The following is an 85,586-nucleotide window of genomic DNA, read 5'->3' as shown; positions in this document are numbered from 1 at the left end:
TCGGGTCAAACTCAACGGAGCGCAAATCGGCACGGTGGCCGCGATCGACGCGTTGCCCGACGGGAAGGCCGCCATTCGCCTGGCGTTGGAACCCTCTGCGCTGGAACTGATCCCAGCCGACGTACGGGTGGATATCACCTCGTCCACCGTCTTCGGCGCGAAGTACGTCGCGCTGGTCCCGCCGGACAATCCGTCACCGCAGCCGTTGCGGTCCGGTCAGGTGCTCGACTCACAGCATGTCACGGTCGAAATCAACACGATCTTCGAACAACTCGTCACGGTGCTGAACAAGATCGAACCGACCAAGCTCAACGAAACCCTGCGGGCGCTCGCCGCTGGACTCGACGGGCGCGGGCAGAAGTTCGGCCAGACGTTCACGGATCTGGACGCGCTGCTGGCCAAGATCAATCCCAGTCTGGACAACCTCGCCCACGACATCGCGGTCGCACCCCAGGTGCTCGACGCGTACGCCGATGCGGCGCCGCACCTTCTGACGATCGTCGACAGTGCCACCGCGATGAGCGACACCATCGTCGACAAGCAAAGCGATCTGGACGCCTTGCTGCTCAGCACGATTGGGCTGGCCGAGACCGGCAACGACGTGGTCGGCACCAACCGGCAGGCGATCACCGACGTCGTGCACCTGCTGGCGCCCACGACCGACTTGACCAACGAGTACCACACGGCGCTCAACTGCGCGCTGGCCGGCATGGTGCCGTTGGCCACTGCGCCGCCGCCACCGGTTCCCGGTGTGCTGCTGCTGGACTCGTTCGTGCTGGGTTCCGAACGCTACCGCTACCCCGGTAACCTGCCCAAGGTCGCGGCCACCGGTGGGCCGCAATGCGGTCAGTTGCCGGACATCGGTTACGCAACGCGCGCACCGTATGTCGTTTCCGATATGGGCGCCAACCGTGCGCAATACGGTAACCAGGGCATCCTGCTCAACTCGGACGCGCTCAAGCAGGCGTTGTTCGGTCCGATCGACGGGCCGCCGCGCAACACCGCACAGATTGGACAGCCGGGATGAGGCTGTTGGCAACCGCGGTCAAGTTCGGCGCCTTCGGCGGCGTCATGGCCCTGATGACCGCCGCGCTGTTCGCGGTCTTCGGCGAATATCGCTCCGGGTCGGCACACGCCTACTCCGCGGTGTTCGCCGACGTGTCGAGCCTGGAACCCGGGGATTCGGTGCGGGTTTCGGGGATCCGGGTCGGCACGGTAACCGACATCGCGTTGCAACCCGACAACAACGTCGTGGTCCGATTCAATGCAGACCCCGACATCGTGCTGACCACCGGCACCCGGGCGGCGGTGCGCTACCTCAACCTGGTGGGGGACCGCTATCTCGAACTGCTCGACGGCCCCGGCTCAACCGAGATTCAGTCCGCCGGTACCCAAATCCCCAGTGAGCGCACCGAATCGGCGTTGGACCTCGACCTGCTGCTCGGCGGCCTCAAACCGGTCATCCGCGGATTGGACGCCCAGGACGTCAACGCGCTGACCAACTCGCTGATCCAGATCCTGCAGGGCCAGAGCAGCGATGTGGAGTCGCTGTTCACCAAGACCGCGTCATTCACCAACGCGATCGCCGACAACGGCCAGACGGTGCGGCAACTGATCGACAACCTCGACGCGGTGATGACCACCGTGGCCAAGGACGGCGACAAGTTCTCCGACGCCGTCGACCAACTCGAACAGTTGATCACCGGCTTGGCCGCCGACCGAGACCCCATCGGCGAGGCGATCACCGCGCTCGACAACGGCACCGCATCGCTGGCCGACCTGCTCGACAACGCACGCCAGCCGCTGGCGGGCAGCATCGACCAACTCAACCGGGTGGCGCCGTTGCTGGAGGACGGTGAGCCGATGCTGGATATCTCACTGCAGAAGCTTCCCGAGAACTACAAGAAGGTGGTGCGTCTGGGCGCCTACGGAAGCTTCCTGAACCAGTACCTCTGCGGAATCTCCGTGCGCGTCACCGATCTGCAGGGGCGCACCGCGCACTTCCCCTGGGTCATTCAGAACACTGCCCGGTGCGGGGAGCCCTGATGCTGAAATACCGGCAATCCTCGTTCATCCGCACCGGGTTCATCGGTGCGATCCTCATCGTGCTCGTGTGCGTGGTCGGGCTGCAGTCCGAGCGGCTGTTGGCGATGGCGACTTCGGTGAAGTACCAAGCGCTGTTCGCCGAGGCCGGCGGGCTGACGGCAGGAAACGACGTGAAGGTGTCCGGCATGAAGGTCGGTTCGGTTTCCCAGGTCACTCTGGACAAGGGCAAGGCGTTGGTGACCTTCACCGTCGACAGCAGCGTGCGGCTCGGCTCCCAGACCACGGCCCACATCCGCACCGGAACGTTGCTCGGCGAGCGCATGATGACGTTGGAGCCGGACGGCGACGTCAAACTGGGCCCGTCCGAAGTGATCCCGCTATCGCACACCTCTTCGCCGTACTCGTTGACCGAGGCCGTCAGCGAGTTCACGTCGAACACCGCGAGCACCGACACCGCCGCGCTGAACCAGTCGCTGGACACGCTGTCGGAAACCATCGAGCGAATCGCGCCGCAACTGGGACCCATGTTCGACGGGCTGAGCCAGCTGTCGCAGTCACTGAACGGACGCGACGAGTCACTGGGCAACCTGCTCGACAGCGCTGCCGACGTCACCGGAGTCCTCTCCGAACGCAGTCAACAACTCAACACGCTCATCCTCAACGCCAACGACTTCATGGGCGTGCTCGAGCGGCGCCGCCACGCGATCGTGAACCTGCTCGCCCAAACCTCGGCCGTCGCACAGCAACTGACCGGCCTGGTGCATGACAACGAAGCCGAGCTCGCCCCGACCCTGCAGAAGTTGAACATGGTGTACGACATGCTCGAGCGCAACCGCGACAACATCGCCACCGCGCTCAGCGGTCTGGCCAAGTACCAGGTGACCCAGGGTGAGGCGGTCAACAACGGGTTCTACTACAACGCATTCGTCGGCAACCTGCTGCCCGGGCCCGCGCTGCAGCCGTTCCTCGACTACCTCTGGGGCTTCCGGCGCGGCGTCGACGCCGGACAGCCCCCGGACAACGCCGGGCCGCGCGCCGAATTCCCGTTCCCGTACAACGGAATCCCCGGAGGGTCCCGATGAACGGCCGTACGCGGGCGAGGGCCGCACTGTCCGTTGCGCTGGCGGGACTGCTCATCGGGGGGTCGGCGGTGCTGGTGTACCAGAACTTCTTCGGCGCGAAGACCATCACGGCCTACTTCACCTCGGCCACCGCGATCTACCCCGGTGACGAGGTGCGGGTGTCCGGACTCAAAGTGGGCACCATCAAATCCATCGAACCGGTAGGTGCCGAGGCACGGATCACGCTCGCCGTCGACCGTGGCGTGCCCGTGCCCGCCGACGCCAAAGCGATCATCGTCGCCCAAAACCTGGTCTCCGCACGCTACGTGCAGCTCACACCCGCCTACGAGACCAGCGGACCGACGATGCCCGACGACGCGGTGATCGGCGTCGACCGCACCGCGGTGCCGGTCGAGTGGGACGAGGTCAAGACGCAACTGACGCGGTTGGCAACGGAGTTGGGGCCCTCCAGCGACATCTCCACCACCTCGATCGGACGTTTCATCGACAGCACCGCCAACGCGATGCAGGGCAACGGGGTCAAGTTGCGCGAGACCATCACCCAGCTCTCACAGGTCGGGCGCATCCTCGCGGACGGCAGCACAGACATCGTCGACGTCATCAAGAACCTGCAGACCTTCGTTGCGGCCCTGCGCGACAGCAACATCCAGATCGTGCAGTTCCAGGACCGGTTGGCCACCGTGAGCAGCGTGGTGGATGCCAGCAGGTCCGACCTCGACGCTGCGCTGACCTACCTGTCGGAGGCCGTCGTCGAGGTGCAGCGGTTCGTGGCAGGCAGCAGGGACCAGACCGCCGAGCAGATATCCCGGTTGGCCGGCGTGACGCAGAACCTCGCCGACAACCGGCTGGCGTTGGAAAACGTGTTGCACGCCGCGCCGAACGCCATCGCCAACGGCTACAACATCTACAACCCCGACACCGGCACGATGATCGGTAGCTTTGCGATGTCGAACTTCGCCAACCCCGCACAGCTGGTCTGCGCAGCGATCGGAGCCGTCGAAAACGCCACCGCGGCAGAGTCATCCAGGCTCTGCTCGGAGTATCTGGGACCCGCGCTGCGGCTGCTCAACTTCAACTACCTGCCGATGCCGTTCAACGCATACCTGCAGAAATCGCCGAGCCCGGGCAACCTGATCTACTCCGACCCCGCGCTGGCGCCCGGCGGCACAGGTGGCCGCCCGTCACAACCGGAACCGGCGCCCGCGGTGTCGGCCTACACCGGCATCGGCGACGTCGCGCCACCGGCGGGTTGGGGCCCGGCACCGCCCCGACCGCCGGGAGCATATGCCCCCAACGGATTACCCGCACACCCCCAACCCGCGCTGTTCCCCGGTGCGCCGATTCCACCCGGGGTTCCCGCGCCCACAACCCTTTCGGACATGTTGCTTCCCGCCGAAGCGCAGCCAACCGCGCAGGAGCCCCCATCATGACCATCGGTACCTCGCTGCGCCGCCTGGCCGTGCTCGCCACCGGCGTCGTCCTCGCGGCCACCGGATGCGCCTTCCAGGGACTGAACTCTCTCGCACTGCCCGGCACCGTCGGACGCGGACCCGACGCGTCGACCTACCGGGTCATCATCGCCAACGTCGGCTCGCTGGAATCGAATTCGCCGGTCCTGGTCGATGACGTCGTGGTCGGCAGCGTCGGACGGATGCGCGTGAACAACTGGCACGCCGACGTCGAGATCTCGGTGAGACCCGATGTGGTCATACCGGCCAACGCGGTGGCCACCGTCGGGCAGACGAGCCTGCTCGGCTCCATGCACCTGGCCCTAGACCCCCCGGTGGGCCAACCCGTCAGCGGCAGACTGCAACCGGGAGCGACCATCGGCCTGGAAAACTCCTCGACGTATCCGTCCACCGAACAAACCCTGGCGTCCCTGGCCGTCGTCATCAACGGCGGGGGGCTGGGGCAGGTGGGCGACATCGTCAGGGAGTTCAACGCCGCGCTGAACGGGCGCGAGACAAATATCAGGAGCCTGCTGACACGGTTGAACGACTTCGTCGGCATGCTCGACACGCAACGGGACGACGTCAATGCGTCCATCGCCGCGATGGACCGGCTGGCAACCACGTTCGCCGGTAAGCGCGACGTGATCAGCGCTGCGCTCCAGCGGATTCCGCCGGCACTGGACGTGCTGGTCCGGGAACGCCCGCGCATCACCGAAGCGCTGGACAAACTCCGGCGCTTCAGCGACACCGCCACCGGGTTGATCAACGACTCCCAAGCCGACCTGGTGCGCAACCTCGAAAACCTCGAGCCGACCTTGCAGGCGTTGGCCGATGTCGGACCCGACCTCGGCACGGTGCTGGCGTACGCGCCGACCTTCCCTTACACGCAGAGCTTCATCGACCGCGCGATCCGCGGCGACTACATGAACCAGTTCATCGTCTTCGACTTCACCATCCCGCGGCTCAAGAGGGGATTGTTCCTCGGGACCCGCTGGGGACAGGAGGGCGCGCCGATGGTGCCCGCGCCGGGGGATCCGTGGTATCTGTCCTACACCTACGACCCGCTCAAGGCGCCGATCACCCCGACACCTCCCGAAGTCGCCGACCTGCCGCCCCTGATCGATGCACCGGCCGACGCAATGGCTGAGGGCGGTCGCTGATGCTGTCCCGCTTCGTTCGAAATCAGTTGATCGTCTTCACGATTGCCTCGGTCATCGCCGTCTCGGTGATGCTGTTCACCTATATGCAGGTGCCGACGCTGTTGGGCATCGGGCGTATCACGGTGAAGTTGGAATTGACCGGCACCGGCGGCCTTTACCGGTTCGCCAACGTCACCTACCGCGGGGTGCAGGTCGGCAAGGTGATGGAGGTGCGCCCCACCCGCGACGGTGCTGTGGCGACCCTGTCGCTGGCCACATCGCCGAAAATCCCGGCCAGCTCCCACGCCGCCGTGCGCAGCGTCTCGGCCGTCGGCGAACAGTACGTCGACCTGATGCCCCCCAACGCCGACGGCCCGTACCTTCAGGACGGATCGGTCATCTCGAAAGCCGACACGTCAGTTCCGCAAGCCGTCGGACCCATGCTCGATCAGGTCAGCGCGTTGGTGGACAGTGTGCCCAAAGACAAGATCCACGCGCTGCTCGAGGAATCGTTTCAAGGCCTCGACGGGGCCGATTACGAGATCGGGTCGCTGGTGGATTCGGCGGCGACGATCGTCGGCGACGCCGATGCCGTCGCGGACCAGACCCGGTCGCTCATCGACGACAGCCGCCCGTTGCTCGATGGTCAGGCGCAGTCTGCCGACAGCATCCGGACCTGGGCGCGCAGCGTGGCAGGAGTCACCGAACAGCTCGCCGCCAACGACCCGCAGATGCGCACGTTGCTGGACGCCGGTCCGGGCGCGGCCGACGAAGCCTCGCGGTTGCTCAACGACGTCAAGGCGACGCTGCCGGTGCTGCTGGCCAACCTGACCACGATCGGCAAGATCGGCGTGACCTATCACGCGTCCCTGGAACAACTGCTCGTGCTGTTTCCGCCCTATGTCGCGGCCACCCAGACCGTCGGCGTCTCGCGAAACAACCCGACCGGAATGTCGTTGGGCGACTTCACGATGGCGATGAACGATCCACCTGCCTGCACCGTCGGGTTCCTTCCGCCGAACATGTGGCGCTCACCCGCGGACACCTCGATCGTCGACACCCCCGACGGGTTGTACTGCAAGCTGCCGCAGGACTCACCGATCGGCGTGCGCGGCGCACGGAACTACCCGTGCATGGGGAAGCCGGGTAAGCGCGCACCCACGGTCGAGATCTGTGAAAGCGACAAGCCCTACGAACCGCTGGCGATGCGCCAGCACGCACTCGGCCCGTATCCGATCGATCCGAACCTGATCGCTCAGGGAATCGCACCCGATGACCGGGTGGACTTCGGAGATCGCATTCACGCGCCGGTCGAGGGGACGCCGCCGCCGCCGGAGACGGCGCCTGCGGCAGTGCCGCCCACCGGGCCCTCGGTTGCGGCCGCGATCTACGATCCGCAGACCGGCCAGTACGCCACGCCGGACGGGAAAGTCTTCCGCCAAACGGATCTCGTCACGCCGGCAGGTCCACGACCCTGGCAGGACCTCTTCACCCACGGACGGTGACGGTCAACTTCAACCGTCGACCTTAACCAGCTTGAACGGCATGGTGATGAACACCGGCTTACTGACCCCGCAGGCGCCGCTGACCCCCGTCGTCTGGTCCTCGCCGGCCAGCGTCGTCGACGCGGGATCGGTCATGCTGCCGTCGTCCACGACCGGTACGAACCGAAACACCTGAAGTCCGGGCGCCGCCGTACCGTCCGGGCACGGCACCCAGTTCTCGATGGTGTGCTTGACGAACCAGACGCCGCCGGTCTTGTAGATCGGTGCGCGCCAACCGAAGTCGCTGACCACGGTGCCCGTGCATTCGGTCGGGTAACTGCAGTCCGTCGAGATCGTCCAGGTGCTGCGCAAGCTGTCGAGTTCGCGGAACCTGTCGTTGGTCTTGGCCCATTCGCCGTTCGACGTGGCGGTGTAGGCGCCGTTGAGACCCCACGAGTCCTCGGACGCGTGGGCAATCGGCGCGGACCCGGCGATGGCGAGCCCAAGCGCCAACGCCGTCGCGCAGCCCGCCCAATCGGAGATACCCAACACAGCCTCCTCGCCGCGACCGGTCGGCCAGGACTCAACGTAGCGGGGCGTTCGGGGCGCGGCGCGGCCGTCGCCCGCTCAGCGGGAAATCCCGCCGATGTGCTGTCCCGCTTGCAGGGACACACCGAGGTACGGGTGCACTTCATCGACGAGAATCAGGCGCAGCCGAACTCAAGCCCGGAGAAACCCCATGAAAGCCGCCCTGGTCGCCGCCGCGTTGACCCTCGTCGCGTTGATGTGTCCGGCGCCGGCCGCCGCCCATACCCCGTACGGCAACTTCGAGCTGCGCATCGACGGCCGCTACGACTTCCACACCTGGCTGTGGGCGATCTCGCGCTGCCCCGGGGAGTGCCTCCAGATCCAGGCGATACCGCAACCCAACGCGAAGGCGTTCCCGTACCGGGGGACCGCCCAGCTGGTGGACGGCCGGTACACGATGGCCGTCGACGTCCCGGACGGTTTGCGGTGCGGCAACGTCTATTACGGGCCGGTCATCGCGACGCGCGACGTCTATTCCTGGGATGCGACGACGCGCTCCGGCACCCTGGAGTCGTCCTTCGCCGTGGGATGTGACGGTGCACCGGGCGGCACGTTCACCTACCCGTTCACGCTCGTGCGGCTGTAGCCGGCCGCGGATCGAACTTTTCGGCGCCCGCATTCGTGACCTGAGAAATCCGGTCACAACCTGTGGGGGTCGAGATGCGTGGTCGCGTGCAATCAGGTCTGGTGGCCGCGGTCACCGCCATCGGCGTCGTCGCACCGATGGGCGTCGTCCCCGCACCACCGCCACCGACGTGGACGCCGCGCGCCGAGATTCACGACGTGCGGCTCGCCGCGGCCGCGCCACCCCTGGGTGCGATACCGCTGGCGTTCATCCGCAACCAGTTCCAGTACTGCAGCGTCATCTGCCCCCACGTCGTCGCGGGGCTGGCCACGGTGCCCGTCGCTCTGGTGATGGCGCCGGTGACGTTTTCGGGCGCCCTCGGTACGACCGGGTCACCGTTGCGGGCGATCGGTGCCGCCGCGGCTTCGGTGACCGGGGCGGCGAACGCCGCGCTGACGCCGGTCATCGAAAACGATGTCTATCGCGTGGTGCCGAAGGCGTTCAACAATCTCGAGGTCGCGGTTGTCGAGTTGGTCAACGTCGCGTCGGCCGTGTTGCGGCCCGAGGAGTTTTTGCGCGTGTTCGACACCGCGCGGGCCAACATCCTCGCCGCGTTGAATCAGCCGTTGCCGCCGCCGGCGCCGACCGAAACCGGGGCGAAGACGCTGCCGCAGGTGATGGCCGTGGAGGCCATCAGGGTGTTCGCGGCCGTTGCGTTCCAAGCCGGGGAAATCCTGCTGCTCGGCGTCGTTCAAACGGCGGATGCCGCGGCCCAGGAGCTGGCCCGGTCCGGCGACCCGTTCGCGGCGATCGCCGCGGGCACCGCAGCCGCGGCCGGGTCGCTGACCACCGCCGGCCGCATCGTCAACGACGCCGCCGACACCGCGGTCACCAATGTGCGCGCCGCGCTCGCGGACCCGTTCCCGCCCACCGCATCCGCCGTTCACACCGAGGATGCGCGGGACGCCGACAGCCCACCACCTGAGCCTGACACCCAGCCGACGGCCCAACCATCACGCGCGGATGCGCACGAAACCCAACTCGACCGTCGCCAGCGGATGGCCGACTACGACGACGATTCGTTCTCCTCGACCGACTCCTCGGCCACGTCTTCCGCCGGTTCGTCGGCGACCTCTTCCGATGGCTCCTCGGCGGGCCCCTCGACATCGCCGGACCGACCCGACGGTCCGGACGCCACCGACGACGGCACATCCACGGATAACGCGACGCCGAGCGCGACGAAGAACGCGATGAACAACGACCCGCCGAGGTAGGCGTTCATCGGCCCGCCCGGTGAGATGAAGCTGCCCGGCGGGCCGATGATCGTGATCGTCTCAATCAACTGCTCGACGGTGAACACCGCGGCCGCGATCCCCAACCAGCGCGGAAACCGGTCTTCGTTGGCCGCCCAGAGTATTGGCACCGCCACCATGATGTTGGCGACCGTGAGCATCGGCGCCGACATCGCCACGATGTCGCCGATCGTGCGCGCTGTCGCCGAACCGAGTTGACCGGGGTGTAGCGCGAAACCCGCGGTGAACCAACTCGCGACGAGGATCTGGACGAGTACCAGCGCTGAACCGATCGTGAACACGTACGCCGCCGGGCCGGTCAGCCGGTCACGGGCGTGGCCGAGCACCACCACCAACGCCAACGACCCGAACGCCACCAACAGCGCGTGCGCCCGCATCGCGGACGAATGTTCGTTGACATGCGAGACGATGTCGAAGCCGGGCGCTTCGATACCCGGCATGGTCGGCACCATCACCAGCGCTATGGCGAACAGAACGCCGAACGCGATGCCGGCGATCATCGGTGTACGACGATCCATTGCTGCGCTCCCTAGGTGCCGTGGCGATGCGTTGCGCGGGCGCCGGCGGACGACCGTTGACCACACCGTATCCACAAACGCGAATTCATCCACAGCCCACACGGCGTGTCACCGCACATGACCGAATTGGTCGTGGCCGCGCCCTACCTTTCAGCGCATGCGAACCGAATTGCCTGCCGAACGGCTGCAGCGTCGACTGGGCGCCGAAACGGAGTTCGACGCGCGTGACGGCGATCCACCTGCCGACGGCCACCCACCCGACACGCTGCTGTCGCGGTGGCTTCCCGACACCAAGGCGGGCGGCGCCGCCGGCTGGATGGCTGCCGTGCGCGCGGACCCGGGCCGAGCCGGTGCCGTGGCATTGGCCGCGGTGGGCATCGTCGCGGTTCTGGTCACGGTGTTCGCCATCGTCCGCGACCGGCCGCCGCCGGTGACATCGGCGAATCTTCCTCCGGTGCAGATGGTTTCGTCAGGCAGCCCGACACCGAGCGGTGCACCACCTGCGGCTGAGCAGCCCGTCGTCGTCAGCGTGGTCGGGTTGGTGCATGAACCCGGGCTGGTCACGCTGGATCCCGGTGCGCGCATCGCCGACGCGCTGGGGGCCGCCGGAGGACCGCTCGACGGCGCCGACCTGCTCGGGTTGAACATGGCCAGGCGTGTGGCCGACGGTGAGCAGATCATCGTCGGCATCGCGCCGGCTCCGGGGACACCGACCGCGATGGGCAGCTCGATCACGGCGGACAACGCCACCGCCGCACCGGCCGACGCCTCAGCCCCCGCTGACGGCACGGCGGGGCCCGACGCCGTCGTGGACCTCAACACCGCGACGGTCGAACAGCTCGAGACGCTGCCCGGAATCGGGCCGGTGACCGCGTCGGCCATCGTGGCGTGGCGCGAGACCAACGGGCCGTTCAGCAGCGTCGAACAGCTCGGTGACGTGGACGGGATCGGCCCCGCGCGGCTGGAGAAGCTTCGTGACCGCGTCCGTGTGTGAGCCCAGTGGACGCCGGCGTCTTTCGGCTCGATCTGCGCTTAGTGCCCGCGGCGCTGACCAGCTGGGCGGTGACCGCGGCGGGGATCCTGTGGCATATCACGGGTTTGGCCGCGGCAGTGATCGCCGCGGTGGTGCTGACGGCAGCAGCAGGGTGGTTCGGTCATGACCGCAGCGACACCGACGCCGACCGGGGGTCGGTCCGGGCCGGCGTGGTCGCCGTCGCTGTGGTCGGTGCGACGTTTGCCATCGCGATCGGGCTGCGGGTCGACGAGCTGCAAGATCATCCAGTCACGCTGCGCTACGGCACGGTCGCCGCCGTCGTCGTGACACCGAGCGAAAGCCCACGCGTGCTGGGCGGTAACCGGGCGATGTTCCGCGGATCGCTGGTGGCGCTCAACGGACACGAGATGACCGGCCGGGTAGTCGTTTTCGCCTCGGCGGTCGCGGTCGCCGACCTGGCCGCAGGACAACCCGCCGGGTTCCGCGCGCGCATAGGCCGGCCGACGCGCCGCGACCTGTCCGTTGCGGTGCTGTCGGTCAGCGGCGACATGTCGCGAGGGGAGGCGTCGCCGATGCACCAGGCCGCACACCGGGTCCGGCGCGGGTTCGCCGACGCCGCACGGCGAGTGCTGCCCGCCGATCAGGCGGCGATGCTGCCCGCGCTGGTGTTGGGCGACACCTCGGCGGTGAGCGCGCGAACGACCGGCGAGTTCAAGGCGTCGGGTCTGACCCACCTGACCGCGGTATCCGGGGCCAACGTCACCATCGTCTGCGGTGCGGTGCTGCTGGCCGCGGGGCTGATCGGACCGCGCGTGGCTGTCATGTTGGCTGCGGTAGTACTGGTGGCGTTCGTCGTCGTGGTGCAGCCATCGGCCAGCGTGCTGCGTGCGGCGGTCATGGGTGGGATCACGTTGCTGGCGTTGGTGACCCATCGCCGCCGCCAGGCCATGCCCGCGTTGGCGGCCAGCGTGCTGCTGCTGATGGTCGTGTCGCCGGAGTTGGCGGTCGACGTCGGGTTCGCGCTCTCGGTGTCGGCGACGGCGGCCCTCGTCGTCATCGCCCCGCACTGGTCGCGATGGCTCGTCGGGCAGGGCTGGCCCAAGCCGCTGGCCGACGCGGTGGCCGTCGCCGTGGCTGCGCAGTTGGTAACCGCCCCGTTGGTGGCCGGGATCTCGGGCAAGTTGAGCCTGGTCGCCGTCGCCGCGAACCTGGCTGCGGCCCCGGTTATCCCGCCGATCACGGTGGTCGGCACCGCGGCGGCAGCGCTGGGCGCGCTCTGGGCCGACGGCGCCCAACTGCTGATCCGGTTCACTGGGCCCGAGCTGTGGTGGTTGCTGGGTGTCGCGCGGTGGGCCGCGGCTGTTCCCGGTGCATCGCTGCCGGTGCCGTCCGGCCTGCCGGGTGTGGTGACGATCGCGGTGACCGGTGTCGCCGCCGTGCTGGCGTGGCGGTGGCGCGCGGTGCGGATCGCGGTGTGCGTCGTCGCGATCTGCCTGCTCGCGTGGACGGTGTCGGGTCTGTCGGCCGGGCATGACACGATCGGAGAGTGAGCCAAGAGGTTTCGCGACTGCACCTGGTCCTCGGCGACGAAGAACTGCTGGTCGAACGCGCTGTCGCGGCGGTGCTGCGGGCCGCCCGCAGGAGCGCGGGCACCGACGACGTCCCCGTGGACCGGCTGCGCGCCGGCGAGGTCAGCACCAGCGAACTCGTTGAGCTGCTCAGCCCGTCATTGTTCGCCGACGAGCGGGTGGTGGTGTTGGAGTCGGCGGGGGAGGCGGGCAAGGACGCGGCCGCCGTCGTCGCCGCCGCGGCCGCCGACCTGCCGCCGGGCACCATGCTCGTCGTCGTGCACTCCGGCGGGGGTCGCGCCAAGGCCCTCGTCGACCAGATCAAAAAACTTGGGGCACAAGTGCATCCGTGCGCCAGGATCACCAAACCGCGCGAGCGCGCCGACTTCGTGCGAGCCGAGTTCCGCGCGCTGAAAATGAAGGTCGACGACGACACCGTCACCGCAGTGCTCGACGCCGTCGGCTCCGACATCCGCGAACTGGCGGCGGCCTGCTCACAACTGGTCGCCGACACCGGCGGCGCCGTCGACGCCGCGGCGGTGCGCCGCTACCACTCCGGCAAAGCGGAGGTGAAGGGCTTCGACATCGCCGACAAGGCGGTCGTCGGCGACGTCGCCGGGGCGGCCGAGGCGCTGCGGTGGGCGATGATGCGCGGCGAACCCCAGGTGGTGCTGGCCGACGCGTTGGCCGAGGCCGTGCACACGATCGCGCGGGTGGCCCCGCTGTCGGGTGATCCGTACCGGCTGGCCTCAGAGTTGGGCATGCCGCCGTGGCGGGTGCAGAAGGCGCAGAAACAGGCTCGGCGGTGGTCGCGCGCATCGGTGGCCGAGGCGATGCGCCTCGTCGCGGCGCTCAACGCCGATGTCAAGGGTGCCGCAGCCGACGCCGATTACGCGCTGGAATCCGCGGTGCGCAAAGTCGCCGAACTAGCGGCGGACTGAAAAGCTCAGAGCTTGTTCAACGCGCGGGCCAATGCCGACTTGCGGTTGGCCGCCTGGTTCTTGTGGATGACGCCCTTGCTGGCCGCCTTGTCCAACTGCCGGCTGGTCGACAGCAGCAGCTCGTTGGCCTTCTCCTTGTCGCCGGCCTCCACGGCCGCCCTGAATCCGCGCACCGCGGTGTGAAGCGACGACTTCACCGACTTGTTGCGCACCCGGCGCTTCTCGTTGGTGCGGTTGCGCTTCATCTGCGACTTGATGTTGGCCACGCGGATAGTCCTTCGCAAATCTCGATTGGGTTGGGCAAAGTGTGTGGGTGCCCGAACTAGGGCAGCGACTGATCAGGGTACCAGCGAGCGCCCTGATCTCCCAAAGCGAGGCCCGCTGGCCTGCTGATATGAGAACCCGCTCAGCTGGACTTCACCGCGACGCCCGGGTGCACCTCGACGCGGTGCAGGTCGTCGCCCAGCTCGATCTGGCGGTCGAACTTCGAGGCGGCCAGTGCGCGCCATTCGTCTTCCTGACCGGGTTCGATGCCTGGCACGTAATGGGTGAGGATGAGGATGCCCACCCCGGCCCGCGCCGCGGTGTCCGCCGCCTCCTCGACCGACGAGTGGTAGTCGCAGATGTCGCGGATGCGCTGCATCGGCATCGCTTCGACCAGGTCTTTGCGGATCACCGTGTGCACCATCGCGCCGGCCCCGGCGGCCAGCTTGTCGAGGCTTTCGCACGGCACCGTGTCGCCGGCCAGCACCACCGACGCGTCGGCGTGTTCGACGCGGAAACCGATCGTGGGGGCGACCGGGCGGTGATCGGTCGGCGCCGCGGTGATCGTGACGCCGTCGCGGTCCCACACCACCCCCTCGGTGTACTCGTGCACCTCGAGCGGCGGTGGGGTCTTCAGGTCGTCGTGGTGGGCGATCCGATAACCGATGTCGAAGCCGAACGCTTTGAGCGTGGCGTCGACCACCTCCGCCGTGCCCGGCGGGCCGATGATCTGAAACGGCGGCTGTTCGGGGGTGAACGTGGTGACCCAGCGGCTGATGATCATGTCGCCCAGATCGGCGATGTGATCGCTGTGTAGGTGCGTCAGCAGCAGCGCGGTCAGGCCGTTGGCCGCCGCGCCCGCAGCGGTCAACCGCTGCTGGACTCCGCGGCCGCAGTCGATCAGGAACGTCTGCCCTCCCGCCCGCACCAGCGTCGACGGGCCCGCACGGTTCGCGTCGGGTATCGGACTTCCAGTTCCGAGCAGCGTCACCTCGATCATGGCCCCACATATACCTGACGGCGGCGTCGAAAGTGCGCTATTGACCGGATCGAAATCCGCTGTGGTGACGAACAATTCGACCCGCACGCGGCGACGGCGCAGCGTAGGGCGCATGCAACGCACGGTCAAGAGGGTCCGGAGTTTCGCCGCGGTTCTGGGACACCGATGCCAAAAGCTCCCACTTTTGGCCGCGCCGACCTAGCCTGGTGTGAGAAAGATCACTGGAACGGAGGCATCGATGCGGATCGCGGACGTATTGCGCAGTAAGGGTGCGTCGGTGGCGACCATCACCCCGGAGACTTCGGTCGCTGGGCTGCTGACCGAGCTGAGCGTGCACAACATCGGCGCGATGGTGGTGGTTGGGCAGGATGGCCTGGTCGGCATCGTGTCAGAACGCGACGTGGTGCGTGCACTGCAGAAAAGAGGCGCCGAACTGCTCACGCAGCCGGTGTCGGAAATCATGTCCACGCTGGTGGCGACCTGCTCACCCAACGACTCGGTGGACAGCCTCAGCGCGTTGATGACCACCAACCGGGTGCGTCACATTCCGGTGATGGTGAACGGTCGCCTCGCCGGAATCGTTAGCATCGGCGACGTGGTTAAGACGCGCATGGAGGAACTCGAGGCACAACAGGAGCACTTGGAGGCCTATATCACCCAGGGCGGCTGATGCCATTCGCGATCGACGTTCGTCCCCCGCAGAAGGGCGATATCCGGCCGTTGGCCCTCACCCTGGGCAGGGCTTTCTACGACGACCCCCTGATGAAGTGGATGCTGGCCGACGGCAGCCGCCGCACCAAGGGGTTGACGCGGATGTTCGCGACGATGACCCGGCATCACTTTCTGGCCGGCGGAGGCGTCGAGGTTGCGCTCGGAGCCGACGGCATCGGTGCGGCCGCGCTGTGGGATCCGCCCGGCCGGTGGAAGCAGTCGCCGGTGCAGGAACTGCGGATGATGCCCAGCTTTCTTCTGGCGATGCGCGCGGGGGCAAGACGAGGTCGTCAGGTCAGCGAGCTGATGAAGGAATGCCATCCCGAAGAGCCGCACTGGTATCTCGGTGTGATCGGCAGCGACCCCACCGTGCGCGGCGGCGGGTTCGGGCGGGCGTTGATGCAGTCGCGGCTGGACCGCGTCGACGCCGAACACGCGCCGGCCTACCTCGAGTCCAGCAACCCCGACAACATCCCCTACTACCAGCGGTTCGGCTTCGAGGTCACCGGCGAGATCACGCTGCCCGACGGTGGCCCGAAGATGTGGCCGATGTGGCGAAACCCGAGGTAGGTCACCCCTGCGGCGAGCGTGCGCAAACTCCGGCTGAACCGCGGCGCGTCGCCCTCGAACACGCACGCTCGCGGCGTAAAAATTAGCTCCAGGAGTATTCCGCGCGTAGCCGGGTGGCGACCAGCTCGAACTTCTCACGCTCGAGGATCGCGCCTTCGCGTCGGATGCCCTCCTCGGGCACGTCGAGCACCCGGTCCAGCCGCACCCAACTCTGCCTGCTCTCGAAATCCCAGCTGCCGGCGCCGATCGCCACCCAATTCGGATCGTCGCCGTGGTGGTCGCGGCTGGAGAGCATCAACCCGAGCAGAGTGGACCGGTCCCTGCCGACCACCAGCACCGGACGGTCCTTACCGCGGTCCGGATCGTCCTCGTAGACCACCCAGGTCCAGACGATCTCGCCGGGATCGGCGCGGCCGTCGAGGTCGGGGGCGTAAACCAGCTTGCGGGCCCGGTGCGCGGTCGGTACGAAGGTTCGGCTGACCGGGCGTCCCGCGGTGATGGCCGGAGCCTCGGCCTCGGTCGGACCCACGATGACGTCCATGCCGATCTTGATGCCCTGTTGGATACCGCGCTGCAGCGTCGGCGAATTCTGCAGCTGACGGACGAACTTGGGCGCCTCGTTGAACACGAGGTTCTCCGCGAAGCGCTGAAAAGTCTTCCATGGCGGAGCCATATTGCCGAGCATAAGTGAAGTCGCCTGGCCACGATTGTGTCGACCGGCGCCTCCCTCGATACGCTGGTGGCACCCACTGCCCGTCTCACCAGGAGATTCCCATCAGCAGCTTCGCCGACCAGACCTTCACCGCGCCGGCGCAGATTCGGAACTTCTGCATCATCGCCCACATCGACCACGGCAAGTCGACGCTGGCCGACCGGATGCTGCAACTCACCGGTGTCGTCGACGACCGCACCATGCGTGCGCAGTACTTGGACCGGATGGACATCGAACGCGAGCGTGGCATCACGATCAAGGCCCAGAACGTAAGGCTGCCTTGGGCCGTGGAAGAGGGGCCCGGCGCCGGCGACTACGTGCTGCACCTGATCGACACCCCCGGCCACGTCGACTTCACCTACGAGGTGTCGCGGGCGCTGGAAGCCTGCGAGGGTGCGGTGCTGCTGGTCGACGCTGCCCAGGGCATCGAGGCTCAGACCCTGGCCAACCTCTACCTGGCGTTGGACCGCGACCTGGTCATCATCCCGGTGCTCAACAAGATCGACCTGCCCGCCGCCGACCCGGACCGTTATGCCGCCGAGATCGCCCACATCATCGGCTGCGAACCCAGCGACGTCCTGCGCGTGTCGGGCAAGACCGGCGACGGGGTCGCCGACCTGCTCGACCACCTCGTGCGTGAGGTGCCGCCCCCCACCGGCGACGCCGACGCCCCCGCACGCGCGATGATCTTCGACTCGGTCTATGACACCTACCGCGGCGTGGTGACCTACGTCCGCGTCGTCGACGGCAAGATCGTCCCGCGCGAGCGGATCAAGATGATGTCCACCGGTGCCGTCCACGAACTGCTGGAAGTCGGCATCATGTCCCCGGAACCCAAACCCGCCGACGGCCTTGGCGTCGGTGAGGTCGGCTACCTGATCACCGGCGTGAAGGACGTGCGTCAGTCCAAGGTCGGTGACACCGTGACGACTGCGCGCGGCGGCGCCACCGAAGCGCTGACCGGCTACCGCGAACCCAAGCCGATGGTCTACTCCGGGCTGTATCCGGTCGACGGCTCCGACTACCCGGATCTGCGTGACGCGCTAGACCGGCTGCAGCTCAACGATGCCGCGCTGACCTGGGAACCCGAGACGTCGGTGGCGCTGGGGTTCGGTTTCCGCTGCGGCTTTCTGGGCCTGCTGCACATGGAGATCACCCGCGAGCGCCTCGAGCGCGAATTCAACCTCGACCTCATCTCCACCTCGCCCAACGTCGTGTATCGCGTTGTGACCGAAGACGGTTCGGAACTGATGGTGACCAACCCGTCGGACTGGCCGGGCGGCAAGATGCGTGCTGTGTACGAGCCCGTCGTCAAGACGACGATCATCGCGCCCAGCGAGTTCATCGGCGCCATCATGGAACTGTGCCAATCGCGCCGCGGTGAACTCGGCGGCATGGACTATCTGTCTCCCGAGCGCGTGGAGTTGCGCTACACGATGCCGCTGGGCGAGATCATCTTCGACTTCTTCGACTCGCTGAAATCCCGCACCCGCGGATATGCCAGCCTCGACTACGAGGACGCAGGCGAACAGGAAGCCGACCTGGTCAAGGTCGATATCCTGCTCCAGGGTGAGCCGGTGGACGCGTTCAGCGCGATCGTGCACAAGGACGCGGCGTATGCCTATGGCAACAAGATGACGACCAAACTTCGCGAGTTGATCCCGCGCCAGCAGTTCGAAGTTCCGGTGCAGGCCGCGATCGGGTCGAAGATCATTGCTCGCGAAAACATCCGCGCGATCCGCAAAGACGTGCTATCGAAGTGCTACGGCGGTGACATCAGCCGTAAGCGCAAGCTGCTGGAGAAGCAGAAGGAAGGCAAGAAGCGGATGAAGACCATCGGTCGGGTCGAGGTGCCGCAGGAGGCGTTCGTCGCAGCCCTGTCCACCGACTCGTCTGCCGACAAGGCCAAGAAGTAGGCAGCCGATGCGCTCGCGCGGGGTGGCCGTCGTTGCGCTGAGCGCCGGTGTGGTGCTTGCCGGGTGTACGGCCCAGGTCGCCGACCCGCCCACGTTGCGGATCGCCGAGGTCGTCAAACCGTCGCCGGTGCGTGCGCTCGCCCAGATCCTGCCCACCGCCGACGAACTGGCCGCGATGCTGGGCACGACGGGCTTCTCGGGCCAGCTCGTCGAGGGCGGTCCCGACCTGCTGCTGCAGAGCGTCGGGGAAGGTCAAGCGACGCCCGCCGACTGTGTGAGCACCGGTTACCGGTTGCAGAAAACGGTGTACGACGCCGATCCGGTGCGCACGGTGGCCAGCCAGTCCTGGGTGGGCGGCGACGCCACCGGTCCGTCGTCGTCGGGTTTCTTCGGTGTCGTGCAGTTCGCCACCGCTGACGCCGCCCAGGAGTTCTTCGCCGCCGCGGCCGAGAACTGGCACCGCTGCAACGGCGAGACGCTGGTGCTGTACCGGCCCGGCTCGCACACCTCGGCCGTCAGCAGGATCACCGGCGTTGCCGTCGATCAGAGCACTGTGTCGGCCGTCGTGCTGCACGACGCCGGCTCGACAGTTCAGCGCGCGCTGGGCATCGCCGCGGATTGCATTGTGGACGTGGAGATTTCGGATGCGATGGGTGCGCAGGACGCGGTCTCGGTCGCCAACCTGATGTTGGACAAGATCGGTTAGATATACATGGCGGGATCGATGTAGCAGGTAGGGTCGACGGCCTGCTCGCGTTCTCTTTCGGTGCGATGCCGCACGACCGCCGGTATGCCGGTCGCGATCGAATCCGCCGGAACATCGCGGGTGACAACGGCATTGGCGCCGATCGCGCTGTCGTCACCGACCGTGAGCGGACCCAGCACCTTGGCGCCAGCACCGATCGTGACCCGGTTGCCGATCGTAGGGTGACGCTTGACCCGTTTGAGGGTGCGCCCTCCCAACGTCACCCCGTGGTAGATCATCACGTCATCGCCGATTTCGGTGGTTTCGCCGATCACCACGCCCATGCCGTGGTCGATGAAGAAGCGCCGGCCGATGGTGGCGCCCGGGTGAATCTCGATCCCCGTGACCGCCCGGACGATCTGCATCAGCACGCGGGCCGGTCCACGCAGCGCCGGACGCGCCCACATCCGGTGCGCCACCCGGTGGGTCCAGATCGCGTGCAGACCGGAGTACACCAGCGCGTTCTCCACGTCCCCGCGCGCGGCCGGATCGTGGGCACGGGCGTTCTGCAGGTCCTCCCGCAGGGTGGCGAGCAGCGCCATGACGGTCTCAGTCCCGGATGTGCTCGAACAGCGGCGTGGAGACATAGCGTTCACCGAAGTCGGGGATGACCACCACGATCATCTTCCCGGCGTTCTCCGGCCGCTTGGCCAACTCGAGCGCGGCCCACACGTTGGCCCCCGCCGAGATGCCGCCCAGGATGCCTTCCTGGGTGGCCAGGGCACGGGCGACCGTGATCGCGTCGTCGAATCCGGCGTCGATGATCTCGTCGTACACCTCGCGGTCGAGCACCTCGGGGATGAAGTTGGCCCCGATGCCCTGAATCTTGTGCGGGCCGGGTTCGCCGCCGTTGAGGATCGGGGAGTCTGCCGGTTCGACGCCGACGATCTGCACCCCGGGCTTGCGGGATTTGAGTACCCGGCCGACGCCGGTCAGCGTGCCGCCGGTGCCGATCCCGGCGACGAAGATGTCCACCGTTCCGTCGGTGTCGGCCCAGACCTCCTCGCCGGTGGTGCGTTCGTGGATGTCCGGATTGGCCGGGTTGGCGAATTGCTCTGCGGCCACCGCGTTCTCAGTCTCGGCGATGATCTGTTCGGCGCGGGCGACGGCACCGGCCATGCCCTCGGCGCCGGGCGTCAGCACGATCTCGGCGCCGAAGGCCCGCAGCATCACCCGGCGTTCGGTCGACATGGTGTCGGGCATGGTCAGGATCACCCGGTAGCCGCGCGCCGCGCCGACCATCGCCAAGGCGATACCGGTGTTGCCGCTGGTGGCCTCCACGATGGTGCCGCCCGGCCGCAGCGCGCCGGCGGCCTCCGCCGCGTCGACGATCGCCACCCCGATCCGGTCCTTGACGCTGTTGGCCGGGTTGTAGAACTCCAACTTGGCGAGCACCTGCGCCTGCAGGCCCTCGGTCATACGGTTGAGTCGGACCAGCGGGGTCCGTCCCACGATCTCGCTGACGTCGCTATAGATGTTGCCCATACCGCCCTTTGGTCAAGCCCATTTGTCAGACCGAGAGTAGCGGTAACGCACCTCGGCTACATCGGCGCGTTGGCGGGCACGAACCCGCCGGAGCTGTCGGCCTCCTCTTCGGCGCGGATCACGTGCACCACCGCGTTGATCAACGCCAGATGGGTGAACGCCTGCGGGAAGTTGCCGAGGTGGCGGCCCGTGCGCGGCTCGATCTCCTCGGCGTACAGGTGCAGTGGGCTGGCGAACGACAGCAGCCGCTCACACAGGTGTTTTGCGCGGTGGATCTCGCCGATCTCCACCAGCGCCGACACCAGCCAGAACGAGCAGATCGTGAACGTGCCCTCCTCGCCGGCCAGGCCGTCGTCGGTCTCCTCGACGCGGTAGCGCAGCACCAGGCCTTCCTCGGTGAGCTCGTCGGCGATCGCCAGCACGGTGGCCCGCACCCGCGGGTCGTCGGGCGGCAGGAACCGGGTCAGCACCGCCAGCAGCAGCGACGCGTCCAGCGCGTCGTGGCCGTAGCGCTGGGTCAGCACCCCGCGCGAGTCGACGCCGTTCTTGAGCACATCGGCCTTGATCTCCTCGGCGATGGCGCGCCACTGCTGGGCGTAGGACTTCTCACCCTGCAGTTCGGCGAGTTTGGAGCCGCGGTCCAGCGCCACCCAGCACATGATCTTGCTGGAGGTGAAGTGCTGCGGTTCGCCGCGTACCTCCCAGATGCCGCGGTCTGGCTGGCGCCAGTGCTTGATCGCCTCTTCGACCTGTTGTTTGAGCACCGGCCACAACGTGTCGGAGATCTGCTCCCGCGACTTCGCGTGCAGATACACCGAGTCCAGCATCGTGCCCCAGATGTCGTGCTGCATCTGGTTGTAGGCGCCGTTGCCGATGCGCACCGGGCGGGCGCCGTCGTAGCCGGACAGGTGGTGCAGTTCCTCCTCGACCAGGGTGCGCTCACCGCCGACGGCATACATCACCTGAAGCGGGTGGCGTTCACCGTTGTTCGCACCGGACACGTCGGCGATGAACGCGAAGAAGTCGTCGGCTTCACGGTCCAGACCCAAGGTGTACAGACCCCACAGCGCGAACGTGGAGTCCCGCACCCACGCGTAGCGGTAGTCCCAATTGCGCTCGCCCTGTGGGGTTTCCGGCAACGACGTGGTGGGCGCCGCCAGTAGCGCACCGGTCGGGGAGTAGGTGAGCCCCTTCAGCGTCAACGCGCTGCGCTGCAGGTAGGCCCGCCACGGGTGGTCGGGGAAGTTGCCGATGTTGATCCACTGCCGCCAGCATTCGCTGGTCTGCCACATCTTGTCGGCGGCTTCCTCGTAGTTCTGCGGCGCGGGGTGTTTGGACCAGGACAGCGCGACAAACGCGTTGTCGCCCTCCTTCATCCGGGTGCGGGCGCGGGCCTCGTGGCCTTCGAGCCCGAGTCGCAGGTTGGTGGTCAGCCTCAGCGTCGGATGCGCATCGGGGTCGCGGCGGGCGCGGGCGATCGCCTCCCCGTAGGCCTGGGCCGAGTACTCCCAGGTGGCCGGGATGCGGTGGTAGTCGAAGGCCGGTTCGCAGTTCAACACCAACTCGACCGTGCCGCTGACACAGCGCACCGTGCGCAACAGGATGTGCTCGGCGTCCCAGTCCATCGGGGTGCGGCGGTGCGTGCGGGACCTGGCGTCGAGGTCATGCCACGGTCCCATCACCAGCGCGTCGCGCACGATCAGCCAGCCGGTGTGGGTCTGCCAGGTGGTCTCCAGGATCAGGCTGCCCGGGAGGTAGCGGCGGGCGGCAGGCACCGACACCCCGTAGGGGCCCAGCCGGAAGTGGCCTGCGCCGCGGTCGAGGATCGCGCCGAACACGCTGGGGGAGTCCGGACGCGGTACGCACAGCCATTCGATGGAGCCTGCCGACGAGATCAGGCAGGTGTTCTCGCAGTCGGACAGAAACGCGTAGTCGGCGATCGGCGGAAAGGGGTTCCGCAACGACGCGGATGGCGCGTAGGGCATCGGCCCGGTCATCGTCAGCGGGGCGTTCGGGTCGCTGCGGCGGCCCGACGCGGACCCGTTGTCGGTCTCCGATGGCACTTCGGACGGCTCGATGTGTGGTAGCACCATGCCGACATCATCGACTGCGGACCTGCTCGGCGTCCACCGAATCGTTCCCGTGTTCCCGCGCACCGGCCCTCAGCGGCGGGCGAACGCCGGCACGTGTTCGGGCAGCGGGCCGATCGCGACACCGTAGGCCGCGACCCGGCGCAACAGCGGCGCGCGCGCGGCGATCCGGACCAGAAGCGGTGGTTTGGCCGGACCGGTCGCCCCCACCGCCACCGCGATCACCCGCGCGTGGATCAGCCGCTGCACCGCCTGGACCAGCGCCGCAGGCAGCCACCGGCGGGCCTGCACCCGCGCCAGGTGCCGGGTCGAGACCGTGCCGGTGCGCAGCGGAGCGGCCAGCATCCGCCCGGCGGCGACGGCGTCGGCCACCGCGAGGTTGATCCCGACGCCGCCGACCGGCGACATCGCGTGGGCGGCGTCACCGATGAGCAACAACCCGTCGGTGTACCAGCGGCGCAGCCGGTTGAGCGCCACGTTGAGCAGCTTGACCTCGTCCATCGACGTCAGCGCCGCGGTGTGCTCGGCCAGCCACGGCACCAGCGCCACCACGTCACGGCGCAGCGCTTCGACGCCCTCGGCGCGAAGGTCGCTGTCGCGGCCCTTGGGGATGACGTAGGCGCATTGGTAGTACTCACCGCGGTCGATGACGATCTGGGCGTGGCCCGTCCCCAGCACCCCGGCCAGCCCGTGCGGGTCGTCGGGGCGGCGCGGCAGCCGAAACCACCACACGTCCATGGGCGTCCCGAAGTTCTTCGGCGTCAGCCCCATCGCCGTGCGCAGCGTCGAGGACCGGCCGTCGCAGGCGACGGTCAGCGGCGCGTGCATCGCGCGGACCTCACCGTCGGCGGTGCGGTACCGGACCCCGACCACGGTGCTGCCGCGCACGATCGGCCCCAGCACCTCGGTGTTGCGCAGCAGTGTGAACGTCGGCTCTTTCTCCGCTGCCGACGCCAACAGCTCGAGGAAGTCCCACTGGGGCACCAGCGCAATCTGCTTGTGCGGACCGGGAATCCGCCGTAGATCCATCCTCACCTCGGTGCCCTGCACGTTGAGGGAGAGCTGTTCGATCTCCCGGTGCGGCAGCTGGGCGAACTGCTCGGCGAGGCCGAGTTCGTCAAGCAACCGCAGCGTGCTGGCGTGCACCGTGTCGCCGCGGAAGTCACGCAGGAAGTCCGCGTGTTTCTCCATGACCGTGACGTCGACGCCGGCGCGGGCAAGCAGCAGGCCCAGCATGATTCCCGCGGGACCGCCGCCGGCGACGATGCAGCCGGTACTGTCGGTGCGCTCCTCGTCCTCGGGCACGGCGCAATCTTTACATCACATACGCTGGCCGGGTGGACGGCTTCCTCAATTGGTGGGACGGCGTTGAGCTGTGGCTCACCGGGCTGCCGTTCGTAGTGCAGACCGCGGTGGTGATGCCCGTGGTGGTCGCGCTGGCGTTCGGCATTGCTGTGGTGCTCGACGGTGCGCTGGGCAACAGCATTCGGCTGGTGCGGCGGGTGCGCCATCTCGACCAAGACGACGACCGATGAGGGGCGGTATGCCACCGTCGCGGGTGACGATGGCGCTGGCTTTCCTGGTGGTATTGGTGCTCGTCACCTGGCTGGTGACGCGTCAGGGCGGCTGATCGACACCGTGCACAACCGGCCGGCTCTGTTATTCTTTGCGCCATGCGTTCGGCGACCGGCAACAAGGGCGGCCACGTCTTGGCCCTCATCGCCGTGGGACTCGCTGCCGTCGCTGATGGCTGCTGTTGTTGCTGACTCCTTTCCCGTCCGCGGTTTGAGTGTGTCGGCGGCAACTGATCTGAACCCGAATGCTGCTCGCGCCTTGCCGATGTGACGGATCGTCTTCGTTAGCGTCCCTGCAAGGAAAGGTCATCAATGCGTGATCACCAGAAGTTTTGGCGCACCGCCGCCGCCGTCGTCGCCGCGACCCTGGTCGCCGCGTGCGGCGGCGGATCCAGCGACGTCGTCGGCGGCGCGCCGGAGACCGGTGGCGGCGACAGCACGCTGACGCTGGTCGCCTACGCGGTTCCCGAGCCCGGCTGGAGCCAGATCATCCCGGCGTTTGCGGCTACCCAGGAAGGTGATGGCGCCGCGGTGACCGCGTCCTACGGCCCCTCGGGCGATCAGTCGCGCGCTGTGGTCGACGGTAAACCCGCCGACATCGTCAACTTCTCCGTCGAACCCGACGTCGCCCGGTTGGTCAAGGCGGGCAAGGTCGCCGAGGACTGGAACGCCGACGCCACCGGCGGTGTCCCGTTCGGCTCCGTCGTCACGCTCGTGGTGCGCGAGGGCAACCCGAAGAACATCAGGGACTGGGACGACCTGCTGGCGCCGGGCCTCGAGGTGGTGAGCCCGAGCCCGCTCAGTTCGGGATCGGCGAAGTGGAACCTATTGGCGCCGTATGCCGCCAAGAGCAACGGCGGTCAAAACCCACAGGCCGGGCTGGATTTCGTCAACGAGCTGGTCACGGATCACATCAGGACCCGGCCGTCGTCCGGGCGCGCGGCCAGCGACCTGTTCCTGCAGGGCACCGGCGATGTGCTGCTGAGCTACGAGAACGAGGCCATCCACATCGAACGGCAGGGCGAGCCCGTCGAACATGTGAACCCGCCGCAGACGTTCAAGATCGAGAACCCCGTTGCGGTCGTCACCTCGAGCCCGCACCTCGAGAAGGCCACCGCGCTCAAGAACTTCCTCTACACCCCTGAGGGGCAGAGGATCTGGGCCGAGGCCGGTTTCCGGCCGGTCGATCCCGGGGTTGCGTTGGATTTCGCGGACGATTTCCCCGCCCCGGAGAGACTGTGGACGATCGCCGATCTGGGTGGCTGGCAGAGCGTGGATGCGGCATTGTTCGACAAGGACAACGGCACGATCACGAAAATCTACAAAGAAGCCACGGGATGACAGCTGGCCTGGACGCGAAAGGCCCGCGGCTCCCGCAGGAGCCGTTCGACGATGCCGGGACGCCCAAGGGCTTTTTCATCAGCCGCTACGGCAACACCAAGCTGCGCGTCGGCGTGGCCACCACCTGGTTGTCGATCATCGTGCTGCTGCCGCTCGCCGCGATCGTGTGGCAGTCCGCCGGTGGTGGGTGGGACGCGTTCTGGCAGGCGGTGACCTCCACCGGCGCGATCCAGTCGTTTCAGGTCACGCTGACCGTCTCATTCGCGGTCGCGGTGATCAACCTGTTCTTCGGCCTGCTGGTGGCGTGGGTGCTCACCCGCGACGACTTCGTCGGCAAGCGGTTGGTGGACGCCATCATCGACCTGCCGTTCGCATTGCCCACCATCGTGGCCAGCCTGGTGATGCTGGCGCTCTACGGGCCGAGCAGCCCGGTCGGGATCCACATCCAGCACACCAAGTGGGGGGTGGGCATCGCGCTGCTGTTCGTCACCCTGCCGTTCGTGGTGCGCTCGGTGCAGCCGGTGATCCTGGAGTTGGATCGTGAGGTCGAGGAAGCCGCGGCATCGCTGGGCGCCGACAACTTCACGATCTTCCGGCTCGTGATGCTGCCCGCGCTGCTGCCGTCCCTGCTCTCCGGTGCCGGGCTGGCCTTCTCCCGCGCGATCGGTGAATACGGTTCGGTGGTGCTGATCGGCGGCGCGGTACCCGGTGAATCCGAGGTGTCCTCGCAGTACATCCGCACCCTGATCGAGTTCGACGACCGCACCGGTGCGGCGGCGGTATCGATTGTGCTGCTTACGATTTCGTTCGTGGTGCTGTTCATCCTGCGCACCATCGGCTCGCGGGTGGCCAAACGCCAGGAGTTGACGACGTGACGTTGTCGCCTGCGGTTCGCTACCTGCTGCGTTTTCTGGCGCTGGGCTATCTGGCGGTCTTGCTGGTGGTGCCGGTCGGCTTGATTCTGTGGCGCACCTTCGAACCGGGTATCGGCGAGTTCGTCGGGTCGATCACCACGCCGGCGGCCATCTCGGCGCTGCAACTGTCGCTGATCGTGGTGGCCATCGTGGTGCCGCTCAACGTGATCTTCGGGGTCCCGACCGCTCTGGTATTGGCGCGCAACAAGTTTCGTGGTAAGAGCATGCTGCAGGCGGTGATCGACCTGCCGTTTGCGGTGTCGCCGGTGGTGGTCGGTGTCGCGCTGATCCTGCTGTGGGGCTCGGCCGGTGCGCTGGGCTTCGTCGAGAACAACCTCGGCCTCAAGATCATCTTCGGGTTCCCGGGCATCGTGCTGGCCAGCATCTTCGTCACCGTGCCCTACGTGATCCGGGAGGTCGAACCGGTGTTGCACGAGTTGGGCACCGACCAGGAGGAGGCCGCCTCGACCCTGGGTTCCAGCGCGTGGCAGACCTTCCGGCTGGTCACGCTGCCCTCGATCAAGTGGGGTCTGATGTACGGGGTGGTGTTGACCGTCGCGCGGACGCTCGGCGAGTACGGGGCCGTGATCATGGTGTCGTCGAACCTGCCGGGCCAGTCGCAGACGTTGACGTTGCTGGTGTCCGACCGCCACGCGCTCGGAAACGAGTATGGCGCGTACGCGATCTCGACACTGTTGATGAGCGTCGCAGTGATCGTCCTGATCGTGCAGGTGATTCTCGACGCCCGCCGCGCGAAACTGGACACCTGAGCCATGGGCGATGAGGAGACGACGGCTGTGACCACCAGCACGACCAACGCGATCACGGTGCGGGGCGCCAACAAGCGCTACGGCGACTTCGCCGCGCTCGACAACGTCGACTTCGACGTGCCGTCGGGGTCGTTGACGGCGCTGCTCGGCCCCAGCGGTTCGGGTAAATCCACCCTGCTGCGCGCGATCGCCGGGCTGGACCAACCCGACACCGGAACCATCACGATCAACGGCCGCGACGTCACCAACGTGCCGCCGCAGCGACGCGGTATCGGGTTCGTGTTCCAGCACTACGCGGCGTTCAAGCACCTGACGGTGCGTGACAACGTGGCCTTCGGCCTCAAGATCCGCAAACGGCCGAAGGCCGAGATCAAGGAAAAGGTCGACAACCTGCTGGACGTGGTGGGGCTGACCGGCTTTCAGACCCGCTACCCCAACCAGCTGTCCGGGGGACAACGCCAACGCATGGCGCTGGCCCGCGCGCTCGCCGTCGACCCGCAGGTGCTACTGCTCGACGAGCCGTTCGGCGCACTGGACGCCAAAGTCCGTGAGGATCTGCGGGTCTGGTTGCGACACCTGCACGAGGAGGTCAACGTCACCACCGTGCTGGTCACCCACGACCAGTCCGAAGCGCTGGACGTGGCCGACCGCATCGCCGTGCTCAACAACGGCCGTATCGAGCAGGTCGGTTCTCCGACACAGGTTTACGACCAACCCGCCAACGCGTTCGTGATGTCGTTTCTGGGTGCGGTGTCGTCGCTGAACGGCAGCCTGGTGCGCCCCCACGACATCCGCGTCGGACGCACCCCGGAGATGGCCATCGCGGCCAGCGAAGACTCCATCGCCGCCACCGGCGTGGTACGAGCCACCATCGACCGGATCGTCATGCTGGGCTTCGAAGTTCGCGTCGAACTCACCAACGCCGCATCGAACACCTCGTTCACCGCGCAGATTACCCGCGGTGATGCCGAAGCACTCGCCTTGAAAGAGGGCGACACCGTCTACGTGCGCGCCACCCGCATCCCCGCGATACCGGCAGGCTCCGAAGTGCCCGCAGCCGACACCGCCGACGAGCGCGCAGTCGAAAGCCTCAGCTAGGCTAGGCCGCCACGGAGGCGGCGGTGAGCGCGTCGAAGCGGTCCAGTACCGTCGCGGCGACCAGGTTGTGCGATCCCAGCGGCTCGGCCATCGAGATGTCTTGTGCGGCGGCGTAGTTGGCGACGCGATCGGTGATCCGGCCGTGCGCCAGGAACCACGGGGCGATCACCAAACGGCGCGCACCCTTGGCGCGCAGCAGTTGTGCGGCGTCGTCGACGCTGGGATGCGGGCCGGTGGCGAACGCGACTTCGGCGCCCGCCCAACGGGTTCCGGTACCCAGCGTCCGCGCCACCGAGGTGGTGCGGGCGTTCGCGGTAGCGCTCGACGACCCGACGGCCACGACCAGCACTCCGAGGCCGTCGTCGTCCGGAGACGCACCGCGTTCGGCGAGGCGCTGTCGCAACACCGACAACAGCGCCGGATCCTCACCCAACACCCCGGCCTGCTCGACGTCGGCTCCCGAGGCTTCGATCACCGCGGGCAGGTCGATGCGGGCGTGGTAGGCGTCGGCCAGCAGGAACGGCACGACGACGCCGCGGCCGGGCATGTCGGCCAGCACGTCGCCCAGGCTCGGTGCGGCGTTCTCCAGAAACGCCGCACGCACATCCAGCCACGGCCGCAGTCGTCGGATCCGGCCCGCGACCGCATGCGTCACGGCCGCTGAGCGCGGATCGACACTGCCGTGCGCGGTCAAAATGAGCGTCACGAGGCGTGCAGCCCGCATTCGATCTTGCCGGTGCCCGCCCAGCGGCCGCTGCGCGGATCGGCACCCTCGACGGGCTTGGCCGTGCACGGCGCGCAGCCGATCGACGGATAGCCCTCGTCGACAAGCGGATTGACCAACACGCCGTTGGCGTCGATGTAGCGCTGCATGTCGTCGTCGGTCCACGCCGCCAACGGGTTGATCTTCACCAGCCCGAACGCCTTATCCCAACTGATCAGCGGCGCGTTCGCGCGCGTCGGCGCCTCCACCCGCCGGATGCCGGTGACCCATGCCGCATATCCGCTCAGCGCCTTGCTCAACGGCTCGACCTTGCGCATCCGGCAGCACTCGTTGGGTTCACGAGCGAACAGATCCTTGCCGAAGAGCGCATCCTGTTCGGCCACGGACTTTTCCGGGGTGACGTTGACCACGTTCACGTCGTAGACCGACGCGACCGCGTCACGGGTGCCGATCGTTTCGGCGAAGTGATAGCCGGTGTCCAGAAACAGCACGTCCACACCGGGGCGCACCTTGGCGGCCATATCGACGAGGACCGCATCCTGCATGTTGGACGCCACGATGTAGTTGCCTGCGAAGTTCTCGTCGGTCCAGCGCAGCAGGTCGATGGCGCTGGCACCGTCGAGTTCCTCGGCGGCCCGCTCGGCCAGCGCCTGCAGGTCGGTGTCGGATAGAACGTCAGTCACCGCAGATCCGCCTCCTCGGCTCGCATCGCCCACGTAGCGAAACGCTCGCCGTCCTCGCGTTGTTTCACGAAGTTGCGGACCACCCTGTCGATGTAGTCCCCGACGTCCTTGGACAGCACCTTGTGCTGGCGCAGCTTGCGGCCGAAACCGCTGTCCAGCCCGAGGCTGCCGCCCAGGTGCACCTGGAAACCCTCTTCAGGGCCGTCGCCGTCGTCGACCATCTGGCCCTTGAAACCGATGTCGGCCACCTGGATCCGCGCGCAGGAGTTCGGGCAGCCGTTCAGGTTGATCGTGATCGGCACGTCGAGCTGGGCGTTGATGTCCTCGAGCCGCTTCTCCAGCTCGGGCACGAGCGCCTGTGCGCGGGTGCGGGTCTCGGTGAACGACAGCTTGCAGAATTCGATGCCCGTGCAGGCCATCAGGTTCTTGCGCCAGTGCGTCGGCTCGGCGGGCAACCCCAGCTGCGCCAGCCCGGCGGTCAGGTCGTCGAGCTTGTCGTCAGGCACATCGAGGATGATCAGCTTCTGATACGGGGTGAACCGCGCGCGGTCGGAACCGGCCTTCTCCATCAGGTCGGCCACCGCGGTCAGGATCGTGCCCGACACCCGGCCGGCGATCGGGGCGACGCCGACTGCGTTGAGGCCGTTCTTGAGCTTCTGGATGCCGACGTGGTCGATCGGATGCTTGACCGGCTGGGGCGCCGGGCCGTCGATCAACGGACGCTTCAGATACTCCGTTTCGAGAACCTCGCGGAACTTTTCTACACCCCAGTCCTTGACCAGGAACTTCAGCCGCGCCTTCGACCGCAGCCTGCGGTAGCCGTAGTCGCGGAACACCGAGGTGACGGCCTCCCACACGTCGGGCACCTCGTCCAACGGCACCCACACGCCGAGCCGTTGGGCCAGCATCGGGTTGGTGGACAGGCCGCCGCCCACCCACAGGTCCAGCCCGGGCCCGTGCTCGGGATGGTTCACCCCGATAAACGAGATGTCGTTGACCTCATGGGCGACGTCCTGCAGACCCGAGACCGCGGTCTTGTACTTACGCGGCAGGTTGGAGTACTCGGGGTTGTCGATGTAGCGGCGGACGATCTCGTCGAGCGCCGGGGTCGGGTCGATCACCTCGTCGTGGGACAACCCGGCCAGCGGCGAGCCCAGCATGCCGCGCGGGCAGTCACCGCAGGCCTCGGTGGTCTGCAGCCCGACCTCATCGAGCCGACGCCAGATCTCGGGGACGTTCTCGATCTCCAGCCAGTGGTACTGCAGGTTCATCCGGTCGGTGATGTCGGCGGTGTCGCGGGCGAAGTCGGTGGAGATCGCCCCCAGCGTGCGCAGCGCGGCCACCGAGAGCGCCTTGCCGTCGCAGCGGACCCGCATCATGAAGTACTTGGCCTCCAGCAGATCGGCGTTCTCGTCGCCGGTCCAGGTGCCGTCGTAGCCCTGCTCGCGCTGGGTGTACAGACCCATCCAGCGGAAGCGGCCACGCAGGTCGGACGTGTCGATACCGTCGAATCCCGTCTTGGCGTAGATGTTGACGATGCGGTCCCGCACGTTGAGCGGGTTGTCGTCCTTTTTGAGCTGCTCGTTGCCGTTGAGCGGTTCTCGGTAGCCGAGGGCCCACTGGCCTTCTGCGCGTGGCTTGCGGGCCGGTTTGGCTTTTGCCTGAGTCATTCGGTGTTGGCTCCTTCGTGGAGCCGGCGTTCAGATCGCGCGTGTCACCGGAGAGCTGTCCGGCGGCGCAGATCCGGCGGCCAGCTAAAAGGGATTGGTGGGCTGGGGTCCGTAATCAGCGCGTCAAGGCAGACAGCAACAGGTACAAACGCGCTTGTAATCGACATGCCGACGCGCCACCAGCGAAATGCGGGGGAAGATGCGTGCAGCAGTCACGACGCCAATTGTGCCATGAACTTGGGCCAACGCCCTAACCGGCCCATATTTGCGCTCAGGGCGAGCAGAACTCTTCTGGGAAGCTGGACCATATGACCGTGCGAACGGCGCCCGCGGCGCTGCCGAACCTCAGGGCCACCCCCGGCCGCGCGTTCGGCGTCTACGTCCACGTGCCGTTCTGCGCGACGCGCTGCGGTTACTGCGACTTCAACACCTATACGCCCACGGAGCTGGGCGGCGCCACCCCGGACGGATACCTGGCCGGGCTGCGCACCGAGCTTCGGCTGGCCGCCGCGGCAATGGGTGCGCCGCCGCCGGTCGACACCGTGTTCATCGGCGGCGGAACCCCGTCGTTGCTGGGCGCCGACGGCCTGGCCACGGTGCTCGACGCGATCCGCGCGCATTTCGACTTCGCGCCCGACGCCGAGGTCACCACTGAAGCCAATCCGGAGTCGACGTCGCCGCGGTTCTTCGACCAGCTGCGCGCCGCCGGGTACACCCGGGTGTCGCTGGGCATGCAGTCCACGGCCGCGCACGTGCTGGCGGTGCTGGACCGGGTGCACTCACCGGGGCGTGCGCTGGAGGCGGCCCGCGAGGCCGGCGCCGCCGGGTTCGAGCACCTCAACCTGGATCTGATCTACGGCACACCCGGAGAGCGCGACGAGGATCTGCTGCGCTCGATCGAGGCCGCGCTCGACGCCGGCGTCGACCACGTCTCCGGGTATGCGCTGGTGGTCGAGGACGGCACCGCGATGGCGCGCCGGGTGCGCCGCGGCGAGCTCACCACCCCCGACAACGACGAGTTGGCGCACCGCTACGAGCTGCTCGACGCGCGGCTGTCGGCGGCCGGCTTCGACTGGTACGAGCTGTCGAACTGGTGTCGGCCCGGCGGCGAGTGCCGACACAACATCGGCTACTGGAACGGCGGTCAGTGGTGGGGCACCGGACCGGGCGCTCACGGCTACCTCGGCGCGACGCGGTGGTGGAATGTCAAGCACCCCAACGCTTATGCGCAAACCTTGAGCGAGGGCCGGCTTCCGGTCGCCGGTTACGAACTGCTCGATGCCGAAACCCGCCACACCGAGGATGTGCTGTTGGGGGTGCGGCTGCGCGACGGGCTGGCGATGGACCTGCTGAGCGAGGCCGAACGCCGCCGCGCCGCGACAGTGGTCGACGACGGCCTTGCGATCGTGCGGTCCGACCGGCTGGTGCTCACCGACCGGGGGCGGTTGTTGGCCGACGCGGTGGTGCGCACCATCCTTGATTAGCGCCGAACGTGGGTTACCCGCACGGCTCTTTGGCGTTTGCCGTCACACCAGCCCACATTCGGCGGCAGCATGTACGGGTGACCGAGCCCGACCAGGCGGCGCTGCTGCGCGCGATTTCCGATGCGCACAGCCAGGCGCTGCTGCGCTACGTCATGCGGCTCACCCGCGGAGACCGGCCGTTCGCCGAGGACGTGGTGCAGGAATCGCTGCTGCGGCTGTGGCGTAAACCCGAGATCCTGCAACAGCCCAGCGAATCCGTGCGGGCGTGGCTGTTCACCGTGGCCCGCAACCTGGTGATCGACGACCGCCGTAGCGCACGGTTCGCCCGCGAGCTGCAGACCGACGACGTCCCGGAACGGCCGTCGCTGGACGCGATCGGCCCCGCGGTCGACAAATGGATCCTGACCGATGCGCTCAAGTCGCTCAGCGCCGAGCACCGCAGCGTGATCGTACGCGCCTACTACCTCGGCCAGACCGTCGCCGACATCGCGCAACAGGAACAGATGCCGGCGGGCACGGTCAAGTCCAGGATGCACTACGCGCTGCGCGCGTTGCGAATTGCGTTGCAGGAAAGGGGGATTGTCCAGTGAGCAAGCCCAGCGGTGCGTCCGACGACGACTTTGCCCGGTGGGACGCCGCCTATGTGCTGGGCGCGCTGAGTTCCCAAGACCGGCGAAGCTACGAAAACTACCTCGCCGCCAACCCCGAGAAGGCCGCCGAGCTCACCGAACTCGCCGAGATGCCGACCATCCTCGAGGCGCTCAGCCCCGACGAAGCCGCGGCGCTGATCGAACCGGTCGGCGCGGCCTCACTGGCGGAAAAGCGGCAACAGCGGTCGCGGCGCGCGATCCTGATGAGCGCGGTCGCCGCGGCGGCCGCGTTGGCGATCGTGGGCGGCGTGATCGGCGCGACGGTGTTCCCCCGCACCACCGATGGGGTGCAGACGGTGGCGATGGCCCCGATGCAGCCGGGCCAGCGCGAGGGACTGACCGCCCAACTCGCGGTCACCGAGAAGGGTTGGGGCACCGAGCTGAACTGGTCATGCGAGTACACCAAGGACTGGGCGCGCAACGTCGGCAGCTACGACATCGTGGTGACCACCCGCGACGGCGCCCAGACGGTCGTCGGGTCCTGGCGGCCCGCCGGCGACGAGGCGACCGGGCTGTCGGCGGCGACCAGCATCCCGACCTCGGAGATCGACACCGTCGACATCAGGTTGTCCGGTGACGACCAGCCGCTGGCGGTGAAGACGCTCTAGGTACCCTCGCGTGCCGCCGGCGTCAGCGGCACCACGTCGCCCCGCTGTCCCTACTTCCCAAATGTCAGCCGGGATGTGCCAATATTGGCGCCATGGCGCGTTGCGACTTAGGCAAGGCTACCCAGACCAGTGGGGCTTCTGGTGCCCGTTGGTACCTTTCGTGAGCACAGCCTCCGAGCCCGTCGCGGTGGTCGGCATGGGGTGCCGGCTGGCCGGCAACATCACCACGCCCGCCCAGTTCTGGCGGTTTCTGTGCGACGGCGGCAGCGCGGTCAGCGAAGTGCCCGCCGAACGATGGGAGCCCTACCTGCGCCGCGATCCGCGTAACGCCGCGGTGTTGCGCGACGTCACCCGCTTAGGCACCTTCCTCGACGATCTGCCCGGCTTCGACGCGGAGTTCTTCGGTGTCTCCCCACGGGAGGCCGAGTTGATGGATCCCCAGCAGCGCCTGGCGTTGGAGGTCAGCTGGGAGGCGCTCGAGCACGCCGGGGTGCCGCCGAGATCGCTGGCCGGTAGTGACACCGCCGTGCTGATGGGCGTCAACTCCGACGACTACGGCAAGTTGGTCATGGAAGACCTCCCCGGCATCGAAGCCTGGACGGGAATCGGCACCTCGTTGTGCGGCATCGCCAACCGCGTGTCGCATCTGCTCGATCTGCGCGGGCCCAGCGTGGCGCTGGACGCCGCGTGCGCCGCATCGCTGGTAGCCGTGCATCAGGCCTGCCAGATGTTGCGCGCGGGGGAGACGGCGCTTGCGTTAGCCGGCGGGGTCAGCGCGCTGATCGGCCCCGGCCTGACCCGGGTGCTCGACGTCGCCGGTGCCACCGCACCCGACGGCCGATGCAAGACCTTCGACGCCGCCGCCGACGGATACGGCCGCGGCGAAGGCGCCGCCGTCGTGGTGCTCAAGCGGCTCAGCGACGCGCTGCGCGACGGCGACCACATCTACGCCGTCGTGCGCGGCGGGGCAGTCGCCCAGGACGGCCGCACCGTCGGCATCATGTCGCCCAACGGTGCCGCGCAGGCCGAAATGTTCCGGCGCGCCTGCGCATCCGCAGACATCGCCCCGTCCAGTGTCGACTTCGTCGAAGCTCACGGCACCGGTACCCCGACCGGAGACCCCACGGAAGTTCGTGCGCTGTCGGAGGTTTACGGCGTCGACCGGCCCGCCGACGCGCCGTGCCGCATCGGATCGGTCAAACCCAACGTCGGCCACCTCGAGGGCGGCGCCGGAATCGTCGGCCTGATCAAAGCCGCCCTGGCGCTGCACTACGAGGCGATCCCGCCGACCGCGGGCGTGCGGTCGTTGACCTCGGCGGTCGACTGGGCCAGCAGCGGGTTGCGGGTGCCCACCGAGGTCGAGCAGTGGAAACGCGCCGAGGACGCGCCGCGACGCGCCGCGGTGTGCAGCTACGGCTACGGCGGAACCATCGCCCACGTCCTCCTCGAAGAAGCGCCGCAACGCAAACCCGAAACCACCCGGACACAACACCATCCGGCTGTCATCCCGGTGTCGGCGCGGTCCACCGCACGGCTGCGTGCCCAGGCCGCGGCGCTGTCGGCGCGCCTGCGTGTCGGCGACGTGGCCCTGCCGGAGGTCGCCGCGACGACGTGGCTGCGCCGCTCGCATGAACCGGTGCGGGCCGCCGTCGTCGCCGACGACGTCGACGGTATTGCGGCCGGGGTCGATGCGCTGGCCAACGCGATACCCGACGCCTCGGTGGTGACCGGCACCGCGCTGCCGAGCGCCGCCGACGGCGCGGTGTGGGTGTTCTCCGGGCACGGCTCGCACTGGCCGGAGATGGGCCGCGAATTATTGGCTGATGAACCGCATTTCGCGGCGGTAATCGACGCCGTCGAACCGGTCTTCGCCGCCGAGCTGGGCTTCTCGGCGCGCGACGCGCTGCGCACCGGCGACCTCGGCGGCACCGACCGGGTGCAGGCGTTGACGTTCGTTATGCAGGTGGGGATGGCCGCGGTGCTGCGGGCCCGCGGCGCGGCGCCGGCGGCCGTGATCGGCCACTCCGTCGGCGAGGTCGCCGCCTGCGTGACGGCGGGGGTGTTCGACCTGACGGTGGGCGCGGCGGTGGCCTGTTACCGGGCCCGCGGGTTCCGCACCGTGATGGGTCAAGGGGCGATGGCCTTGGTGCGGCTTCCGTTCGCGGAGACCGAAATTCGGCTGGGTGCACGCTCCGAGGTGGTGGCCGCGATCAGCGCGTCACCGGAGTCGACCGTGATTTCCGGCGCGATCGACGTCGTCGAAGAGGTCTGTCGGTCCTGGACCGACGAAGGTCTGATGGTGCGCAGGGTCAACACCGACGTGGCGTTTCACAGCCCGGCCATGGACGCGCTCACTGGTGAGCTGGCCCGCCTCACCGCGCAGCTACCGCCGACCAGAACACCCCAAATCCCGCTGTACACCACCGCATTGGCCGACCCGCGCTCGACCGCGCCTCGCGACCAGCACTACTGGGTGGCGAACCTGCGCGGCCGGGTGCGCTTCGCCGAAGCGGTCACCGCCGCCGTCGACGACGGGCACCGCCTGTTCCTGGAGGTGTCCGCCCATCCGGTGGTGGCTCATTCGATCGCCGAGACACTGACGGTCTCGGGCGCCGACGAGCACGCGGTCGTGCCATTGCTGCGCCGTGAACGCCCCGCGATGGCATCGGTGGCCACCGCGCTGGCCGCGTTGCACTGCAACGGCGCACCGGTGGACCACGGGATCGACGTCGCCGCGCCGTGGGCCGACGACCTGCCGGTGACCCAATGGCAGCATCGCCGGTTCTGGCGCACCCCGACGCCGCCGCCGGGCGGGCGCGGCGTTCACGACGTCGATACCCACACCCTGCTCGGCGGCCGCATCGAGGTGACCGGTGCGGCGGCGACGCGCATGTGGCAGACCCGAATCGATATGGACACCCGGCCCTACCCCGGCAACCACCCGGTAAAGGGCACCGAGATCATCCCCGCCGCAGTTCTTTTGAACACATTTCTGGCCGCCGCCAACTCCGACCTGCTCGATGTGCGGCTTCGGACGCCGGTGGCGCCTGGTCGCGCCCGCGACGTCCAGGTGGTGCTGCAGGACCGCACCCTGACCCTGTCGACCCGCGTGCTCGACGACGACACCGCCGAGGACGGGTGGCTCACCCACAGCAGCGCCGTGGCCGCCGTCCACGACGACAGCGCCGATCTGCGGGGCCACACGATCGACGAACCCGCGATCCGAGTCCGCTGCCCCGAGGGCTTACCCGCCGACCACGTGGTCGACACCCTGGCGTCGCTGGGAGTGGCCGCAATGGGATTCGATTGGCAGATCACCGATGTGCGTCGCGGCGGCGACGAAATGCTGGTCCGGGTCGCCGCCCGGCCCGACGGATCGCAGCCGGCGACCTGGGCCGCGCTTCTCGACGCGGCGACATCGGCGGCTTCGACGGTCTTCGACGGCCCGCCGCGGCTACGGATGCCCGCCCACATCGAACGGGTGGCGGTGCACGGCCGCCCACCCGCGGTGGCCCTGCTGCACATCCGGCGCCGCGCCGCAACCACCGCCACCGACGTGCTGATTGCCGAGGAGTCTGGGCAGGTGCGCGCGTCGCTGATCGGGATGGCGTTCGAAGAGCTGGAAAGTCCTGCGGGCAGCGATGTTTCGCGCATGGTGCACCGGCTGGCGTGGTATCCGTTGCCGTGGCGCCAAGACAACCGTCCCGCGGGGGTGATGCTCGTCGGCGGCGACGCCGACACGCGGGGGTTCGTCACCCGCGACCTCGCCGCCGCCGATGTGCCGTATGCGATGTGCGCCGATCCGGACGAACTCACCGAACTGGACCGCGACGCGGTGGTACTGGTGCTGCCTGCCAGCCGCGACTCGCCGCAGAGATCGGTCGACCTCGTGATGCGCACGCTCAAACAGCTGCTCGCCCAGGGCGGCAAGGCGCGGATGTGGGTGCTCACCGAGGGGGTGCACGAAGGGACGAACGTCGTGCACGCCCCGCTGTGGGGGCTGGCCCGCGTCGCCGCAGCCGAACACCCGGAGGTCTTCGGCGGGGTGCTCGACGTGGCCGACGCGCACCTTCCCGTCGGCGCGTTGGCGTCGCTGCCCGGCCACTCCGTCGTGGTGGTCCGTGACGGCGTCGCGACCGTCGCCCGGTTGGCCGACGCGGGCCATGGCACCGGGGCGCCGATGCAGTGCGGCGCCGGCGGCACCTACCTCATCACCGGCGGCACCGGTGTGCTGGGACTTCGCATCGCCCAGCGGCTGGCCGACCTCGGGGCGCGGCGGCTGGTGCTGCTGTCGCGCTCCGGCATGCCTGAGCGCTCCCAATGGCGCGACGCGGGGGACTCCGAGCTGGTCTGCACCGTCGAGGCCCTCGAGGAGCGCGGGGTGTCCGTTCACGTCGTCGCCGTCGACATCGCGGCGCCCGACGCCGCCAACACCCTGCGCGCCGCCCTGCGCAACCTGCCGCCGGTGCGCGGCGTGATCCACGCCGCGGGTGTGGAAGCCGGTGCGCTGCTGGTCAATACCGGCCAGGGCGATATCGAGGCCGCCATGCGACCCAAGGTCGACGGCACCGCGACCTTGCACGAAGTGTTTGCACCCGGGCAGTTGGACTGGATGGTGCTGTTCTCGTCGTGCGGCTATCTCGCCGGCTTCCCGGGGCAGGGCGCGTACGCCTGCGCGAACTCCTACCTCGACGCCATGGCCCGCCGCCGCACACGGCTGGGGGACCGCACCGTCAGCGTCGCGTGGACCGCGTGGCGTGGTCTGGGCATGGGCTCGACGTCACGGTTCGTCGCGGCGCAACTCGACGCGCTGGGGATGGACACCGTCACCGCCGACGACGCGATGCGGGCACTGGATATTGCCATGCGACTCGAGGACGCGAATGTAGTTGTGCTGCCGCTGCTTCCGCATGCCGCCGCCGTGCCGATGCTCGCCGACGTGGCACCCGCCGAGACCGGTACGGAGACGCTGCCGGGGGAGGTGGTCGGTGTCGACGCCGATCCGGAGCAGGTCAGCCAGCGGGTGGGGGCGGCCGTCGCAGGCCAACTGGGGCTACCCGAGGACGCCGTTGACATGAGCCGGCCGCTGGTCGAGCTCGGCGTCGATTCGATCATGACGGTCGGTCTGCTGCGCCAGCTGGAGAAGCAGACCGGTCTGTCATTACCGCCGACCCTGCTGTGGGAGTACCCGACGGCCGGCGCGGTATCTGACCGGATCGTCGAATTGGTCAGGGCCGCACGCGAAGAGGTCCCCGCATCCTGAGCGGGCCAGCCGTCAGGACAGCAGCTGCGCCACGACCTTTTTCTTGTCCACCTTGCCGACCGCGGTCTTGGGCAGCGACGGCAGCGGCGCGAGCATGTCGGGCCGGGCGTGCGCCGACACGCCGCGCCCGTCGAGGAACTCGTTGAGCTCGGCCAATGAAATCGGTGCGCCGTTGAAAACCACGGCAGCGCAGATCTTCTCGCCGAGATAGTCGTCGGGCACCGCGACGGCCGCCGCGGCGTAGATCGCCGGGTGCGCGAACAGGTGCTCTTCGAGGTCGGACGCCGAGACCGTCTCGCCACCGCGGTGAATGACGTCCTTGATGCGGCCGGTGACCTCGACGTAGCCCGCCCGTGGACCGTCGGCGAAGATCCGCACCCGGTCGCCGGTGCGGTAGAACCCGTCGGGGCTGAACGATCGGGCGTTGGCCTCATCAGCACGGTAATAGCCGTTGAGCGTGTAGGGTCCGCGCACCAGCAGCTCACCCTCTTCGCCCGGCGCGACCGGGGCGCCGTTGTCGTCGACCACCAGCATCTCATCGTGCGGGGACATCGGCCGGCCCTGCGTGTGGAGCACGATGTCGACGGGGTCGCCGAGGCGGGTGAAGTTCAGCATGCCCTCGGCCATCCCGAAAATCTGCGACAGCCCCGGCGTCAGCCCCGCGTAGATGTAGCGTGCTTCCTCGGGGGTCATCCGCGACCCGCCGACCTGGACCAGCCGTAACGATTTGGGCAGCACCGGTTCCCACTCACAGGCCTGCGTCCACATCTTGGCCAGCGCGTTCACGATCCCGGTCACCGTGATGTTGTGACGGTCGATCAGCGCGAACGCCGACTCCGGGCTGGGATCGGTGGTGAACACCGTCGGGGCGCCGACGGTCATCGACCCGAGCAGGCCGGGACAGCCCAGCGGGAAGTTGTGACCAGCGGGCAGTACCACCAGGTAGGTGTCTTCGGCGGTCAGCCCGCACGCTCGTGCACTGGCGACCGCGTTGTAGACGTAGTCGTTGTGGGTGCGCGGGATCAGCTTGGGCAGCCCCGTCGTGCCGCCGGACACCAGCAGCAGCGCCGGCAGATCCGGGTCGACGGGCACCGGCTCAAAGTCACCGTCGAAATCGCCCAGCTGCGACCAGGATCGGAACGGACCGGGTTCACCGTCGACGAACACGTGACGCAACGCCGGATGGTCGTTCACCAGACCTGCGGCCATATCGCGGTAGTCGAAGCCGGCGATGACGTCGGGAATGACCAGCCCCACCGCGCCGCTGACCGCAGCGAAGTGGCTGAGTTCGGCCGAGCGGTGCCCCGGCAGGCACATCACCGGCACAGCGCCCGCACGCAGCAGGCCGAACAGCGCCACCGCGAACTCACACGTGTTCGGAAGCTGCAGCAGCACGCGGTCGCCGGCGGCGATGCCGCGGTCAGCCAACGCGGCGGCGATCCGGTTCGCGCGTGCGTCGAGTTCGGCGAACGTGTAGGTGACGTGCGCGTCGAGCACCGCGGTGCGGTCAGGCCAAACGGTCACCGCGTCGGTGAGGATCGAATCGAGCCGCCGGTCGGACCAGTAGCCCAGTTTGCGGTACTTGTCGGCCCGGTCGGCGGGAAACGGCACGAACCCTGTGGCCAGGTCGCTGAAGTCGGCCCGCGGCGGCGTGAAACCGGTGCTCATGAACGATGTGGCCCCTCTGGTCGGCGTGTGCGGTGCCTCGAATATAAGGTAGCCTCCACCGGGTTAGTTAGGGCAGCCTGTACTAATTTGGAGGACAGCGTGGGTGATGCGGCGACCAGGTCCGATACCGTGCGCGCGGAGGTCGCCGAACTCCTCGGCGTCAGCCCCGACGCCGTCGACCCCGACGCCGATCTGATCGCCTCCGGACTGGATTCCATCCGGATGATGTCGCTGTCCGGGCGCTGGCGTAAGCAGGGCATCGACGTCAACTTCGCCGCGCTGGCGGAGAACCCCACCATCACCGCGTGGTCGGCGCTGGTCGGCGACCGCACGGCCGAGCCCGACGCCCGCGGCGTTGAAGCCACCGAGGACGGCGAGGCTGACAGCCCGTTCCCGCTGGCACCCATGCAGCACGCGATGTGGTTGGGCCGCAACGACGATCAGCAGCTCGGCGGGGTGGCCGCGCATCTGTACGTCGAGTTCGATGGCACCGGCGTAGACCCGCAGCGACTGCGGGATGCCGCTGCGAAACTCGTTGCGCGCCACCCGATGCTGCGCGTCGAGATCCTGCCCGACGGCACCCAGCGGATCGGCGACCGGGACCTGCCGGTGTGGGTGTATGACCTGCGGGACCTGGCCGAGGACGCCGCGGCCGCACGGCTCGACGCCATCCGCGACGAGAAGTCGCACCAGATCCTCGACGGCGACGTGCTGGAACTGAGCCTGTCGCTGTGCCCCGGTGGACGCACCCGGTTGCACGTCGACATGGACATGAACGCCGCCGACGCGGTGAGCTACCGCAAGTTCATGGCCGATCTCGCGGTGTTCTACCGCGGGGGTGAGCTGCCTGAGTTGGGCTACACCTACCGCGAGTACCGCGCTGCCCTGTCGGCGTCGGACACCGGCCCGACCGAGGAGGATCGGCGGTGGTGGGCCGAGCGGATACCGGAGCTGCCCGAACCGCCTGTGCTGCCGCTGGTTCCACCGGTCGAACAAGCCGATCCGCGTCGCAGCGTCCGGTTGTGGCACGTCTTCGACGTCCCCACGCGCGACGAGCTGTTCGCCGCCGCGCAGCGCCGCGGCCTCACCCCGGCGATGGCGGTGGCGGCGTCGTACTCCAACGCCCTGGCGCGCTGGTCGACGAACGCGCGCTTCCTGCTGAACCTTCCGATGTTCGGCCGCGAGCCGTTCCATCCCGATGTCGAGAAGTTGGTCGGGTGCTTCACCTCGTCGCTGATGCTCGACATCGACCTCAGCCAGACCCGCACGCCCGCCGAGCGCACCCGCGCGGTGCAGGAGACGTTGCACAGCACCGCGCGGCACTCCAGCTACTCCGGGTTGTCGGTGCTGCGCGACCTGGGCCGGCACCGCGGCACCCAGACGCTGGCGCCGATCGTGTACACCAGCGCAATCGGTCTCGGTGATCTGTTCGCGGGGGAGGTGACCGATCAGTTCGGCGCACCGGTGTGGACGATCTCGCAGGGCCCGCAGGTGCTCATCGACGCACAGGCCACACCGCTGGCGACCGGCCTGATGATCAACTGGGATGTCCGCGTCGACGCCTTCCGCCCCGGTGTGGCCGATGCGATGTTCGCCTATCACGTCGCCGAGCTGGCCAGGCTTGCCACCGACGACGCGGCCTGGGAGGCCCCGGATCCGCCCGCGGTTCCGCAGGCCGCGCGTGCAGTGCGCGCTGCGCTGAACGCGACAATGGCGACACCGAGCGGGGAAGCGTTGCACGACGGCTTCTTTCGTGCGGCGCAGGCCACGCCGGATGCGCCCGCGGTGTTCAGCGGCGACGGTGACCTCAGCTACGCCGAGCTGCGCAGCCAGGCGCTTTCGGTGGCGCAGACGTTGCGCGACAATGGGGTCCGGTCGGGTGACCTGGTCGCGCTGGTCGGGCCGAAGTGCGCCGAGCAGATCCCCGCGGTACTGGGCATCCTGGCAGCGGGTGCGGCCTATCTGCCGATCGGCGCGGACCAACCGGCGGACCGGACCGCGCGGATCCTGCAGTCCAGTGACGTTGCGGCAGTGCTGTTGTGCGGAGACAGCCGACCGGGTGCCGAACTACCTGACGTGCCGACGATCCCCGTCGCCGATGCGACCGGTCGCGACGCGCCCTTCGAACCCGACGCCGTCGACCCGTCGGCGTTGGCATACGTGTTGTTCACCTCGGGATCGACGGGCGAACCCAAGGGGGTCGAGTTGACCCACGACGCGGTGCTGAACACCGTCGAGTTTCTCGCCGCGCACTTCGATCTCGGGCCGACCGACCGCAGCCTGGCGTTGGCCTCGCTGGAAGCCGACATGTCGGTGCTGGAGATCTTCGCGGTCCTGCGCGCCGGGGGCGCGGTCGTCGTCGTCGACGAGCAGCAGCGCCGCGACCCCGACCGATGGGCCGAGTTGATCCAACGCCACGGGGTCACGTTCTTGAACTGGATGCCGGGCTGGCTGGACATGCTGCTGAGCGTCGGCGGCGCCCGGCTGTCGAGCCTGCGGGTGGTGCTGCTCGGCGGTGACTGGGTGCGCCCCGAACTCATTGTGGCGCTGCGAAACGCCGCACCGGGCGTGCGTGCGGCGGGGCTGGGCGGTGCGACCGAGACCGCGGTGCACGCCACGCTGTGCGAGGTCGGCGAGCCGCCGCCGCACTGGAACTCGGTGCCCTACGGCACACCGTTTCCGAACAACGCGTGCCGCGTGGTCGCCGCTGACGGTTCGGACTGCCCGGACTGGGTGCCCGGGGAGCTGTGGGTCGCCGGGCGCGGCATCGCGCGCGGTTACCGCGCCCGCCCCGACCTGACCGCGCAGAAGTTCGTCGAACACGACCGCCGGGTCTGGTATCGCACCGGTGATCTCGTGCGCTACTGGCCGGACGGCACGTTGGAGTTCGTGGGCCGCATCGACCACCGGGTCAAGATCAGCGGATACCGCATCGAGCTCGGTGAGGTCGAGGCGGCGCTCAAGCGCGTCGCGGGCGTCGACGCCGCCGTCGCCGCCGTGCTGCCCGGCGAGCCCGACGTGCTGGCCGCGATGGCGCGAACCACCGACCCGGCCGTCGACTCGCACACGGTCGCGGCGAAGATGGCTGAACTCGTTCCGGCACATATGGTTCCGAAAGTTCTGGTGGTGACCGACCGGATCCCGTTCACGGTAGCGGGCAAGATCGACCGGGCGGCGGTGCAGCGCCAACTGGCCGAGGCCGAGGTGCCCGCCGAGAACGCTTACCGGGCGCCGGCGAACCCGTTGGAGTCGGCGCTGGTGGCGATCGTCGCCCGGGTGCTCGGCGTGGATGAACCGCAGGTTGGCGTCGACGATGACTTTTTCGCGCTCGGTGGTGATTCGCTACTGGCGACTCAGGCGGTGGCCAGGGTTCGCGAGTGGCTGGACACGTCGTCGGTGATGGTCACCGACATGTTCGCGGCGCGCTGCGTGGCGAAGCTGGCCGAGCGGTTGCGCGCACGTGAACGCGACAGCGAGCGGCTCAACGCGGTCGCCGAGGTGTACCTGGAAGTCGCGCAGCTGGACAGCGCCGAAGTGCTTTCCGAACTCAGCTAGCTCAGCGCCGCGGCCAGCCGACGCCACTGCTCGCGGGGGAACTCCCTCGGGTCGGCAGTCAGCACCTGCACGCACACATGGTCGGCGCCGGCATCGTGGTGCTCCTTGACCCGTGCGAGCACCGTCTGCTCGTCGCCCCAGGCGATGATTGCGTCGAACAACCGGTCGCTGACCGAGGCCACATCCTCCTCGGTGAAGCCCGCCCGCAGCATGTTGTTGGCATAGTTCGGCATTGCCAGATACGAACGCAGCCAGCCCTTTCCAAGCGCGTGCGCCTCGTCTCGATCGTCGGTGAGCAGCACGGTCTGCTCGGGCAGCAGCAGCGGACCCGCACCTAGCACCTGGCGGGCGCGACGGGTGTACTCGGGTGTGACGAGATACGGGTGGGCACCGCGCGACCGCGTCGCCGACAGCTCGAGCATCTTCGGGCCCAGCGCCGCGAGCACCCGGTTGTCGACCGGCACCGGCGTGTCGGCCGCGTCGATGCCGTCGAGGAAGGCGCGGGTGGCCGCCAGCGGCTTGCGGTAGCGACCGGGCTCCTTCGAGTCGATCAGCGGGGCGTGGCTCACCCCGATGCCCAGCAGGAAACGCTCACCGTGCTTCGCCGCCGAGGCCGCATAACGCGCCGCCACCTCGGCGGGCTCGTGCATCCACAGGTTCAGGATGCCGGTGGCGATGACGACGTCCTTGGTCGACGACAGCAGATGGTCGACCGTGTCGAGGACGGGTCCGCCGACGTCGGGAATCCACAGCGCCGAAAAGCCCAGATCCTCCAGTTCGGCCGCCGCCTCTGCGGCCTCACCCTGGTCGCCGTAGCGCAGCTGAGAGCTCCAAATGCCGACGCCTGCCAAATCCATGACCTGTCCTTTCGAACGAACCAATGGCACCCACGTTACGCAGACACCGGATGCGGCCAACGCGTCGCCACGTACGACACGCTCGCGCCTGGGCCAGCTGCTGGCCCCCCACCCCGGGTTGCCGCCACCGGTTGAACGATGGCCGTCCAGGGCTGAACGGAAAACAAGCCGCACGTTAAGTGGTCGACATCACCGGATAGCACTCGGAGCGTAGGCGTGTTCGGCGAGCCGAAGATAAGGTAACGTCACGGCCAACTTAGGGCAGCCTGGGCTAATTCACGTGGAGGGATGATGAACGTTATCGCCGCGGCGAATCAGGCTGTCCACTGCCGTGGAGCCGATGCGACGCCAGCGCGCCGATGATCGATGAACAGCGCCAACGGACTTTCGCGCCCTGGATCAAACGCTCGCCCGGCCAGCGCGCCGACGGCGCGACGGTGGTCTTCCCGCACGCCGGCGGTGCCGCGGCGGCCTACCGCGGGTTCGCGTCGGCGTTGGCCGCCCACGGCACCGACGCCTTCGTCCTGCAGTACCCGCAACGCGCCGACCGGCTGTCGCATCCGGCCCCCGACACCGTCGAACAGTTGGCCGCAGACCTGTTCGCCGCAGGCGACTGGACGCGACTCGGGCCGCTGCGACTGTTCGGCCACTGCATGGGCGCGATCATCGCGTTCGAGTTCGCCCGTGTCGCCGAAGCCCACGGTGTCGACGTCGACCAGCTGTGGGTGTCGGCCAGCCAGGCGCCGCACACGGTGGTCACCTCACCGCGGTTGCCGACCGCCGCCGCCGAGGTGGTCGCCAACATGGTCGACCTCGGCGGCACCGATCCGCGGCTCCTTGACGACGACGAGTTCATCGAACTGCTCGTCCGCGCCGTGCGCGCCGACTACCAGGCGTTCAACCGATACGCGTGCGGGCCCGACCGCAAGATCCGCGCCGACATTCACCTGCTCGGCGGACACGACGACCACCGGGTGAGCCAGGACATGTTGCGCCGCTGGGAAATCCACACCGAGCAAGCTGTCACGCTCACGCTGTTCGACGGCGGCCACTTTTACCTCGACAAGCACATTGACACGGTGGCGGAGCTGGTCAATGACAGCTAACGACCCTGTCGTCATCGTCGGTATGGCGCTCGAGGCCCCCGGCGGAGTCGAAACCGCCGACCAGTACTGGGCGTTGCTCGCCGAACAACGCGAAGCGCTGAGCCCGTTTCCCCGCGACCGCGGCTGGGCGGTCCGCAACGTACTCGACGGGTCACGGCGCGACGGGTTCAAGCCGATTCAGGATCTGGGCGGATTCCTCACCGCCGCCGCCACCTTCGACCCCGAGTTCTTCTCCATCTCACCACGTGAGGCCGTCGCGATGGACCCGCAGCAGCGGGTCGCGCTGCGGGTGGCCTGGCGCGCACTGGAGAACACCGGCATCAACCCCGACGACCTCACCGGCGCCGACGTCGGCTGCTACGTCGGCGCATCGACGATGGGGTACGGACCCGACCTGGCCGAGTTCACCGACCTCACAGGCCATCTCATGGCCGGCACCGCGCTGGGGCCGGTCTCGGGCCGGATCGCCTACACGCTCGGGCTCGCCGGGCCCGCACTGACCATCGACACCTCGTGTTCGTCGGCGCTGGCCGCGATCCACGTGGCCAGCCAGGCCCTGCGCTCCGGCGACTGCGATATGGCGCTGGCAGGCGGTGTCTGCGTGATGGGCTCACCGGGCTTCTTCGTCGAGTTCTCCAAGCAGCACGCGCTTTCCGACGACGGCCACTGCCGCCCCTACAGCGCACACGCCTCGGGAACCGTGTGGGCCGAGGGGGCGGCGATCTTCGTCCTACAACGCCGCGCCGACGCGCTGCGCGACGGACGCCGGGTGCTGGCCGAGTTGCGCGCCACCTGCCTGAACCAGGACGGCCGATCGGTCGGCCTGACCGCCCCGAGCGGAGCGGCCCAAGCCCGGCTGTTCCAGCGTGCCATCGACCAGAGCGCCGTGTGTCCGGAAGACATCGGGATGATCGAAGGCCACGGCACCGCAACCCGTCTCGGCGACCGCACCGAGCTGATCTCGCTGGCGCAGACCTACGGCGCCACCGCACCCGGCCGCGGCGCGCTGTTGGGCTCGGTGAAGTCGAACATCGGCCACACCCAGGCGGCCGCCGGCGGGTTAGGTCTGGCCAAGGTGCTGGTCGCCGCCGCGCACGCCGCCGTGCCGGCCACCCTGCACAGCGACGACGCCAGCCGCGAAATCGACTGGGACAGCCAGGGTTTGCGGCTGGCCACCAAGCTAACCCCCTGGCCGACGGTCAACGGTCACCGGCTGGCCGCGGTGAGCGCCTTCGGCATGAGCGGCACCAACGCGCACGTGATCGTCTCGATCCCCGAGCGCGGAAACGAGGCGGCCTGATGCAATGTCGCAGGCTCCCCGACGGGCGGGTGCCCGTGGTGCTCAGCGCGCACGCCGAAGAGTTGATCGCGGCCGACGCCGAGGCGGTGCTGCACTACCTGGACGGCGGCCCCGAGCTCGCTGCGGTCGCCGCCACCCTGCTGCGCACCCGCAGGCTGCGCAGACACCGCGCGGTGCTACGCGCGGCCGACATCGACGAGTTGGCCGACGGGCTGCGGGCGCTGAGCGCGGGTGCGGACCATCCGCTGGTGGCCCGGTCGTCGGAGATCTCCGCCGCCCGAACGGCGTTCGTTCTCCCCGGGCAAGGCAACCAATGGCCGACGATGGGCGCAGAGGCCTACCACCAGTCACCGGTGTACCGCGCGGAAGTCGACCGGTGTGCCGCGGCGTTCCTGGCCGCCCGGCAACCGTCGCCACTGCCGTACCTGATCGCCGACACCGACGGCGGCGCATGGTCACAGGTGCAGATCCAGGCGGCGCAGTTCACTCACGCGGCGGGGCTGGCCCAGGTGTGGCGTTCCTGCGGCATCGAACCCGCTATCGCGGTGGGACACAGCCTCGGCGAGATCGCAGCCGCCTACATCGCGGGCGCGATGACGCTCCCCGACGCCGCGGCCGCCGTGATCGCCAGGGCCGAGGTGGTCGATACGCTGTCGGGCGACTACCGCATGGCGGTGCTCGGCACCAGCGTCGAGGACGCCCAGCACCTCATCGCCACCGTCGACGGCTGGCTGGAGATCTCGGCAGTCAACTCCTTGTCCTCGGTGGTGGTTTCGGGGCACACTGCCGCCGTCGAGACGCTGGTGGTCGCGGCCACGCAACGGGGGTTGTTCGTGCGTACGCTCGACGTCAACTATCCCGGCCACACCAGTGCGCTCGAACCGCTGCGCGACGCCCTCACCGCGCTGCTGCCGCACGGCCAATTCGATTCTGGCGCCGCGGAGTTCATTGGTTCGGCCACCGCAGACATCGTGCCGGCCGGCACCGACTTCGTCGACTACTGGTACCGCAACCTGCGCAACACCGTTCGCTTCGACCGCGCCGCTGTCGCGGCTCACCAGCGCGGGGCGACCAGGTTCGTCGAACTGTCGGCGCATCCGTCGCTGCTGTTCGCGCTCGGCGACCTGTTCGCCGACGAGGACCCGCCGTTCATCGTCGGGTCGGGCCAGCGCGGTGCGCTGTTCGGTGACGCGATGGCGGCAGCCGTCATCTCCGCCGCCGTCGCCGACCCGGCCTTCCGCTGGGCCGACTTGGTCAACACCGATATCCCAGTGCAAACCGGCTTTCCGAACGCGCCGATGCGGTCTGTGCGGCTATGGGCGACGCCGCAACCGCTTGCCCCGATACCCGGGATCACCGTCGCGGACGAACAATGGGTCCCGAGGGCAACCGCACCCGCCGGTGACGCGGTGCGGCGTATCGCCGTGGTCGAGTTGGTGGGCCACACCGGGCATCTTGGCGACCGGCTGCGCGACGCGGTCCACCGTCATCCCGGCGCAGAGCCCGCCGCACCCGCCGATGCCGACGTGCTCGTCGCCGTCGCTCCCGTGCTTGACCACCCCGGCGCCGAACTGGCCGCACAGGAGATCGGCAACCTTGTCGACGCCGGGTTGCTCGACTACGTCGAGGCCGCCGGGTCAGGTTGTGCGACCGTGTGTTTGGTGACCGTCGGCGGCGAGCACGTTCGCCCCGACGAACCCGTGGGCCTGCCGGCCCAGAGCGCGCTGGCCGCGATGCACCGCAGCATCGGTCTCGAACACCCCGACCAGACGTTTCGGCGCATTGATCTGCCGTCCTGGGAGATTGACGACGCCACCGCCGCGGCCGCGGTCGATGCGGCGCTCGGCGACGGGCAGGACGCCGCGGTGCGCGACGGAACGACGTACGTGCGCACGGTGACGGAATCCGCGCAGGCCGCGGTCCCGTGGCCACTGGGCGACGGTGTGCTCGACGACGTGGTGATCACCGGTGGTAACGGAAACGTCGGCCTGCACTTCGCCCGTCATCTCGCCGAGCGCGGTGCCCGCCGGATCGTGCTGGTCAGCCGCAGCGGCATCGACGAGACCACCCGGGCCGGACTCGGCCCGTCCGGTGTCGAGATCGTCGATGCGCGATGCGATATCACCTCCGCTGAGCAGCTATCCGCCGCAGCCCAAGAGCACGCGGAAGCGGGTGCGACGCTGCTTATCCACGCGGCGGGTGCTGCCACGTTCGCCGAACGCACCGGCATCACCGGCGCCGCGTTCGCCGACACCGCGGCGGCCAAGGTCCACGGGCTGGCCCGGATGATGGCGAGTTGGCCGTTGCGTACCGGCGCACGAATCGTGCTGTGCTCGTCGATATCCGGCGTGTGGGGCGGCCGCGGCCACGGCGCCTATTCCGCGGCCAACCGGATGCTCGACGTGATGGCCGGCCAGCTCCGCGCCAAGGGCCAGCGCTGTGTGGCCGTGCGATACGGGCTGTGGCACGGTGATCCGCGACGCGGCAGCGGTATCGCCGGACTAGCCGGGGTGGGCCATATCGAACGCGCCGGACTGTTGCCGATGGCACCCGAGATGGCCGTCGCGGCAAGCCTGTGCGACTACGACGCCGATCCGCTGCTGATGGCCGCCGATCCCGAGCGGCTCCGGGTCTTCCTCGACAACAGCGCGGTCAGCGAATCACCCGGAGCGGCAGCCGAATTGGGTGCGAAAGCGGGTGTCGCCGACCGCGTGGTGGCCGCGCTGACCGCCGTGCTGAAGACCGAGACGATCGCCCCCGACATGTCGCTGCTGGACCTGGGCCTGGATTCACTTCTGGCGCTGGACCTGCGTAAGCGGCTGCTGCGCACGACCGATACGAAGGTGGCGCTGGCGACCCTGCTCGGCGGCATCACAGCCAGCGAACTCATCGACAGCCTGGACTCTCGGACAGGCACAGAGAAGGTGGAAACCACGCGTGACTGAGACAGTTGATATCCGCGACGACATCGACCAGCGCCGGCTGGAGTTGTTGCGGCGCAGGCTCGCCGAACGGGGTCTGCGGTCGACGAACCAGCAGACCGGCGCGGCCGGACTGTCCGACGGCCAGCGCCGCATGTGGTTCGTCCAGATGGCCGATCCCACCGGCGCGATCCTCAACATCTGCCTGTCCTACCGGCTCATCGGTGCGCTCGACGTGTCACGGCTGCACGACGCCGTCGACGCCGTCGCTGCCCGCCATCCGGTGCTGCGCAGCACCTTTTCCGCCGACAATGACGGCGAACCGCAGCTGACCGTGCACGATGAGCTGACACCGGGTTGGTCGGCGCACGACCTCTCCCAGCTTTCCGAGCACGCCCGCCGACTGCGCCTGGAGGTACTGGCGCAGCGCGAGTTCAACGCCCCGTTCGACCTGAGCACCGATGCGCCGTTGCGCATCACGGTGATCCGCACCGCCGCCGACGAACACATCATGCTGCTGGTCGCCCACCACATCGCGTGGGACGACGGCTGCTGGCCGGTGTTCTTCGCCGACCTGACCCGCGCCTACAGCGGCGAGCCGCTGCCCGCCCCCGCCGTCGTGCCCGCCGTGGACGACGAACCCAGCGCCGAAGACCTCGACTACTGGCGCGCGGTGATGGCCGATCCGCCCGAACCCCTCGAGCTGCCTGGACCCAACGGCTCGGCGGTCCCGATCAGTTGGCGCTCGCAGCGCAGCACGCTCACGCTGTCCCAACAGACCACCGAGCGGGTGGCCAAACTGGCCAAGGAATCCGGAGCCACGCCCTACATGGTGCTGTTGGCTGCTTTCGGTGTGCTGATGCACCGCTACACCCACGCCGACGACTTCCTGGTCGCCACGCCGGTGCTCAACAGGTCCGCCGAACTCGACGACGTCATCGGCTATTACGGCAACACCGTCGCGTTGCGGCTGCGCCCACAACCGCGCCAAAGTTTCGGCGACGTACTCGCGGCCGCGCGCGACGCCGCCGTCGGCGCGTTCGCACACCAACGCGCCAACCTCGACCGGGTGGTGCGGGAACTGAACCCCGACCGCCGCCACGGCGTGGAGCGGATGACCCGGGTGGCGTTCGGGGCTCGCGGCGCCGACGGTGCCGGCTTTACCCCGTCGGGCATCACCTGCGAACGTGCCGAGCTGCGTGGTCAGTTCACCCAACTGCCGCTGGCTTTCATGGTCGAGTTCGACGGTCGCCATGTGGTGGTGGAGGCCGAGTACCTGACCGAGGTGCTTGACGCGACGCTGGCCCGCCAGCTGCTGGACCACTACGCCGTGCTGCTCGATGACGCGTTGACCAACGCCGGGAAGCCGATCAGCGAGCTGACGCTGATGGGTCCCGGGGACATGGCATGGCTGCGTGACGTGTCGGCAGGAGACGAATTCCACACCCCGGCAAAGACGTTGACCGAGCTGGTGGAGGCGCAGGTCGAGCGCACCCCCGACGCGGTGGCCGTCGTCTACGAGGGCCGTCAGTACACCTACCGCGAGATCAACGAATCGGCCAACCAGATGGCGCACTGGCTGATCGAGAAGGGCATCGGCGCCGAGGACCGCGTCGCGGTGCTCCTGGACCGGTCACCGGAGCTGGTGATCACCGCGCTCGGGGTGCTCAAGGCGGGCACGATCTACCTGCCCGTCGACCCGACCTACCCAGATGATCGGCTCACGTTCATCCTGTCGGACTCCGACCCGAAACTCGTGCTGCGCGAACCGATCACCGAGCTCGACGGATACCGCACCGACAACCCGGCCGACACCGACCGGGTGCGCGCACTGAACCCGCAGAGCACCGCCTACCTGATCTACACGTCGGGTTCGACCGGCCTGCCCAAGGGCGTGCCGGTGCCGCACCGCCCGGTCGCCGAGTACTTCGTGTGGTTCGCCGACGAGTACGAGATCGACCATCGCGAACGGCTGCTGCAGGTGGCCTCACCGAGCTTCGACGTGTCGATGGGCGAGATCTTCGGCATGCTGGCATGCGGTGGGCGGCTGGTGATCCCGCGTCCCGACGGTCTGCGCGATATCGGTTATCTCACCGACCTGCTGCACAACGAAGGCATCACCTCGATGCACTTCGTGCCGTCGCTGCTGGGGCTGTTCCTGTCGCTGCCGGGCGTCAACCAGTGGCGCACCTTGCAGCGGGTGCCGATCGGCGGTGAGGCGCTGCCCGGTGAACTCGCCGACAAGTTCCACGCCACGTTCGACGCGTTGCTACACAACTTTTACGGCCCCACCGAGACGGTCATCAACGCCAGCCGTTACAAAGTGGAAGGCGCCCAGGGCACCCGCGTCGTGCCGATCGGCACCCCCAAGATCAACACGCAGATCCATCTGCTCGACGCCGCGCTGCAGCCGGTGCCCGTCGGCGTCATCGGTGAGATCTACATCGGTGGAACCCATGTCGCGCTTGGCTACCACGACCGTCCGGCGCTGACGGCCGAGCGGTTCGTCGCAGACCCGTTCACACCCGGCGGCCGGCTGTACCGGTCCGGCGACCTGGCGCGCCGCAACGCCGACGGTGACATCGAGTTCGTCGGACGCGCCGACGAACAGGTCAAGATCCGTGGCTTTCGCATCGAACTCGGCGAAGTGGCCGCCGCGATTTCGGTGGACCCCAGCGTCGGTCAGGCAGTGGTGCTGGCCTGCGATCTGCCGGGGCTGGGCCGAAGCCTGGTCGGCTATCTGACCGCCAACTCCGACGCCGAGGTGGTCGACGTCGATCGCATCCGCAACCGGGTGGCCGCCGCGCTGCCCGAGTACATGACACCGGCGGCATACGTTGTGGTCGACGAGATCCCGATCACCGCCCACGGCAAGATCGACCGGGCCGCGCTGCCCGAACCGGATATGGGCGCGCTGGCCGGTCCCGGCGCCGAGTACCGTGAACCCGCCGGCGAAACCGAGCGACGCGTCGCGCACCTGTTCGCCGAACTGCTCGGCCGTGAGCGGGTGGGCGCCGACGACTCCTTCTTCGACCTGGGCGGGCACTCGTTACTGGCCACCAAACTCGTTGCGGCCGTGCGCTCTCAGTTCAACGTCGACATCGGTGTCCGCGAGGTGTTCGAGCTCGGCACCGTCGCCGCGTTGGCCGAGCGGATCGACGCGGCGACATCGGCGGGCTCCGCGCGCCCGCCGCTGGTCGCGATCCCGCACGACGGCCCGCTGCAGCTGTCGGCGTCACAGCTGCGGATGTGGTTCCAGTACCGCATCGACGGACCCAACCCCGTCAACAACATCCCGTTCGCCGCCCGCATCAGCGGTCCCTGCGACGCCGACGCGTTCGTGGCGGCGGTGCGCGACGTTGTCGCCCGCCACGAGGTGCTGCGCACCACCTACCGCGAGATCGACGGTGTGCCTCACCAGATCGTCACCGACCCCGGTGAGGTGGCGGTGCGCCGCGCGCAAGGCGCCGACGACGCCTGGCTGCAAACCGCACTCGACCACGAGCGGCGCCAGATCTTCGACCTCGAACGCGACCTACCGGTGCGCGCGGCCGTGTTGTCGACGCCCGACACCCACGTGGTGTCGCTGGTGGTGCATCACATCGCCTCCGACCACTGGTCTGCGATGGTGTTGTTCACCGACCTGTTGAGCGCCTACCGGTCCCGCCGGGCCGGCCAGGCGCCGAAGTTCGCGCCGCTGCCGGTGCAGTACGCGGATTACGCGGCGTGGCAGGCGAGCCTGCTCGCCGACACCGATGGTCCGGCGGCGGCGCAGAAAGAGTATTGGTGCGCCCAGCTCGCCGACCTGCCGCAGGATCCCGGTCTGGCACCGGATTTCCCGCGCCCGCCGGTGCTCAGCGGCCAGGGTGATGCCGTCGAGTTCCACATCGACGCCGCGACCCGCGCGAAGTTCACCACGCTGAGCCAGGACCTCGGCGTCACCGAGTTCATGCTGTTGCAGTCGGCGGTGGCCGTGGCGTTGTACAAAGCCGGTGAGCGACCGGATGTTCCGCTGGGCACTCCGGTCGCCGGGCGCACCGAGGCTGAACTGGATCAGCTGATCGGGTTCTTCATCAACATCGTGGTGCTGCGAAACGATCTGCGCGGCAACCCCACGCTGCGCGAAGTGCTGCGCCGCTCCCGCGATACCGCGTTGGAAGCCTACGCGCACCAGGATCTTCCGTTCGATCAGGTGGTAGACGCGGTGCGTCCGACCCGGTCACTGTCGCGTAACCCGCTGTTCGGTGTCGTCGTGCACGTGCGGGACGGGCTGCCCGTCGCCCAACCCATCGAGTCGACTGCCGACGGCGACACCACGTTCACCGCGCTGGAGCCACCGTTTGACGTCGCGCACGCCGATCTGTCGGTCAACTTCTTCGCCGTCGACGACGGCTACCGCGGCCACGTCATCTACCGCACCGACCTGTACCGTCGCGAAACCGCGCAACGGCTGGTGGGCTGGTTGGGCCGTGTGCTGGCCGCGTTCGCCGACGATCCCGACCAGCGGGTGCGCGACGTGCAGATCGCTGACCGTGCCGAGCTGAGCCAAGTCCACCAGTTCAGCGCGGCGGCACAAGTGAGCATCCTCGACGACTGGCGTGACCCGGTGGCGATCGGGGTCGTCGGCGACGTCTACGACCACGTCACCGAAGGAAACGGCACGCAGCTTCAGGCCCGCGGCCGGCGGGGCCGGTGGGTCGAGGACGGTTCCGTGCAGATCGTCGACGAACCCGAGGTGCGGGTGCCGTCGGCCCCCGCCCGGCCCGACGAACCGGCGCGCACCGACACCGAGCGGGCGCTGGCCACGATCCTGGCCGAGGTGCTCGGCGTTGCCGAGGTCAACCGCACCGACGGCTTCTTCGAACTGGGCGGCGACTCGATCCTGGCCGTGCAGGTCGCCGCCCGCGCCCGCGACACCGGGTTGGCGCTGACCGCGCGAATGGTCTTCGAGCACCCCACCGTTTCCGAACTGGCCGCCAAGGTCGACGAGGCCGCCGGCACCCCCCAGGCCGTTGGCACCCATCACGAGCCAATGTCGGCCTCCGGGCTGTCGCCGGACGAACTGGCGGCCGTGACGTCGATATGGGCGGCGTCGCGCGACGGTGCTTCGTGACGACGACGAACGCCGAGGCGGCCATTGAAGATGTGATGGCGCTCAGCCCGCTGCAACAGGGGCTGTTCTCGATGGCGAAGCTCAGCGCCGACGACGATCCGTACGTGATGGCGATGGCCGCCGACATCAGCGGCACGCTGGACACCGCGCTGCTGCGCGACTGCGCGGCGGCGATGCTGGGCCGCCACCCCAACCTGCGAGCCAGTTTCCTGCAGGTCAATTCGAGTAAGCCGGTGCAGGTGGTGCCCAGCCGCGTCGACGTGCCGTGGCGGCAGATCACCGCCACCGCCGACGCCCTCGACGCTCTCGACGCCGACGAACGGCGCCGCCCGTTCGACCTCGAGCGCGGACCGGCCATCCGGTTCCTGCTCATCGAATTGCCCGACGCGCGTTGGCGTCTGGTCATCGTCGCCCATCACATCATCATCGACGGCTGGTCGCTGCCGTTGTTCGTTGGTGAACTGATCACGTTGTACCGCGCCGGCGGCGACCCCGCCGCGCTGCCGCCACCCCCGCGGCCGTACCGCGACTACATCGGCTGGCTCGCGGTCCGCGACCAGGACGCCAGCCGGGCGCTGTGGCGCGAACACCTCGGCGGTCTCGACGGCCCGACGCTGTTGACGCCCGCGCTGGCCGCAGCTGAGCCGCCCGCCGGAGCGCCCCGGCGCACCGAGCTCAAGCTGGATAGCGAGGCCACGGCCACCCTTGCCGACGCCGCGCGCAGCCGCCGTGTCACGGTGAATACTTTGGTCCAAATGGCCTGGGCCACACTGCTGTCCGCGTTCACCGACCGTAGCGACGTGGTGTTCGGGGTGACGGTGTCGGGCCGACCCGGCGAGCTCACCGGTGTGGAGACGATGGTCGGCCTTTTCATCAACACCGTGCCGCTGCGCGTGCGGCTCGACCCGGTGGCGTCGGTCGGTGCGCAATGCGTCGCGTTGCAGCGCGAAGCCGCTGCGCTGCGCGATCACAGCTACGTGCCGCACGCGGAACTGCGCGCGCTGGGCGGCATCGGCGAGATGTTCGACAGTCTGCTGGTCTACGAGAACTTTCCGCCGGGCGGGCTGTTCGGTGGTGGCGACTTCACCGCCAACGGCGCCACCTTCCGTCCCGCTGCGCTGGAAAGCCTGTCCCATTTCCCAGTGACCATCGCCGCGCACATGCTCGACAACCAGCTCACGGTGCTGGTCGAGGCGATCGACGGTGCGCTGGGCCCGATGAGCGCCGAATCGCTGGGACAGCGGCTGCTGACCACCGTGCAACGCCTGGTCACCCACTGGGACAGCCCGCTGCGCGACGTCGGCGTGCTGCTCGACGGTGAGGACCAGCGGTCAGCCCAGACCGTCGACATACCAACACAACTCGGCGTGCACACCACCTTCGCCGAGGTCGCTCGCAGCCGGCCCGCATCACCCGCGCTGAGCTGGTCCGGCGGCGAATACACCTACCGCGAACTCGACGCGGCGGCCGACCGGCTGGCCGCCGCGCTGGCCCGGCGCAACGTGGGCGCCGAACACCCGGTCGCGATCAACCTGTCCCGCGGTCCGCAGTATGTGGTCGCGATGCTCGCCGTGTTGAAGGCCGGCGCCGTGATCGTTCCGCTGGACCCGTCGATGCCCGCCGACCGCATCGCCGACATTCTGCAGCAGTGCAGCGCGACGGTGGTCGTCGACGACGCGCTGATCGCCGCAGCGGCCGACGAACCCGCCAGCGACTTCGCGCCCGCGGCCGTGCACCCCGGGCAGGCCGCCTACGTCGTGTTCACCTCGGGTACCACCGGCACGCCCAAGGGAGTGGTCGGCACCCATCAAGCCGTGCTGGCCTATGCCGGCGACCACATCCGAAACATGCTGCAGCCGACCGCAACCCGGCTGAACCGCCAGCTGCGGGTGGCACACGCCTGGTCGTTCACCTTCGATGCCGCCTGGCAACCGCTGGCCGCGCTGCTCGACGGGCACGCCGTGCACATCGTCGACGACGACGTGCAACGCGACGCCGAGGCGCTGGTGCAGACGATCGGGCAGTACGGCATCGACATGATCGACACCACACCGTCGATGTTCGCCCAACTGCACGCCGCGGGGCTGCTCACCACCGTGCCGCTCGCCGTGCTGGCGCTGGGCGGGGAGGCCGTCGGAATCCCGGCGTGGTACCTGATCCGCCACGAATGCGCGCGCACGAAGATGGCGGCCTACAACTGTTACGGCCCGACCGAAACCACCGTGGAGGCGGTCGTCGCCACCATCGCCGATCACGAGCAGCCCACGATCGGGCGGCCCACCGCGCCCAGCCGCGCCTACGTGCTGGACTCCTGGCTGCGTCAGGTGCCCGAGGGCGTACCGGGTGAGCTGTACCTGTCCGGCGCCCAACTGACCCGCGGATACCTCGGCAGGCCGGGGGAGACCGCAAGCCGGTTCGTCGCCGACCCGTTCGTGCCCGGCCAGCGCGTGTACCGCACCGGCGATGTCGTGCGCCGCCAGGCCGACGGCGCGCTGCAGTTCCTCGGCCGCTCCGACGCCCAGGTCAAGATCCGCGGTTTCCGCGTGGAGCCCAGCGAGATCGCCGCGGTGCTGAACAGCCACCCGGCCGTGCGCACCGCCCATGTCGCGGTGCGCCAACAGCGCCGGGGGCCGCGGTTGGTCGCCTACGTCGCCGCCGAACCCGCACCCGCGGTTGCCGAGCTGCGCGACCTGGTGGCAAAACGGTTGCCCCGCTACATGGTTCCGCACAGCATCGCCGTCGTCGACCAGCTGCCGCTGACGGCACACGGCAAGGTCGACGACGCCGCGCTGGCCGCCATCACCGTGGACGACGGCCCGTCGGCCGCACCCGAAACCGAAACGGAAACCGCGCTCGTCGAGCTGCTCGCCAAGCTGTTGGACGGCGCCGAAATCGACGTCGCCGCCGACTTTCTGACGCTGGGGCTGGACAGCATCGTGGCCCTATCGGTGGTGCAGGCCGCGCGGCGGCGCGGAATTGCGTTGCGGGCCCGGCTGATGCTCGAATGCGCCAACATCCGCGAACTCGCCGCGGCCATCGACAACGAGTCGGCCGGCGTCGAGCACGACGACGACAACGACACCGGGCCGATCCCCGCGCTGCCCAACGCGCACTGGCTCTACGAATACGGCGATCCGCGCAGGCTGGCGCAGACCGAGGCGATCTGGCTGCCCGACACCGTCACCGGCGAACAACTGCGCGCGATGCTGCGCGCCGTCATCGACGGGCACGAGGCGCTGCGCTGCCGACTCGACGTCGACACGATGACGCTGAACGCCCATGAACCGGGCGAGATCCTGACCGAGGTGTCGGTCGACGGCGACCTGACCGAGGCGGTCGCCCGCCATACCGAGGAATCCGTGCAACGCCTTGATCCGCAACTCGGTTCGATGCTGCGCGCGGTGTGGCTGCGACAACCCGACGGTCCCGGCGTGCTGGTGCTCACCGCCCACGTCCTCGCGCTGGATCCGGCGTCGTGGCGGATCGTGCTGGGTGAGCTCGACGCCGGATGCCACGCCGTCTCCGCAGGTAAGGCGCCGGCGCCGAACCGCGAACACACCACCTTGCGCTGGTGGTCGCGCCTGCTCGCCGAACGCGCGAAAGGGCTGCAGACATCCGACTTCTGGGCCGCCCAACTCGACGGTGACGACCCGGCTCTCGGCACGCGCCGGGTGCGCCCGCAGACCGACCGGGTCGGTGACGTCGTCGTCACCGTCTCGGTCGCCGGCGCCGACGTCAGCGCTCGACTGTTGTCGTCGGGCGTGCCGACGCCGCACCTGCTGGCCGACGCCGCCGCCAGAACCGTCACTCGTTGGCGACGGCACCGTGGACAGCACACGTCACCGCCGCTGCTGGCGCTGGAGACCCACGGCCGTGCCGACGGCATCATCGCCGGCGCGGACACCTCCGACACCGTCGGGCTGCTCACCGCGATCTATCCGCTGCGGGTGCAGTCGGCGCGGGACCTGACCGCGATACCGGGCGACGGCATCGACTACGGTCTGCTGCGATATCTACGCCCGGACACCGCGCAACGGCTGCGCGGCTACCGCGAACCACAGCTGCTGCTGAACTTCCTGGGCCGCATCCACGTCGGGCTCGACGGCGGTGTGGTCAGGCTGGATCGCGAGCTGTTGGAAGGTGTGTCCCCGTTGCCGGAACCGGATCTCGCGGTGCGCCATGAGCTCACGATCGTGGCGGCGGTGCTCGGCGAAAGCGATGCCCCGGTGTTGGCCACGCAGTGGCGCACGTTGCCCGACATCCTGTCGGCCGACGACGTCGCGACCCTTCAGTCGATGTGGCAGGAAAGTCTAGGAGAGGTGGTGTGATGACCCCGACATTGGCGGTCGTCGGTGCGGGAGCCAAGGCGGTCGCAGTCGCCGCCAAGGCCGCCGTACTGCGCGACATGGGTGTCGCGGTACCCGACGTCGTCGCCGTGGAACGCACGGGGGTGGCGGCCAACTGGCAGGCCGACGGCGGCTGGACCGACGGTCAGCACCGGCTGGGCACCGGACCCGAGAAGGACGTCGGCTTTCCGTACCGGTCGTCGTTAATACCGCGGCGCAACGCCGAACTCGACGAGCGGATGACCCGGCACAGCTGGCAGTCCTACCTCATCAGCACCGGCCAGTTCGCCGAATGGGTGGACCGCGGCAGGCCCGCCCCCACCCACAAGAAGTGGAGCCAGTACCTGCGCTGGGTCGCCGACAACATCGCGATGAACGTGGTCTTCGGTGAGGTGCAGCAGATCTCGGTCGACGACGGCACCGACGGGCGGAGGTGGGCGCTGCGCACCGCCGAGCAGACCGTGCACGGCGACGCCCTGATGATCACCGGACCGGGCCAGCCCGAGCGGTCGATCCTGCCCGGCAACCCGCGGGTGCTGTCGATCGCCCAGTTCTGGCACCGCGCCGCCCAGTGCGAGCTGATCAGCGCCGAGCGCGTCGCGGTGATCGGCGGCGGTGAAACCGCGGCGTCGATGCTCAACGAGCTGTTCCGGCACCGGGTTTCGACGATCACGGTGATCTCACCGCAGGTCACGTTGTTCACCAGGGGCGAGGGCTACTTCGAGAACAGCCTGTTCTCCGACCCCACCGGCTGGACCAGCCTGACGATGGCCGAACGCCGCGACGCGATGATCCGTACCGACCGCGGGGTGTTCTCCGCGCGGGTGCAGGAGGCGCTGCTGTCCGACGACCGGATTCGGCATCTGCGGGGCAGGGTCGCACACGCCGTGGCCCGCGACGGACGAATCCGGTTGACGCTCAACACCAATCAGGGCGGCGAGAACCTGGAGACAGTGCACGGTTTCGATCTGGTGATCGACGGCTCGGGTGCCGACGCGGCGTGGTTCGTACCGCTGCTGAGCCAGGACGCGCTGGACCTGCTCGAACTCGGCCTCGGCGGGCCGCTGACCACCGACGCGCTGGCCGAGTCCATCGGCCACGACCTCGCGGTCACCAACGCCACCCCGAAGCTGTTTCTGCCCGGCCTGTCCGGGCTGACCCAGGGTCCCGGTTTCCCCAACCTGTCGTGCCTGGGGCTGCTGTCTGACCGAATCCTCGGCGCCAAGTTCGCCGCAGCCGACGCGCGTGCCGACCGATCAGCGAGGAGCAGCGATGAGCACCAACCCATTCGATGACGACGACGCCACGTTCGTCGTGCTCGTCAACGACGAGGACCAGCACAGCCTGTGGCCCGCGTTCGCCGACGTGCCCGCCGGATGGCGCCTCGTCTTCGGCGAGGGCACCCGTGCCGACTGTTTGGCCTACGTCGAGCAGAACTGGACCGACATCCGCCCGCGCAGCCTGCAGGCAGCGACCAACGCGGGGTAGCTGCTCTAGGTTGGTGCGGTGGCAATTGCGACGCGGCGCACGACGGTTGGGGTAGGCGCGGCGTGTTGGATGGCCGCGGCGCTGGGCTACGTCGTGCTGGAGGCGCTGGCCGCCGCGGCGCTGCCCGGCTACAGCTACACCGAGCACTACATCAGCTCGCTGGGTGTGCCGGCGTGGTCGCCGCGCGCGCACCTGATGAACGCGGCCTTCTACCTGCAGGGTGTGCTGTTCCTGCTCGGCGCGGTGCTGGTCGCCAGGGCGGTGCGGGGCCGCATGAGCGCGGTGTTCGTCGTGCTGGTGGCGCTCAACGCCGCCGGTAACTTCCTGGTCGGGGTGGTGCACGGCGGCTCCCCGCTGTGGACGAACGGCTACGAGTGGCTGCACGTGCTGGGCGCGGTCCTGGCGATCCTCGGCGGAAACGCTGCGGCGCTGGCCGGTTCGGCGGTGGTGGCGCGCGCCATTACGGCTCGGTGGTACCGGCCGGTCGGGCTGCTGATCGGGACCGCGGGGATGGTGATCTTCGCGATGCTGCAGAACTACAACGACTGGGCGGTCGACTACGCGCCGGTCGGGCTTGTCGAACGCGCCTGCGTGTACACGATCCTGCTCTGGCAGCTGCTCAGCGCCCTGGTGCTGTGGATGCGGTCAGATCTGTTGCGCTAACGGCATGTCCATGTCGAACACCCGCGCATGCAGCACGGTGCGGTTGCGCAGCGCCGCCCGCACCGCCCGGTGCAGCCCGTCCTCCAGATAGACGACGCCCCTCCAACGCACCGCGTGCGGAAACAGGTCGCCGTAGAACGTCGAGTCCTCCGACAACAACCGGTCCAGGGCCAGCACGGTCGTCGTCGTCACCAACTCATCGAGCCGGATCTGCCGCGGCGGAATCTTGGCCCACTGCCGATGGGACAGCCCGTGGTCGGGGTACGGGCGGCCCTCGCGCACCCCTCTGAAGATCACCGCCGTGCCGTCCTGCGCGTGCACGCTTTGGGCCACCGCTTCACGCTGCGAAGGTTATCGCACGGCAGCGGTTGGCCATGCCTGCTGCGCCGGCGGCTATCACCGCTGCTGATGACCGTAAACTGGAGGCCGATTGGAGGTGAACCATGGGGAGTGCCGACGAGCGTCGGTTCGAGGTGCTGCGCGCCATCGTCGCTGACTTCGTGGCCACCAAGGAGCCGATCGGATCCAAAGCCCTCGTCGAGCGGCACAACCTCGGGGTGTCCAGCGCGACGGTCCGCAACGACATGGCCGTCCTGGAGGCCGAGGGCTACATCGCCCAGCCGCACACCAGCTCGGGCCGGGTGCCCACCGAGAAGGGCTACCGCGAGTTCGTCGACCGGATCAACGAGGTCAAGCCGCTGTCGTCGGCTGAACGACGCGCGATCCTGTCGTTCCTGGAGTCCGGTGTCGACCTCGACGACGTGCTGCGCCGCGCCGTGCGGCTGCTGGCGCAGCTCACCCGGCAGGTGGCCGTCGTGCAGTATCCGACGTTGACGACGTCGACCGTGCGCCGTCTGGAGGTCGTGCCGCTGACCCCGGCGCGGATACTGCTGGTGGTGATCACCGACTCCGGCCGCATCGACCAGCGCATCGTCGAGCTCGGCGACACCATCGACGACCACGAGCTGGTTCAGCTGCGCGACCGGCTGGGCCAGACCCTGGAGGGTAAACCGTTCGGCGCCGCATCGGCCGCCGTCGCGGAGCTGGCGGCGCAGCTCGACGGCACCGGGGGCCTGTCCGACGCGATCGGGCGGGCCGCCACCGTACTGGTGGAAACCCTCGTCGAACACCGCGACGAGCGGCTGGTGCTTGGCGGCACCGCCAACCTGACCCGCAACACCGCCGACTTCGGCGGTTCGCTGCGCTCGGTGCTTGAGGCGCTCGAGGAACAGGTCGTGGTGCTGCGGCTGCTGGCCGCGCAGCAAGAGGCGGGCAAGGTGACCGTGCGCATCGGCCACGAAACCGAGGCTGAGGAGATGTCGGGCACCTCCGTGGTGAGCACCGCCTACGGTAGTGCGGGCAAGGTGTACGGCGGCATGGGAGTGTTGGGACCCACCCGGATGGACTATCCGGGAACTATCGCTAATGTCGCTGCGGTTGCTCTCTATATCGGTGAAGTCCTAGGCAGCCGATAGTTTCGGCACCAACAGAGGCATAGAACAGGCAGGTCAGGCGTGGCACGCGACTACTACGGGCTGCTCGGGGTGAGCAGAGGCGCGAGTGACTCAGAGATCAAACGCGCCTATCGGAAGCTGGCTCGTGAACTGCATCCCGACGTCAACCCCGACGAAGAGGCCCAGACGCGGTTCAAAGAGATCAGCGTCGCCTACGAGGTTCTGAACGATCCGGAGAAACGCCGCATCGTCGATCTCGGCGGCGATCCGCTGGAATCCGCGGGCGCCGCGGGCAACGGCTTCGCCGGGTTCGGCGGGCTGGGCGATGTGTTCGAGGCGTTCTTCGGCGGCGGGCAGGCCACCCGCGGCCCGGTGGGCCGGGTGCGGCCGGGCTCGGACTCGCTGCTGCGGATGCGGCTGGACCTGACCGAATGCGCCACCGGCGTGACCAAGCAGGTCACCGTCGACACCGCGGTGCTGTGCGACCTGTGCCACGGCAAGGGCACCCACGGCAACTCCAGCCCCGCCACCTGCGACACCTGCGGTGGCCGCGGCGAGATCCAGACCGTGCAGCGCTCGCTGCTCGGGCAGGTGATGACGTCGCGGCCGTGCCCGGTGTGCGGCGGGATCGGTGAGGTGATCCCCGACCCCTGCCACCGTTGCGGCGGCGACGGCCGGGTGCGCGCGCGGCGCGAGATCAGCGTCAAGATCCCCGCCGGTGTCGGCGACGGGATGCGGGTGCGGTTGGCCGCCCAGGGCGAGGTCGGCCCCGGCGGCGGGCCGGCCGGTGACCTCTATGTCGAGGTGCACGAGAAGCCGCATGACATTTTCGTCCGCGACAACGACGACCTGCACTGCACGATCTCGGTGCCGATGGTCGACGCCGCGCTGGGCACCACCGTCACCGTCGACGCGATTCTGGACGGCCCGACCGAGATCACCATCCCGGCGGGCACCCAGCCCGGTCAGGTGACGACGCTTCGCGGCCGCGGCATGCCGCATCTGCGGTCCGGGGTGCGCGGCGATCTGCACGCCCACATCGAGGTCGTCGTGCCGTCGCGGCTGGACCACGAGGACATCGAGTTGCTGCGCAAGCTGAAGGAACACCGCGCCAAGGACACCGCCGAGGTGCGCTCCACCAACGGCGCCGCGGGCTCGTCCGGCGGCGGGCTGTTCTCCCGGCTGCGCGAGACGTTCAGCGGCCGCTGACGCGGTTGTGGACCGCGAAATCCACACCAGCGTGGTGATTTCGGCTTCCCAGCGACCCTGGCGCAGGACTCGGCGAAAAAGCGTATGACCGACGCGCTGTTCTACGTCGATACGCTGCCCGGCGTCGGTGAGCTCGCAGTCGTCGACGGTGACGAGGGCTTCCACGCCGCCAACGTGCGCCGCATCCGCGTCGGCGAGCACCTCCACCTCGGCGACGGCGCCGGCGAGGTGGCGCAGTGCGTCGTCGAGGAGACAGCCAAGGGCAGGCTGACCGCGCGAGTGCTGGACCGCCGGTTCGTGCCCCCGCCCGCGCCGACGGTCACCGTCGTGCAGGCGATACCGAAGTCCGACCGCGCGGAGCTGGCCGTCGAACTGGCCACCGAAGCCGGAGCCGACGCGTTCGTGGCCTGGCAGGCGGTGCGGTGCGTCGCGAGATGGGACGGCGCAGCCAAGATCGACAAGGGGCTGCGGCGCTGGGCCGCGGTGGCCCGATCGGCGGCGCGGCAGTCGCGACGCCCCCACATCCCGCAGGTCAGCGGCGTGGTGTCGACGGCCGAGCTGGTCGAGCGGTTCGCCGCCGGCGACGCCGTCGTGCTGGTCCTGCACGAATCGGCCACCCAGCCGCTCACCGACGTGCCGGTCGCCGACGCCGAAGCGGTGTACCTGGTGGTCGGGCCGGAAGGCGGGCTCACCGACGACGAGGTCGCCGCGCTGGTCGGCGCGGGTGCGACAGCGGTGCGCATGGGCCCGACGGTGCTTCGGACGTCGACGGCCGCGGCGGTCGCACTGGGGGCGCTGGGCGTGCTGACGCCGCGGTGGCGGTGAGCCGGCGTCTGGGCTAATCATTGGGAAGCGTCACCGCCCGGCGGTAAACTGGGTGTTCTTGACAAACCAGCAGGCCAGGACACAGAAAGCAGGCACTGAACCCTCTTGACGCCCCGCGAGACGACCGCTGACTCGTCGCAGGCTGAGTCGGTACGCAGCACGATCAATGTTCCGCCCGACCTCGTCGTGGGCCTCCTGGGTTCCGCCGACGAGAACCTGCGCGCGCTCGAGCGCGTCCTGGCGGCCGATATCCATGTGCGCGGCAACGCGCTGACCCTGTCCGGCGAACCCGCCGACGTCGCGCTGGCCGAACGCGTGGTGTCCGAGTTGATGGCGATCGTGGGCCGCGGGCAGTCGCTGACCCCCGAGGTCGTACGGCACAGCGTGAGCATGCTCACCGGCGCGGGCAACGAGTCGCCGGCTGAAGTGTTGACCCTCGACATTCTGTCGCGGCGCGGCAAGACGATCCGGCCCAAGACGCTGAACCAGAAACGCTACGTCGACGCCATCGATGCGCACACCATCGTGTTCGGTATCGGCCCGGCAGGCACAGGTAAGACGTATCTGGCAATGGCCAAGGCAGTCAACGCATTACAGACCAAACAGGTCAATAGGATCATCCTGACCCGGCCTGCCGTCGAGGCGGGGGAGCGGCTCGGCTTCCTGCCCGGCACGCTAAGCGAGAAGATCGACCCCTACCTGCGCCCGCTCTACGACGCGCTGCACGACATGATGGATCCCGAGCTGATCCCAAAGCTGATGAGCGCCGGGGTAATTGAGGTGGCTCCGCTGGGATATATGCGGGGCAGAACGATCTCAGATGCGTTCATCATCCTCGACGAGGCGCAGAACACCACGGCCGAACAGATGAAGATGTTTCTGACCCGGCTTGGGTTCAATTCGAAGATCGTCGTGACGGGTGATATCACGCAGGTAGACCTGCCCGGCGGTTCCAGCTCGGGGTTGCGCGCCGCGATGCAGATACTCGACGGGATCGACGATATCCACTTCGCCGAGCTCACCAGCGCCGACGTGGTGCGACACCGGCTGGTCTCCGAAATCGTCGACGCATACGCACGACACGAGGAGCCCACGCAGCTGAACCGGGCCCAGCGGCGCGCCTCGGGGAACAGGTCACGACGGTAGCCCGATATGAGCATTGAGGTGTCCAACGAGTCGGGCATCGACGTCTCCGAAGACGAACTGATCAGCATCGCCCGGTTCGTCATTCGCAAGATGAACGTGCACCCGGCGGCCGAACTGTCGATGGTGCTGCTCGACACCGCGGCGATGGCCGACCTGCACATGCGGTGGATGGACCTGCCCGGACCCACCGATGTGATGAGCTTTCCGATGGACGAGCTTGAACCGGGCGGTCGGCCGGATGCGCCCGAGCCGGGGCCGGCGTTGCTCGGCGACATAGCGCTGTGTCCGCAGTTCGCCGCCGAACAGGCCGTCGCGGCCGGGCATTCGCTGGGCCAGGAACTCGCCCTGTTGACCGTGCACGGTGTGCTGCACCTCCTTGGGTACGACCACGCTGAACCCGATGAGGAAAAGGAGATGTTCACCCTGCAGCGCGAACTGCTCGAAGAGTGGGTGGCCGATCAGGTCGAGTCCTATCACCAGCATCGCCAGTCCGAGAAGGAACGCAGGCTGCTGGACAACTCCCGATACTTCGACGAACCGTGAGCACCACCGCGCAGCTGATCGCCGCGATCGTGCTGGTCGGTCTCGGTGGGCTGTTCGCGGCCATCGACGCCGCGCTGAGCACCGTGTCGCCGGCTCGCGTCGAGGAGCTGCAGCGCGAGGAACGCCCCGGCGCGGTCCGGCTGGCCAAGGTGATGGCCGAACGGCCCCGCTACATCAACCTCATCGTGCTGCTGCGCATCGCCTGCGAGGTGGGCGCGACGGTGCTGCTGGCGGCGTACCTCGACGGCCACCTCGGTGTGACCTGGGGGCTGTTCGTCGCCGCGGCGATCATGGTGGTGGTCAGCTTCGTGGTCATCGGCGTCGGCCCGCGCACCATAGGGCGACAGCACGCGTACACGATCGCGTTGCTGGCTGCCCTTCCGCTACAAGCGCTTTCGTTGCTGTTGACCCCGATCAGCAGGCTGCTGGTGCTGATCGGTAACGCGCTCACGCCTGGCCGCGGCTTCCGCAACGGGCCGTTCGCTTCCGAGATCGAACTGCGCGAGGTCGTCGACCTGGCTCAGCAGCGCGGCGTGGTGGCCGACGACGAGCGCCGGATGATCCAGTCGGTGTTCGAACTCGGTGACACCCCGGCGCGCGAGGTGATGGTGCCGCGTACCGAGATGGTGTGGATCGAGGCGGACAAGTCCGCGGGCCAAGCCACGTCGCTGGCGGTGCGCAGCGGGCACTCCCGGATCCCGGTGATCGGCGAGAACGTCGATGATGTCGTCGGGGTGGTGTACCTCAAAGACCTTGTCCAGCGCACCTATTACGCCACCGACGGGGGACGCAGCACCAAGGTGTCGGAGGTGATGCGGTCCGCGGTGTTCGTCCCGGACTCCAAACCGCTCGACGAGTTGCTGCGGGAGATGCAGCGCGACCGCAACCACATGTGCCTGCTGGTCGACGAGTACGGCGCCATCGCCGGGCTGGTCACCATCGAGGATGTGCTCGAGGAGATCGTCGGCGAGATCGTCGACGAATACGACGCAGGTGAAACCGTTCCGGTGCAAGACCTGGGCGACAAGCGGTATCGCGTGTCGGCGCGGCTGTCGATCGAAGATCTCGGCGAGCTCTACGACATCGACTTCGACGAAGACCTCGACGTCGACACGGTCGGCGGGCTGGTGGCGCTGGAGTTGGGCCGCGTTCCGCTGCCCGGCGCCGAGGTGACGTGGGACGGGCTACGGCTGCGCGCCGAGGGTGGACCGGACCATCGCGGCCGCGTGCGTATCGGTACCGTCCTGGTCAGCCGGACGGAACCGGCCGCAGAGGAGAGCAATGACTGATCTCGACCCCGAGGACGCCAAGCTGGTGACGCTGGCCCGCGGCGCGATGGGCCGCGCCGAAGCGACCAGCGGCGCTGCGGTGCGCGACGCCGACGGCCGCACCTACGCCGGGGCACCCGTCGCGCTGGACGCGCTGCAGCTTACCGCCCTGCAGGCCGCCGTCGCCGCCGCCGTGTCCAGCGGCGCCACCGGGCTGGAAGCCGCGGTGCTGGTCGGCGGAAGCGCCGACGACGCCGGCGTGGCCGCCGTGCGCGAATTGTCGGCCGACGCAACCGTTCTCGTCACCGACTGGTCCGGTAAGTCCGCATGACGGCACCGTTGGTGTTGACTCTGCGCGCAGGGCGGCCTTTTCCGCCACAACCGCGCCGGGACCGCAGAGTCAACGGGAGCAAGGGGTGAGCTCCGAATTCCGTTCCGGCTTCGTCTGTTTCGTCGGGCGGCCGAACACCGGCAAGTCGACGCTGACCAACGCGCTGGTCGGCGCCAAGGTCGCGATCACGTCGAACCGGCCGCAGACCACCCGGCACACGATCCGCGGCATCGTGCACCGCGACGACTTTCAGATCATCCTGGTCGACACCCCCGGGCTGCACCGGCCGCGCACCCTGCTCGGGCAGCGGCTCAACGATCTGGTGAAGGAGACCTACTCCCAGGTCGACGTCATCGGGCTGTGCATCCCCGCCGACGAGAAGATCGGGCCGGGGGACCGGTGGATCTGCGAGCAGATCCGCGCTGTCGCACCCAACACCACGCTGATGGCGATCGTGACCAAGATCGACAAGGTGGCCAAGGACCGGGTGGCCGCGCAGTTGGTCGAGGTCAGCGAGCTGGTGGGCCCCGACGCCGAGATCGTGCCGGTCTCGGCGACCACCGGAGAGAACCTCGACGTGCTGACCGGCGTGCTTGCGGCCCAGCTGCCGCCGGGTCCGGCGTTCTATCCCGACGGCGAACTCACCGACGAGCCCGAGGAAACGCTGATGGCCGAGCTGATCCGCGAGGCCGCACTCGAAGGTGTGCGCGATGAGCTGCCGCACTCGCTGGCCGTCGTCATCGAGGAGGTCAGCCCCCGCGAAGGCCGCACGCCAGAACAAGGGGACCTTATCGACGTGCGCGCGAACCTGTTCGTCGAACGGGACAGCCAGAAGGGCATCGTCATCGGCAAGGGCGGTGCGCGGCTGCGCGAGGTCGGCACCGCCGCGCGCACGGCGATCGAGAAACTGCTCGGCACCAAGGTGTTCCTGGACCTGCGGGTCAAGGTCGCCAAAAACTGGCAGCGCGACCCCAAACAGCTGGGCCGGTTGGGCTTTTAGCTCCTCAGCCCGGGGCGCCCGCGCCCGGCTGTCCGAACGGGCGCTGCCCCGGGACGTGCACCGGCGGGGCGCCGTCGCCCTTGCCGTACACCGCGACCACCACGGTGCGGTCGATCAGGTTCTCCGACCAGACGCCGATGTCGACGTTGGAGCAGTCGGACATGATCGCGTGGTAGTCGGGCCGGTGATACCACTGGTTGATCAGCTCGATACCGCTGATGGCCAGCGCCGGGTTGATGGCGACGGTTTCGGCGACCACACCGTTGTAGCCGGCGCGGTGCGCGCGGTCGGCCACCGTCGACCCGTCCGAGCCGATGTCGCCGTTGAGCGCCCGATTGTTCAACACGTCGTTGGTGTGCCACTGGGCGGCCAGCCGCAGCTTCGGGTTGATCTTGATGTCGGTGTCGCAACCGGCCAGGTGCTGCATCGTGTAGACGTTGGCGACCACACCGTCGTTCAGCCGCTTGTTGTCGGCATTGGCCACCGACGTCCCGAACACCAGGCCGCCCGCAACCGCCAGTGCGGAAACCGCGTATGCGTAGCGTCGCGTTTTCATGATCGGCACATTACGCGACCTCGTCGGAGATCGACCCCGCAATGTCGGGTTCGGCTCGTCCGGTCGGCTCGGGATCCGGGGCAGGCCCGACGGTCCACCACGGCTGCGGCTGTTTCATCGCCCACCCATTGATGGCCTCCAACTCCGCGGCCAGCGAGACCAGCAACGGCTCGCTGTTCGCCGGACCCATCAGCTGCACCCCGATCGGCAGCCCGGACGAGGTGAAACCGGCGGGCACGTTGATCGACGGCCACCCCAGCAGGTTCCACGGCCAGGTCACCGGACACGCCTTGATCATCGTGCGGTCTGTAGAAAGTCCTGTCAGCCCGTCGAACGCATCGACCGGCGGTGGCGGTTGCGCGGTTGTCGGCGCCAGCACCACGTCGGCGATGTTGAAGATCCAGCCCATCCGACGCTGGGCAGCGGCCTCGCGCGCGCGGGCCTTACGCAGCACGTTCTCCGAAAGCAGCCGGCCCATCCGCAGGTTGGACTTGGTGCGGGTGTCCAGCGTGACGCCGTAACCGAGGCGCTCAGCCCACTCCAGCAGCCCCGACGTCGACCGGGACAGAAAGTTCCACGACATGCCGAGGCTGTAGCTCGGGTCGGCCTCGATGATGCTGTGCCCCAGTTCGCCCAGTTGGGCGGCGACGGCGTCCATCGCGGCGCGGATCTCCGGGTCCAGGGTGGCGCGGAACACCGTGAACGGAAACTTCGTCGACATCGCGACCCGCAGCGGGCCGGGCGCCTGCGCGACGGAATCCGAGACCCGCACCGAAGGTGGCTGATGAAGATCTCCCGGCGCGTTGCCCGACGCCGCGTCCAGCACGATCGCCGCGTCCGCGACGGTTCGGGCCAGCACTCCGTTGACCGTGATGCCGTTGAACGCCTCGGGCAGCGGCCAGGTGGAGATGCGGCCGCGCTGCGGTTTGATGCCGACCAGATGCGTCCACGCCGCCGGGATCCGCACACTGCCCGCGCCGTCGGAGCCGATGGCCGCGGTCACCAGACCGGCCGCGACGGCCGCGGCGCTGCCGCCCGAGGACCCGCCGGGGGTGTGCGCACGCGACCACGGGTTGCGGGTGTGGCCGAACCCCGGCCCGCTGGTGAACGGCCACTGGCCCAGCTCGCACGTGTTGGTCTTGCCGACGATCACCGCGCCCGCCGCGCGCAGTCGTCGCACCACTTCGGCATCTCTAGTGGCCACCGGCACCGTGCCGTCGGCGCCGAATCGGGTCGGCACCCCGGCCACGTCGACGTCGTCCTTGACCGCGATCGGCACCCCCAACAGCGGAAGTTGTTCGCCCGCCGCGCGTTTACGGTCGGCCGCGGCGGCGTCGGCCAATGCCTGCTCCCGCAAGACCACCCGAAACGCGTTGAGCGTCGGCTGGCTGGCCTCGATCACGTCCAGCGAGCGCCGCGTCAGCTCGACAGACGTCACAGATCCGCTCGCCAGCTGGAAAAGTTGCTGCGTGAGAGTGGGAAAACGGGCAGTGTCGACCATCACGTACCAGGATATCGGCGCTGCGACACAAAGATCTGTCGGATGCAGTGGGAGACTGTAACGATGCGGCTGTATCGGGACCGAGCGGTGGTGCTGCGCCAGCACAAGCTCGGCGAGGCCGACCGGATCGTCACCCTGCTGACCCGCCAGCACGGGCTGGTGCGGGCGGTGGCCAAGGGGGTGCGGCGTACCCGCAGCAAGTTCGGGGCCAGGCTGGAGCCGTTCGCGCACATCGACGTTCAGCTGCATCCGGGCCGCAACCTCGACATCGTCACCCAGGTGCAGGCCATCGACGCGTTCGCCAGCGACATCGTCAGCGACTACGGCCGCTACACCTGCGCGTGCGCCATGCTGGAGACCGCCGAACGGCTGGCCGGAGAGGAACGGGTGCCGATGCCCGCGCTGCACCGGCTGACCGTGGCCGCATTGCGGGCAGTGGCCGACGGGGCCCGGCCCCGGGAACTCGTGCTGGATGCCTACCTGTTGCGGGCCATGGGGATCGCGGGCTGGGCGCCTGCGCTGAGCGAATGCGCCCGCTGCGCCGCCCCCGGGCCGCACCGCGCGTTTCATGTCGCGGCCGGCGGAAGCGTGTGCGTGCACTGCCGCCCGTCGGGGTCGGTGACACCGCCGCAACCCGTACTGGACCTGATGGTCGCCCTGCACGACGGGGATTGGGAGTATGCGCAAGCGACCACGTCGTCGCATCGCAGCCAGGCCAGCGGCCTGGTGGCCGCACACCTGCAGTGGCATCTGGAGCGTCAATTGCGGACGTTGCCGCTGGTCGAGCGGGTCTATCGGGTGGATAGGACCCTGGCCGATCAGCGCGTGTCCCTGTTCGGGCAGGATGTGGCCCATGGCAGTGAAGAGGGCCGGGCAAAGGACGCGCAAGCAGACCTACCCCCAGCTGCCTCCGGCGCCTGAGGACTATCCGAGTTTCCCCGACAAGTCGACGTGGCCGGTCGTTTTCCCCGAGATCCCCGCCGGTACAAACGGCAGGTTCGCTCGTCCGCCCCAGCACACGTCGAAGGCCGCCGCCCCGCAGATACCGGCCGACCAAGTGCCCAACCACGTCGCGGTCGTCATGGACGGCAACGGGCGCTGGGCCACCCAGCGTGGACTGCACCGCACCGAGGGGCACAAGATGGGCGAGGCGGTACTCATCGACATCACCTGCGGAGCAATCGAAATCGGCATCAGACACCTGACCGTTTATGCGTTCTCCACCGAGAACTGGAAACGCAGCACCGAAGAGGTGCGGTTTTTGATGGGCTTCAACCGTGAGGTGGTGCGCCGGCGTCGCGAGAACCTCAACGACATGGGTGTGCGGATGCGCTGGGTCGGCTCGCGGCCCCGCATGTGGCGCAGCGTGATCAAGGAGTTCGACATCGCCGAGCAGATGACCGTCGGCAATGACGTCATCACGATCAACTACTGCGTGAACTACGGCGGGCGCACCGAGATCGTCGAGGCCGCGCGCGCGCTGGCGCAGGAGGCGGTCGACGGCAAGATCAACCCGTCCCGCATCAGCGAGGCGACGTTCGCCAAACACCTGCATCGCGCCGACATTCCCGACGTCGACCTGTTCATCCGAACCTCGGGGGAGCAGCGGGCCAGCAACTTTCTGCTTTGGCAGGCCGCCTACGCCGAGTTCGTCTTTCAGGACAAGCTGTGGCCGGACTACGACCGCCGCGATCTGTGGGCGGCGTGTGAGGAGTATGTGAACCGCAACCGTCGCTTCGGCAGAGCCGAATGATGTACTTGAGCGGCAGGGCCTGATGGCGCTGCAGGAACGGCTCGCCTCGGTGCTCGCAGAGATCCTGCCGGTACAGCAGGAGGACGACGGCGCGGTCACGGTGCACCACGACGAGACGTTCGCGTCGCTGCGCACGGTGACGATCGCCGAGGGGCTCGAGATGGTGGCGCTGACCCAGATGCTGGCGTGGGATCTGCCGTATGACGCCAAGCTGCGCGCCAAGGTGGCCGACCACGCGCACAACACGCTGCTGGGCACCGTGTCGCTGGCCACCAAGAGCGCGCCGGCGCAGATCGCCGCCGGGGCCAAGCGTAACTCCAAGAAAGCCGCAGATGTGTTGCTGCGCTACAACTTTCCCGCCGCAGGTTTGAGCGACGATGCGCTGCGCACGCTGATCCTCATGGTGTTGGCGACGGGCGCGGACGTGCGGCGCGCGCTAGTCGGCTGAGCAGTCCCCGCAGCGCCCAAAGATCTCGATGGTGTGGGTGACGTCGGAGAATCCGTGTTCGCGCGCGACGTCGGCGGCCCAGGTCTCCACGTCGCGGCCCTGGATCTCGACGGTCGCGCCGCAGGCCCGGCACACCAGATGGTGGTGGTGGTCGTCTGAGCACCGCCGGTACACCGCTTCGCCGCTGTCGTTGCGCAACGTGTCGACGATGCCTGCGGCCGCCATCTGCTGCAGCGTGCGGTAGACGGTGGTCAGGCCGATTCCCTCGCCGCGCCGGCGCAGCTCGTCGTGCAGTTCCTGCGCGGAGCGGAACTCGTCGGTCTTCTCGAGCAGCGCGGCGACCGCGGCGCGCTGGCGGGTCGAGCGTACGCCGGTTGCGGTCATATCTTGCCTTCGCCCGCATGGGTGACGGCGGCGACGACGATGTCGGCGAGGTGGTGATCCACCAGGTGGTACATCACTTCCCGCCCGGAGCGTTCACCGGCGACCACACCGGCCGCCTTGAGGATGCGCAGATGCTGGCTGACCAACGGTTGCGGCACGCTCAGCGCGTCGACGAGCTCGTGCACGCAGCGGGCCGACTCGCGCAGCTGGAGCACGATCGCGATCCGCACCGGCGCCGCCAGCGCGCGCAATAAATCGCCGGAAGTGTCGAGCACGTCGCGGGGCGGTAGTTCAGGAAACGGGGCGCCGCTGTGGTCGTGGGTGCCGGCGGTGTCGGCGTCGTCGGCCAAAGTGGAAACGATTTCCATTATGGTGCCACCATACATGCGCGGTTGCGCATGTCAACGGGGGTCGAACGGGTCGCTAGGCTGTGCAGTCGTGGCTTCATCTTCTTCGATCATCGACACCGTGGCAAACCTGGCCAAGCGTCGCGGCTTGGTCTTTCAGTCCGGCGAGATCTACGGCGGCACCAAGTCGGCGTGGGACTACGGCCCGCTCGGGGTGGAACTCAAGGAGAACATCAAGCGGCAGTGGTGGCGTTCGGTGGTCACCAGCCGCGACGACGTCGTCGGCCTGGACAGCGCGATCATCCTGCCGCGTGATGTGTGGGTGGCCTCCGGTCACGTCGACGTGTTCAACGACCCGCTGGTCGAGTGCCTCAACTGCCACAAGCGCCACCGCCAGGACCACATGCAGGAGGCGTACCTCGAAAAGCACGGGGCCAAGAAGGGCCTTACCGACCCCGACTCGGTGCCGATGGAGGAGATCGCCTGCCCGGATTGTGGCACCAAGGGGCAGTGGACCGAACCGCGCGACTTCAACATGATGCTCAAGACCTATCTGGGTCCGATCGAGTCCGAGGAAGGTCTGCACTACTTGCGACCGGAGACCGCGCAGGGCATCTTCGTCAACTTCGCGAACGTGGTGACGACGGCGCGCAAGAAGCCGCCGTTCGGAATCGCCCAAACCGGCAAGAGCTTTCGCAATGAGATCACACCGGGCAACTTCATCTTCCGCACCCGCGAGTTCGAACAGATGGAGATGGAGTTCTTCGTCGAACCGTCAACGGCACGCGAGTGGCACCAGTACTGGATCGACGAACGCCTGCAGTGGTACGTCGACCTCGGTATCGACCGCGACAACTTGCGGCTCTACGAACATCCCCAGGAGAAGTTGTCGCACTACTCCGAACGCACGGTCGACATCGAGTACAAGTTCGGGTTCACGGGTAGCCCGTGGGGCGAGCTGGAGGGAGTGGCCAACCGTACCGACTTCGACTTGTCCACGCACACCAAGCATTCCGGCGTCGACCTGTCGTACTACGACCAGTCCGGCGATACGCGTTACGTGCCCTACGTCATCGAACCGGCAGCGGGGCTGACGCGGTCGTTCATGGCGTTTCTGGTCGACGCCTACGCCGAGGACGAGGCCCCCAACGCCAAGGGCGGGGTGGACAAGCGCACGGTGCTGCGGCTGGATCCGCGGCTGGCGCCGGTCAAGGCCGCGGTGCTGCCGCTGTCGCGCAACCCCGACCTGTCGCCGAAGGCGCGCGATCTGGCGGCCGAACTGCGCAAGTACTGGAACGTCGAGTTCGACGACGCCGGCGCGATCGGCAGGCGCTATCGCCGCCAGGACGAGATCGGCACCCCGTTCTGCGTGACCGTCGACTTCGACACGCTCGAGGATCAGGCGGTGACGATCCGCGAACGCGACGCGATGACGCAGGACCGCGTCGCACTCGACACCGTCAGCGACTACCTCGCCGCTCGCCTCAAGGGCTGTTAACTTTGCGGGCGCGAGCGGGCGTGTCAGAGGGCGACACGCCGCGTCAGATGCCGAGTTTGCGCACGCTCGCGACCACACGGTTATCCCCAACTGGGCATTCGTCCCCAACCGCACCGAAAAGGTCGCGGTGCTCGCGCGCGTCCCGCCGAGGATTAGTGGCCATGGCAGACGAAATCGAGACGCTCATCCAAGCGCAAGGTGGCGTCGCCACCACCGCTCAACTACTGGCTGCAATGAGCCGGAGTCAGCTCGATACCAAGATCCGCACCGGGCAGCTGATGAAGGTCTGGCCGGGCGTCTACAGCCGTGAGGCGCCGGACAACATGACGCGGCTGAACGGGTTGGATCTACGTGCCGGTGAGCCGGTCGCGGTCTGCCTAGGAACCGCCGCGGCGGCATACGGATTCGACACCGAAGACGTCAGTGATCTTCATGTTCTCAATCCCGAAGGTCATCAACTGCGAAACTCCGACGGGCTGTTCATCCATCGCCGCGAAGGTGCGCCGTTAGGCGAGGTCGACGGCCGGGCAGCGACGGTACCCGCGTGGACCGCCGTTGAGGTGGCGCGGGGCCTGCGTCGTCCGCGCGCACTCGCCACACTAGATGCGGCCCTGCGCAGCGGCCTGTGCGACGCGCGTCAGTTGCGCGCTGCGGCGGCACGACAAGCCGGCAGGCGCGGCATCGTCGCGGTGCGCGAGCTGATACCGCTGGCACGGCCCGAAGCCGAGTCTCCGATGGAGAGTGAGGCCCGGCTCGTCATGATCGACGGTGGAATGCCGCCCACTGCCCTGCAATACGAGATCGTCGACCGCGACTTCCGGACCTGGCGAGTCGACTTCGCCTGGCCGGAACACAGACTCGCAGTCGAGTACGACGGCTTCGACTGGCACAGTGACCTGGACAGCCTTCGGCGGGATCGCCAGAAGCGAGCCGCGCTGAACGAGATCCGCTGGAGTGTCCTGTCGGTGGTATCCGACGACGTCAGATTCAGACCGGCGGCCATGTTGCGCCGCATCGAGGCCGAGTTGGAGCGGTCGTGGGCGGCGTGAGCGTGCGCAAACTTGCTGCTTTCGGCGGCGTGTCGGCCTCTGACACGCACGCTCGCGCCCAAAAGGGGGCAACCTAGAAGCGGCCGCCGCCGCCGGAGAAGCCGCCTCCGGAGCCGCCGAACGACCCCGGGCTGAACCCGCCCCCGCCGAAGCCCCCGCCGAAGCCGCCGCGCATCGCACCGCCCAGCATGTTGCCGATGAGGATGCCGCCGATGACCGCGCCCATATTCCCGCCGCCACCGCCGCCGCCGTACGGGCCCATGTAGCTGCGCCGCGCCGCTTCGACATCGGCGTTGGCCAGCGCCTGCGCCTGGGCGGCCAGCATCGCCGCGCCGTTGGCGTGCGCGACGGCCTCCGCCGGCTCCGTCGACCGCTTGGCTTCGGCGGCGCCGATCTGCCGCACCGCCTCGGCCAGCCGTGTGCGGGCCTCTGGGCCGATGGTGCCGCGCCGGGTGTCGATGAAGTCCGACACCGAGCGCACCCGGGACCGGGCGGTGAACAACGCTTCCTCAAGCGTGCGGTTCAGCCGGTCGGCGGCTTCGCGTTCCTTCTCGACGGCGGCCAACAGCCGGTCCAGATCGGCGTCGGCCTTGGTCAGCTCGGTGAACGTGCCCAGCGGATCCACTGATCCTTTGCGCTGCGCGGCTGCGACGGCGGCGGCTGCCGCGTCGCGCGCGGCTGTCAGCTCAGGCGCCTGGGGCACCGACCCCTGCGACAACAGGTTCCCGGCCTGCGTGATACCGGCCTTGATGTCCTCGATCGCGGCGGGCAAGCCAGCCGCGGCGCGGCGAATATCGCTGGCCGCGCTGTCGACCGCGTCCAGCAGCGAATTGGCCTGCCCCAAAGCGGATTCACCGGCCCGCACACTCTCGACGAGCTCGGTCTGACGTCCGGCCACGGGCCGCTCGGCCAACTCGCGCGCCCGGGTGATGTTCTCGTCGGCGAACGCCAGCAGCTCCTTGGCCGCGTCGACGTTGTCGGCCACCGACGTCAGCGCGTCGGCGTCGAACTCGTTGTGCAGTTCGGCCAGCTTTTGGCGCGACGGTTCGATGCGCGTGGTGATGTCGACGACCTGCTGGGTCATCTTGTTGAGCCGGGCGGGCGCGTTGATCACCAGGTCCCGCAGCCGCGCGAACTCCGCACTGCGTGCGTCGAGTTCACGGTCGGCCTTGGCGGCGGCCACCACCACCCGCGTCAACAGGTCGCGGCGCTGCGCCGGCGTCTCGGGGATCGCGTCGTCGAGTTGCTGGCGTACGTTGAAGGCTTGCGTCAGAGTGGCTTTGGCGTTGCGCACCGCGTCCGCGAACTTCGCGGTCTGCTCTTCGCCGAACTCTTCGACGGCTAGCTCTAGTTCGTGCTCGCTGGTGAGAAGCGCGTTGTCGACCTCGACGACCATCGACCGCGATAGGTCGTCGAGCGCGTCCACCGACACCTTCGCCAACGCATTGGGATCCGTTGGGTCGACGCGACGGGCCGCGGCGAACTCGGCCTCGCGGCGCTTGCTCCGTCGACGCCGGCTCCACAGCCACAACCCCAGCACGGCGACACCGATCACCGCCAGCACCACCAACACCGATGTCCAGCCGACCCCGCCTTCCGACGTGGTGTTCAGACCGGTGGCCGCCGCGATCGCCGCACCCGCCCAGTCGCCGCGGCGCAGCGCCGGTTCGATGTCGTCGCGCTGCAGCGCCCCCGCGTCGGACTGGTCCAGCACGCTCGACGGCACCTGGAAGGCGTAGGCGCGTTCGTTGGTGGCCACCGCCAACAGCGCGTCGCGGTCACCGAAGTCGCTGAGCTGCATGGTGGTTCGCGCCCAGCGCACTGGGCTCTGTCCGAAACTGTCGACGTAGACCACCCACAGCCGTACCCGCTTGTCGGTGTAGAGCTGCTCAACGGCGCTTTGGACCTGGGCGCGCTGGTCGGGCGACAGCACGCCCGCGCTGTCGGTGACGTAGCCCGCAACCCGGAACGGCGGTTCGGCGGCCGCGGTCGGGGCCAGCAGCACACTGGCGAAGAGCAGCGCGAACACGAGGCGAAGCAGACGGGCAAGGCGCATGGTCGCCAATGTAATGCGACGCGGGCGGAGACCACGCGCTACCCGCGAACACGGCTGGCAGACTGTGGTCCGGTGGCAGTGAATTCCGATCCGTACAACGAGTTCGACCGCGAGCGACAGGTGGTTGAACCGGCCAAGGCTGCCGGGCTGCCGGGCACCGACACCGAACATCGCACCGACTTCGCCCGCGACCGGGCCCGCGTGCTGCACAGCGCGGCGCTGCGCCGGCTGGCCGACAAGACCCAGGTGGTCGGCCCGCGCGAAGGCGAGACGCCGCGTACCCGGCTGACCCACTCGCTGGAGGTGGCCCAGATCGGCCGCGGCATGGCCATCGGGTTGGGCTGCGACCCGGACCTCGTCGACCTGGCCGGGTTGGCGCACGACATCGGACATCCGCCGTATGGGCACAACGGTGAGCGTGCGCTGGCCGAGGTCGCCGCCGACTACGGCGGGTTCGAGGGCAATGCCCAGAACATCCGGATCCTCACCTGTCTCGAACCGAAAATCCTTGATACACAGGGTCATAGCGCTGGCCTGAACCTGACGCGCGCCGCGTTGGACGCCGTCACCAAGTATCCGTGGCGCCGCGATGAGCAACACCGCAAGTTCGGTTTCTACGATGACGACGCAGCCACCGCCGACTGGATCCGTTCGGGCGCCCCGGCGCGGCGGCCGAGCCTGGAGGCTCAGGTCATGGACTGGGCCGACGACGTCGCCTACTCGGTGCACGACGTCGAGGACGGCGTCATCTCCGGGCGCATCGACATGCGGGTGCTGGCCGACGACGACGCAGCCGCCGTACTGGGCAAGCTCGGCGAATCCAGCGGGATGGGCGCGGGCCTGCGTGCCGACCACTTGCAGGCCGCGGCGGCGCGGCTGTCGAGCCTGCCGGTGGTGGCCGCCGTCGGCAAGTACGACGGCAGCCTGGGCGCGTCCGTCGCATTGAAACGGTTGACCAGTGAGCTGGTGGGGCGCTTCGCGTCGGCGGCCATCACGGCGACCCGGGAGGTCGCCGGACGCGGGCCGCTGGTGCGCTACGCCGCCGATCTGGCCGTGCCCGACCTGGTGCGCGCCGAGGTTGCCGTGCTCAAGATCTTGGCGCTGCAATTCATCATGTCCGACCCGCGGCACCTGGAGCTGCAGGCACAGCAGCGCGAACGCATCCACCGCGTGGCGCGTTGGCTGCTCGCGGGCGCGCCCGCGACGCTGGACCCGATCTTTGTGCCTGCGTTCAACGCGGCCGCAGCTGACGGCGCGCGGATCCGGGTGATCGTCGACCAGATCGCGTCGTACACCGAGGGCCGGCTGGCGCGAATGGAACCGGAGGAAGCGTAGTCAGGCTGGGCCTAGACTGTCCGCGTGGCAGGCCGCATTTCCGATCGAGACATCGCGGCCATTCGTGAACGCATCCGCATCGAGGACGTGGTCGGCGACTACGTGCAGCTGCGCCGGGCCGGCGCCGATTCGATGAAGGGGCTGTGCCCGTTCCACGACGAGAAGACGCCGTCGTTTCACGTTCGGCCGAACCACGGCCACTTCCACTGCTTCGGTTGTGGGGAGGGCGGTGACGTCTACGCCTTCGTCCAGAAGATCGAGCACGTCAGCTTCGTGGAGTCGGTCGAACTGCTCGCCGACCGGGTCGGCTACACGATCACCTACACCGGCGCGGCCGCGACGAACGTGCAGCGTGACCGCGGCAGCCGCAGCCGGCTGCTGGCCGCCAACGCCGCCGCTCAGGAGTTCTACGCCGATGCGCTGCAATCCGAGGAGGCCGGGCCGGCACGCCAGTATCTGCTCGACCGCAGCTTCGACGCCGAAGCCGCCGCCAGGTTCGGCTGCGGTTTCGCGCCGTCGGGCTGGGACACCCTGACGAAGCACCTGCTGCGCAAGGGGTTTGAGTTCAAGGAGCTCGAGGCGGCCGGGCTGTCGCGGGAGGGCCGCCGCGGCCCGATGGACCGGTTCCACCGCAGGCTGCTGTGGCCGATCCGGGCCAGCGGCGGTGAGGTGATCGGCTTCGGCGCCCGCCGGATCTTCGACGACGACCCGATGGAAGCCAAGTACATCAACACCCCCGAGACGGTGTTGTACAAGAAGTCCTCGGTGTTGTTCGGTCTGGATCTGGCCAAACGCGATATCGCCAAGGCGCACCGGGCCGTCGTCGTCGAGGGCTACACCGACGTGATGGCCATGCACCTGGCCAACGAGACCACCGCAGTGGCGTCCTGCGGCACCGCTTTCGGCGAGGGTCACCTGGCGCTGCTGCGCCGGTTGATGATGGACGACAACTGGTACCGCGGCGAGCTGATCTTCGTCTTCGACGGCGACGAGGCCGGCCAGGCGGCGGCACTGAAGGCGTTCGACGGCGACCAGCAGGTGGCCGGAAAGTCCTTCGTGGCAATCGCTTCCGACGGAATGGACCCGTGCGATCTGCGGCTGAAGTCTGGCGACAAGGCGCTGCGCGACCTGGTGGCACGGCGCATCCCGATGTTCGAGTTCGCGATCCGCAATCTGATCCCCGACGGCGACGTCCTCGACAACGACCCGCAGGCGCAGGTCGATGCGCTGCGCCAGTGCGTGCCGCTGGTGGCTCGGATCCGTGACTACGCGCTGCGCGACGAGTATGCGCGACGGCTGGCGGGATGGACGGGGTGGAGCGACGAGGGTCAGGTGCTGTCGCGGGTGCGTGAGGAGGCGCAGAAGCGCGGGATGCCGGACCGCCGTCGGCGTCGCGGAGCGGTGACCGAGGCCCCGCCGCGACGGGCGCCCAGCCAGCCGGTGACGGCAGCGCGGCCCGACCCGGCCGACCCGACGCTGTGGCCGCAGCGGGAGGCCCTCAAGGCGGCGCTGCAGTACCCCGCGCTGGCCGGTCCGGTGTTCGACTCGCTGACCGTGGAGAGTTTCACCCATCCCGGGTATGCGGCGGTGCGCGCGGCGATCGAGGCTGCAGGCGGTGCGTCGGCGGGTCTGTCGGGCGGGCAGTGGATCGAGGCGGTCCGCGAGAAGACCGCGGCCCCGGCCGCGGCCGGGCTGGTCAACGAACTCGGTGTGGAGGCCATCAACGTCGACGACGACGAACGGTTGCCGCGCTACATCGGTGGCGTGTTGGCCCGGTTGCAGGAAGTATGGGTGGGACGGCAGATCGCTGAGGTCAAGTCGAAACTGCAGCGCATGTCGCCGGTGGAACAGGGCGACGAGTACCACGCGTTGTTCGGCGACCTGGTCGCGATGGAGGCGTATCGCCGCAGCCTGCTGGAACAGGCCAGCGGCGACGACATGACTGCGTGAAGCCCGGTAACGCGATAGGGTTGGCACGCTATAAACCGTCGGGGGACGGTCAGAAAGGCAAGCTCGTGACATCGACCAACAACCGGGCGCGGCGGCTCGTCGCTGCGGGCGCCTTCGCGGTGGCCGCGGTCGCGGCGCCGTTCGCGGCAGCTGTGGTTGCTACGGGCGCCGACGTTCAGGTCGCGCAGGGCAACTGCCTGGCCTGGTTCGGCAACAAAGAAGACGGCAAGTGCCTCGGCCACTCCAACGGCAACGGCGTCAACGTCGGCACGCCGTACATCGGTCTCTACGGTCCCGACGGCGCGGGCTTCAGCACCGGCCCGCTGCTTCCGGGCACCACCATCTCCGAGGGCATCAACTAGGGCGCTGGCTACGCTGCGAGTTCTCCGGCCCGATCACCGCGGTCTCGGAGTCGATCTCGGTCAGGGTGACCAGCGCCGGATCCGGTGAGACCCGGTCGGCGATCTTGCGGCGGCCTGCATCGATGACGGCCTTGGCGGCCGGGCTCTCGGTGACTGCCTTGTAGGTTCCGGCGATCTGTTCATACCGCCGTCGGCCCGCCTTCGTGCCCAATACGTAGCCGACAGCCAATACGACGAGATACCGGATCACAGGGCCCCTCCCAGTCGACGGTTCATATGTGTCCATCCTGCCTCACGTGGCGGGGTGCGTGCGGGGTGGCGGCTCATTGGCGAGCGGTGCGGCACGTAAGCTAGAGTCACCGTCGATCCGTGGGGCAGATGATGTTCGCGGGCGAGCGATCCCCTGTAGCTCAATTGGCAGAGCATTCGGCTGTTAACCGAAGGGTTGCTGGTTCGAGTCCAGCCGGGGGAGCAAGTACTTCGCAGTTCAGAGCAATACTTAGCTCATCAGAGCAAGTCTTGCGCCTTCTCTGTGCCATCCGGGTTAACCGAGAATCATTGCACCTTCGCTCGTCCCCTGGTTACACGGTGGTGATCCCGGGGGTGGCCACCTTTGGGTGGGGAATGGCCCCCACCCGCTACTTCGAGAACCGCGACGAGGATTACCCCGAATACTTCGAGGCGTGCCGTGCTGACGACATTACCGATCTTCGGAGGGCAGGCGCGCGAGACGCGGAAAGTTGCACTCCCTAGACGAGGAGTCTCGACACGCGGCACGCCCGTGATCGCTGTTCTGGTGCAGACCTCCATCGGTGAGTCCTCGGCGGTAGCGTCCTCACATGACTGCCCCGGTCGAACGGCGCAGGCTACCCGGCAAGCCGATCCCGCGCGAAAAGCTCGCACGCGACTATGAGGACTGGCGCCGGCGCAGCTTGAGTAAGGGGCCGCAGACGACTGCACTATTTGAGATCCTTGCACCAAAACCGGAGGAGACGTACCTGTGGCGGATCCAACTGGACTGCGGATGCGTCAGGGACGCGGCGACCCGAGACGATGTCGAGCGTCTGTTGAAGCTGCGCGGGGAATACCGCTGGGTTGGTGAGGCCGACTGAGCGGGGCATCCCCGAGTACGAACGATAGAGGTTCGATGAAATCAAGGAGTCTGCTTTTGCCCAGATGGACGGGGATGAGCGTTCCGTCAAACCGGAGCGGGGCAGCATCCACGGCGTGGCGAACCTCCCAGCAGGCCAATTCCTCTGCTGCGACCCGGAGTGCAAGCGGTACAAGCCATTTGGCGCCCCGGGACGAGACGTCGTGGAATGGGTTCGGCGTCGAGACAGACTCTATGTCAGAGAACCAGATGACTACGGCGACTTCACATGGCCGATGGTTCGGGAAGACGTCGCCGTCTGGGATGTCCTGCTCGACTGCGGGCATTTCGACAGTCAGCTGGCCGATCCCGGCTGAAAGCCCTGAGGACGGACCGATTTTCGAGGCGGTCCCACGCGGTTGTCCGTAGAGGAAGCTGTTGAACAGATCGCCAAGGGGGACGAGCATGAGGAGTGCTGGCGGCGCATGTACGCCGAGAATCAC

The 85,586-nt window shown here is 68.4% G+C and carries 72 protein-coding genes and 1 tRNA gene; 51 read left to right on the top strand and 22 right to left on the bottom strand.

Annotated features, from left to right (window positions below; all coding sequences use genetic code 11):
- The 6 genes from ABQE44_RS22940 to ABQE44_RS22915 all read left to right on the top strand — a co-directional run.
- Positions 1 to 1,027: MCE family protein (locus ABQE44_RS22940; RefSeq protein WP_448394939.1), on the top strand; the 1,027-nt coding region annotated here is incomplete at its 5' end.
- Positions 1,024 to 2,046 (top strand): MCE family protein, encoded by a 1,023-nt coding sequence (locus tag ABQE44_RS22935; RefSeq protein WP_448394940.1) that lies wholly within the window; start codon positions 1,024 to 1,026, stop codon positions 2,044 to 2,046. The genes ABQE44_RS22940 and ABQE44_RS22935, both read left to right, overlap by 4 nt.
- On the top strand, positions 2,046 to 3,128 hold the full coding sequence (locus ABQE44_RS22930) for an MCE family protein (RefSeq protein WP_448394941.1): 1,083 nt from the start codon (positions 2,046 to 2,048) through the stop codon (positions 3,126 to 3,128). The genes ABQE44_RS22935 and ABQE44_RS22930 overlap by 1 nt, the downstream gene beginning before the upstream one ends.
- Positions 3,125 to 4,558, top strand: coding sequence for an MCE family protein (locus tag ABQE44_RS22925; protein WP_448432046.1), 1,434 nt, complete (start codon positions 3,125 to 3,127; stop codon positions 4,556 to 4,558). The genes ABQE44_RS22930 and ABQE44_RS22925 overlap by 4 nt, the downstream gene beginning before the upstream one ends.
- Positions 4,555 to 5,739 (top strand): MCE family protein, encoded by a 1,185-nt coding sequence (locus ABQE44_RS22920; protein ID WP_448432044.1) that lies wholly within the window; start codon positions 4,555 to 4,557, stop codon positions 5,737 to 5,739. The genes ABQE44_RS22925 and ABQE44_RS22920 overlap by 4 nt, the downstream gene beginning before the upstream one ends.
- Entirely contained in the window at positions 5,739 to 7,223 is a 1,485-nt protein-coding gene (locus ABQE44_RS22915; RefSeq protein WP_448394944.1) for an MCE family protein, read from the top strand. Before ABQE44_RS22920 ends, ABQE44_RS22915 begins: the two co-directional genes overlap by 1 nt.
- A gap of 9 nt (positions 7,224 to 7,232) precedes the next feature.
- Here the strand turns inward: ABQE44_RS22915 and ABQE44_RS22910 are convergent, their stop codons facing one another.
- Complete coding sequence (locus tag ABQE44_RS22910; protein WP_448394945.1) at positions 7,233 to 7,754, bottom strand: Rv2253/PknI dimerization domain-containing protein; 522 nt, start codon at positions 7,752 to 7,754, stop codon at positions 7,233 to 7,235.
- Positions 7,755 to 7,941: 187 nt separating this feature from the next.
- On the opposite strand from ABQE44_RS22910, the gene ABQE44_RS22905 reads away from it, so the two are divergent.
- Positions 7,942 to 8,376 (top strand): hypothetical protein, encoded by a 435-nt coding sequence (locus ABQE44_RS22905; RefSeq protein ID WP_448394946.1) that lies wholly within the window; start codon positions 7,942 to 7,944, stop codon positions 8,374 to 8,376.
- Positions 8,377 to 9,421: 1,045 nt separating this feature from the next.
- Here ABQE44_RS22905 and ABQE44_RS22900 read toward each other — a convergent pair.
- On the bottom strand, positions 9,422 to 10,186 hold the full coding sequence (locus tag ABQE44_RS22900; protein ID WP_448432042.1) for a hypothetical protein: 765 nt from the start codon (positions 10,184 to 10,186) through the stop codon (positions 9,422 to 9,424).
- A 157-nt stretch (positions 10,187 to 10,343) separates the two neighbouring features.
- Here ABQE44_RS22900 and ABQE44_RS22895 point away from each other — a divergent pair, with 157 nt between their 5' ends.
- The 3 genes from ABQE44_RS22895 to holA are packed head-to-tail and all read left to right on the top strand — an operon-like array spanning position 10,344 to position 13,689.
- Complete coding sequence (locus tag ABQE44_RS22895; protein WP_448394948.1) at positions 10,344 to 11,180, top strand: ComEA family DNA-binding protein; 837 nt, start codon at positions 10,344 to 10,346, stop codon at positions 11,178 to 11,180.
- 5 nt (positions 11,181 to 11,185) lie between these two features.
- On the top strand, positions 11,186 to 12,730 hold the full coding sequence (locus ABQE44_RS22890; RefSeq protein ID WP_448432048.1) for a ComEC/Rec2 family competence protein: 1,545 nt from the start codon (positions 11,186 to 11,188) through the stop codon (positions 12,728 to 12,730).
- On the top strand, positions 12,727 to 13,689 hold the full coding sequence (gene holA / locus ABQE44_RS22885) for a DNA polymerase III subunit delta (RefSeq protein ID WP_448432040.1): 963 nt from the start codon (positions 12,727 to 12,729) through the stop codon (positions 13,687 to 13,689). The genes ABQE44_RS22890 and holA overlap by 4 nt, the downstream gene beginning before the upstream one ends.
- A 5-nt stretch (positions 13,690 to 13,694) precedes the next feature.
- Here holA and rpsT read toward each other — a convergent pair whose 3' ends face one another.
- Together rpsT and ABQE44_RS22875 are read right to left on the bottom strand one after the other, a co-directional pair.
- Positions 13,695 to 13,955, bottom strand: coding sequence for a 30S ribosomal protein S20 (gene rpsT / locus ABQE44_RS22880; protein ID WP_448394950.1), 261 nt, complete (start codon positions 13,953 to 13,955; stop codon positions 13,695 to 13,697).
- Between the two features lie 140 nt (positions 13,956 to 14,095).
- Complete coding sequence (locus ABQE44_RS22875) at positions 14,096 to 14,953, bottom strand: ribonuclease Z (protein ID WP_448394951.1); 858 nt, start codon at positions 14,951 to 14,953, stop codon at positions 14,096 to 14,098.
- Positions 14,954 to 15,191: 238 nt separating this feature from the next.
- Between ABQE44_RS22875 and ABQE44_RS22870 the strand changes: the two genes are divergently transcribed.
- The gene (locus ABQE44_RS22870; protein ID WP_448394952.1) at positions 15,192 to 15,623 is read left to right on the top strand and encodes a CBS domain-containing protein; all 432 of its coding nucleotides are present in this window, start codon (positions 15,192 to 15,194) and stop codon (positions 15,621 to 15,623) included.
- A complete protein-coding gene (locus tag ABQE44_RS22865; RefSeq protein ID WP_448394953.1) occupies positions 15,623 to 16,234 on the top strand; it encodes a GNAT family N-acetyltransferase in 612 nt (203 codons plus the stop codon). The genes ABQE44_RS22870 and ABQE44_RS22865 overlap by 1 nt, the downstream gene beginning before the upstream one ends.
- A gap of 82 nt (positions 16,235 to 16,316) precedes the next feature.
- On the opposite strand, the gene ABQE44_RS22860 is transcribed toward ABQE44_RS22865, so the two are convergent.
- Positions 16,317 to 16,919 (bottom strand): type II toxin-antitoxin system PemK/MazF family toxin, encoded by a 603-nt coding sequence (locus ABQE44_RS22860; protein ID WP_448394954.1) that lies wholly within the window; start codon positions 16,917 to 16,919, stop codon positions 16,317 to 16,319.
- A gap of 83 nt (positions 16,920 to 17,002) precedes the next feature.
- Here ABQE44_RS22860 and lepA point away from each other — a divergent pair, with 83 nt between their 5' ends.
- On the top strand, positions 17,003 to 18,862 hold the full coding sequence (gene lepA, locus ABQE44_RS22855) for a translation elongation factor 4 (protein ID WP_448395015.1): 1,860 nt from the start codon (positions 17,003 to 17,005) through the stop codon (positions 18,860 to 18,862).
- A 7-nt stretch (positions 18,863 to 18,869) separates the two neighbouring features.
- Positions 18,870 to 19,568, top strand: a complete 699-nt coding sequence (locus ABQE44_RS22850; RefSeq protein WP_448394955.1) for a sensor domain-containing protein — start codon at positions 18,870 to 18,872, stop codon at positions 19,566 to 19,568.
- Here ABQE44_RS22850 and epsC read toward each other — a convergent pair.
- From epsC to ABQE44_RS22830, 4 genes are all read right to left on the bottom strand, one after another.
- A complete protein-coding gene (epsC, locus tag ABQE44_RS22845) occupies positions 19,565 to 20,149 on the bottom strand; it encodes a serine O-acetyltransferase EpsC (RefSeq protein WP_448432038.1) in 585 nt (194 codons plus the stop codon). The genes ABQE44_RS22850 and epsC overlap by 4 nt on opposite strands.
- A gap of 7 nt (positions 20,150 to 20,156) precedes the next feature.
- Complete coding sequence (gene cysK / locus ABQE44_RS22840; protein ID WP_448394957.1) at positions 20,157 to 21,092, bottom strand: cysteine synthase A; 936 nt, start codon at positions 21,090 to 21,092, stop codon at positions 20,157 to 20,159.
- A gap of 56 nt (positions 21,093 to 21,148) precedes the next feature.
- On the bottom strand, positions 21,149 to 23,185 hold the full coding sequence (locus ABQE44_RS22835; protein ID WP_448394958.1) for a glycoside hydrolase family 15 protein: 2,037 nt from the start codon (positions 23,183 to 23,185) through the stop codon (positions 21,149 to 21,151).
- 69 nt (positions 23,186 to 23,254) lie between these two features.
- A complete protein-coding gene (locus ABQE44_RS22830; RefSeq protein ID WP_448394960.1) occupies positions 23,255 to 24,487 on the bottom strand; it encodes an FAD-dependent oxidoreductase in 1,233 nt (410 codons plus the stop codon).
- A gap of 32 nt (positions 24,488 to 24,519) precedes the next feature.
- On the opposite strand from ABQE44_RS22830, the gene ABQE44_RS22825 reads away from it, so the two are divergent.
- The 6 genes from ABQE44_RS22825 (at position 24,520) to ABQE44_RS22800 (ending at position 28,879) form a co-directional block, all read left to right on the top strand.
- Positions 24,520 to 24,717, top strand: a complete 198-nt coding sequence (locus ABQE44_RS22825) for a hypothetical protein (protein ID WP_448394961.1) — start codon at positions 24,520 to 24,522, stop codon at positions 24,715 to 24,717.
- Positions 24,718 to 24,855: 138 nt separating this feature from the next.
- On the top strand, positions 24,856 to 24,948 hold the full coding sequence (locus ABQE44_RS22820; RefSeq protein ID WP_448432036.1) for an Ms4533A family Cys-rich leader peptide: 93 nt from the start codon (positions 24,856 to 24,858) through the stop codon (positions 24,946 to 24,948).
- 120 nt (positions 24,949 to 25,068) lie between these two features.
- On the top strand, positions 25,069 to 26,097 hold the full coding sequence (locus ABQE44_RS22815) for a sulfate ABC transporter substrate-binding protein (protein ID WP_448432034.1): 1,029 nt from the start codon (positions 25,069 to 25,071) through the stop codon (positions 26,095 to 26,097).
- Complete coding sequence (gene cysT / locus ABQE44_RS22810; RefSeq protein ID WP_448394964.1) at positions 26,094 to 26,972, top strand: sulfate ABC transporter permease subunit CysT; 879 nt, start codon at positions 26,094 to 26,096, stop codon at positions 26,970 to 26,972. The genes ABQE44_RS22815 and cysT overlap by 4 nt, the downstream gene beginning before the upstream one ends.
- Positions 26,969 to 27,781: a sulfate ABC transporter permease subunit CysW gene (gene cysW / locus ABQE44_RS22805; RefSeq protein ID WP_448394965.1), complete on the top strand. Its 813-nt coding sequence runs from the start codon at positions 26,969 to 26,971 to the stop codon at positions 27,779 to 27,781. The genes cysT and cysW overlap by 4 nt, the downstream gene beginning before the upstream one ends.
- Before the next feature lie 27 nt (positions 27,782 to 27,808).
- Positions 27,809 to 28,879 (top strand): sulfate/molybdate ABC transporter ATP-binding protein, encoded by a 1,071-nt coding sequence (locus ABQE44_RS22800; protein WP_448394966.1) that lies wholly within the window; start codon positions 27,809 to 27,811, stop codon positions 28,877 to 28,879.
- Between the two features lies 1 nt (position 28,880).
- Here ABQE44_RS22800 and ABQE44_RS22795 read toward each other — a convergent pair whose 3' ends face one another.
- From ABQE44_RS22795 to ABQE44_RS22780, 4 genes are all read right to left on the bottom strand, one after another.
- Entirely contained in the window at positions 28,881 to 29,603 is a 723-nt protein-coding gene (locus ABQE44_RS22795; RefSeq protein WP_448394967.1) for a sirohydrochlorin chelatase, read from the bottom strand.
- Complete coding sequence (locus ABQE44_RS22790) at positions 29,582 to 30,286, bottom strand: phosphoadenylyl-sulfate reductase (RefSeq protein ID WP_448432032.1); 705 nt, start codon at positions 30,284 to 30,286, stop codon at positions 29,582 to 29,584. The genes ABQE44_RS22795 and ABQE44_RS22790 overlap by 22 nt, the downstream gene beginning before the upstream one ends.
- Positions 30,283 to 31,956 (bottom strand): nitrite/sulfite reductase, encoded by a 1,674-nt coding sequence (locus ABQE44_RS22785; protein WP_448432030.1) that lies wholly within the window; start codon positions 31,954 to 31,956, stop codon positions 30,283 to 30,285. Before ABQE44_RS22785 ends, ABQE44_RS22790 begins: the two co-directional genes overlap by 4 nt.
- Positions 31,957 to 32,079: 123 nt before the next feature.
- Complete coding sequence (locus ABQE44_RS22780; protein WP_448394970.1) at positions 32,080 to 32,172, bottom strand: Ms4527A family Cys-rich leader peptide; 93 nt, start codon at positions 32,170 to 32,172, stop codon at positions 32,080 to 32,082.
- A gap of 92 nt (positions 32,173 to 32,264) precedes the next feature.
- On the opposite strand from ABQE44_RS22780, the gene hemW reads away from it, so the two are divergent.
- The 4 genes from hemW to ABQE44_RS22760 all read left to right on the top strand — a co-directional run bounded on the left by hemW (position 32,265) and on the right by ABQE44_RS22760 (position 39,961).
- Complete coding sequence (gene hemW, locus ABQE44_RS22775) at positions 32,265 to 33,440, top strand: radical SAM family heme chaperone HemW (protein WP_448432028.1); 1,176 nt, start codon at positions 32,265 to 32,267, stop codon at positions 33,438 to 33,440.
- Between the two features lie 77 nt (positions 33,441 to 33,517).
- Positions 33,518 to 34,030 carry a sigma-70 family RNA polymerase sigma factor gene (locus ABQE44_RS22770; protein WP_448432026.1) on the top strand — a complete coding sequence of 171 codons (513 nt, stop codon included), beginning with the start codon at positions 33,518 to 33,520 and terminating at the stop codon, positions 34,028 to 34,030.
- Positions 34,027 to 34,698, top strand: a complete 672-nt coding sequence (locus tag ABQE44_RS22765) for an anti-sigma factor family protein (RefSeq protein ID WP_448432024.1) — start codon at positions 34,027 to 34,029, stop codon at positions 34,696 to 34,698. Before ABQE44_RS22770 ends, ABQE44_RS22765 begins: the two co-directional genes overlap by 4 nt.
- A gap of 160 nt (positions 34,699 to 34,858) precedes the next feature.
- Positions 34,859 to 39,961: a beta-ketoacyl synthase N-terminal-like domain-containing protein gene (locus ABQE44_RS22760; RefSeq protein WP_448432022.1), complete on the top strand. Its 5,103-nt coding sequence runs from the start codon at positions 34,859 to 34,861 to the stop codon at positions 39,959 to 39,961.
- 12 nt (positions 39,962 to 39,973) lie between these two features.
- Here ABQE44_RS22760 and ABQE44_RS22755 read toward each other — a convergent pair whose 3' ends face one another.
- Positions 39,974 to 41,629: a (2,3-dihydroxybenzoyl)adenylate synthase gene (locus ABQE44_RS22755; RefSeq protein WP_448394975.1), complete on the bottom strand. Its 1,656-nt coding sequence runs from the start codon at positions 41,627 to 41,629 to the stop codon at positions 39,974 to 39,976.
- 99 nt (positions 41,630 to 41,728) lie between these two features.
- Between ABQE44_RS22755 and ABQE44_RS22750 the strand changes: the two genes are divergently transcribed.
- Positions 41,729 to 45,184 (top strand): non-ribosomal peptide synthetase, encoded by a 3,456-nt coding sequence (locus ABQE44_RS22750; RefSeq protein WP_448432020.1) that lies wholly within the window; start codon positions 41,729 to 41,731, stop codon positions 45,182 to 45,184.
- Here ABQE44_RS22750 and ABQE44_RS22745 read toward each other — a convergent pair.
- The gene (locus ABQE44_RS22745) at positions 45,181 to 46,041 is read right to left on the bottom strand and encodes an LLM class F420-dependent oxidoreductase (RefSeq protein WP_448394977.1); all 861 of its coding nucleotides are present in this window, start codon (positions 46,039 to 46,041) and stop codon (positions 45,181 to 45,183) included. The two genes, ABQE44_RS22750 and ABQE44_RS22745, sit on opposite strands and share 4 nt — an antisense overlap.
- Before the next feature lie 359 nt (positions 46,042 to 46,400).
- Here ABQE44_RS22745 and ABQE44_RS22740 point away from each other — a divergent pair, with 359 nt between their 5' ends.
- Genes ABQE44_RS22740 through ABQE44_RS22705 form a run of 8 tightly spaced genes read left to right on the top strand, consistent with a single transcriptional unit; the run spans position 46,401 to position 62,978 of the window.
- Entirely contained in the window at positions 46,401 to 47,147 is a 747-nt protein-coding gene (locus tag ABQE44_RS22740) for a thioesterase II family protein (RefSeq protein WP_448394978.1), read from the top strand.
- Positions 47,137 to 48,447, top strand: coding sequence for a beta-ketoacyl [acyl carrier protein] synthase domain-containing protein (locus tag ABQE44_RS22735; protein WP_448432017.1), 1,311 nt, complete (start codon positions 47,137 to 47,139; stop codon positions 48,445 to 48,447). Before ABQE44_RS22740 ends, ABQE44_RS22735 begins: the two co-directional genes overlap by 11 nt.
- Positions 48,447 to 51,392, top strand: a complete 2,946-nt coding sequence (gene mbtD, locus ABQE44_RS22730) for a mycobactin polyketide synthase MbtD (protein ID WP_448432015.1) — start codon at positions 48,447 to 48,449, stop codon at positions 51,390 to 51,392. Before ABQE44_RS22735 ends, mbtD begins: the two co-directional genes overlap by 1 nt.
- A complete protein-coding gene (locus ABQE44_RS22725; protein WP_448432013.1) occupies positions 51,385 to 56,481 on the top strand; it encodes a non-ribosomal peptide synthetase in 5,097 nt (1,698 codons plus the stop codon). The genes mbtD and ABQE44_RS22725 overlap by 8 nt, the downstream gene beginning before the upstream one ends.
- Positions 56,478 to 60,809: a non-ribosomal peptide synthetase gene (locus ABQE44_RS22720; RefSeq protein WP_448394982.1), complete on the top strand. Its 4,332-nt coding sequence runs from the start codon at positions 56,478 to 56,480 to the stop codon at positions 60,807 to 60,809. Before ABQE44_RS22725 ends, ABQE44_RS22720 begins: the two co-directional genes overlap by 4 nt.
- A complete protein-coding gene (gene mbtG / locus ABQE44_RS22715) occupies positions 60,809 to 62,122 on the top strand; it encodes an NADPH-dependent L-lysine N(6)-monooxygenase MbtG (protein ID WP_448394983.1) in 1,314 nt (437 codons plus the stop codon). The genes ABQE44_RS22720 and mbtG overlap by 1 nt, the downstream gene beginning before the upstream one ends.
- Complete coding sequence (locus ABQE44_RS22710) at positions 62,100 to 62,315, top strand: MbtH family protein (protein ID WP_448394984.1); 216 nt, start codon at positions 62,100 to 62,102, stop codon at positions 62,313 to 62,315. The genes mbtG and ABQE44_RS22710 overlap by 23 nt, the downstream gene beginning before the upstream one ends.
- Before the next feature lie 18 nt (positions 62,316 to 62,333).
- Positions 62,334 to 62,978: a DUF998 domain-containing protein gene (locus ABQE44_RS22705; protein ID WP_448394985.1), complete on the top strand. Its 645-nt coding sequence runs from the start codon at positions 62,334 to 62,336 to the stop codon at positions 62,976 to 62,978.
- Here ABQE44_RS22705 and ABQE44_RS22700 read toward each other — a convergent pair.
- Positions 62,961 to 63,275, bottom strand: a complete 315-nt coding sequence (locus tag ABQE44_RS22700; protein WP_448395016.1) for a type II toxin-antitoxin system VapB family antitoxin — start codon at positions 63,273 to 63,275, stop codon at positions 62,961 to 62,963. The genes ABQE44_RS22705 and ABQE44_RS22700 overlap by 18 nt on opposite strands.
- A 146-nt stretch (positions 63,276 to 63,421) precedes the next feature.
- Between ABQE44_RS22700 and hrcA the strand changes: the two genes are divergently transcribed.
- The 8 genes from hrcA (at position 63,422) to era (ending at position 70,754) form a co-directional block, all read left to right on the top strand.
- Entirely contained in the window at positions 63,422 to 64,453 is a 1,032-nt protein-coding gene (gene hrcA / locus ABQE44_RS22695) for a heat-inducible transcriptional repressor HrcA (protein ID WP_448394986.1), read from the top strand.
- 39 nt (positions 64,454 to 64,492) lie between these two features.
- Positions 64,493 to 65,641 (top strand): molecular chaperone DnaJ, encoded by a 1,149-nt coding sequence (gene dnaJ, locus ABQE44_RS22690; RefSeq protein ID WP_448394987.1) that lies wholly within the window; start codon positions 64,493 to 64,495, stop codon positions 65,639 to 65,641.
- An 84-nt stretch (positions 65,642 to 65,725) separates the two neighbouring features.
- Positions 65,726 to 66,466 (top strand): 16S rRNA (uracil(1498)-N(3))-methyltransferase, encoded by a 741-nt coding sequence (locus ABQE44_RS22685; protein WP_448394988.1) that lies wholly within the window; start codon positions 65,726 to 65,728, stop codon positions 66,464 to 66,466.
- 105 nt (positions 66,467 to 66,571) lie between these two features.
- A complete protein-coding gene (locus ABQE44_RS22680; RefSeq protein ID WP_448394989.1) occupies positions 66,572 to 67,612 on the top strand; it encodes a PhoH family protein in 1,041 nt (346 codons plus the stop codon).
- 6 nt (positions 67,613 to 67,618) lie between these two features.
- Positions 67,619 to 68,155, top strand: a complete 537-nt coding sequence (gene ybeY, locus ABQE44_RS22675; RefSeq protein ID WP_448394990.1) for an rRNA maturation RNase YbeY — start codon at positions 67,619 to 67,621, stop codon at positions 68,153 to 68,155.
- The gene (locus ABQE44_RS22670; protein WP_448394991.1) at positions 68,152 to 69,444 is read left to right on the top strand and encodes a hemolysin family protein; all 1,293 of its coding nucleotides are present in this window, start codon (positions 68,152 to 68,154) and stop codon (positions 69,442 to 69,444) included. Before ybeY ends, ABQE44_RS22670 begins: the two co-directional genes overlap by 4 nt.
- Entirely contained in the window at positions 69,437 to 69,754 is a 318-nt protein-coding gene (locus tag ABQE44_RS22665; protein WP_448394992.1) for a cytidine deaminase-like protein, read from the top strand. Before ABQE44_RS22670 ends, ABQE44_RS22665 begins: the two co-directional genes overlap by 8 nt.
- 85 nt (positions 69,755 to 69,839) lie before the next feature.
- Entirely contained in the window at positions 69,840 to 70,754 is a 915-nt protein-coding gene (gene era / locus ABQE44_RS22660; RefSeq protein WP_448394993.1) for a GTPase Era, read from the top strand.
- Between the two features lie 4 nt (positions 70,755 to 70,758).
- Here era and ABQE44_RS22655 read toward each other — a convergent pair whose 3' ends face one another.
- Positions 70,759 to 71,310 (bottom strand): CAP domain-containing protein, encoded by a 552-nt coding sequence (locus ABQE44_RS22655; protein WP_448394994.1) that lies wholly within the window; start codon positions 71,308 to 71,310, stop codon positions 70,759 to 70,761.
- A gap of 10 nt (positions 71,311 to 71,320) precedes the next feature.
- Positions 71,321 to 72,811, bottom strand: coding sequence for an amidase (locus ABQE44_RS22650; RefSeq protein ID WP_448394995.1), 1,491 nt, complete (start codon positions 72,809 to 72,811; stop codon positions 71,321 to 71,323).
- Between the two features lie 63 nt (positions 72,812 to 72,874).
- Here ABQE44_RS22650 and recO point away from each other — a divergent pair, with 63 nt between their 5' ends.
- The 3 genes from recO to ABQE44_RS22635 are packed head-to-tail and all read left to right on the top strand — an operon-like array spanning position 72,875 to position 75,012.
- A complete protein-coding gene (gene recO, locus ABQE44_RS22645) occupies positions 72,875 to 73,732 on the top strand; it encodes a DNA repair protein RecO (RefSeq protein WP_448394996.1) in 858 nt (285 codons plus the stop codon).
- Positions 73,665 to 74,564: a decaprenyl diphosphate synthase gene (locus ABQE44_RS22640; protein ID WP_448394997.1), complete on the top strand. Its 900-nt coding sequence runs from the start codon at positions 73,665 to 73,667 to the stop codon at positions 74,562 to 74,564. Before recO ends, ABQE44_RS22640 begins: the two co-directional genes overlap by 68 nt.
- A 22-nt stretch (positions 74,565 to 74,586) precedes the next feature.
- Complete coding sequence (locus ABQE44_RS22635; protein ID WP_448394998.1) at positions 74,587 to 75,012, top strand: hypothetical protein; 426 nt, start codon at positions 74,587 to 74,589, stop codon at positions 75,010 to 75,012.
- Here ABQE44_RS22635 and ABQE44_RS22630 read toward each other — a convergent pair.
- Positions 75,001 to 75,396 (bottom strand): Fur family transcriptional regulator, encoded by a 396-nt coding sequence (locus ABQE44_RS22630; RefSeq protein ID WP_448394999.1) that lies wholly within the window; start codon positions 75,394 to 75,396, stop codon positions 75,001 to 75,003. The genes ABQE44_RS22635 and ABQE44_RS22630 overlap by 12 nt on opposite strands.
- A complete protein-coding gene (locus ABQE44_RS22625; RefSeq protein WP_448432011.1) occupies positions 75,393 to 75,764 on the bottom strand; it encodes an ArsR/SmtB family transcription factor in 372 nt (123 codons plus the stop codon). The genes ABQE44_RS22630 and ABQE44_RS22625 overlap by 4 nt, the downstream gene beginning before the upstream one ends.
- A gap of 70 nt (positions 75,765 to 75,834) precedes the next feature.
- Here ABQE44_RS22625 and ABQE44_RS22620 point away from each other — a divergent pair, with 70 nt between their 5' ends.
- Complete coding sequence (locus ABQE44_RS22620; protein WP_448395001.1) at positions 75,835 to 77,241, top strand: glycine--tRNA ligase; 1,407 nt, start codon at positions 75,835 to 75,837, stop codon at positions 77,239 to 77,241.
- 161 nt (positions 77,242 to 77,402) lie between these two features.
- Complete coding sequence (locus tag ABQE44_RS22615) at positions 77,403 to 78,290, top strand: type IV toxin-antitoxin system AbiEi family antitoxin (protein WP_448432009.1); 888 nt, start codon at positions 77,403 to 77,405, stop codon at positions 78,288 to 78,290.
- 73 nt (positions 78,291 to 78,363) lie between these two features.
- Here the strand turns inward: ABQE44_RS22615 and ABQE44_RS22610 are convergent, their stop codons facing one another.
- Positions 78,364 to 80,346 carry a TPM domain-containing protein gene (locus tag ABQE44_RS22610; RefSeq protein WP_448395003.1) on the bottom strand — a complete coding sequence of 661 codons (1,983 nt, stop codon included), beginning with the start codon at positions 80,344 to 80,346 and terminating at the stop codon, positions 78,364 to 78,366.
- A gap of 72 nt (positions 80,347 to 80,418) precedes the next feature.
- Between ABQE44_RS22610 and ABQE44_RS22605 the strand changes: the two genes are divergently transcribed.
- The 3 genes from ABQE44_RS22605 to ABQE44_RS22595 all read left to right on the top strand — a co-directional run bounded on the left by ABQE44_RS22605 (position 80,419) and on the right by ABQE44_RS22595 (position 83,993).
- Positions 80,419 to 81,681 (top strand): deoxyguanosinetriphosphate triphosphohydrolase, encoded by a 1,263-nt coding sequence (locus ABQE44_RS22605; RefSeq protein ID WP_448395004.1) that lies wholly within the window; start codon positions 80,419 to 80,421, stop codon positions 81,679 to 81,681.
- Between the two features lie 24 nt (positions 81,682 to 81,705).
- Positions 81,706 to 83,631 (top strand): DNA primase, encoded by a 1,926-nt coding sequence (gene dnaG / locus ABQE44_RS22600; protein WP_448395005.1) that lies wholly within the window; start codon positions 81,706 to 81,708, stop codon positions 83,629 to 83,631.
- A gap of 65 nt (positions 83,632 to 83,696) precedes the next feature.
- Positions 83,697 to 83,993, top strand: coding sequence for a DUF7155 family protein (locus ABQE44_RS22595; RefSeq protein WP_448432007.1), 297 nt, complete (start codon positions 83,697 to 83,699; stop codon positions 83,991 to 83,993).
- Here ABQE44_RS22595 and ABQE44_RS22590 read toward each other — a convergent pair.
- Entirely contained in the window at positions 83,986 to 84,243 is a 258-nt protein-coding gene (locus tag ABQE44_RS22590) for a hypothetical protein (protein WP_448395006.1), read from the bottom strand. The genes ABQE44_RS22595 and ABQE44_RS22590 overlap by 8 nt on opposite strands.
- Positions 84,244 to 84,392: 149 nt before the next feature.
- Here ABQE44_RS22590 and ABQE44_RS22585 point away from each other — a divergent pair.
- Positions 84,393 to 84,465 (top strand) — tRNA-Asn (locus tag ABQE44_RS22585).
- Positions 84,466 to 84,832: 367 nt separating this feature from the next.
- Positions 84,833 to 85,105 carry a hypothetical protein gene (locus ABQE44_RS22580; RefSeq protein ID WP_448432005.1) on the top strand — a complete coding sequence of 91 codons (273 nt, stop codon included), beginning with the start codon at positions 84,833 to 84,835 and terminating at the stop codon, positions 85,103 to 85,105.
- Positions 85,106 to 85,586: the final 481 nt, after the last annotated feature.

The organism is Mycolicibacterium sp. XJ2546 (assembly GCF_053483195.1).
The sequence above is the reverse complement of the archived record's forward strand: the minus strand, read 5'-3'. Positions and strand labels throughout refer to the sequence as shown.

Excerpts from the sequence above, each read along its gene's own strand:
- ABQE44_RS22735 (WP_448432017.1), top strand. The coding sequence starts at position 47,137 with ATGACAGCTAACGACCCTGTCGTCATCGTCGGTATGGCGCTCGAGGCC.
- ABQE44_RS22650 (WP_448394995.1), bottom strand. The coding sequence starts at position 72,811 with ATGGTCGACACTGCCCGTTTTCCCACTCTCACGCAGCAACTTTTCCAG.
- ABQE44_RS22785 (WP_448432030.1), bottom strand. The coding sequence starts at position 31,956 with ATGACTCAGGCAAAAGCCAAACCGGCCCGCAAGCCACGCGCAGAAGGC.
- ABQE44_RS22865 (WP_448394953.1), top strand. The coding sequence starts at position 15,623 with ATGCCATTCGCGATCGACGTTCGTCCCCCGCAGAAGGGCGATATCCGG.
- ABQE44_RS22655 (WP_448394994.1), bottom strand. The coding sequence starts at position 71,310 with ATGAAAACGCGACGCTACGCATACGCGGTTTCCGCACTGGCGGTTGCG.
- ABQE44_RS22905 (WP_448394946.1), top strand. The coding sequence starts at position 7,942 with ATGAAAGCCGCCCTGGTCGCCGCCGCGTTGACCCTCGTCGCGTTGATG.
- ABQE44_RS22795 (WP_448394967.1), bottom strand. The coding sequence starts at position 29,603 with ATGCGGGCTGCACGCCTCGTGACGCTCATTTTGACCGCGCACGGCAGT.
- hemW (WP_448432028.1), top strand. The coding sequence starts at position 32,265 with ATGACCGTGCGAACGGCGCCCGCGGCGCTGCCGAACCTCAGGGCCACC.
- ABQE44_RS22610 (WP_448395003.1), bottom strand. The coding sequence starts at position 80,346 with ATGCGCCTTGCCCGTCTGCTTCGCCTCGTGTTCGCGCTGCTCTTCGCC.
- ABQE44_RS22860 (WP_448394954.1), bottom strand. The coding sequence starts at position 16,919 with ATGCTCGGCAATATGGCTCCGCCATGGAAGACTTTTCAGCGCTTCGCG.
- ABQE44_RS22685 (WP_448394988.1), top strand. The coding sequence starts at position 65,726 with ATGACCGACGCGCTGTTCTACGTCGATACGCTGCCCGGCGTCGGTGAG.
- ABQE44_RS22900 (WP_448432042.1), bottom strand. The coding sequence starts at position 10,186 with ATGGATCGTCGTACACCGATGATCGCCGGCATCGCGTTCGGCGTTCTG.
- ABQE44_RS22755 (WP_448394975.1), bottom strand. The coding sequence starts at position 41,629 with ATGAGCACCGGTTTCACGCCGCCGCGGGCCGACTTCAGCGACCTGGCC.
- ABQE44_RS22635 (WP_448394998.1), top strand. The coding sequence starts at position 74,587 with ATGGCGCTGCAGGAACGGCTCGCCTCGGTGCTCGCAGAGATCCTGCCG.
- cysK (WP_448394957.1), bottom strand. The coding sequence starts at position 21,092 with ATGGGCAACATCTATAGCGACGTCAGCGAGATCGTGGGACGGACCCCG.
- ABQE44_RS22875 (WP_448394951.1), bottom strand. The coding sequence starts at position 14,953 with ATGATCGAGGTGACGCTGCTCGGAACTGGAAGTCCGATACCCGACGCG.
- ABQE44_RS22615 (WP_448432009.1), top strand. The coding sequence starts at position 77,403 with ATGGCAGACGAAATCGAGACGCTCATCCAAGCGCAAGGTGGCGTCGCC.
- ABQE44_RS22925 (WP_448432046.1), top strand. The coding sequence starts at position 3,125 with ATGAACGGCCGTACGCGGGCGAGGGCCGCACTGTCCGTTGCGCTGGCG.
- ABQE44_RS22640 (WP_448394997.1), top strand. The coding sequence starts at position 73,665 with ATGGCAGTGAAGAGGGCCGGGCAAAGGACGCGCAAGCAGACCTACCCC.
- ABQE44_RS22850 (WP_448394955.1), top strand. The coding sequence starts at position 18,870 with ATGCGCTCGCGCGGGGTGGCCGTCGTTGCGCTGAGCGCCGGTGTGGTG.
- ABQE44_RS22815 (WP_448432034.1), top strand. The coding sequence starts at position 25,069 with ATGCGTGATCACCAGAAGTTTTGGCGCACCGCCGCCGCCGTCGTCGCC.
- ABQE44_RS22665 (WP_448394992.1), top strand. The coding sequence starts at position 69,437 with ATGACTGATCTCGACCCCGAGGACGCCAAGCTGGTGACGCTGGCCCGC.
- ABQE44_RS22710 (WP_448394984.1), top strand. The coding sequence starts at position 62,100 with ATGAGCACCAACCCATTCGATGACGACGACGCCACGTTCGTCGTGCTC.
- ABQE44_RS22930 (WP_448394941.1), top strand. The coding sequence starts at position 2,046 with ATGCTGAAATACCGGCAATCCTCGTTCATCCGCACCGGGTTCATCGGT.
- ABQE44_RS22870 (WP_448394952.1), top strand. The coding sequence starts at position 15,192 with ATGCGGATCGCGGACGTATTGCGCAGTAAGGGTGCGTCGGTGGCGACC.
- ABQE44_RS22630 (WP_448394999.1), bottom strand. The coding sequence starts at position 75,396 with ATGACCGCAACCGGCGTACGCTCGACCCGCCAGCGCGCCGCGGTCGCC.
- ABQE44_RS22745 (WP_448394977.1), bottom strand. The coding sequence starts at position 46,041 with ATGGATTTGGCAGGCGTCGGCATTTGGAGCTCTCAGCTGCGCTACGGC.
- mbtD (WP_448432015.1), top strand. The coding sequence starts at position 48,447 with ATGCAATGTCGCAGGCTCCCCGACGGGCGGGTGCCCGTGGTGCTCAGC.
- ABQE44_RS22580 (WP_448432005.1), top strand. The coding sequence starts at position 84,833 with ATGACTGCCCCGGTCGAACGGCGCAGGCTACCCGGCAAGCCGATCCCG.
- epsC (WP_448432038.1), bottom strand. The coding sequence starts at position 20,149 with ATGGCGCTGCTCGCCACCCTGCGGGAGGACCTGCAGAACGCCCGTGCC.
- ABQE44_RS22895 (WP_448394948.1), top strand. The coding sequence starts at position 10,344 with ATGCGAACCGAATTGCCTGCCGAACGGCTGCAGCGTCGACTGGGCGCC.
- ABQE44_RS22915 (WP_448394944.1), top strand. The coding sequence starts at position 5,739 with ATGCTGTCCCGCTTCGTTCGAAATCAGTTGATCGTCTTCACGATTGCC.
- ABQE44_RS22820 (WP_448432036.1), top strand. The coding sequence starts at position 24,856 with ATGCGTTCGGCGACCGGCAACAAGGGCGGCCACGTCTTGGCCCTCATC.
- cysT (WP_448394964.1), top strand. The coding sequence starts at position 26,094 with ATGACAGCTGGCCTGGACGCGAAAGGCCCGCGGCTCCCGCAGGAGCCG.
- hrcA (WP_448394986.1), top strand. The coding sequence starts at position 63,422 with ATGGGGAGTGCCGACGAGCGTCGGTTCGAGGTGCTGCGCGCCATCGTC.
- ybeY (WP_448394990.1), top strand. The coding sequence starts at position 67,619 with ATGAGCATTGAGGTGTCCAACGAGTCGGGCATCGACGTCTCCGAAGAC.
- ABQE44_RS22935 (WP_448394940.1), top strand. The coding sequence starts at position 1,024 with ATGAGGCTGTTGGCAACCGCGGTCAAGTTCGGCGCCTTCGGCGGCGTC.
- ABQE44_RS22835 (WP_448394958.1), bottom strand. The coding sequence starts at position 23,185 with ATGGTGCTACCACACATCGAGCCGTCCGAAGTGCCATCGGAGACCGAC.
- recO (WP_448394996.1), top strand. The coding sequence starts at position 72,875 with ATGCGGCTGTATCGGGACCGAGCGGTGGTGCTGCGCCAGCACAAGCTC.
- mbtG (WP_448394983.1), top strand. The coding sequence starts at position 60,809 with ATGACCCCGACATTGGCGGTCGTCGGTGCGGGAGCCAAGGCGGTCGCA.
- ABQE44_RS22625 (WP_448432011.1), bottom strand. The coding sequence starts at position 75,764 with ATGGAAATCGTTTCCACTTTGGCCGACGACGCCGACACCGCCGGCACC.
- ABQE44_RS22740 (WP_448394978.1), top strand. The coding sequence starts at position 46,401 with ATGATCGATGAACAGCGCCAACGGACTTTCGCGCCCTGGATCAAACGC.
- ABQE44_RS22920 (WP_448432044.1), top strand. The coding sequence starts at position 4,555 with ATGACCATCGGTACCTCGCTGCGCCGCCTGGCCGTGCTCGCCACCGGC.